The organism is Duganella sp. Leaf126 (assembly GCF_001423125.1).
GTDB lineage: Bacteria > Pseudomonadota > Gammaproteobacteria > Burkholderiales > Burkholderiaceae_D > Rugamonas.
Map to the genome: position 1 here is coordinate 1 of NZ_LMNW01000023.1, position 115,343 is coordinate 115,343.

General features: G+C 65.9%; 73 protein-coding genes and 1 pseudogene (1 of these 74 running past the window's edge). 30 read left to right on the plus strand and 44 right to left on the minus strand.

The features are described from left to right. Positions 1-39: 39 nt before the first annotated feature. Positions 40-1,127, minus strand: a protein-coding gene (locus ASF61_RS11360; protein ID WP_156369562.1) for an IS3 family transposase whose coding sequence is annotated in 2 segments (ribosomal slippage) — positions 40-866 and positions 866-1,127 — 1,089 coding nt in all. Because the reading frame shifts where the segments join, the coding sequence is not laid out codon by codon here. Positions 1,128-1,292: 165 nt separating this feature from the next. Between ASF61_RS11360 and ASF61_RS24590 the strand changes: the two genes are divergently transcribed. The 3 genes and pseudogenes from ASF61_RS24590 to tssK form a co-directional block, all read left to right on the plus strand. After that, positions 1,293-1,511, plus strand: a complete 219-nt coding sequence (locus ASF61_RS24590; RefSeq protein WP_373994546.1) for a DUF2515 family protein — start codon at positions 1,293-1,295, stop codon at positions 1,509-1,511. Between the two features lie 135 nt (positions 1,512-1,646). After that, complete coding sequence (locus ASF61_RS23315; protein ID WP_156369563.1) at positions 1,647-2,435, plus strand: hypothetical protein; 789 nt, start codon at positions 1,647-1,649, stop codon at positions 2,433-2,435. Between the two features lie 35 nt (positions 2,436-2,470). Continuing rightward, positions 2,471-2,584 (plus strand): annotated as a pseudogene (gene tssK / locus ASF61_RS23320) (type VI secretion system baseplate subunit TssK); the annotation flags it as partial. Positions 2,585-2,697: 113 nt separating this feature from the next. Here tssK and ASF61_RS11370 read toward each other — a convergent pair. Together ASF61_RS11370 and ASF61_RS11375 are read right to left on the minus strand one after the other, a co-directional pair. Then, positions 2,698-3,612: an AEC family transporter gene (locus tag ASF61_RS11370; RefSeq protein ID WP_056155640.1), complete on the minus strand. Its 915-nt coding sequence runs from the start codon at positions 3,610-3,612 to the stop codon at positions 2,698-2,700. 2 nt (positions 3,613-3,614) lie between these two features. After that, the gene (locus ASF61_RS11375; protein WP_056155643.1) at positions 3,615-4,601 is read right to left on the minus strand and encodes a TauD/TfdA family dioxygenase; all 987 of its coding nucleotides are present in this window, start codon (positions 4,599-4,601) and stop codon (positions 3,615-3,617) included. 355 nt (positions 4,602-4,956) lie between these two features. Between ASF61_RS11375 and ASF61_RS11380 the strand changes: the two genes are divergently transcribed. Together ASF61_RS11380 and ASF61_RS11385 are read left to right on the plus strand one after the other, a co-directional pair. After that, a complete protein-coding gene (locus ASF61_RS11380) occupies positions 4,957-6,594 on the plus strand; it encodes a methyl-accepting chemotaxis protein (RefSeq protein WP_056155648.1) in 1,638 nt (545 codons plus the stop codon). Positions 6,595-6,751: 157 nt separating this feature from the next. Continuing rightward, positions 6,752-7,453, plus strand: a complete 702-nt coding sequence (locus ASF61_RS11385; RefSeq protein ID WP_162241985.1) for a 4'-phosphopantetheinyl transferase — start codon at positions 6,752-6,754, stop codon at positions 7,451-7,453. A 19-nt stretch (positions 7,454-7,472) separates the two neighbouring features. Here the strand turns inward: ASF61_RS11385 and ASF61_RS11390 are convergent, their stop codons facing one another. The 8 genes from ASF61_RS11390 to ASF61_RS11425 form a co-directional block, all read right to left on the minus strand. Beyond that, positions 7,473-9,008, minus strand: a complete 1,536-nt coding sequence (locus tag ASF61_RS11390) for a PepSY domain-containing protein (RefSeq protein ID WP_056155654.1) — start codon at positions 9,006-9,008, stop codon at positions 7,473-7,475. A 5-nt stretch (positions 9,009-9,013) separates the two neighbouring features. Beyond that, a complete protein-coding gene (locus ASF61_RS11395) occupies positions 9,014-9,346 on the minus strand; it encodes a hypothetical protein (protein WP_056155658.1) in 333 nt (110 codons plus the stop codon). Next, positions 9,343-22,875, minus strand: coding sequence for a non-ribosomal peptide synthetase (locus tag ASF61_RS11400; protein ID WP_056155661.1), 13,533 nt, complete (start codon positions 22,873-22,875; stop codon positions 9,343-9,345). The genes ASF61_RS11395 and ASF61_RS11400 overlap by 4 nt, the downstream gene beginning before the upstream one ends. 2 nt (positions 22,876-22,877) lie before the next feature. Continuing rightward, positions 22,878-26,456, minus strand: coding sequence for a condensation domain-containing protein (locus ASF61_RS11405; protein ID WP_056155664.1), 3,579 nt, complete (start codon positions 26,454-26,456; stop codon positions 22,878-22,880). 15 nt (positions 26,457-26,471) lie between these two features. Further along, positions 26,472-28,676, minus strand: a complete 2,205-nt coding sequence (locus ASF61_RS11410; RefSeq protein ID WP_082491521.1) for a TonB-dependent siderophore receptor — start codon at positions 28,674-28,676, stop codon at positions 26,472-26,474. 29 nt (positions 28,677-28,705) lie between these two features. Beyond that, positions 28,706-29,992 (minus strand): lysine N(6)-hydroxylase/L-ornithine N(5)-oxygenase family protein, encoded by a 1,287-nt coding sequence (locus tag ASF61_RS11415; protein ID WP_056155668.1) that lies wholly within the window; start codon positions 29,990-29,992, stop codon positions 28,706-28,708. A gap of 2 nt (positions 29,993-29,994) precedes the next feature. Beyond that, positions 29,995-31,095: a GNAT family N-acetyltransferase gene (locus ASF61_RS11420; protein ID WP_082491523.1), complete on the minus strand. Its 1,101-nt coding sequence runs from the start codon at positions 31,093-31,095 to the stop codon at positions 29,995-29,997. 78 nt (positions 31,096-31,173) lie between these two features. Next, positions 31,174-32,829, minus strand: a complete 1,656-nt coding sequence (locus tag ASF61_RS11425; RefSeq protein WP_082491525.1) for a cyclic peptide export ABC transporter — start codon at positions 32,827-32,829, stop codon at positions 31,174-31,176. 144 nt (positions 32,830-32,973) lie between these two features. Between ASF61_RS11425 and fhuF the strand changes: the two genes are divergently transcribed. After that, positions 32,974-33,750, plus strand: a complete 777-nt coding sequence (gene fhuF, locus ASF61_RS11430; RefSeq protein WP_056155674.1) for a siderophore-iron reductase FhuF — start codon at positions 32,974-32,976, stop codon at positions 33,748-33,750. A gap of 226 nt (positions 33,751-33,976) precedes the next feature. Here fhuF and ASF61_RS11435 read toward each other — a convergent pair whose 3' ends face one another. The 3 genes from ASF61_RS11435 to ASF61_RS11445 are packed head-to-tail and all read right to left on the minus strand — an operon-like array spanning position 33,977 to position 47,500. After that, a complete protein-coding gene (locus ASF61_RS11435) occupies positions 33,977-37,216 on the minus strand; it encodes an amino acid adenylation domain-containing protein (protein ID WP_056155678.1) in 3,240 nt (1,079 codons plus the stop codon). After that, a complete protein-coding gene (locus ASF61_RS11440) occupies positions 37,213-46,506 on the minus strand; it encodes a non-ribosomal peptide synthetase (RefSeq protein WP_056155681.1) in 9,294 nt (3,097 codons plus the stop codon). The genes ASF61_RS11435 and ASF61_RS11440 overlap by 4 nt, the downstream gene beginning before the upstream one ends. After that, the gene (locus ASF61_RS11445) at positions 46,499-47,500 is read right to left on the minus strand and encodes a TauD/TfdA family dioxygenase (protein WP_156369564.1); all 1,002 of its coding nucleotides are present in this window, start codon (positions 47,498-47,500) and stop codon (positions 46,499-46,501) included. Before ASF61_RS11445 ends, ASF61_RS11440 begins: the two co-directional genes overlap by 8 nt. A gap of 302 nt (positions 47,501-47,802) precedes the next feature. Here ASF61_RS11445 and ASF61_RS11450 point away from each other — a divergent pair, with 302 nt between their 5' ends. Beyond that, the gene (locus tag ASF61_RS11450; RefSeq protein WP_056155684.1) at positions 47,803-48,015 is read left to right on the plus strand and encodes an MbtH family NRPS accessory protein; all 213 of its coding nucleotides are present in this window, start codon (positions 47,803-47,805) and stop codon (positions 48,013-48,015) included. Positions 48,016-48,034: 19 nt separating this feature from the next. Here ASF61_RS11450 and ASF61_RS11455 read toward each other — a convergent pair whose 3' ends face one another. The 8 genes from ASF61_RS11455 to ASF61_RS11490 all read right to left on the minus strand — a co-directional run bounded on the left by ASF61_RS11455 (position 48,035) and on the right by ASF61_RS11490 (position 56,758). Beyond that, positions 48,035-49,201: an endo-1,4-beta-xylanase gene (locus tag ASF61_RS11455; protein ID WP_229205811.1), complete on the minus strand. Its 1,167-nt coding sequence runs from the start codon at positions 49,199-49,201 to the stop codon at positions 48,035-48,037. Between the two features lie 93 nt (positions 49,202-49,294). Then, positions 49,295-49,681: a GtrA family protein gene (locus ASF61_RS11460; protein ID WP_229205812.1), complete on the minus strand. Its 387-nt coding sequence runs from the start codon at positions 49,679-49,681 to the stop codon at positions 49,295-49,297. A 43-nt stretch (positions 49,682-49,724) separates the two neighbouring features. Beyond that, positions 49,725-50,687, minus strand: a complete 963-nt coding sequence (locus tag ASF61_RS11465) for a xylanase (protein WP_056155691.1) — start codon at positions 50,685-50,687, stop codon at positions 49,725-49,727. Beyond that, entirely contained in the window at positions 50,687-51,739 is a 1,053-nt protein-coding gene (locus tag ASF61_RS11470) for a bifunctional UDP-4-keto-pentose/UDP-xylose synthase (RefSeq protein ID WP_056155696.1), read from the minus strand. Before ASF61_RS11470 ends, ASF61_RS11465 begins: the two co-directional genes overlap by 1 nt. A gap of 35 nt (positions 51,740-51,774) precedes the next feature. Further along, positions 51,775-52,686 carry a formyltransferase gene (locus tag ASF61_RS11475; RefSeq protein ID WP_056155699.1) on the minus strand — a complete coding sequence of 304 codons (912 nt, stop codon included), beginning with the start codon at positions 52,684-52,686 and terminating at the stop codon, positions 51,775-51,777. Continuing rightward, complete coding sequence (locus ASF61_RS11480; protein ID WP_056155702.1) at positions 52,683-53,702, minus strand: glycosyltransferase; 1,020 nt, start codon at positions 53,700-53,702, stop codon at positions 52,683-52,685. Before ASF61_RS11480 ends, ASF61_RS11475 begins: the two co-directional genes overlap by 4 nt. A 126-nt stretch (positions 53,703-53,828) precedes the next feature. Beyond that, positions 53,829-55,610, minus strand: coding sequence for a glycosyltransferase family 39 protein (locus ASF61_RS11485; RefSeq protein ID WP_082491530.1), 1,782 nt, complete (start codon positions 55,608-55,610; stop codon positions 53,829-53,831). Then, positions 55,607-56,758 (minus strand): DegT/DnrJ/EryC1/StrS aminotransferase family protein, encoded by a 1,152-nt coding sequence (locus ASF61_RS11490; RefSeq protein ID WP_056155705.1) that lies wholly within the window; start codon positions 56,756-56,758, stop codon positions 55,607-55,609. Before ASF61_RS11490 ends, ASF61_RS11485 begins: the two co-directional genes overlap by 4 nt. A 267-nt stretch (positions 56,759-57,025) precedes the next feature. Between ASF61_RS11490 and ASF61_RS11495 the strand changes: the two genes are divergently transcribed. Both ASF61_RS11495 and ASF61_RS11500 read left to right on the plus strand, forming a co-directional pair. Beyond that, positions 57,026-58,165 (plus strand): glutathione-independent formaldehyde dehydrogenase, encoded by a 1,140-nt coding sequence (locus ASF61_RS11495; protein ID WP_056155709.1) that lies wholly within the window; start codon positions 57,026-57,028, stop codon positions 58,163-58,165. Positions 58,166-58,476: 311 nt separating this feature from the next. Further along, positions 58,477-60,216, plus strand: coding sequence for an ABC transporter ATP-binding protein/permease (locus tag ASF61_RS11500; RefSeq protein WP_156369565.1), 1,740 nt, complete (start codon positions 58,477-58,479; stop codon positions 60,214-60,216). 16 nt (positions 60,217-60,232) lie between these two features. Here the strand turns inward: ASF61_RS11500 and ASF61_RS11505 are convergent, their stop codons facing one another. Further along, on the minus strand, positions 60,233-63,349 hold the full coding sequence (locus ASF61_RS11505; protein ID WP_056155715.1) for a multidrug efflux RND transporter permease subunit: 3,117 nt from the start codon (positions 63,347-63,349) through the stop codon (positions 60,233-60,235). A gap of 324 nt (positions 63,350-63,673) precedes the next feature. Here ASF61_RS11505 and ASF61_RS11510 point away from each other — a divergent pair, with 324 nt between their 5' ends. The 5 genes from ASF61_RS11510 to ASF61_RS11530 all read left to right on the plus strand — a co-directional run bounded on the left by ASF61_RS11510 (position 63,674) and on the right by ASF61_RS11530 (position 68,995). After that, a complete protein-coding gene (locus ASF61_RS11510; protein WP_056156560.1) occupies positions 63,674-64,414 on the plus strand; it encodes a response regulator in 741 nt (246 codons plus the stop codon). Beyond that, positions 64,411-65,481 carry an ATP-binding protein gene (locus ASF61_RS24385; RefSeq protein ID WP_056155718.1) on the plus strand — a complete coding sequence of 357 codons (1,071 nt, stop codon included), beginning with the start codon at positions 64,411-64,413 and terminating at the stop codon, positions 65,479-65,481. The genes ASF61_RS11510 and ASF61_RS24385 overlap by 4 nt, the downstream gene beginning before the upstream one ends. A 107-nt stretch (positions 65,482-65,588) precedes the next feature. Beyond that, a complete protein-coding gene (locus ASF61_RS11520; protein WP_082491532.1) occupies positions 65,589-66,650 on the plus strand; it encodes a DUF535 family protein in 1,062 nt (353 codons plus the stop codon). Then, positions 66,650-68,089 (plus strand): sensor histidine kinase KdpD, encoded by a 1,440-nt coding sequence (locus ASF61_RS11525; RefSeq protein ID WP_056155725.1) that lies wholly within the window; start codon positions 66,650-66,652, stop codon positions 68,087-68,089. Before ASF61_RS11520 ends, ASF61_RS11525 begins: the two co-directional genes overlap by 1 nt. Before the next feature lie 342 nt (positions 68,090-68,431). After that, positions 68,432-68,995, plus strand: coding sequence for a hypothetical protein (locus ASF61_RS11530; protein ID WP_156369566.1), 564 nt, complete (start codon positions 68,432-68,434; stop codon positions 68,993-68,995). A gap of 243 nt (positions 68,996-69,238) precedes the next feature. Here the strand turns inward: ASF61_RS11530 and ASF61_RS11535 are convergent, their stop codons facing one another. The 9 genes from ASF61_RS11535 to ASF61_RS22780 form a co-directional block, all read right to left on the minus strand. After that, positions 69,239-69,745, minus strand: a complete 507-nt coding sequence (locus ASF61_RS11535) for a GNAT family N-acetyltransferase (protein ID WP_056155731.1) — start codon at positions 69,743-69,745, stop codon at positions 69,239-69,241. A gap of 131 nt (positions 69,746-69,876) precedes the next feature. Continuing rightward, positions 69,877-70,515, minus strand: coding sequence for a hypothetical protein (locus ASF61_RS23325; protein ID WP_156369567.1), 639 nt, complete (start codon positions 70,513-70,515; stop codon positions 69,877-69,879). After that, positions 70,512-70,721: a hypothetical protein gene (locus ASF61_RS11540; protein ID WP_156369568.1), complete on the minus strand. Its 210-nt coding sequence runs from the start codon at positions 70,719-70,721 to the stop codon at positions 70,512-70,514. The genes ASF61_RS23325 and ASF61_RS11540 overlap by 4 nt, the downstream gene beginning before the upstream one ends. A gap of 96 nt (positions 70,722-70,817) precedes the next feature. Then, positions 70,818-71,201: a hypothetical protein gene (locus ASF61_RS22765; protein ID WP_082491534.1), complete on the minus strand. Its 384-nt coding sequence runs from the start codon at positions 71,199-71,201 to the stop codon at positions 70,818-70,820. Positions 71,202-71,306: 105 nt separating this feature from the next. Further along, positions 71,307-71,729, minus strand: a complete 423-nt coding sequence (locus ASF61_RS22770; RefSeq protein WP_082491536.1) for a GNAT family N-acetyltransferase — start codon at positions 71,727-71,729, stop codon at positions 71,307-71,309. A gap of 70 nt (positions 71,730-71,799) precedes the next feature. Further along, positions 71,800-72,057: a hypothetical protein gene (locus tag ASF61_RS23330; RefSeq protein WP_156369569.1), complete on the minus strand. Its 258-nt coding sequence runs from the start codon at positions 72,055-72,057 to the stop codon at positions 71,800-71,802. Between the two features lie 342 nt (positions 72,058-72,399). Beyond that, entirely contained in the window at positions 72,400-72,891 is a 492-nt protein-coding gene (locus tag ASF61_RS23335) for a hypothetical protein (RefSeq protein ID WP_141749561.1), read from the minus strand. A gap of 355 nt (positions 72,892-73,246) precedes the next feature. After that, on the minus strand, positions 73,247-73,591 hold the full coding sequence (locus ASF61_RS11545; protein ID WP_056155737.1) for a hypothetical protein: 345 nt from the start codon (positions 73,589-73,591) through the stop codon (positions 73,247-73,249). Between the two features lie 471 nt (positions 73,592-74,062). Next, positions 74,063-74,386: a DUF3806 domain-containing protein gene (locus ASF61_RS22780; protein WP_082491540.1), complete on the minus strand. Its 324-nt coding sequence runs from the start codon at positions 74,384-74,386 to the stop codon at positions 74,063-74,065. Positions 74,387-74,698: 312 nt separating this feature from the next. On the opposite strand from ASF61_RS22780, the gene ASF61_RS11550 reads away from it, so the two are divergent. The 3 genes from ASF61_RS11550 (at position 74,699) to ASF61_RS11560 (ending at position 78,611) form a co-directional block, all read left to right on the plus strand. After that, positions 74,699-75,589 carry a hypothetical protein gene (locus ASF61_RS11550; RefSeq protein WP_056155740.1) on the plus strand — a complete coding sequence of 297 codons (891 nt, stop codon included), beginning with the start codon at positions 74,699-74,701 and terminating at the stop codon, positions 75,587-75,589. A 119-nt stretch (positions 75,590-75,708) separates the two neighbouring features. Continuing rightward, positions 75,709-77,991, plus strand: coding sequence for a serine/threonine-protein kinase (locus ASF61_RS11555; protein ID WP_082491542.1), 2,283 nt, complete (start codon positions 75,709-75,711; stop codon positions 77,989-77,991). Then, positions 77,988-78,611: a hypothetical protein gene (locus ASF61_RS11560; protein WP_056155748.1), complete on the plus strand. Its 624-nt coding sequence runs from the start codon at positions 77,988-77,990 to the stop codon at positions 78,609-78,611. Before ASF61_RS11555 ends, ASF61_RS11560 begins: the two co-directional genes overlap by 4 nt. Positions 78,612-78,647: 36 nt before the next feature. Here the strand turns inward: ASF61_RS11560 and ASF61_RS11565 are convergent, their stop codons facing one another. The 4 genes from ASF61_RS11565 to ASF61_RS11580 all read right to left on the minus strand — a co-directional run bounded on the left by ASF61_RS11565 (position 78,648) and on the right by ASF61_RS11580 (position 85,917). Beyond that, positions 78,648-80,162, minus strand: a complete 1,515-nt coding sequence (locus tag ASF61_RS11565; RefSeq protein ID WP_162241989.1) for a sigma 54-interacting transcriptional regulator — start codon at positions 80,160-80,162, stop codon at positions 78,648-78,650. A 178-nt stretch (positions 80,163-80,340) separates the two neighbouring features. Then, entirely contained in the window at positions 80,341-81,975 is a 1,635-nt protein-coding gene (locus ASF61_RS11570; protein ID WP_056155753.1) for a sensor histidine kinase KdpD, read from the minus strand. A 235-nt stretch (positions 81,976-82,210) separates the two neighbouring features. Next, entirely contained in the window at positions 82,211-83,656 is a 1,446-nt protein-coding gene (locus ASF61_RS11575) for a hypothetical protein (protein ID WP_056155756.1), read from the minus strand. A 296-nt stretch (positions 83,657-83,952) separates the two neighbouring features. Beyond that, positions 83,953-85,917, minus strand: coding sequence for an NPCBM/NEW2 domain-containing protein (locus ASF61_RS11580; protein WP_056155760.1), 1,965 nt, complete (start codon positions 85,915-85,917; stop codon positions 83,953-83,955). Between the two features lie 247 nt (positions 85,918-86,164). Between ASF61_RS11580 and ASF61_RS11585 the strand changes: the two genes are divergently transcribed. The 7 genes from ASF61_RS11585 (at position 86,165) to agaR (ending at position 94,767) form a co-directional block, all read left to right on the plus strand. Continuing rightward, entirely contained in the window at positions 86,165-87,085 is a 921-nt protein-coding gene (locus tag ASF61_RS11585) for an EamA family transporter (RefSeq protein WP_229205813.1), read from the plus strand. Between the two features lie 10 nt (positions 87,086-87,095). Beyond that, on the plus strand, positions 87,096-88,397 hold the full coding sequence (locus tag ASF61_RS11590; protein WP_056155763.1) for a D-tagatose-bisphosphate aldolase, class II, non-catalytic subunit: 1,302 nt from the start codon (positions 87,096-87,098) through the stop codon (positions 88,395-88,397). A 14-nt stretch (positions 88,398-88,411) separates the two neighbouring features. Continuing rightward, the gene (locus tag ASF61_RS11595) at positions 88,412-89,584 is read left to right on the plus strand and encodes an SIS domain-containing protein (RefSeq protein WP_056155766.1); all 1,173 of its coding nucleotides are present in this window, start codon (positions 88,412-88,414) and stop codon (positions 89,582-89,584) included. Next, entirely contained in the window at positions 89,568-90,539 is a 972-nt protein-coding gene (locus ASF61_RS11600; RefSeq protein ID WP_056155769.1) for an N-acetylglucosamine kinase, read from the plus strand. Before ASF61_RS11595 ends, ASF61_RS11600 begins: the two co-directional genes overlap by 17 nt. A gap of 10 nt (positions 90,540-90,549) precedes the next feature. Continuing rightward, positions 90,550-91,665, plus strand: a complete 1,116-nt coding sequence (locus ASF61_RS11605; protein WP_162241990.1) for an amidohydrolase family protein — start codon at positions 90,550-90,552, stop codon at positions 91,663-91,665. 35 nt (positions 91,666-91,700) lie between these two features. Next, a complete protein-coding gene (locus tag ASF61_RS11610) occupies positions 91,701-93,890 on the plus strand; it encodes a glycoside hydrolase family 36 protein (protein ID WP_056155775.1) in 2,190 nt (729 codons plus the stop codon). A gap of 109 nt (positions 93,891-93,999) precedes the next feature. Then, a complete protein-coding gene (agaR, locus tag ASF61_RS11615) occupies positions 94,000-94,767 on the plus strand; it encodes a transcriptional repressor AgaR (protein ID WP_056155778.1) in 768 nt (255 codons plus the stop codon). A gap of 69 nt (positions 94,768-94,836) precedes the next feature. Here agaR and ASF61_RS11620 read toward each other — a convergent pair whose 3' ends face one another. Next, the gene (locus ASF61_RS11620) at positions 94,837-97,680 is read right to left on the minus strand and encodes a TonB-dependent receptor (RefSeq protein WP_056156563.1); all 2,844 of its coding nucleotides are present in this window, start codon (positions 97,678-97,680) and stop codon (positions 94,837-94,839) included. A gap of 404 nt (positions 97,681-98,084) precedes the next feature. After that, positions 98,085-98,729: a TetR/AcrR family transcriptional regulator gene (locus ASF61_RS11625; RefSeq protein WP_056155780.1), complete on the minus strand. Its 645-nt coding sequence runs from the start codon at positions 98,727-98,729 to the stop codon at positions 98,085-98,087. 136 nt (positions 98,730-98,865) lie between these two features. On the opposite strand from ASF61_RS11625, the gene ASF61_RS11630 reads away from it, so the two are divergent. Beyond that, positions 98,866-99,984 carry an FAD-dependent monooxygenase gene (locus ASF61_RS11630; RefSeq protein ID WP_056155784.1) on the plus strand — a complete coding sequence of 373 codons (1,119 nt, stop codon included), beginning with the start codon at positions 98,866-98,868 and terminating at the stop codon, positions 99,982-99,984. Here the strand turns inward: ASF61_RS11630 and ASF61_RS11635 are convergent. Then, positions 99,981-100,898, minus strand: coding sequence for a glutaminase (locus ASF61_RS11635; RefSeq protein WP_056155787.1), 918 nt, complete (start codon positions 100,896-100,898; stop codon positions 99,981-99,983). The two genes, ASF61_RS11630 and ASF61_RS11635, sit on opposite strands and share 4 nt — an antisense overlap. Positions 100,899-101,116: 218 nt before the next feature. On the opposite strand from ASF61_RS11635, the gene ASF61_RS11640 reads away from it, so the two are divergent. Continuing rightward, complete coding sequence (locus ASF61_RS11640; RefSeq protein WP_056155790.1) at positions 101,117-102,898, plus strand: YbhB/YbcL family Raf kinase inhibitor-like protein; 1,782 nt, start codon at positions 101,117-101,119, stop codon at positions 102,896-102,898. Between the two features lie 133 nt (positions 102,899-103,031). Here ASF61_RS11640 and ASF61_RS24595 read toward each other — a convergent pair whose 3' ends face one another. From ASF61_RS24595 to ASF61_RS11670, 5 genes are all read right to left on the minus strand, one after another. Then, on the minus strand, positions 103,032-103,595 hold the full coding sequence (locus ASF61_RS24595) for a GNAT family N-acetyltransferase (protein WP_373994543.1): 564 nt from the start codon (positions 103,593-103,595) through the stop codon (positions 103,032-103,034). Between the two features lie 164 nt (positions 103,596-103,759). Continuing rightward, positions 103,760-105,370: a glutamine-hydrolyzing GMP synthase gene (gene guaA / locus ASF61_RS11650; RefSeq protein ID WP_056155795.1), complete on the minus strand. Its 1,611-nt coding sequence runs from the start codon at positions 105,368-105,370 to the stop codon at positions 103,760-103,762. A 63-nt stretch (positions 105,371-105,433) separates the two neighbouring features. After that, positions 105,434-106,897 (minus strand): IMP dehydrogenase, encoded by a 1,464-nt coding sequence (guaB, locus tag ASF61_RS11655; protein ID WP_056155798.1) that lies wholly within the window; start codon positions 106,895-106,897, stop codon positions 105,434-105,436. A gap of 101 nt (positions 106,898-106,998) precedes the next feature. Beyond that, positions 106,999-107,862, minus strand: coding sequence for a hypothetical protein (locus ASF61_RS23600; protein WP_162241991.1), 864 nt, complete (start codon positions 107,860-107,862; stop codon positions 106,999-107,001). Positions 107,863-108,045: 183 nt separating this feature from the next. Further along, positions 108,046-108,561 (minus strand): hypothetical protein, encoded by a 516-nt coding sequence (locus ASF61_RS11670; RefSeq protein ID WP_156369573.1) that lies wholly within the window; start codon positions 108,559-108,561, stop codon positions 108,046-108,048. Between the two features lie 192 nt (positions 108,562-108,753). Here ASF61_RS11670 and ASF61_RS11675 point away from each other — a divergent pair, with 192 nt between their 5' ends. From ASF61_RS11675 to ASF61_RS11690, 4 genes are all read left to right on the plus strand, one after another. Continuing rightward, on the plus strand, positions 108,754-109,782 hold the full coding sequence (locus tag ASF61_RS11675) for a LacI family DNA-binding transcriptional regulator (RefSeq protein ID WP_056155809.1): 1,029 nt from the start codon (positions 108,754-108,756) through the stop codon (positions 109,780-109,782). Between the two features lie 309 nt (positions 109,783-110,091). Continuing rightward, a complete protein-coding gene (locus ASF61_RS11680) occupies positions 110,092-111,474 on the plus strand; it encodes an MFS transporter (RefSeq protein ID WP_229205815.1) in 1,383 nt (460 codons plus the stop codon). A gap of 15 nt (positions 111,475-111,489) precedes the next feature. Then, positions 111,490-113,886, plus strand: a complete 2,397-nt coding sequence (locus tag ASF61_RS11685) for a GH36-type glycosyl hydrolase domain-containing protein (RefSeq protein WP_056156566.1) — start codon at positions 111,490-111,492, stop codon at positions 113,884-113,886. 76 nt (positions 113,887-113,962) lie between these two features. Continuing rightward, on the plus strand, positions 113,963-115,343 hold the 5' portion of the coding sequence (locus ASF61_RS11690; protein WP_056156568.1) for a glycoside hydrolase family 3 C-terminal domain-containing protein. Its footprint extends 824 nt past the window's final position; the window shows 1,381 of its 2,205 coding nt (coding positions 1-1,381); it begins with the start codon at positions 113,963-113,965; its stop codon lies off the right edge, out of view.

Genomic DNA, 115,343 nt, shown 5'->3' on the forward strand with positions numbered 1-115,343 from the left:
GGTAATCCCCCCATTAATGATGCGCACCAGAAGTAGAGGCTATGCGGCGAGGGCCAATTTCTGAATCGGCGTGATGCCGCCAAGTGCCATGTGTGGCCGGTCGTGATTGTATGTCCATAACCAGCGCGTGGCAAAGTCCTGGATCTCGTCCAAGGAATCGAACAGGTGATGCGCCAGCCAGTCATAGCGTACGGTACGGTTATAGCGCTCGACATAAGCGTTCTGCTGCGGTTGGCCCGGCTGGATGAACGCGATCTTGATGCCGTGCTTGGCCGCCCAAGTCTTGGTCGTCTCGCTGATGTATTCCGGACCGTTGTCGCACCGGATCACGCGCGGCTTGCCGCGCCATTCGATCAGCTGGTTCAGCGACCGGACGATACGTTCCGACGGCAGCGAGAAATCGACATCGATGATCAAGCCTTCGCGGTTGAAATCGTCGATGACGTTGAATAGGCGAATGCTGCGTCCATCGGCAAGTTGGTCGTGCATGAAATCCATCGACCAGGTCTGATTGATCGCCGTGGGTACCGCAAGTGGCAATGGCTTCTCACGTACAAGGCGCTGGCGCGGTTTGATGCGCAAGTTCAGCTCCAGCTCGCGATAGATACGGTAGACGCGCTTGTGGTTCCATTTGAAGCCTTTCACGTTGCGTAGGTAAAGAAAGCACAGGCCAAAGCCCCAGTTGCGCTGATTATTCGTCAGACGCACCAACCAGTCGGCGATTACTTCATTTTCAGAATTGCGCTTGGCCTGGTAGCGAAAACAAGTCTGGCTGATGCCGAATGCCAGGCAAGCGTTCTGAATGGTCACTCGGCCAGCATCGACGTACCAGCGTGCCATCTCACGTCGGCGAGATGGCGCTACCACTTTTTTGCTAAAGCCTCGGCAACGATCTCGGCCTTGATGCGCTCATCGGCATACATCTTTTTGAGGCGGCGATTTTCCTCTTCAAGCTCCTTCATGCGGGCCATCAGGGACGCATCCATTCCGCCGAATTTGGCTCGCCACTTGTAGAACGTTGCCGTGCTCATGCCATGCTCGCGACATAGCTCCGGGATCGGGGAGCCGGCTTCGGCCTGCTTCAGGATGGCGATGATTTGGCTGTCGGTGAATCGGGAAGTCTTCATTGCAGAACTTTCAAAAAACTAATTGAGAAAATTCTACTTCTGATGGCGATCATTTGCAGGGGGGATTACCNTTGGCTGTCGGTGAATCGGGAAGTCTTCATTGCAGAACTTTCAAAAAACTAATTGAGAAAATTCTACTTCTGATGGCGATCATTTGCAGGGGGGATTACCCACAGCCGAGCCTTTGTCTGGCGTGATTTTCGAATTATTCAGGCCGGACTATTTAATCATGCTTGCGATACGAAATCTGAGCAACTGAAATCCGTCGCATCTAGCGAGACCACTCTTCAAGATTTCACTACTCGAATGCAATGGATTAGAAGAGCTGCGGACCAGTTTCACCGACTTATGCAAACTCAAAAAAATATATGGGGAATGAGTTAAGCTCAGTCGCTGGATGGGCTAACATAATATCGACACCTACAACATATAACTATCACCCTGCATTTTAAGATAACTGTGGAATTATTTCCATTACTAATCGCTGTTCTATTACTTGGCTGCCAGAAGAATGTAGCCGTGAAAAATATTATGAACAACAACGTCATTCTAGAAATCAATCAACTTCCCTCTAAGCTTCTCGAGGAAAATCCTGTTTTTAAATTCGCTACCCGTCCACCTGGTGTTAATTTTTACGTCGGAATTTGGAAACGTGGCGATCAGAACAAAGTCAGATTGCAGAATGGCGCGCAATCTTTTCTGATAGAAAATTCGATTAGTGTTACCGCGGTAGATGAGCCTACATCCCCTTCCGAAGGAATTGTACAATTTATTATTTATTCGGGAGTAGCTTCCTCCGACCTGATAAGTCACGATGAAGCACGCAGGCGATTTACTTCCATTTTAAAAACGATTCGCAAAGCTGGCTGGAAAAAATTTATCAATGAAGGTGATCCGCGCTTGATAGGTAGAGATATGTATAAATTTGTTTTAAACGAATCCCCTGCGGCTTCCATGGACACCGACTATGAACCAACATTTGAAGAATGGATGAGAATTCCAAGTCGCACAAGGTGGTCCTTCTACGCGAATCATGTTTACTTATCGGTTGATTTTTCTAGAGAACCTACTCTACTGGATCCCGAAAAAGATGGAGCATACTTGGTCACATTCACCGTAGACAGCGAGAATGAGCATTACAGAAGCTATGTCGAACCAGATAAAAGGGAAGACTGGAAAAGTGCGCTACCTGCGCAACTGGCTATTCTTCCCCCTATGAGAGCGAAAGCTGAAGCAGAACTGCGTGCCAAAGGCGTTAAAATTGATGAAACTTACCAAGATCCGCCTAAACCCAATTTAGTGAGATAAGTGGCAATTGTTTTTCTTCGTGTGATGTAACTCAGCAGGTGCCGGCCGCCGTGCCGGTGCGGCCCGACACCTACTGTTTCGCGCTCGAGGCCAAGGGCCAGATGTACGAGCGCATGCTGCACGCGCAGTCGATCTCTATCTACAATTAAACTCTTAAGAATTTTGATTACAGTTTCTGCGTTTAATACAGCGAGTAATTCCCTATTGACAAATCGTAGGTCGATCAAGGAATGGGGCGAAGGAAAATCATTAATCTTCCACGTCACCCCACCCACCCCAAAAACTGCCCACTCAACGGCACCGTCACCGCCGCCACCAGCGTTTGCAACGTGATCAGTGCTGCCATCAGCCGGGTGTCGCCGCCCATTTGCTTGGCCATGATGTAGGCGTTTGGCGCGGTCGGCAGGGCGCAGTAGAAGCATGCCGCCAGCGCAACAGGGGCTGACACGGCAAACATCGCGCACACCTTGGCGGCCAGCAGCGGCATCACCAGCAGCTTCAGGATCGATGCCAGGCTCAGCGACAACGGCTTCAGTCCTTGTAGTGAGAACACCAGCCCGCTGCCGACGCAGATCAAGCCCAGGCACAGCGCTGCCCGACCCAGGATGTCGAGGGTGTTGAACAGTGGCGCTGGCAAGGGCAGTCCGGCCACGCTCCAGATGACACCGGCCAGCGTCGACAGGATGATAGGATTGGTGGCGATGCTGCGGGCGATGCGCGCCGGATGGGTCGGCACGCCGCTCCACCACGACAGGGCGATCACCGAAATTATATTGACTACCGGCAGGCACAGTGCCAGCGCCAGCATCAGCAGCGCCGCCGTTTGCGGGGAAAACAGCAGCGCCGAGACGGCAATGCCGAAATAGGTATTGGGGCGCACTGCGCCCTGCACCACCGATGAGCGCGCGGCGTCGGGCAAGCTGCGCATCGACAGCAAGGCCAGCAGTGTTGCCGCCGTCACCAGGAAGGTCGGCACCAGCGTTGCCAGCGCCAGTTCGCCGACCTGGGTCGAGGCGAAACTCAGGCGGGCCGTGCCGCTGAACAGCAGTGCCGGAAAGCAGATATTGTATGAAAACTTTTCGACCGACGGAAAGAAGGCCTCCGGCAGCCAGCCATAACGCCGGATTGCCACACCCAGCGCAATGATCAGCAGTACCGGAACAATCGCGTTGACCATGCTCAGTCTGCCGAAATGCCCGATGGACCGACGCGTTCGGCATTCGGCATGTCGGAGATGCGGATACGGATCAGGTGACGGGCCGGATCGCTGTAATCGGCGCGGCCGTGCAGTGCGCGGCGGTTATCGACCCACAGCAGGGTATCGTCCGGCAGCTGCTGGCAGAAGCGCGGCGCGCGCTGTTCGATCACCTCGTTGAGCAGCGCGAGCGCTGCGCCGACGTCCGGCGTGTCGATGGCCGGACGTGCGGCCAGGCCCTTGATCAGCGAATCGTGGCGCCAGCGCATCGTCAACGTGTCGCCGCGGCGCTCGAATACGGGCGCCATCTCGATTTCCACCTGGTCGTCGCTGGCCGCGTACACGGACGGCACGCGGAATGGCAGCGCCGTGTCCGACAACAGCGTGAAGGCAGCGCGACCGGCTTCCGTGCGCTGTAACTCGGCATAAATGTCATCGACGCCGATCAGCAGCGAAGCGCCGCCGCCGCAGGCGGCTGCCGTCACCACGTACAGCAAAAACTGTTCTTCCGGCATCGGATAAAACGAAGAGTCGGTATGCATGTCAGCACTGCCCACGCGTTCCGAGAACGTCACAAAGCTGCTCTTTTGCGCGCTGCCGGGACGGGCGCGGATGTCCCACGCCACGCGCTGAGTGCGCTGATCGGTCGACGTCGGATAGCCGAGGCTGAGCGAGATCGCATACAGCAGGGCGTTGCGCTCGGCCTCGGCCAGGCCCGCCAGACCGAGTCCCGTGATTGCCAGCCCGCGCGCCTCGGCGCCGGCGATGTAGCGCTGCAGATAGTGCAGCGACGGCACGGCCAGCAGCTGCTCCCGCAACACCACTTCGTCGCGGTGCGGATAGAAGCCGTTGCCGTTGAAGTCGCTGAAATAGCGCCCTACCAGGGCGATGATGGCGGCCTGGTCTTGGCCCCAGTCGAAGTCACGTTGTGTGACAAATACGTGCGGTGATTGTTGAAATGCGATACCCATCTTACCCTCCCAGGAAAATTCCGTATGGAAATATTCCTTGGATACTAAGCCACAAGATATTGCGTTGCAACACATTAATACAACGGTGCGCACACCCGCTTTGCCCGCCGTAGCCCGTGGAAACGGCCATTCGCGCGGTTTTGGCAGATATTTCACTACTAAATGATATATCGCAAGACGAAGTCAGAAAATTTATGTCTATACGGAAAGTACTGAGCAATCGTGGACGAATCGTTACATACACGGTTAAATCTGCTGTGCTATTATTTGTTTCCGTTGGGAAATTATGTGACTTCCTACTGCTTTTTGTATAACAAACCAGGACGCACAGCGTCTATTCCTGAAGGAATTTTTTATGACTTCGTTACGTAACCTGAAGCTGGCAACCAAGCTGGGCCTGGCATTTGCCCTGGTGCTGGCACTGGCCGCAGCAGTCGATATCTTCGCGATCGCCAAGCTGGCGCAGATCAATGCCGCCTCCACAGAACTGTCGGATCGCTGGATGCCGGCCATGCGCGTGGTACAGGATCTGAAGGCACAGATCGCCCGTGTCCGTACCCGCGAATTCCAGTACGTCATCTCGACCGATCCAGCCGAAATGGACAAGTACGACAAGGTCATCGCGAACGACCTGGTCGACCTGGAAAAGATGAAGTCGACCTACGTGAAGCTGATCGGCACGCCCGAGGAGAAGGCGCTCTACGACGAGTTCCTGTCGCTGTGGGACCGTTACATGATCGAGGACGGCAAGATCCGCGCAGCGTCGCGCGCCGGCGACGGCGACGCGGCAAAACAGTCGCTGCGCGGCGAATCGAACAAACTGATCGTCGCCCTGCGCGGCCAGATCGACAAGCTGGTAAAACTGTATGGCGACGGAGGCGACGCGGCATCCGACCAGGCCGATGCCCTGTACAAGTCGGCGCGCACCTGGATCATCGCGCTGCTGACCGGTTCCATCGTGCTGGGCGCGCTGTGCGCAGCCCTGATCACCCGCTGGCTGGTGCAGCGACTGGGCGGCGAACCCGATTACGCGGTCAAGATTGCCGGACAAATCGCCGACGGCGACCTGACGGTGGCCATCGACACCCGCCAGGGCGACCAGGACAGCCTGGTGTTTGCCATGAAGTCGATGCGCGACAGCCTGGCCGGCCTGGTGCAGCAGGTGCGCTCCGGTACCGACACCATCGCCACTGCCTCGCAGCAGATTGCCGCGGGCAACGTCGATCTGTCGGCCCGTACCGAACAGCAAGCCGCGTCGCTCGAGGAAACCGCAGCGTCGATGGAAGAGTTGACCAGTACCGTCAAGCAGAACTCGGCCAGCGCCAGCGAAGCGAACGACATGGCGATGAGCGCCTCGGCCGTGGCGCAAAAAGGCGGCGCGGTGGTCTCGCAGGTGGTGGAGACCATGGGCTCGATCAACCAGTCCTCGCGCAAGATCGTTGATATCATCGCGGTCATCGACGGCATCGCCTTCCAGACCAACATCCTGGCCTTGAACGCTGCGGTGGAAGCGGCGCGGGCCGGCGAACAAGGTCGTGGTTTCGCGGTCGTCGCCTCGGAAGTGCGCAACCTGGCGCAACGCTCGGCGGCAGCGGCCAAGGAAATCAAGGAATTGATCAGCGATTCGGTAAACCAGGTGGAAAGCGGCAGCAAACTGGTCGAACAGGCCGGTGCCACCATGAACGATGTGGTGGTCAGCGTGCGCCGCGTGACCGACATCATGAGCGAGATCACCGCCGCCGGCGCCGAGCAGCGCGCCGGCATCGAGCAAGTCAACACCGCCATCGCCGGCATGGACGCCGTCACCCAGCAGAACGCCGCGCTGGTCGAACAGGCAACCGCCGCTTCGCAAAGCATGCAGCAGCAAGCCGCTGCGTTGAGCGGCCTGGTCTCGGTATTCCAGTTGGCAGGTCAACCGGCGGGCGCCTTCAGCCGCCCCGACCTGCCGGTAGCCAGGGCCCGCAAAGCGGCGCCCGCGCTCGGCCGCGATTGACGCGCAAGCTGTCGCAGGCGCACAGCGGAGGGCGGCGGCACCTTGCGCCGCCGCCGCTGAGCCGTTAGACTGGGCGCTCCCATCGCGCCAGCTTTCACACATTGCACCCCACCTTCAACCCGCCGCTGTTTTACGCGCCACCGCCAGGGCGCCGCGCGTGACTGCCATCCCGCTCTGGAATGGCTCCCAGGCGCCCTTGCAGCTGGTCGCCTTCGACGCACCAGCATTCGATCCCTCGTCATTCGACCGGCACCGCATCGTCTGTCCGCCAGCCATTTCCCGCAGCGTGCGCAAGCGGCAAGCCGAGTTTTTTGCGGGCCGCCTGGCGGCGCAGCGCGCGCTGGCGCCGTTCGGCCTCGCGCACCACGAGGTCGGTATCGGCGCCCACCGTGAGCCGCTATGGCCGCATGGCGTTACCGGCAGCATCAGCCACCAGCGGCGGCTGGCGGCAGCAGTGGTCGTGGCCCAGCCCCCTGCCCGGCCGGCGCTGATCGGCATCGACATCGAAGCGGTCATCGATGACGGCGCGCTGGCGGCCGTGGCAACCACGGTCGCCTCGGCCGACGAACTGGTACGAATGCGACTGTGGCCGATGACCATCAACACCGCCGTGAGCCTGGTATTTTCAGCGAAGGAAAGTTTTTTTAAGGCGAGCTTTGCACTGGTGGGCCATTATTTCGACTTCGACGCCGTCACCTTAACCGAGATCGACACGTCTCAGCGCTGCCTGACGCTGGTCGTGCGCCAGGCATTGTGTGCACGGATACCGCCCCGCACCGTCGTAACGGTCCACTATTTTTATCTGGCCGACGACATACTGTGTACCAGTTGCAGCTGGCAGCCGCTGCCGGCGCCATGAACCCGGTCCGGCGTCGCACTCAGGCCAGCCCGCCACGCCCTAGCCGCTGCGCGGTCCAGGCGGCCAGCAGCGCCAGCAGCCACAGCGCCGCGTCCACGCCCGCCACCGCAGTCTGACCGGTGGCCAGACTGCGCCAGGGCCAGTCGCCGGTTCCCAGCCAGTTAAGCAGCGGCGCCGCCAGCGCGAGGCCGGCAATCGCCCAGCACTGCTGGGCCCAGGGGACAGCCGGCCGGCGGCGCCACAGCAGCACGGCACCACTCCAGGCGCCGCTGCCCAACCACGCCAGCATGAAGACCGATACCTCCAGTTCGGCCTTGTGCGACAGCGCCGGTGGCAGCAGCCGGTTTGCTGCCAGCATGGCTACCGTGGCCAGCACCAGACCGGTGGTGCCGAAGCACGTCAGCACCATCACCAGTACCGCACCACGCCGGCCTTCCCGCGCATGGCGCGCGGCGCGCTTGCGGCTCCACAGCAGCAAGCCCGTTGCCAGCATCACGCAGCCAGCCAGGCCGGCTGCAAAATACAGCCAGCGTAGCAAGCGGTGTTCGAACAGCGCAAAGTGCATCCCGGACAGATAGCGCTGCACGGCCGCAGCGGGCTTGAGCGGCACATATTTCAGCACGGCGCCGGTAACGCCATCGAAGTAGATGGTTTGCTCGTCCAGGCTGACGCGGTCCGCGGTCGCGCGGCTGACTTCGACGTAGCTGTGGCGGTTGCCGGGGTGGACCACCCGCACATAACTGGGTTCGCCGTCGCCCCAGGCTTGCCGCGCACGCGCCAGCATGGGGTCGAGCAGCGCCTGCGCCACCACGGTCTTGTCAGGCGACGGTGGGCGCTGATACAGCGCCAGCGCATCGTTGAGAAAACCTTGCCGGTCGTTCGGGTACAACGCATGCATACCGGCCGGGAAGTAGATCGAAAACAGGATCACCAGCCCTGACAGCACGATCAGAAAATGAAACGGCAGCGCGGCCACGCCGCACAGATTATGCAGATCGAGTGCGCTGCGCTGGAATACCTTGTGGGGGCGGAACACGAACAGGTCGCGGAAGATGCGCACATGGACGATCACGCCGGCCACCAGCGCAGCCAGCATTGCCATCCCGGCCAGTCCGACGATCCAGTAGCCGATGCCGGCAAACGACAGCTGCAGTCGGTAGTGCATGGGGAAGAAAAATGACGTGGCGCCATACGAGCCGGCGGGCGCCAGCAGCGTCGCGCTGCGCGGATCGACCTGGCGCGAACGTTCCTCGCCGTCTTCCATCACCAGGTTCAGCCGGGCCACCGGCATACGCGGTCCCTGCAGGAAGACCGACCATTCCGCCATCGGCGCGCCCTGCGCCAGCGCCGCCACGGCAGGCATGATCTGGCGCGCCATGTTCACCGCACCGGGTTCGGCGGCAATCCGGGTGTCGGGCATCATCCAGCGGTCGATTTCGCGATCGAACACCGACAAGCTCCCCATCCAGAACACCACCAGCAGCACGCTGGCCGTGACCACGCCGGTCCAGGTATGCACGAGCAGCATCGACTGCCGCAACTGTTTCCACATCATCGACGTCAGCTCCCCAGCCACACTGTCCCCAGGCACAGCCAGCCCAGCCAGCCGCCCACCAGGCAGGCCGCCACCGGCCACAGGCGGCGCGCCACGAACGCCCATAATGCCGCCGCCAGGTAAATCAGGATCGCCAGCATGGCCGCCGTCACTACCGCCTCGCTGCGCACCATCCCCAGCTGCACCAGCAGCACCGCGCCGGCGCCCGCAGCACTCCAGGCGAACAGGTAGGCGCCGATCACGCCCAGTGCAACGCGCGCCGCCGCGCGTAGCCGGCCACCGGTACCTGGTGCGGTGCCGGCGCCATCGTCGAGGGCAGGATTTGGCCGCTTCCTCATGCGCTTGCACCCGGCAGCGCCGCCTGCAACTGGCGCCATAGCGCGGGTGCATGAATGATGTCGAGGTGGCTGGCCCCGCCGATCACCTGTTCGCCGGCCACGCGCGTAAAATGTGCCCGGCTGTCGAACAGCGCCACGCCCGCATCGGCTGTCTGTTGGGCTACCCATACCCGGGCGGTGGCGTCCGCAACGCCGGCCCGGTGGCGACGCACCATCAGCGCATGGCTGGCGATACTCCATGCCAGATATTCCTGACAATGAACGGCGTCGCCGTCGAGCGGCAGCGCTGCAGGATCTGGCTGTTCATGCACGAACCACGCCCATTCGTCGGCGCTCATGCGGGCAAACAGCTGCTTCCAGCGCTGTTGCATGGACGAGCGTGGCAACCACTCCTCAAGCAGCGCCCGTGCGCGCACGGGGTCGAGGTCCGGTGCGACGGCGGCGCTGCGGTCGAACTGCCCCAGCACCGGATCGATCATGGCGACCAGCCGCACCGTTACCCGGCCTTGCAACTGGCGCGCCGTTTCCTGGGCCAGCACGGCGCCCAGCGACCAGCCCAGCAGCGAGCATTCGCCACCGGGCGTATTCTCTTCGATGACGCGGGCATAGCCCGCAGCCAGCTGCTGCACCGTGGTCTGCTCCCACCGTTCGCGCCCCAATGCATGGCTGATGAAGCCATGCACGGGCTGGCGCGGCCCCAGCGCCTGCGCCAGCGCCTGGAATTCGAAGGCGTTGACCAGCAAGCCAGGGCAGCAGAACAGCGGCGGCAAGTCGCCGGTGGCGCGCAGACTGTGCCAGGCCTCGCCGATGCTGGCGCCAGCCGCGCTGGCAGCAAAGCGGGCAGCCAGCAGGCGCGGCGTCGGACAGCTCATCAGATCGGCCAGCGACAGCGCCTGCGCGTCCTGCGTGTACAGCGCCCGCAGCATCTGGTTGACCTGCACCACGCAGCGGATGGCCAGCAGCGAGTGTCCGCCCAGGGCAAAGAAGTTGTCGTCGCGGCCCACGCGCGGTACCTGCAGCAGCGTGCACCAGATGGCGGCCAGCGCCTGTTCCAGTTCGCCCTGCGGCGCCACGTGATCGCTGTCGCTGCCATCCTGGTCGGGCGAGACCGGCGCAGGCAGTGCACTGCGTTCGACCTTGCCGGCAGGGCTCAGCGGCAAGCGCGCCAGTGCGACGATGGTCGCAGGCTGCATGTAGTCGGGCAGCACGGCCGCCAGCGCTTGGCGCAACTCGTCCACCTGGGCGGCCTCGCGCTGCGGGCTGATATAGGCCACCAGCCGCAGCCCGGCGCTGCCCGGCTGCGCCACCACCACCGCTTCGCGCACACCCGGCTGCGCCAGCAGCTGCGCTTCGATCTCACCGAGCTCCACGCGGAAGCCGCGGATCTTGACCTGGTGGTCGATCCGGCCCAGGTAATCGAGCTGGCCGTCACGCCAGCGGACTAGATCGCCCGTGCGGTAGCGGCGGGCGCCGGGCGCGCCGTGCGGATCGGGCACAAAACGCTCGGCGGTCAGGCCTGGCCGGCCCAGATAGCCGCGCGCCAGCAGCGCGCCGCCGATGCACAACTCACCGGCCGCACCGGCCGGCGTCAATGCCAGGCCGGCATCGACCACCTGCAGGGCGCGCCCCGGCAACGGCGTACCGATCGGCATCTGGGACGGAGCTGTCGGCGATCGGGCAGCGGCTGCGCTTGCGGCCTCTGCTGCCTCTGATGCCTCTGATGCTCCTGTTGCTCCTAAAGATCCTACTGATCCTGCTGCTCCTGCTGCTCCTGCTGCTCCTGCTGCTCCTGCTGCTCCTGCTGCTCCTGCTGCTCCTGCTGTTTCCGCTGCTGCTTCGGCTTCCTCTGCCACACCCTCTACCCCTTCTGCCGCTGCAGCCTCCGGTGCCTGCAAATCCCGCGGCGACCCCGCGCGCGACGAAACCGGCGGAAGCATCGGCACGATATACGGTGCGCAGTCCAGCGTGGTGGCCGTCACCGTCGCTTCGGTCGGACCGTAGGTGTTGAGCAGGCGGATGTGCGTCATGCCGGCCTGGCGCCACGCCTGCAGCGCTTCGGGCGGCATCGCTTCGCCACCGGCGTGTACCTGGCGCAGCACGCCGTAATCGCGCGGACCGCGGCCGGCAAAGTCCTGCGCCAGCAGCGACCAGTAGGCGGTCGTCAGGTCAGCCACCGTGATCCGGTAGCGCTGCAGCGCCTGATAAAACGTTTCGCTGTCCCATAAGTCGGGGCCGCGCAACACCAACGCGGCGCCGACGCACAACGTGGGCCAGGTCTGCTCGACGAAGCCGTCGAAATTGAGGGTCGAGAACTGCAGCATGCGGTCCTGCGCCGTCAGCCCGAAGAAACCGACCGAGACCTGCACATGGCGGGACAAAGCCTGGTGGGCGATGCCCACGCCCTTCGGCTTGCCGGTCGAACCCGACGTGTAGATCACATAGGCCAGGTGCTGGCTCAGCGTCTGCACGGCCGGATCGTGCTCGCGCGCGGACGGTTGCTCCGCCAGTTGCACGGCCACCGTCTGCGGCAGCGCCGGCAGCAGCGGCAGCACGGCGCCCTGCGTCAGCAGCAGCGTCATGCCGCTGTCGGCAATCATGTGCGCCAGGCGCTCGGCCGGATAGCCGGGGTCGAGCGGCACGTAGGCGGCGCCGGTCTTGAGGATGGCCAGCAGGCCGACGATCATGTCGATTGAGCGCTCGACCGCGATGCCGATGCGCACCTCAGGCGCGGCACCGCGCGCGATCAGCGCATGGGCCAGGCGGTTGGCGCGCAGGTTGAGGGCGCGGTACGTGAGCGTCTGTTCGCCGTGCACGAGTGCCGTGGCATCCGGGCGCAATGCCGCCTGCAGCCCGAACTGCGCCTGCACCGGCAAATCGTTCCACGGACCACCGGGATGGGCGCCCGCCTGCAGCAAGGCTGCCGTCTGCGATGCAGCAAGCAGCGGCAGAGCGCCAAGGCGAGCCTCGCCACTATGCGCCATCGCCTGGATCAGGGCACCCAGCTGATCGAGTATCCGCTGCGCGGTCGCGCCATCGAAGCTGGCGCGGTCGTAATCGGCGTGCAGCGACAGACCATCGTTCTGGGTCACCGCCAGGGTCCACGGATAATTGGTTTCTTCGCGCTTGCCGACCATGGTAAAGCGCAGGGTATCGGCTTCGGCGGCGCGCAGCGCGGCATCGACCGGATAATTCTCAAACACGATGATGCTGTCGAACAGGGCGACCCCGCCCTGCCCCGCCCAGCGCTGCACCTCGTACAGCGGCGTGTGCTCGAATTCGCGCCCGGCCAGGTTTTGCGCCTGCAGCGCACGCAGCCAGGGACCGACCGCCATGCCGGCGGCCGGTGCGGCCACCACCGGCAAGGTGTTGATGAACATGCCGAGCAGCTGGTCCGCGCCCGGCACGCCGGCAGGACGGCCTGCCACGGTGGCGCCAAACGCCACGCAGGCCTGGCCCGTATAGCGCTGTAGCAGCAACAGCCACGCGCCCTGCACTAGCGTGTTGATGGTCACGCGTTCGCGCCGCGCAAAGGCGGCCAGATGGCTGACAGTGCCGGCCGCCAGGCGCAGACCGACGCTGCCCTGGCCGGCAGCGCCGGCTGCCGCCGGCGCAGGCAAAACCAGCGAGAGCCGGGTCGGCGTCGTCAGCGGCGCCAGCTGGGCGCGCCAGAAAGCCTCGGCAGCAGCACCATCCTGCCGCTGCAGCCAGCCGATGTAATCGCGGTAGCGTCCTGCCGATGCTACGCCAGGCAACGGCGCACCGGGACCGGCGTGGTAATGGCGCAGGATGTCGCCCATCAGGCGCGAGGTGCTCCAGCCATCGAGCAGCAAGTGGTGGTTGGTCCAGACCAGGCGGTGACGGTCGGCGCTGGTGCGGATCAGGGTCAGGCGCTGCAGCGGCGGCCGCGCGAGGTCGAAGCCGCGCGCCAGGTCGTCGGCGGCAAATGCCGCCAGAGCGATATCCAGATCGTCGCGGCCGCGCCAGTCGAGCAATGCCACGTCGCCGGCGCCATGCCGGCTCACCCACTGCAGCGGCGCCTGCGCGCCCGCCACGAAGCCGGTACGCAGGATATCGTGACCGGCTGCCGCAGCGCGCCAGGCGCCCGCAAACCGCTGCGCATCGAGACCATCGATGTCGACACATAACTGATTGAGATACGCACTGCCCTGCGGCGTGTGCAGGCTGTGGAACAGCATACCCGCCTGCATCGGCGACAACGGGTACAGGTCGGCCACGTCGCCAGGTGGCAGTCCGAGGGCGTCGAGCTGCACCTGGTCGAGCGCGACCAGCGGGAAATCGGACGGCGTGACGCCCTGCTCACCGCTGCAGCAATGGGCAACCAGCGCCGCCAGTTCGCGGCCGAAATCGTCCACCAGCGTAGCGATCATGGCGCCGTCATGGCGCGAACGGCTGTAGCTGAATGTCATTTTCAGCCTGCCGTCGAATACCTGGCCGTTGATCGCCAGTTCGTGGGCCAGCGGTGCGTCCGGGTCCTGGGCGTCGCCGCTCGCTTCGGTCGCCGGGCGCCACTGGCCATCGTCCTCGAAGCTGCCGTCGAACTGGCCCAGATAGTTGAACACCACCGTCGGCGACGGCAGCGCCGCCAGCGCCAGCCGGTCTTCTCCCCGCCCCAGGTAGCGCAGCAGGCCGTAGCCGATGCCGCGCCCGGGAATCTCGCGCAGCTCCTGCTTGACCCGTTTCAGCGCCGCGCCGAGGCTTCCGTGCGGCCGCAGTCGTACCGGGTAGGTGCTGGTGAACCAGCCCACGGTGCGGCTCAGATCGATGTCGTCGAACAGGTCTTCGCGGCCATGACCTTCGAGCTCGATCAGGAAGCTGTGCTGGCCAGTATAGCGGCACAGGGCGCGGCCCAGTGCGGTCAGCAGCAGGTCATTGACCTGGGTACGGTAGGCAGCCGGTGCCTGCTTGAGCAGCCGCTGCGTGACATCGCGTTCGAGATGCAGCACCGCGCTGGCGGCGTCGCGGCCACTGGCGGCACCGGACGGATCGGCCAATGGCAGCACCGCCGGTGTGTGCGCCAGCGCCAGCCAATACGGCAACTGTCCGCGTAACGTCTCGCTCACCGCGTAGGCCTGCAGCCGCTGCGACCAGGTCTGCAGCGAAGTGCCGGCCGGCGCCAGGCGCAGCGGCGCACCGGCCACACCCTGGCGGCACAGCACATCGAGGTCCTGCAGCAGGATGCGCCACGACACGCCATCGACCACCAGGTGGTGCACGACCAGCAGCAGGCGCTGGCTGCCGTCCGCCATGGCGATCAGCACCGCGCGCAGCAGCTCGCCGCGCGCCAGATCGAGGCTGCGCTGGGCCTGCTGGCACAGCTGCTCGACACCGGCTGCGTCAGTGGCGCTGCGCTGCCACAGTAGCGGCGCGGCACTGCGCGCACCATGGCGCTGGGTCCAGCCACCGGCGCCGTGCTCGAAGCGCAGGCTCAGCGCCGGGTGGACGCGCACCAGTACCGCGAGCGCGGCAGCGACGATGTCGGTGGTGACCTCACTGTCGGCGCGCAGCAGCACCGACTGGTTGAAGTGCTGCGGCTTGGCCAGGCCCGCGTCGAAAAAAGCGGCCTGGATCGGCAGCAGCGGTACCATACCCTGCGGTGTATCGGATCCACCGGCGGGCGGCGACGGCGTCACGGCGACCGGCTGCATCAGCGGCGCCAGCGCCGCCACGGTCTGGAACTCGAACAGCTGGCGCGGCGTGATGATGGCGCCGGCCTGGCGCACGCGCGCCACGATCTGCAGGCTGAGGATGGAATCTCCACCCAGCTCGAAGAAATTGTCGTCGCGGCCGAGCGCCGCCACGCCCAGCACCTCGCACCAGACGCGGGCCAGCAGCTGTTCGGCTGCACCCTGCGGCGCAGCGTCGCCGCTGTCGGCCGGCGCCAGCAGCGCGGGCGCGGGCAAGGCGGCGCGATCGACCTTGCCATTGGCGTTCAGCGGCAGGCTGGCCAGCGGCACGATCACGGCAGGCACCATGTAATCGGGCAGCTGCTGCGCCAGCGCCTGTTTCAAGGCTGCCGGTTGCAGGCCGGCCGGTGCCACGTAGGCCACCAGCCGCAGATTGCCGTGAGGACCCGCCTGCGCCACGGCCACCGCTGCCGCCACGCCATCCTGCGCCAGCAATTGCGCCTCGACTTCGCCAAGCTCGATCCGGAAACCGCGGATCTTGACCTGGTGGTCGATGCGCCCCAGGTATTCGAGCTCGCCATCGGCTTGCCAGCGCACCAGGTCACCAGTGCGGTACAGGCGCCCGCCGGCGCCGTCGAACGGATCGGGAATGAAGCGGTCCGCCGTCAGCGCCGGGCGGTCGAGGTAACCGCGCGCCAGCCCTGCGCCGCCCAGGTACAGCTCACCGGGCACGCCGGGCAGGGCCGGGTTCAGACAGTCGTCGAGCACCCAGGCGCTGCGCGCGCCGACCGGGCGACCGATCGGCGCATACGCGCTGGCGCAGCCGGCATCGGCGTTCACCTTCCACACCATCGGCGTGACCACCGCTTCCGTGGGACCGTAGCCATTGATCAGGAAGCGCGGCTTGAGCGCGGCGCACACGAGGTCGAACCCGGCTTGCGGCATCGCTTCGCCGCCGAACGAATACAGCTCCACGGGCGTAATCGGGCCGCTGGCGTCATGGCCCGCCCACTCGGCCAGTTGCCTCAGGTAGGCCGGCGGGAAGCCGGCATTGGTGATGCGCTGCGCGCGCAGCGCCGCATAGGTCTGCTCGGGCGTCCACAGGCTGGCGTCGCGCAGCACCAGGGCGCCGCCCGCGCACAGCGTGGTCAGCCAGCGCTCGTGGGCGCCGTCGAAAGCGAACGACAGGAAGTGCAGTTCGCGCGACTGCGGTCCCATTTCGTACAATCCGGCCGTGACGACGCAATGCATGTCGAGCGGGCCGTGGGCTACCGCCACGCCTTTCGGCTGGCCGGTGGAACCGGACGTGTAGATCAGGTAGGCCAGGTTGTGAGGATGCGGCGTGGCCCGTGCGCCGTTTGCCGGCGTCGCGGCCAGCACGCTGTCGGCAGCCTGATCGATCAACAGCACCGGCAGGCCGTCCAGGTCCGGCAGGCGCAGCAGTACGCTGCTGCTGCTGACCAGCAGCCGCATGCCGCTGTCGGCAATCATGTAGGCCAGCCGCGGCCGCGGGTAGTCGGGGTCGAGCGGCACGTAGGCAGCGCCGGCCTTCAGCACGGCCAGCAGCGCCACGATGGTCTCGATCGAGCGTTCGAGCGCGACGCCCACGCGCTGTTCCGCGCCGACGCCCAGGTGCTGCAACTGGGCGGCGACGGCATTGGCGCGCCGTTCCAGTTCGCCGTACGACATGGTCACCTCGCCCAGCACCACGGCCGCGGCATCCGGGGTGCGCTGCGCGTGGCGAGCGATGCGCAGGTGCACACCCACATACGGCACCGCCGGTGCATCGCTGTGCGCCAGTGCGCGCAGGCGCGCGTTCGCGGCCGGCCCGCCGGGCGACAGTGCGCCCAGCCGTTGCGACGGACCGGCGCTCATTGCCCGCAGCAGCGACAGCAGGCCGTCGGCGATGACGGTCACGCCGGCGGTGTCGAAGCTGGCGCGGTCATAGCCGAAATGCAGACCCGGCGCCTCATGCTGGACCACGGCCAGCGTCAGCGGATAGCTGGTCTGCTCGCGCCGCTCGATGGCGCTGAAGGCCAGGCCGTCGGGCGCAGCTTGCGTGAGCGCCTCGTCCACCGGATAGTTCTCGAACACCACCAGCGTGTCGAACAATCCGCCTGCGCCATGGCCGGCCCAGCGCTGCACGTCCACCAGCGGCGTATGTTCATGCTCGCGCGAGGACAGGCTCTGGGCCTGCACCTCGGCCAGCCAGGCGGCCACGGTCAGCTCGGGACGCGGCGTGGCGATCACCGGCAAGGTGTTGATGAACAGGCCCAGCAGATGTTGGGCGCCCGCCAGATCGCCGGGACGACCGGCAACGGTGGCGCCGAAAGCGACCGTGCGCTGGCCGGTCAGGCGCTGCAGCAGCACCGCCCATGCCGCCTGCACGACGGTATTGACCGTCACGCGGTGGCGCCGCGCGAACGCCGCCAGCGCCACGCTCTCGGGCGGCGTCAGCGCCACCGCCAGTTCGGCGTGGCCGGCCGGCGCGACTGGTCCGTCCGCCCGCGCCAGCAGGCCGGCCAGGCGGGTGGGCGCATCGAGCGGCGCAACCAGTGCGCGCCAATGTGCTTCGCTGGCGGCGCTGTCCTGACACTGCAGCCAGGCGATGTAATCGCGATAGCGTCCACCGTGGACATCGAGCGTCTGCCCGCCGTAATGACGCAGCAGTTCGCCCATCAGGCGCGAAGTGCTCCAGCCGTCGAGCAGCAGGTGATGACTGGTCCAGATGAAGTGGTGGCGGTGGACTCCCGTGCGCACCAGGTGCAGGCGCTGCAGCGGCGCCTGGTCGAGTGCAAAGCCCCGGGCCATGTCGGCCGCGGCCAGCGCGTCGAGGTCGGCCTGGATATCGTCGCGGCTGCGCCAGTCCTGCTCGGCCAGTTCCACGCCGCCGTCACGATCGACCCATTGCAGCGGCGGCGTGGCCTGCGCCAGGAAGGCCGTACGCAAGATGTCGTGGCGTGCGACCACCGCCTGCCAGGCAGCGGCGAAGCGGGACGGATCGAGGCCGTCGATATCGACCCGCAGCTGGTTCAGATAGGCGCCGCCCTGCGGCGCATACACGCTGTGGAACAGCATGCCGGCCTGCATCGGCGACAGCGGATACAGGTCCGCCACCCGCTGCAGCGGCAGGGCAAGCGCATCGAGCCTCGCCTGGTCCAGCCCCGCCAGCGGAAAATCCGACGGCGTAGCGCCTTCCGCGCCGCTGCAGCAATGGCCGATCAGCGCGCACAGCTCGGCGCGGTAGTCGTCCATCAATGCCGCCAGCGCGGCAGCGTCGTGGCGCGCGGCGCTGTAGCTCAGCGTCAGCTTCAGCATGCCGTCCAGTACCTGGCCATTGATCGCCAGCTCGTGGCCCAGAGGCGCATCGTCGTCCTGGGTGGCGCCGCCCGATTCCCGCGCCGGCTGCCACAGGCCTTGCGGGTCGAAATTGCCGTCGAACTGGCCCAGGTAGTTGAAGATGACCGCCGCCGGCGGCAACGCGGCCAGCGCCCGGCGGTCATCCGCCTCGCCCAGGTAGCGCAGCAAACCGTAGCCGATGCCGCGGGCGGGGATGTCGCGCAGCGACTGCTTGACGCGTTTGAGCGCAGCACCCGGTTCTCCGAGCGGCGCCAGGCGCACCGGGTAGATGCTGGTGAACCAGCCGACGGTGCGGCCGATATCGAGGTCGTCGAACAGGTCTTCGCGCCCATGGCCCTCCACGTCCACCAGCACTTCGTCGCGGCCGGTGTGGCGGCACAGCGCCCGCCCCAGCGCGGTCAGCAGCAGGTCGTTGACCTGGGTGCGGTACGCGGCCGGCGCTTGCTTGAGCAGACGGCGGGTAGCGTCCCGATCGAGGGTCAGGCTGACGCTGCGCTCGTGACGCGTGGTGTTCGGCGCCTGCGGCTGCGCGCAAGCGATGGCGGCCGGCGCCTGCGCCACCGCCAGCCAGTATGGCAATTCGGCGCGCACCGCCGCGCTGCGTGCATGCTGGTGCAAGCGCGCAGCCCAGGCCTGCACACTGGCGCCGGGCGGCGGCAAGGCGGCAGCGGCGCCCGACAACGCGGCCCGGTAGGCCGTGTCCAGGTCTTCCAGCAGCACGCGCCACGACACCCCGTCGACCGCCAGATGATGAACGACCAGGAACAGCCGCGTGCTGCCATCGGCCACGGTAATCGATTCCGCCCGCAGCAGCCGACCCTGCGCCAGGTCGAGGCTGCGCTGCGCCGCGCGGCACAGCGCCTCCACCTCGCTGCTGTCGCGTGCGACGCTCTGCCACAGCAGCTGGGCAGGCGCCGGCCCGTCAAGCTGGCGCCAGGCGCCGTCCGTCGTCTGCGCGTCTTGCGCGTATTGCGCGCTCAACGCACGGTGATGCGCGACCACCGTCTGCAGCGCTAGCGCCAGCGCTGCCGCATCGAGCGGCTGGCGCGGGTGCAGCAGCACCGACTGGTTCCAGTGGTGTCGTTGCGGAATCTGCGTGGCGAAGAACGCATGCTGGATCGGCAGTAACGGCACGTCGCCGCCGGCGTCCGACAGCACCTGGCCGCAAGGGGGGGTGACGCCCGCTATCGGTTGCGCCACCGGTGCCAGCGCAGCGATGGTCTGGCGCTCGAACAGCTGCTTGGGGGTGAGTTTCCAGCCAGCCTGCCGCGCCCGCGCCACGATTTGCAGGCTGAGGATCGAGTCGCCGCCCAGTTCGAAGAAATTGTCGTCGCGCCCCACTTGCGCCAGCCCCAGTACCTCGCACCACACGCTGGCCAGCATGGTCTCGACCTCGCCCTGGACCGGCACGTGGGTGTCGGCGTCGACGTTGAATTGGGCCGGGGGCAAGGCCTTGCGATCGAGCTTGCCATTGGCGTTGACGGGCAACCGGGCCATGGCGACGAAAGCCGACGGCACCATGTAATCGGGCAGGCAGTCTGCCAGCGCACTGCGCAGCGCGGCCGGCGCCAGCGTCATCGGCGTCTCCGAAGTCACCGGACTCACATACGCAACCAGCCGCAGTCCTTGCTGACCCGGCTGCGGCTGCGCCACCACCACCGCTTCCGCCACCCCGGGCTGGCGCAGCAGTGCCGACTCGATTTCGCCGAGTTCCACGCGCAGACCCCGGATCTTGATCTGGTGGTCGAGCCGGCCCAGGTATTCGAGCGCGCCATCGCTGCGCCAGCGTACCAGGTCGCCGGTACGGTACAGGCGCGCGCCGTGGCCGTCGAACGGATCGGGTACGAAGCGCTCCGCGCTCAGCCCCGGGCGGTGCAGATAACCGCGCGCCAGGCCGGCGCCGCCCAGGTACAGCTCTCCCGCCACGCCGGCAGGTGCCAGGTTCAGGCTGTCGTCGAGCACATAGGTATGGAGGTTGGCGATCGGCCGCCCGATCGGCACCACCGCATCGCCGGCGCGGCAATCCCACTCGGTGACATCGATCGCTGCCTCGGTCGGACCGTACAGGTTGTGCAAGGCGATGTGCGGCAGGCTGGCCAGCGCGCGGTCCTGCAAGTCCGGCGGCAGTGCTTCGCCGCTGCAGATCACGCGCCGCAGGCTGGCGCAGGATCCGGCATCGCCGCCGGTGCTGGCGATACCGGACACGAACGCCTGCAGCATCGCGGGCACGAAGTGGATGGTGGTGACGGCATGGCGTTCTATCAGCGCCGCCAGTGCCTCCGGATCGCGGTGCTCGCCCGGACCTGCCACGGCCAGACGCGCACCGTACATCAGCGGCCAGAAAAATTCCCATACCGAGACGTCGAAACTGAACGGCGTTTTCTGCAGCACGGTATCGTCGGCGCCGAGGCGGTACGCCTGTTGCATCCACACCAGTCGGTTGTACAACGCGCTATGGCGGTTGGCCGCACCCTTGGGGCGTCCGGTGGACCCCGAGGTATAGATGACATAGGCCAGGTTTTCACCGGCAAGCGGTATCTGCGGATTGGCGGCCGTCGCGTCGCCTGTCGCTGTAGAGTCGCCTGTGCCTGTGGAATCGCCCGTCCCTGCCTGGTCCGGCATCTGGTCGAGCATCAGCAGCGGCGGCAGGCTGGCCGGCAGCGCCGCCAGCACCGGCGCATGCGTGAGCAGCAGCGCCACTGCGCTGTCGTCGAGCATGTAGGCAATGCGGTCGGCCGGGTACTCGGGATCGATCGGCACGTACGCGCCCCCCGATTTGAGTACTGCCAGCAACCCCACCACCATCTCGACCGACCGTTGCAGCGCCAGACCGACCCGCACCTCGGGGCCTACGCCCTCGGCGATCAGCCGGTGGGCCAACCGGTTGGCGCGGATATTGAGCGTTTCATAGGTCAGCACCCGATCGCCGAACAGCAGCGCCACTGCCTGCGGCGTCGCTGCCGCCTGACGCTCGATCAACCGGTGCACCGGCTGCGCCGGCGCGTAGCCGACCGGGCAGCGGCTCCAGGCCAGCAGCGCATCGCGCTCGGCCGTCTCGTGAAGTTCCATTGCGCCGACCGTACGCTCCGGGTGCGCAACCAGGGCGTGCAGCACCGCCACGTAGTGCCGCGCCAGGCGTGCGATGGTCGCCGGCGCGAACAGTTCCACCGCGTAGGCGAAGCTGGCCGACAAGGTGCCGTCGGCGCGTTCCTGGGTATCGAGCGTCAGTTCGAACTTGGCTGCCTGGCGCCCCGTCTCGTAGGGCGTGGCGGTCAGCCCGGCCAGCCGCACCTCGCCGCGCCGATCGAGGTGCTGGTGATTGAACAAGACCTGGAACAGCGGCGGATGACTGAGGCTGCGCTCCGGCTGCAGGGCATCGACCAGCACATCGAACGGCAGTTCCTGGTGGGCCTGGGCGCCCAGGGCGGCGTCGCGCACCTTCTCCAGCAGCTGCGCCAGCGGCGTGCGGCCATCGACGCGGGTGTCGATGACCAGGGTATTGACGAAAAAACCGACCACGGCTTCGGTTTCGACACGATTGCGATTGGCCATCGGCACGCCGACACGCAGGCTGTGCTGGCCAGTGTGCCGGTACAGCAGCGCCTTGAAGGCGGCCAGCAGCAGCATGAACACCGTCGCTCCCTGCCGCTGCGCGCTGGCATGGAGCTGTGCGCCGAGCGCAGGCGGAACGGTGAAGTCGAAGCGCGCGGCGCGATATGCAGGCTGCGCGCTGCGCGGATGATCGACCGGCGGCAACAGCACCGGGTGCTCGTCGCCGAGACGCGTTTTCCAGTACGCCAGTTGCACGTCACGCTCGCCGGCATCGAGCCAGTTGCGCTGCCATACCGCGTGATCGGCATACTGGATTGGCAACGGCGCCAGCGCTGCGGTACGCCGCTCCAGCCGTGCCTGATACAGCGCACCGAATTCCTCGATCACCAGCTGGATCGACCAGCCGTCGGATACGATGTGGTGCATGACCACCAGCAGCACGTGCTCGTCGTCGTCGAGCCGCACCAGCTGGACGCGCACCAGCGGCGCACGGGCCAGGTCGAACGGCGCCTGGTTGAAGTCATCGGTAATCTGCGCCAGCCGTGCTTCGCGCTCGCCACGGTCGGCGAGCGTGCGCAGATCGGCATGCCGGATCGGCACGGGCAGCGGATCGGCGATCTGCTGATCGGCCAAGCCATCGGCATCGGCCACAAAAAAGGTGCGCAGCGCTTCGTGCCGTGCCACCAGGGCGTCGAACGCATGCTGGACGGCGTCGGTATCGAGCGCCCCGCGCAGGCGCAGACCGCCCGCGATGTGGTAGGCGCTGCCGGCCGGATCGAGCTGCCACAGGAACCATAGCCGCTGCTGCGCGAACGACAACGGTGCGCGTGCGATTGCCGTCCTACGCGGCGGAATGGGCAGCTGCGACTGCGTGATGCCCTGCTCGGTCATCTTTTTGTGGAAGGCGCGGCGCTGTTCGGGCGTCAGCGCACCGAAGCGCTGGGCCAGCTGTAAGGCGAGATCGGTTTGCATGCTCAGAGCGACTCCAGGGTATCCATGAATGACGCGAGGTCTTCCATCCTCGATTGTTGCGATGGTTGCGATGATGGCGGTCGGAGGGTGGCGATATGGGCGGCCATCAGCGCCAACGACCTGGTTTCAAAGACGGCGCGCAGTGGCAGCGCGACCGACAGCTGCAGGTTGACACGCGAAACCAGTTGCACGGCCAGCAGCGAATGCCCGCCCAGCGCGAAGAAATTGTCGTCGCGGCCCACGCGCGGCACGTCCAGCAGCGCGCACCAGATGGCCGCCAGCGCCTGTTCCAGTTCGCCCTGCGGCGTCACGTAAGCGCTGTCGCTGTGGTCAACCTGGTCGCGCGGCGACAGCGCAGGCAGTGCACTGCGCTCGACCTTGCCGGCCGGGCTCAGCGGCAAGCGCGCCAGCGCCACGATGGCCGCAGGCTGCATGTAGTCGGGCAGTGTGGCCGCCAGCGCCTGGCGCAATTCGGCCACCTGGGCGTCCTCGCGCTGCGGGCTGATATAGGCCACCAGCTGCAGGCCGGCGCTGCCCTGCTGCGCCACTACGACCGCTTCGCGCACGCCCGGCTGCGCCAGCAGCTGCGCTTCGATCTCACCGAGCTCCACGCGGAAGCCACGGATCTTGACCTGGTGATCGATCCGGCCCAGGTAATCGAGCTGGCCGTCACGCCAGCGGACCAGATCGCCCGTGCGGTAACGGCGCGCGCCGGGCACGCCGTGCGGATCGGGCACAAAACGCTCGGCGGTCAGGCCCGGCCGGCCCAGATAGCCGCGCGCCAGCAGCGCGCCGCCAATGCACAATTCACCGGCCGCACCGCCCGGCGCCAACGCCAGGCCGGCATCGACCACCTGCAGGGCACGCCCCGGCAGCGGCGTACCGATCGGCATCTGGGACGGGGTTGTAGCCGATCGTGCAGCGGCTGCGTTTTCTGTTTCTGCTGCTCCGGCTTCTGCCCCTGATGCTACTGCAGCTCCTACTCCGGTTGCTCCGGTTGCTTCAGCGGCTACACCTTCTACCGTTGCTGCCGCCGCAGCCTCCGGTGCCTGCAAATCCTGCAGCGATCCCGGACGCGCCAAAATCCGCGGCAGCGCCGGCCCGATGTACGGTGCGCAGTCCAGCGTGGTGGCCGTCACCGTCGCTTCGGTCGGGCCGTAGGTGTTGAGCAGGCGGATGTACGTCATGCCGGCCTGGCGCCACGCCTGCAGCGCTTCGGGCGGCATCGCTTCGCCACCGGCGTGCACCTGGCGCAGCACCCCGTAATCGCGCGGACCGCGGCCGGCAAAGTCCTGCGCCAGCAGCGACCAGTAGGCGGTCGTGAGGTCGGCCACCGTGATCCGGTGGCGCTGCAGCGCCTGATAAAACGTTTCGCTGTCCCATAAGTCGGGGCCGCGCAACACCAGCGTGGCGCCGACGCACAGCGTGGGCCATGTCTGCTCGACGAAGCCGTCGAAATTGAGTGTCGAGAACTGCAGCATGCGGTCCTGCGCGGTCAGCCCGAAGAAACCGACCGAGACCTGAACATGGCGGGACAAAGCCTGATGGGCGATGCCCACGCCCTTCGGCTTGCCGGTCGAACCCGACGTGTAGATCACATAGGCCAGTTGCTGGCCCAGCGTCTGCACGGCCGGATCGTGCTCGCGCGCCGACGGCTGCTCCACCAGTTGCACGGCCACGGTCTGCGGCAGCGCCGGCAGCAGCGGCAGCACGGCGCCCTGCGTGAGCAGCAGCGTCATGCCGCTGTCGGCAATCATGTGCGCCAGGCGCTCGGCCGGATAGCCGGGGTCGAGCGGCACGTAGGCAGCGCCGGTCTTGAGGATGGCCAGCAGGCCGACGATCATGTCGATTGAGCGCTCGACCGCGATGCCGATGCGTACCTCGGGCGCGGCGCCGCGCGCGATCAGGGCATGCGCCAGGCGGTTGGCGCGCAGGTTCAGTGTCCGGTAAGTGAGCTGTGCTTCGCCGTCGATCAGCGCCACGGCATCGGGGTGCCGGGCCGCCTGAGCTGCGAACTGCAGGTGGACCGGCAGGTCGTTCCAGGGACCGCCCGGATTGCACCCGGTGGCCAGCAATGCGGCCGTGTGCGCCGGCGACATCAGGTCCAGGCCATCGAGCACGGTATCGGGCTGCGCCAGCATCGTTGCGAGCACGTCGATGAAGTACGCGCCGATGGCCGCCACCGCTGGCGCATCGAACAAGGCGGTGCGGTATTCGAAGCTGGCCGTGACGCCGGCGGCGCCCACGGCGATATCGAGCGACAGGTCGAACTTGGCCTCGACCTGCGCTTCCGACACCAGGCTGACGGCCAGGCCATCGAGGACCGGCAGTACCGGTGCGGCGCCGTCGTCGTGGCGCATATTGAACAGCACCTGGAACAGCGGGCTGCGCGACAGGTCGCGTTCGACGCGCATGGCGTCGAGCAGCAGCTCGAACGGCAGTTCCGCATGTTCGAGCGCGGCAAGCGCTTCACCGCGCAGACGGCGGCACAGGCTGCGCGCCGTCAGGCCAGGCGCCAGCCGCACCCGGTACACCTGGGTGTTGACAAAAAATCCGATCAGGTCGTGAACTTCGTGGCGGTTACGGCCGGCGTTGGGCACCCCGATGGCAAAGTCGCGCTGGCCGGACAGCCGGGCCAGCACCAGCTGCCACGCCGCCATCAGCAGCACGAACGGCGTGCAGTGTTCTACACGACAAAAAGCCTGCGCCGCCGCGGCCAGTGCCGGCGGCAGTGCGACATCATGATGGCCGGCGCGGTTATCGAGCGCGCCGGCCGGCGACGCCGCGGCAGCGCAGGGCGCCGTCGCAACGGCATCGGCGCCCGGCGCGGTCGGCTGGCTGCGGGCCGGCAGATTCAATGCCGGCTGATTCAATGCCGGCAGGTTCAGCGCGGGCACAGCATCGCCAAGGTAAGCACGCCAGTACGCAAGTTCGGTCTCCAGGCGCGCGCCCTGCAGCGTGCTGCGCTGCCAGCGGGCGTAATCGGCGTACTGCAGGGCCAGCGGCGGCAGGCCGGGGGCACCTGCCTGCGCGTTGCGGTAGGCTTGGGCCAGGTCGCGGATCAGCACCGGATTGGACCAGGCGTCGGAGACGATGTGATGCATGCTCAGCATCAGTACCGACACCCGGGCGCCGCAGTCGATCAGTACCGCGCGCAGCAAAGGCGCCTGCGCCAGGTTGAACGGCGTGTCCGCTTCGCGTTGCAGGCGCGCTGCCAGCCAGTCAGCAGTGCCCCGGTCAGGCGCCCGCTCGCGCATCAGCACCAGTTGCGGGTCGGCCACCATGCGCTGCAGCGGCACCCCCTCGTGCTCTTCGAATTGCGTGCGCAAGACGCCATGTCGCTGCACCAGTGCGCGCAGCGCCGTCTCCAGCGCAGCGCCATCGCATGGTCCTTCGAGGCGGAAAGCGCGGCACACATTGTAGGCGGTGGACGCCGGTTCGTAGCGCTGCAGGAACCACAGCCGCTGCTGCTGGAACGACAGGGGGCTGGTCTCGCCGTCGGCAACGCCGGGCGCGATGGCGTCGGCGTGCGCTTGATCGCCCTGCAACAGGGCGCGCAATTGGTCTTGGTTAATGGTCATGGGCAGACGATAGGACTACAGCTTGAGGCGCAGGCTCAGTGCGATGGCGCGCGGTTCGCCAAGCACGTTGCCATTGATCGGGGTGTTGATGCGCTGGTAGTAGTAGCGGTCGAACAGGTTGCTGACATTGAGCGCCAGCGTCGCATGGCGGTTCAGCTCCCAGGCCGCGTGCAGATCGACGGTGCTGTAGCCGCCCTGCCCCAGTTGCGCACCGCCGAGCGTGGGGAAGGTGTTGTAGAAGCGGCTCACCGCACTGACCGCACCGCCCACGCTGAGAGGACTTAACGCGCCGGAGAATGCATAATTGGCGCCCATGCGCAGCATGTGGCGCGGTGCGATGGCCGAAAATGCGCTGGAATCGAGGCTGGCGAGATTTTCCAGTTCGCGCGAGTTGATATAGGTGTAGCCGCCGTAGACGTCGAGCGACGCCAGCGGCTTGCCGTTGATCTGCGCTTCCACGCCCTGGTTACGGGTCTTGCCGCGCGCGATGTAGTAATCGACGCCGTCGGGTACCACCACCACCTGCGCGCGCCCTTTTTCGCTGACGCGGAACAGCGCCAGCGAACCGCTCACGGCGCGGTCCGGGCTCTCGGCCTTGATACCGAGTTCGTACTGACGCCCCTTGAGCGGATCGAGCGGCGTTCCGTCGCGACCGGCGAAGGCCTGCGGCTGGAACACGTCGACATAACTCGCGTAGACCGAATAGTCGCGTGCCAGATCGTAGATCAGGCCGGCCTGGGCCGACACCCTGCCATTGGCGCGGTTCCCGGTCAGCACCGACGTCTGTTGCGTGTAGTCGTCGGTGGTGGCCTTCCACCACGAACCGCGTGCGCCCAGCACCAGGGTCAGCGGATCGGTCACGCTGAAGCGCGCATTGGTGTACACGCCATACTGCTGCGAGCGCAGGTTTTGTCCCTCGCCCAGCGGCAGGAAGGCCGGGCGCGGAAAATCGTGGCGCGGCTGGTAGATATCGACCTGTTCGTCGAATTCGCCCTGGTAGTAGGGCGAGGCAAAACGCACGCGGTTGTAGTTGGCTCCTACGACCAGCTGGTGACGGCGTCCGAGCAGCGAGAACGGACCGCCGGCATTCAGGTCCACGCCGTACTGGTACTGGCGGTCCTGGCCGCCGCCGACGAACAGCTGGACCAGGTTGTCATCGGCGCTGATCGGATTCCATGGGTAGGCCTGGATGCGGTCCAGACCACTTTTTTGCCAGTTGGCCGAGAGGCGGCTGCTCCAGCCGCCGCCGAACTTGTGATCGAGTTCCGCAAACGCGGTGCTGGTACGGTACTGGTCGAGGTTGAAGCTGGCGCCGATGTTGGTATGGCGCGGAATGTGCGGCAACGACACCACCGGCATGCCGCTCGATGTGTCGAGCACCGCCGGATAGGTCCAGGGCTGCTCGGCGCCGCGCACGTACTGGCTGCTGGCGCCCACGGTCAGCATGGTCGCCGGCGAGAACGCGTAATCGAGCACGCCATAGATGGTGCTGTTGCGCTCGTGCGCATAGTCGTAGAAGAAATCGCGGTCCTGCACCACGCCGACCACGCGCCCGCGCAAGGTACCGTCCTGGTTCAGCGGCGCGGTGACGTCGAACTCCGCGCGGCGGTTGTTCCACGAACCGGCGCTGATGTCGGCACTGGCCTGCAACGCGCTGCGCGGGCGCTTGCGCACCAGGTTGATGCTGCCGCCCGAGCCGCTGGTGCCGGCATACAGCGCGGCCGGTCCCTTGAGCACTTCCACCCGCTCGAACAGCGCCAGGTCGGACGAGGCGCTGACGCGGAAGTCGTACGTGGTCGGCACGCCGTCGAGCTGCACCGAATTGACTTCGTAACCGCGCGCGTAAAAGATGGCGCGGTTGGCATCCTTGTTTTCCACCGTTACGCCGGGCGTGCGGCGCAGCGCATCGGACAAGGTGGCGAGGTTTTGCTGTTCGATCTCGTCGCGCGTGACCACGCTGACCGATTGCGCGATCTCGCGCATGGCCAGCGGCTGCTTGGAACCGACCGTCACGCGCGGATTACCGGGCTGCTCGGCGCTGCCCTTGACCACCACTTCGGCCATGGCGGTTGGCTGTTCCTGTACCGGTTGCGGCGCCGCTTCCTGTGCCAGCGCCGGACCGGCGGCGGTCAGGGCCGAGGCGGCTGAGACGGCTGACAAGGCTGATAAGGCGGACGCCAGCGCCGTACGGCGGGCGGATCGTTTGCGAGCTTTGGACATCGTTATTCCTCGATTTTTTATATTGAAAGTCAAAAGGCGGCAGCGACCTGGCGCCGCCGTGCCAGCATGGCGCCGGCGATTTCCTGGGAACGGATCGCCAGCACCGATAACAGGGTGTCGCTGAGACCGTGCGTGTCTTCGCAACAGCCCTGCAGGAACACGCCGGCTGCACAGTCCTGCGGTCCGCGCAACCGGTAGTCGCGTCCCACGTCGGCCAGATCGAACCACGGCGCCAGCGGCGCCAGCAGGCGGCGATGGGTCTGGCGCCGGTAACCGGTCGCCAGCACCACCGCGTCATAGCTGCGGGTGATCGCAGCGCCGCCTTCGCAGTGGCGCAAGTCCACCGCGAGGGTGCCGCCATCGTCGACCCGCAGGCCTGCCACCTCGTGTTCGAACAGCACGCGGTGGCGCGCATCGCCGTGTACTTTTTGCTGGTAGAGCACGTCGTAGATACGCTGGATCAGGTCGGCGTCGATCACCGCGTAATTGGTGTTGCTCAGTTCTTCGAGCAGGCAGCGCCGCGCTTGCGCATCGCGCTGGTACACATAGTCGGTGAACTCGGGGTTGAAAATCTGGTTCACGAACGCGCTGTCGTCGGCCGGGCGCAGCACCGAGTTGCGCACCACCATATCGACCCGCATGTCGGCTTGCCGCGCCTGCAGGTCGAGGAAAATCTCGGCCGCACTCTGGCCGGCGCCGATCACGGCCACGCGGCGCGCAGCCGGCAATCCGGCCATGCCGGCCAGGTAGGTCGACGAATGAAACACGCGCGCATCGCCGCGCCAGGAGGCGAAGGTCGGCGGTATATGGGGAGCGCCGCCGACACTGAGCACGACGTTGCGCGCATGACGTGTGCGTTCGGCGCCGCCGGTCAGGCGCGAACGCACGCGCAGGTGATCGAGAGCGCCGTTCGTCACCACCGGCTCCACGGCCACCACTTCCTCGCCGTAGTGGCAGTCGGCCGCACAGCGGTCGGCGGCCCAGCGCAGGTAGTCGTTGAATTCGTGCCGGCTCGGATAAAAGGTTTTCAGGTTGATGAAGTCCTGCAGCCGGCCGTGCTGTTGCAGGTAGTTGATGAAGGTGTAGGGACTGGCCGGGTTACGCAGCGTCACCAGGTCCTTCAGGAACGAGATCTGCATCCGGGTGTCGGGCAGCAGCATGTCGCCATGCCAGACGAAGTCGGGCTTCTGTTCGATGAAGCAGGCGTCGATGGCGCTGTCGGCAGGCGCAATTTCGCCCAGCGCGATCGCTAGCGCCAGGTTGGACGGGCCGAAGCCGACGCCGATCAGATCATGCACTTGGTAGTTGGCTGCCATGGTCACTCGCTGCGCGCGTTGGGCAGGTTCAGGTGCTGGCAATGCGACAGTTCCGCGGCGGCGACTCCGGCGGGCGCCAGCCGGCGCTCGCCGAAGAAGCGCTCGCGCAGCAAGGTCACGAGCATGGCCCGCTTGTGCGGAAAATCGAATTCCTTGATCTTGGCAAAGCCGTTGCGATCGAGGTTGTTGAGCTGCTGGTGATGGTCGGCGCGCGGCTCGCCGACGATGCGCTGGGTGCGCACGTCATCGAGGAAGATATAGTGCATCAGCGACGGCAGCCAGGCAGTCACCCACGCCCGTCCGCGCACCGACTCCTCGCCGATCAGCACATGCCAGCCGCGGTCGAAGTCCGCTGCGTCGCAATACGGGCCGATACGGTTTTCCTTGGCCCAGTACACCTCGAAATACGCGAACGGCTTGCCATCGGCGCAGCCGATCAGCGGCAGCATGTGGGGATCGGCCTGCAGCTGCGCGAGATAGGCGCGGTGTTTTTCCAGGTCGCCTTCTTCCTGCCAGAAGTGGGCCACCCGCGGATCGTTCATCCAGCGGTTAAAGGTCGGCAGGTCGCGCTCGATATCCACGGTGCGCAGCGAGAATACCTGGCCCAGCCACGGAATCTGGCGCGCATAGACCTGGCCCGATGGTTTGGGGGCGCGCAGCGGATGGCGCTGGCCATTGCTCATCGTGTACTGCAGGGGATAGGCCGTGCTGCCCGCGCGGGTGAGCCACAGGCCGGCTTCCTGCCAGAAGCGTTCCACCGGCAGGCGCAAGCGGCCATCGCCCATCTGCAGTGCTGCGCCTTGCAGCAGCTGATCGGCCAGCGCGGGCGGCGCCTGGTCCAGCTGCAGCGCCGCTTCCAGCGGGTACAGCGCCAGCGCGGTTTCGCACGCTGCCAGCGCGGCGTCACGCGCCAGCGCACCCTGGCCGCCCGCCTGCAGGCTCAGGCGCACCGCGCCACCATCGTGCGTCAGCTGCCAGCGTTGCACGGCCAGGCCGTCGGACAGCACGATCAGTTCGCTGCCATCGATGGCCGTGTGCAGGGCTGCGGCCTGCGCGCGCGGCGTGACGAATTTGCTCGGGTGATGCGGTTCGGTGTGGACCATGATGATTTCCCTATTGTGACGCTTGTGACGCCATTGGCGCCGTTGGCGCCGCAGATAAGCGTCGTTCAAAAATCGGTGTCAGGCGGCGTCGCGCGCGGGCGCCATGGCGCGGATGCCCGGCGTTACCGGCACCGGCGTCAATACCCCGCTGTCGCAGCGCAGCACGCGGTCGGCCACGCCGAAGTAGCGGTCGTCGTGACTGATGGCGATGATGGTTTTGCCGCCGCGGCACAGCTCCGGCAGCAGTTCGCGGTAGAAGAAGTCGCGGAACGGCGGGTCCTGGTCGGCGGCCCATTCGTCGAGCAGCAGCACCGGGCGCTGTTCGACGTGCGCCACCAGCAGCGCCAGCCGCTTGCGCTGCCCCTGCGACAGCCGCACGGTGGACAGGCGTGCGCCGGCCAGCGTGACCTTGCGCTCGAGCCGCAGCCGTTCGAGGAAAGCCTGCGCCAGCGGCCGGTCGAAGCTGCCGTGCGGCCCGACTAGGCCCTGGAACAGGTGGAAGTTCGAAAACACGGTGGAAAAATGGCTGCGATACCATGCGCCATGCGCCGCATCGACCACGGTGCCGAGCAATTCGATCCGGCCGGCCGACGGCTGGTACAAGCCGGTGAGAATGCGCGCCAGCGTCGATTTTCCGCTGCCGTTGCCGCCCACGATGAACACGATCTCGCCCGACGCCAGCTCCAGGTTGACCGGTCCCAGGCGAAAACCGTATTCCTCGCTGGCGTGCGGATACTGGTACTCGACATCGCGCAGCAGCAGCAGCGGCTGCCCCGGCGGCACGGCGGCCGCCGCAGGCTGCAGGTCGAAGCCGGTGCGGTGCGGCGCCAGCGCCAGGCTGTCGATCTTTTCCAGCGCCACGCTGCCCGACAACAGCATCGGCAGCCCCTCGACCAGGTCGTTGAGCGGCATGCGCAGGAACATCAGCACCAGCACAAACGCCACCACCGACTGGGAGGGCACGGCAAAGTAGCCGCCTGCCACGAACATCAGGCCGGCCAGCCCCAGGATCAGGACTGCGCCCCAGTTGAGACTGAAAATCCAGTAGCGGTCGGCGCGCACCTCGAGCTGGCGCGCCAGTTCGGCTGCCGGGGTGAAGTCGTCGTCGAAAAAGCGCTGCTTGCGGGTGGCGTTGAGCGCCAGTTCGCAGCGCCCCTCGATGGCACCCTCGTAGCCGCCGAAGATCGCATCGTCGGTCTCGCGCACCTGCTTCATCAGCGCCCGCATGCGCAGCATCATGGCCTGCGCGAACAGCGCGCCGCCGCCGACGGCCACCACGGCCAGCAGGAACAGCTGCCAGGACAGCCACGCCAGGTAGACGAAGCCGCCCACGACCAGCACGCCGTTGTACAGCACGAAAGGCAGCCGGTTGAAGGCCATGCCGATCGCCGCCACGTCCTTGGTCAGTGCTGCATACAGCGGGCCGGCGCCGATGGTTTCGAGCCGTTCGACGCCGGTATCGAGCACGCGCTTGAGCATGACCAAGCGCATTTCGTACACCACCCGGTGACCGAGTGCGGTGAGCAGCGCCTGCGACGCGTAACCGCAGACGAACAGCACCAGCAACAGCGCCGCGAACCACAGCCCCCAGTGCGGATCGGCCTGCGGCGCGGCGATGCGCTGGTTGATCGCGCTGATCAAACCTATCCCGGCCAGGGCGCTGCAGACGCTGGCCAGCGCCGTCAGCACCAGCATCAGGCGGAAGCGTCGTATCAGGGAGAGAAAGACATTCATGGCACAGCAATCCGTCAATTAACGCGAATGAGAATTCTTCGCATTTCGATTTACATTCTCAGGATAATAGATGAGAATTATTCTTTCCGCAATAATCTACGTTCATTTATTTTTCTGCCGCGATAACGACCAGGCCCCGCACCGATGTCCCTCCCCTCCCGCTCCCTGTCCGCGCCTGCCGGTGCTTCGCTGCCCGGGCCGCTGGCCGACCTGTTCCCGGGCGATCTTGCCGCCTATGCTGCCGCGCTGACGGTGGCCGAGGCGCCAGCGCCGTACCATCTCACCCTCGCTGCTTTGCTCGATGGCCCCGGCCTGGCCGCAGCGCTGGCCCGCTACGCAACCAACTACCCGGGCGCGCACGCCAAGGCGGTGGCCTCCACCTGGTCCAAGCTGTATTTCAATGCCTTGCTGGTGCCCGTGCTGGCCGCATCGGCCGCCTGCGGCTGGTGCTTCCCGCTGTCACCGCGCAGCGTGGTGCTGCGCACCGGCGCCGATGGCGCTCCGGAACGCTTCATCCTGACCGACGAAGGCGCAGCGCAGCCCGGTCTCGACGCGGCTGCGCGCCTGCTGCCGCTCGTACGCGGGCACCTGGCGCCGGTGGTCGAAGCCATCGCGCGCGATGGCAGGCTGGCGCCGCGCCTGGTATGGAACAACGCTGCCGTGATCGCCGAACAGACGCTGCTGCAGTGCCAGACGCTGCTCGGCGACGCGCCCCGCATCGCGGGCGACCTGGCCTTCCTGTGCGCCACCGAGACCTGGCCCGACCGCCTGGCCAATCCCCTGTTCCGGCCGACGCAGGTGGTGGACGGCGTACGCCAGCGGCGGCTGTGCTGCCTGCGCTACCGCCTGCGCCTCGATTTCTGCGCCGACTGTCCGCTCGATTGCACGCAGCGGGCGGCAGCCCAGCGCAAGGCCGGCTGACCCTCGCCAACCCCGGTGAAGGCTGCCCGGCGGCAGCGGCGCGCCGGTACCGGCCACGCCAGCCAGCACCGGCGACGCGCTGCCAGATTGTTCTGGCCTGCCTTCCAGGGGCCCTCGAAAACCGTGGCGAGCGGCCCGGGATCGTGTTCAGTAGCGCACGCGCAAGGCGGTACGCCGAGCAACGGCGCGGCGATAGCGGCTCGCGCAGTAGCTTTTCGAGCTTCCCTCATGCAGGCGCGCCCTGTAGCAGGGCGGCGCGCGCAGCAGGCGTCATGCCGGCCAGCTGGCGCCGCAGATCGGCCACCTGTTCCAGCTGCGCGCCGTCGCCGGCCAGCGCCGCCACCGCGCGCGCCAGGGCTGCCGGTGTCGGATGATCGAACACCAGGCCGGGAGCGAATTCCACGTGCAGCGCCTTGCGGATCCGGCCGACCAGCTTGATCACCAGCAGCGAATGCCCGCCCAGCGCAAAGAAATCGTCGTCCATGCCCGGTGCGGGCTGCTCCAGCACCTCGCCCATTAGGTGCGCCACCAGCCATTCGAGTGCCGTGGCGGGCGCCACCTGCGCTTCGGCGGGCTGCTGTACCGGATGACCTGGCGCCGGCAGCGCCCGCAGATCGACTTTGCCGTTGCCCAGGCGCGGCAGCGCCGGCAGCGGCACGATGGCGGCCGGCACCATCACGTCGGGCAGCACGGCGCGCAGGGCCGCCAGCCAGGCGGCCACCTGGGCGGACTGATCGCGCGCTTCCTGCTGCTGAGCCTGTTGCGGTGCCTGCTGCGGTGCCTGCGCCTGCACGTGCGCCTGGTGCTGCGGGACTGGCGGCACCGACGCGACCACCCAGGCCACCAGCCGCCGCTGGCCGCCCTCGCCGTGCGGCGCCACCACGGCCTGGCGCATCCCGGGCAGCGCCAGCAGCGCTGCTTCCACCTCGGCCGGTTCGATGCGGTAGCCACGCAGCTTGAGCTGGTGATCGGCGCGACCGGCCAGCTCGATGCCGCCCTCCGGCAGATGGCGCGCCAGGTCGCCGGTGCGGTACAGGCGCGCGCCAGGATCCAGCGGATCGGCCACGAACGGTTCGCCGGGACGGTTCAGGTAACTGCGGCACAGCTGGGCGCCGCCCACGTACAACTCGCCCAGGGCGCCGGTCGGCACCAGCGCCCCGTGTCTGTCAAGCACCAGCACGCGGCAATTTGCCATCACCTGCGTGAGCGGCAGCACTGCCGGCGCTGGCGTACCGGGCCGGTGAAAATGAGTCATTACGCCTACCGTGGTTTCGGTCGGACCGTAGTGGTTGAAGATCAGGGTCTGCGGCGCCAGCGCGTGCAAGCGCGCGAGCAGCCGGCGCGGCGTGGCTTCGCCGCCAAGGATCACGCGCGCCGGCAATGCCGGCGACTCGTCATCGAGCAAGGCATCGAGGTGCGACGGCACGATCTTCAGGCAATCGATGCCGCCTTCGCGGATAAAGCGGGCGAAGTCGGCGGGGGTCTGCATGTCGGCGGTGTCGGCCACCACCAGGCAGGCGCCGTTGAACAAGGCGCCGAACAATGTCGTGTTGCCGAGGTCGGCGGCCAGCGCGGAACTGAGTGCGAAGCGCTTCGCCTCGGCCAGCCCCAGGCCGCTGCTGGCAGCCAGCGCATAGTTGAGCAGCTGCCGGTGTTCGATGATCACGCCCTTGGGCGCGCCGGTCGAACCGGACGTGTACAGCACATACGCCGCATCGTCTGCTGCCGGCAGGTGTGCCGGTTCGGTGGCGGGCCACTGCGCCAGCTGTGGCGCCAGCGCCGCCAGCGATACGCAGCGCACGGCGCCACGCTGGCCGTCTTCGGCAGGCGTGAGCAGCAGCGCCGGCCGGGCGTCGTCGAGGATGGCGGCAACGCGCGCCTGCGGCCAGTCCGGGTCGAGCGGCAGGTAGGCGGCGCCCGCGCGCAGCACGGCCAGCAGCGTCACCACCAGGGCGCCGCTGCGCGGCAAGGCCAGCGCCACGATGCTGCCCGATGACACGCCTTGCGCGCGCAGCCAGTGCGCCAGGCGGTTGACGCGCTGGTCCAGCTGCCGGTAATCGAGCGCCAGGTCGCGCGCCTGCAGCGCCGGCGCACCGGGGGTTGCACGGGCCCAGTCGGCCAGCCGCTGCGGCAACATGCGTTCGCCGATATCGATCGTCTCAGCGGCCAGCGCCAGCAAGGCGGCGCGCTCGGCGGCGCCGACCACCGGCAGACGGTCGATCGGCAACGCCTGATCGCGTTCGAGCGCCGCCAGCAGCGTCACCAGCTGTTGCAGCAGGCGCGCGACTGCCGCTGCACCGTAGCACGGTGCATGACGCAGGTTGAGGCGGCGCGGTTGCGCACCATCGAATTCGACCAGCAGTTCCAGCTCGAAGCGCAGCGCGCCGTCGGGCAGCGCGCCGCAGGCAAAGGTGACGCCGCCGTCGGTCACGGCAGGCGGCAGGTCGCCGCACGCAAAGCCGGCGCCAGCGGCGATCGTCCCGGCCGCCGCCAGCGGGGCGAACTCCTGGGCTGCCACATGCTGCGCCAGCATCTGCGCACAGCGCGCCAGCCACTGGTGGAACGGTTCGTCCAGCGTCAGCGTGATAGCAAGCGGCAGGATTTTCTCGAACACGCCGACGGCGCCGTCCATGACCTCATAATCGCGGCGGCAATCGTGGCGCCAGCCGGCAGCAAATTCCCCGTGTCCCTGGATAAGCGCCAGGAGCGCCCACCACGCGGCCTGCAGCAGCACCGGTACCGCCACCGCATGGGCAGCGGCCACGCGCACCAGGCTGGCGGACACCGATGTGTCCAGGTCGTGCCGCTCGACGCCCGGCGGCTGCCGATCGTCAGCAGCAGCGGCGGCAGCGGCGCGGTACGACAAGTGCAACGGCGCGTGGCGCGCCAGGTCCGACCAGTAGGCGCGGCCGGCGTCGCCATCTTCGCCCTGCTCCAGGTCGCGCCGCCATGCCGCGAATTCGGCGTACTGCAATGGCTGCTCATCGGCCAGTCCGGCATACGCGCGCACCAGGTCGCGATACAGGATTTCCGCGCTGCGCCGGTCGGCCACCAGTGCCGGTAGCCGCCATGCCAGTCGCCAGCGGTCTTCGGCCAGCGCATGCAGCACTACCTGCGCAGCGCTGCTGCCGGCAGGCGTGCCGGCAGCAGTGGCCGGTCCCACCGGCGCTTCGGCCAGGTCCCAGCCGGCTGCCTCGGGCGGCACGATCCACTGGCGCAGGCCTCGATAGCCTTCGACGGTGCTAAAACGGGCGCACAGCTGGGTGTGGCGCAGCGCCAGCGCCCGCACTGCAGCGCGCAGCCGCGGCAACACGAGCGGGCCGCCGATGGCGATGGTCAGGACGATGGCATCGCCTGCGCCCGTGTCGCAGCCCTGGCCGGGGGCGCCGGATCCGGGCGCCACGGCGCGCTGCTCCGCGCTCAGCGCAAAGTGGTCCACCACGTGCACGGTGTCGGGCGCGTTCATGCCGCACCGCCCTGCGGCAGCTGCGCGCGTCCGGTCATTTCGCTCATCGCCACCACGATCTTGCGCGGCCCCTGGAACGGGTCGCGCGCATGCGCAGCCAGCATATTGTCGAGCATGACGACATCGCCCTGGCGCCAGTCGAAACGCACCGCACAAGCCTCGTACAGTTCACCGATCAGGCGCATCACCGCATCGTCGATCGGGGTGCCGTCGCCGTAATACACATGGCGCGGCATGCGGTCGATGCCGACCATGGCCAGCAGGTCGTCGCGCACTTCCGGTTCCAGGAAATAAATGTGATGCAGCTGCACCTGGTTGAAGAAACTGCGCTCGCCGGTCAGCGGATGGGTGATCACGGCCGGGCACACGGTGCGCGTTTGCAGCGTATCGTCGTCGAACCAGCGGCAGGCGATGCCGGCCGCCGCGCAGCGCGCTTCGACTTCGGCACGGTCGTCGGTGTTATAGAAATCGCGCCACGAAACATCGAATTTTTCGGTGAACGTGCGCACGTACATCAGCTGCTTGCGTTCGAACACCTCCACCACCTCGGGCGGCAGACGACGCAGCATTTCCCGGCAATCGACGATCGGCGTGGCGCCGCCGACAGGCGCCGGCAGCTCGCAGAAGAACCACTGCTTGCGCGGCCAGCGGTCGAGGTGGGAACTCTCGTTGTGGAACAGGATCATCTGCTGCTCGGGATACGGCGTGGAACGGTAGGTCTTCTTGCCGCCCTCCTTCTTCGGCAGGTCGCCGTACTCGCCATACAGCTGGTCGTCGATCGCTTCGGCAAACGACTCGAATTCCTGCGGCGATTGCAGTCCGAAGCCTCGGAACACGATGCCGCCATGCTGGCGCAGGGTGGCGTCGATCCAGTCGCGCTGGCTGCGCGCCCACGCCACCGGATCGAGATCGTCGGCAACCGGCTCGATCAATTGCGGAAAATCGCGTCCGGCATGCAGCGCTGCCTGGCGGATGGTGGCGCGCGGCGCCGGCCTGGCACCGGCCTGCGGCATCGTCTTTTTCAGGCCGGCGAGCTTGTTGACGGCAAGCGGCGTGGCGGCAGTTCGGTCCATGGTGTCCTCGGTGTACGGTATTTGCGTGGCTGGGATGTGGTGGGGGGTATGATCGGTGCGCTCGCTGCGTTCGATGTTGCGTTGGGGGTGGTGCTGGACATGGCGATCGACCGTGCGGCGGAACTCGGCAAGCGGCGTGGCCGGCGCGCCGAGCGCCTGTTCGAGCGTGGCCAGCCAGGCTTGCGCCAGCCGTTCCACGCTGTCGCGCGCGAACAGCGCGGTCGAAAATACCCACTCGCCTGCCAGCGCGCCGCCATCGCGGGGTTCCAGGAACAGCGCCATGTCGAACTTGGAGTAGCGCGCCACGGGCGGCAGCACGGTCGCTGCCACGCCCGGCATGTCCAGCGTGCCGGCCGGCGTGTTCTGCAGCACGAACAGCAGTTGCACGAGCGGGTTCCAGCGGCGGTCGCGCGGTGTGCCCGCCGCTTCGACGATGCGGTCGAACGGCAGGTCCTGGTGCTCGAAGGCAGCCAGCGTGGCACGCGTGGTGCGCTCGAGCAGCGCGGCAAAATCGTCGCCCGCCGCCACCTGCGAGCGCAGCGGCAGCACATTGACGAAGAAGCCGATCAGCCCTTCGAGGTCGCTGTGGCCACGGCCCGCGACATCGGTGCCGATCACGATGTCGTCGGCCAGGGTCAGGCTGTGCAGCATCAGCTGGAAGCTGGCCAGCAGTACCATGAACGGCGTTGCCCCGGTGGCCCTGGCCATGCTATCGACCCTGCTCATCAGCGCCGCCGGCACCGTGAAGTGCGCGGTGTCGCCCTTCAGCTGCGCCACCGGTGCGCGCTGCCTGTCCAGCGGCAGCGCGAGCACGGCGGGGGCGCCGGCCAGCGCCTGGCGCCAGAACGCGGTTTGCCGCGCGCCCTCGGGGCCGGCCAGCACCGTGTGCTGCCAGGCCGCATAGTCGGCGTATTGCAGCGGCAGCGGCGCCAGTTGCGGCGGCGCGCCGTCGCAGAAGGCCGCATAGGCGAGCGCCAGTTCGCGCGTGAGCACGCCCACCGACCAGCCGTCGGCCACGATGTGGTGCAACGAGAACAGCAGCAGGAAGGTGTCGTCATCGGTGCGCAGCAGGCCGGCCCGGATCAGCGGCCCCCGTTCGAGGTCGAATGGCTGCTGCGCTTCGCTGCGCATGGCCTGCGCGACCGCCAGTGCGCGGGCCGGCGGGTCCAGCGCGCGCAGGTCGGTCACGGGCAGCTGCAGCGGCAGGCGGTCGGCGATGGTCATGCACGGGTAGCCGTCGGGATCGGCCGCGTTCTCGGGATAGCGGCTGCGCAGGTTTTCATGGCGCGCCACCAGCCAGTCGAGCGCGCAGGCCAGTGCGGGTACGACGAGCCGGCCTGTCAGCCGCACGGTCGCGCCCATGTTGTAGGCGGGCGAGGCGCTGCCGGCCAGCCGCTCCACCAGCCACAGTCGCTGCTGCGCCAGCGACATCGGCAACGACAGCGGCAGCGGCGCGCCGGTGCGCGGCAACGCCTGCAGTGGCGGCAAGGCCGGCTGCGCAGATGCCTGACAGTCGGCGATGGCCGCCGCCATCGCCGCCAGCGTCGGCGCACCGAAGACGCTGCGCAGCGGCAGTTCGCACTGCAGCGTCATGCGCACACGCGCGATCAGGCGCATGGCCAGTAGCGAATGGCCGCCCAGCGCAAAGAAATTGTCGTCGCGGCGCACATGAGGCAGCGCCAGCAGCGTGCACCAGATGGCCGCGAGCGCCTGTTCGCGATCGCCCTGCGGCGGCGCCTCGTCCCGGTCGGCGCCCGGCGCTGCAGACGCCGGCGCCGGCAGCGCGCTCCGGTCCACCTTGCCTGCTGGGCTCATCGGCAAGCGCCCCAGCGTCACGATCGCGGCCGGCTGCATGTACTCGGGCAGCGCGGCCGCCAGCGCCTGGCGCATTGCCGCCACCTGGTCGGCGCCCAGCTGCGGGCTGATGTAGCCCACCAGCTGCAGACCGGCGGCGCCGTCCCGTGCCACCACCACCGCTTCACGCACGGCCGGCTGCGCCAGCAGTTGCGCCTCGACTTCCCCCAGTTCCACGCGGAAGCCGCGGATCTTGACCTGGTGATCGAGGCGCCCTAAATAGTCGAGCTGACCGTCGCGCCAGCGCACCAGGTCTCCGCTGCGATAGCGGCGCGCGCCGGGCGCGCCGTGCGGGTCGGGCACGAAGCGTTCGGCCGTCAGGCCGGGCCGGCCCAGGTAACCGCGCGCCAGCAGTGCGCCGCCGATGCACAGTTCGCCGGCGGCGCCCGGCGGCGCCAGCGCCAGGTCGGCGTCGAGCACCTGCACGGCGCGGCCCGGTAGCGGTACGCCGATCGGCATCTGCACCGGTGCTGCCGCGCCCTCGGCCACGTAGGGCGTGCAGTCGAGCACTGTCGCGGTGACCGTGGCCTCGGTCGGACCGTAGGTATTCAGTAGCCGGATCGGCGCCATGCCGGCCTGGCGCCAGGCCTGCAGCGTTTCCGGCGGCATCGCCTCGCCGCCGGCATGGACCTGGCGCAGCGCACCATAGTCGCGCGGGCCGCGCGCGGCAAAATCCTGCACCAGCAGCGACCAGTAGGCGGTCGTCAGGTCGGCCACGGTGATCCGGTGACGGTGTAGCGCTGCGTAGAACATCTCGCTGTCCCACAACTCGGGGCCGCGCAAGACCAGCGCAGCACCGGTGCACAGCGTGGGCCAGGTCTGCTCGACGAAGCCGTCGAAATTGAGGGTCGAGAACTGCAGCATGCGGTCCTGCGCCGTCAGCCCGAAGAAGCCGACCGACACCTGTACATGGCGGCTCAAGGCCTGGTGGGTGATGCCCACGCCTTTCGGCTTGCCGGTCGAACCCGAGGTATAGATCACGTAGGCCAGGTGCTGGCCCAGCGTCCGTACACCGGAGTCGTGGTCGTGCGCAGTTGGGGCCTCCACCACCTGGTCCACCTGGTCCACCTGGTCCACCAGCTGCACCGCGACCGCAGGCGGCAAAACGGGCAGCAGCGGCAGCACCGCGTTCTGCGTCAGCAGCAGCGCCATGCCGCTGTCGGCAATCATGTGCGCGAGGCGCTCGGCCGGGTAGCCGGGATCGAGCGGCACGTAGGCGGCGCCCGTTTTCAGGATCGCCAGCAGGCCGATCAGCATGTCCACCGAACGCTCGATGGCGATGCCGATGCGCGCCTCGGGCGCCGCGCCGCGCGCGATCAGCGCATGGGCCAGGCGGTTGGCGCGCAGGTTGAGCGCGCCGTAGGTCAGCGTGCGGTCGCAGGCGATCAGCGCGATGGCCTCGGGCCGCAGCGCCGCCTGCAGCGCGAATTGCGCCTGCACCGGCAGGTCGTTCCAGGGGCCGCCAGCGTTGCGGCCCAGCTGCAGCACCGCCTGGGCTTCCCTGGTAGCGAGCATGGCCAGGTCGGCCAGCGGCGCGTCGGCGCTGGCGCCGGCCAGTGACAGCAACAGATTGCGGTAGTGCCCCATCAGTTCGGACAGCGCCGCAGCGGGCAAGCGCCCGGTATCGGCGCTGAACAGCACGTCGATGTGCTGGTCGGGCATGACTTCGATGGTGAGACCGTAGTTGCTTTGTTCGTGGTTGTCGCGCTGGTGCAGGTGCAGCGGGCCTTGCGGCGTTTCGCACTGCCAGCGCCGGCCCTGCGCCAGCGGCAGGTTCTGGAACACCATCAGCGTATCGAACAGCGCGCCGCCGTGGGCCGCTTGCTGCTGGATCTCGGCCAGCGGACTTTGTTCGTACTCGCGGATCGCGCCGTTTTCCTGCTGCACGGCCTGCAGGAAGCGCGCCAGCGCCAGCGCCGGGCGCGGATACAGCCGCAATGGCAGCGTGTTGATGAACACCCCGAGCATGTCCTGCGCATCGGCAAGGTCGGTCGGCCTGCCGGCCGATGTGACGCCGAAGGTCACGTCGTGCTGACCGCTGTAGCGCGCCAGCAGGAGTGCCCAGGCCGCCTGCATCACCGTATTGAGCGTGACCTGCGCCTGGCGCGCGAGCTGGCGCAGCGCCCCGGCAGTCGCCGGCGCGATGGGCAAGGTCTGCGTGTGATGGCTGCCGCTGGCCGCAGCCGGTCCGCGCAGCGGCGCCAGCGGCGTGGCGCCTTCCATGCCAGCCAGGCGGGCGCGCCAGAAGGCTGCGCCGCGGGCCGGGTCGCCCTGGCGCAGCAGCCAGTCGATATACCGGCGGTACGCCGGGCGCGGGCGCAGGGCAGGCGCTGCGCCGGCCGCCCCTGCCCGGTAGCGCTCGAGCACCTCTTCGAGCAGCATGACCGAACACCAGCCATCGACGATCAGGTGATGACGGCTCCAGATCAGCAGCCACTGCTGCGGCGCCAGCCGTATCAGCGCCACCCGCATCAGCGGCGCCTGCGCGAGCGCGAAGCCGCGACGGCGGTCGGTGCGGCACAAGTCGTCGAGGGCCCGGGCTTGCGCCGCGCGGTCGAGCGCCTGCCAGTCGTGCAGCTGCAAGTCGAGTCGGGCATTGGCTACCACGCATTGCAGCGGCTGTTCCAGGCCGTGCCAGGCGAAACCGGTGCGCAGGATGGCGTGGGCGTCGATCGCCTGCTGCCAGGCGTCGCGCATCGCCTCGGGCGCAAACGGGCCGTTCAGTTCCAGCACCAGCTGGTTGCAATACACACCGCTGCCCCCGGCCTCGGCGTCGAGCCGGCTGTGAAACAGCAGGCCGGTTTGCAGCAGCGACAGCGGGTAGGCATCCTGCAGACCCGGATACGCTTGCTGCAGCGCCGATAACTGCAGCGGATCGAGTCCGGCCAGCGCAAACGGCACATCACACGGCTGCGGCGCCGCATCAGGTCCGGCCTCACCGTCCGGCCCGTTCCGGAACTGCGGTGCGCAGGCCGTCGCCGGGTGTTCTTGCAGCGCTTCTGCCGCTCGCTCGACCGCATCGACCGCACCGACCGCAGCGACCGCATCGACCGAGGGGAGGCGATCGGGCGCCGTGTCAGGCGCGTTCCGGTACGCGACTGGCGCTGCCGAAGCTGCAACAGCGGCAGCGGCACTCGACGTACCCGGCACCTGAACCGGCGGCGGCAGGCAGGCCGCCAGTTGCGCGATGGTCGGATGATCGAACAACTGCTTCGGTGTGAGTTTGAGTCCCAGCTTGCGCGCCTTGGCAACCAGCTGCAGACCGAGGATGGAATCGCCGCCGCTGGCAAAGAAGTTGGCGTCGAGCGCCACCTGCTCGGCCGTGCCGCCGAGTACTTCGGCCCATAGCAGCGCCAGCGTGGCCTGGTGGCCAGTATGCGGCGCCTGCTGCGCCGGCGCCAGCGGACCGGGCATGGCGGCCGGCTCCGGCAAGCCTTTGCGATCGACCTTGCCGTTGGCCAGCAGCGGCAGCCGGGCCAGCACCTGCCAGGCGGCAGGCACCATGGCGTCGGGCAGGGCCAGCGCCATGGCAGCCCGCACATCGTCGATCAGCTGCCCGGCCGGCGCGCTGCGATCGCGCGCGACCAGGCTGGCCACCAGGCGCAAGCCCGCGCCGCCCGGCTGCGCCCGCGCCACCACGGCAGCGTTGGCCAGCTCCGGGCGGGCCTTGAGCCAGGCTTCCACCTCGCCCAGCTCGACCCGGAAACCACGGATCTTGACCTGGTCGTCGGCGCGTCCGAGGAATTCCAGCACGCCGCCATCGAGCATGCGCACGCGGTCGCCGCTGCGGTACAGGCGCGCGCCCGGGACGCCGGAAACCGGATCGGGCACGAAGCGCTCGGCGGTCAGGTCCGGGCGGTGCAGATAGCCGCTGGCCACGCCGGCGCCGCCCAGATACAGTTCGCCGACGGCGCCCAGCGGCAGCAGGTTGGCGCGTGCGTCGAGCACGCAGGCGATGCGGCCGGCCAGCGGGGCGCCAACCGGCACATAGGTGGACAGCCCCGGCTGCGCCAGCGCCGCATCCTGGGTCAGGCAGCCCACGGTCGCTTCGGTGGGGCCGTAATGGTTGACCACGCGGCAGTCGGGTAGCAAGGCGTTGACGCGCCGGACCAGGTCCGGATCGAGCCCCTCGCCGCCCAGTACCAGGCAGCGGCGCGGCAGCAGCCGTTGCGGACGGTCCACCGCCAGCAGGGCTTTCAGGTGCGACGGCACGATTTTCAGGCAGTCGACCGGCTGGCGTTCGAGCTGCTCGGCCAGGGTTTCCGGGTCGGCGCTGGCAGCGTCGGCGATCAGGCGCAGGGTGCGGCCGGTCAGCAGCGCACCGAACCATGCCGTGTATCCGAGGTCGGCGGTCAGCGACGACAAGGCCGTCAGGCTGGCGTCCGGCGGCAGATCGAGGCGCGGCATCAGGCCCGTCACGTACTGCGCCAGGTTGCCCTGGCTGAGCACCACGCCCTTGGGCGCGCCGGTGGAACCGGAGGTGTAGATCAGATACGCCGGCTGCGATGGCAGACAGATTGGCGCGCGCCAGCGGCCGGCGGCGCCGTCGGCCGCGTCGGCGCCGGCTTGCGGGTCGTCCACGGCGAGCCATGGCCGGCCCGCCAGCAGCGTCGGCGCGGCGCCGCTGCCCAGCGTCAGCACCACGCCGGCGTCGTCGAGCAGCTGGCGCAGGCGCTGCGCGGGCAGGCTGCCGTCGAGGCACAGGTAGGCGGCGCCCGCGCGCCACGCCCCCAGCATGGCTACCATGAGCGGCGTATCGCGCGCCAGCAGCAGGCCGACGCGGTCGCCGCTGGCCACGCCGGCGCCCTGCAGCCGCTGCGCCAGGCGCAGCGCGGCCCGATCCAGCTCGGCGTAGGTCAGTGTCCCGCTTGGCCCGTCGAGTGCGAGCGCCTGCGGCCGCAGCGCGGCCTGGTGTTCGAACATCGCCAGCGCGGTTGCAGTCAATTCGGCCGCGGCAGCCGGGGCCGGCCCGGGCAAGGCCGGGCCGGCTGCCAGCGACAGGTGGCGCGGATCGAGCAGCAGCTGGCTCAGGCGCGCCTGCGGATGGGCCACGATGTCGCGCAGCAGCGCGCGGAAGTGCCGCACCATGCGCTCGATCGTACCGGCGCAGAACAAGCTGGTGTCGTAGCGCCACTGCCCGAGCAGTCCCTGGCCCGAATCCTGCCAGCGCAGATTCAGGTCGTTGGCGGCGCCGCGCTGGGTGGCAAACAGTTCGCGCGCCACATGGCGGTCCAGCACCGTGCGTTCGCCGCGCGGCACCAGCGTCATCATGTGGCGGAACAGCGGCGCCCGCGCGCCGTCGTGCAGCGGCGCAAAGCGCTCGGTCATCAGCGCCAGCGGATACTGCTGGTGTTTCAGCGCCGTGCGCAGCTGCTGCCAGCAGGCAGCCAGAAACGCCGCGAACGGCGGGTTGCTGCGGCAGTCGGCGCGCACGGGGATGGCGTTGAGCGTAAAGCCCAGCAGTTCGCGGTAACGCGCGCCGCTATGGCCCGCCACCGGCGTACCGACCAGGAATTCGTCCTGTCCGGTGTAGCGGTGCAGGAACACCAGATAGGCGGCCAGCAGCACGCCGTACAGCGATGTGCCATGGCTGGCGGCCAGTTGCCGCAGCTGGTCCGCCTCCTCGGCGTCGATGTGGAACTCCACTTCGGCGCCCTCGAACGCGGGCGCCGCAGGCCGTGCAAAATCGGTGGCCAGCAACAGGGCGCCGGGGTCGCCGGCCAGGCGCTCGCGCCAGAACCGTTCGAGCTTGTGACCGCGCGGTCCGGCCAGCATGGCGCTGTGCTGGTCGAGCCATTCGCGGTACAGCGCATCGCTGCGCGCAACCGGCGTCTGGCCGGCGCGCAGCGCTTCGTAGGCCCGGAACAGGGTCTCGAGGAACACGAAGCTGCTGCCGAAATCGGCGGCGATATGGTGCATGACGGCGACCAGGTAGGTGCGCACCCGGCCGCCATCGTGATCGATCAGCACGCGCGCCCGCACCGGCGCGTCGGTTTCCAGCGCAAACGGCTGGTCGGCATGGCGCTCGAGTACAGCCCGCGCGGCGGCCGGACCCAGGCCGTGCGTGGTCTCGACCGCGAAGTCGTCGCCGGGCGCCGCCCGCTGCACCATGCGCGGTCCGCCCCCGCCCTCGTCGTCACGGTAGACGCAGCCGAGCACCTCGAAACTGCGCTCGGCGTGCCCGTAGGCGCGGCGCAGCAGCGCCAGGTCCACCGGCCCCGCCAGTTCCGCGCCGAACGCCATGTTATAGGCCGGACTGTCGGGCGCCATCCGGTAGAAGGTCCACAAGGCCTGCTGGCCATGGCTGAGCGCCTGACCGGCCGCCGGGAACGCCGGACTCCATGCCGTCGCCAGATCATTCATGTCCGGCCTCCGCCATCGCAACGATGATCTTGCGCGCGCCCTTGAACGTGGCGCGCCCGTGCGCGGCCAGCATATTATCGAGCATCAGCACATCGCCTTGCTGCCACGGGAACATGACCGTGCAGTCATCGAGCACGCCGCGGATCTCGTCGAGCACCGACGCTTCGATCGGCGTGCCGTCGCCGTAGTAGACGTTCCGGGGCAGATCGCGTTCGTCGTCCACCAGCAGCATCAGCGCGTCGCGCACCGCCGGCGCCAGGTTGGAGACGTGAAAGAGATGGGCCTGGTTGAACCAGACATCTTCGCCCGTGCGCGGGTGGCGGGCCACGGCCTGGCACACCTGCCGCGTGCGCAGTTCGCCGTCCGCCTTCCATTCGAACTCGATCTGCTGGTCGCGGCAATAGCGCTCGGCGACGGCGCGGTCGTCCGTATTGAAGGCGTCCTGCCACGGCAGATCGAGGCCGTTGCCGTAATTGCGCGTGTACATCAGGCGCTTTTTTTCGACATGGCGGCGCAGCGCCGGATCGAGCCGCGCGTAGATCAGGCGGCTGTCGGCGATCGGCGTCTCGCCGCCCTCCTCGCTGGCCTGCACGCAATGGAACCAGATCTTCATCGGCCACTGGCGCGTGTACGACTGCTCGCCATGGAGGGGGATGACCTGGTGCGCCGGGTACTCGGTCGATGTGTACACGCCCTTGCCCAGCGCCGAGCGCGGGGTGGAGCCGAATTCATAGGTCAGCAGCTCGTGGCCGAAGCTGCGCGCAAACTGTTGAAACGCTGCCTCGCCGTGCAGCCCGAAGCCGCGAAACAGCAGCCCGCCGGCACGCTCGAGGTGGGCGTTTGCTGCCGCGATCATCGCCGCCGCGGTCGCGGGCCAGCGCTGGCCGCCGGCCGGCGTCACCAGCAGCGGCAAGTCGCTGCCCGGCAGCAGCGGTGATACGTCGAGCGCCCGGTCGCACCGACCGCCTGTTTCCGATTGCACTGCTGATTGCATGCCTGCTCCCTCTCCTGAAAATGAACGAGGTTCGGCGCGGCCGCAGGACCGCAGGGCCATGGAACGGGGTCTTGAGCAAGAATGCGCCTGGAAACGGGCCTGGACAGCGAAGGCCGTTCGTGAGTGTCTTAACAGACCGGTTGCTGGCGATAAACGCCATCAGCATGGACGCCGAACTGAATATTTTTTCAGTTTATCAGGAAAACAACGAGAATTAAATAGGAATCATAATCGTTTAGATTTACAATCGAAGCGAGTCGATTCGAGGCGCGTGGGCGCCATCGTCATACAAGGAGTGCAGCATGAGTTGGGATCACCCCGACACCCGTTTCAACGTGGTGGTCAATGCGGAAGAACAGTACTCGATCTGGCCGGACTACCAGGCCATACCGGCAGGCTGGACCGAAGCAGGCAAGCACGGCACCAAGGAAGAGTGCCTGGCCTATATCGAACAGGTATGGACCGACATGCGTCCGCTGAGCTTGCGCCAGGCGATGGCGGCGCAAGCGGCCTGACAGCGCGCTTACCTGTCAGTTACCTGTCCGCCGGGCGGTACAGCTGGCCCTGCGCCGAATTCGCGCGCGGCGGCATGAATTTCAGGGCCTGGACGATGGTGTCGCGCAGCGGCTTGGCGCGCAGCTCGCTGTCGTAAGGCGTGGGGCGCTGCGGCAGGCCGTCGGTGCGCACGGCGTCAGGCCAGTGCTGCAACCAGCTCACGTGGTCGGCCATGCCCCACAGCAGGAAGTCGCGGCAGCGCGGGTAGCTCAGCGTCAGATCGAGATAATCGCGCGCGATCGCGGCCACGCCGGCATCGCGCGCGCTGATATCGGCCGGCAGCTTGCGGTCGTTGACATCGAATTCCGTGATCAGCAGGTCGAAGCCCATGTCCGTCACCTGGTCGAGGAACTTGCGCCATTCGCTGCCGGCTGCGGTGGCCGTGTGCGGCAGCATGTCGCCGATATGGCTCTGCAGGCCGAGGGCGTCGACCGGCGTGCCGCGGGCGCGCAGGGCGCTGAGCAGCGCCAGCACGCCGGCCCGGTGCTTGGCGCTGCCCGCGCCCGGCCCCATGTAATCGTTGTAGACCAGCTGGGCGCCAGGCGCGTACTGGCGCGCCAGCACGAAGGCCAGGTCGATCTGTTCGATCACGCCCATCTTCTGGCTCAGCACATTGCCGATCAGCTCACCGGTCTTCGGATCGACCGCCTCGTTGACCACGTCGTAGCTGAACATCTCGCGGCCGAAGTGCGTACATACCGCCTTGATGTGCTCGGTCATCAGGCGCTCGGCCGCTTGCGCCGGCGACGCGCCGAAATCGTACTGGTTGACCCAGTCCGGCGGCCAGCGCCGCGATTGCCAGATCAGGTTATGACCGCGCACCAGCATGCCGCTGCGCTTGGCCCAGGCAACCATCTCGTCGGCGGCGCCGAAGCGGTGCGGTCCCGGCTGCGGCTGCAGCGCCGGCCACTTGGTGCCGTTCTCGGACACGATCACGCCGCACTCGCGCGCCACCAGGCGGCCATAGTCGCTCTCGGCAAAACTGCTGCCGCCGTGCCAGCCGACCGCGCAGCCGAAGCGCATGCCCTTGCGGGCGGCGATATCCTTCAACGGCTCCAGCGTGCCGGCGGCACCGGCAAGGTTGGGCAACAACACGGCGCCGGCGGCGCCGCCAAGCATGGTCAATACGGATCGGCGATTGGGCATGATATTCCTTGGTCGAGACCTCATCTTAATGCAATTTGTGCATGCTGGACAGGGGCGTGCGCCAGCGGGCCAGCGTGACCGCTTCTGACCGGCCTAGGTGCCGGCGCGGAACGCCCACCAGCGGCTGCCGCAGAAGTTCCACAGCAGGACCACGGCCGAAGCGAGCAGCTGCGCCGGCCAGTAGTGCCAGCCGGCGCCATGCACCAGCGCCAGCATCAGCAGCGCGTTCCAGCACCAGCCCACGCCCAGCAAGGCGAAATAGCGGCTGGCGGCGCGCCACTGCGGCGCGCGGCTGGCAAAGGTGAAAAAATAATTGAGCACGTAGTTGACCACCGAGCCGAGCACGTAGCCGGTGCCGGACGCGATGGCCGCATCGGCGCCGAAGCGCTCGACGCCGATCCACAGCGACAGGTATTGCACGGCCGTGCCGGACGCGCCGACCAGGGTAAAGCGCAGGAACTGCGCGAGCGCCGGCGGCACTAGCGGCCTCCCCTTCGCTGCCATCGAGCGCAGGTACGGGCCGTCATGGCGCCCCGCCCTGCATGATCACGCGGCCCGAGCGCCCCGGCAGTTCGCCCCAGCCGAGCGGCACCACCGGCAGCGCGTCTAGCCGGTCCTGGTCGTCGATGCGCCGGTAATGGTCGGCCATGGCGCCGAGCTGATAGCCCTGGTCGCGCCAGCCGGCCAGCAGCTGCGCGAACACGGGCGCCAGCTTCTGGCCTTCAAGTTCGGCGTGCAGCGTGTAGACGTGGTCGCGCTGCTGCGCGGTCAGCGCCAGCAGGTGGGCGGCGACATTGTGCACCGTGATCAGCGTGCTGTCGATCTCGCGTCCCAGCAGTTCGTCCAGCGTGGGCAGCGTGGTGGGCAGCTGCACGCAGCGCAGCGGCGCGCCATCGACGCTGATGCGGTGCGGCCCGCTGGCCGGGTCGCGCAGCGCGCCGCGCGCGTCGAGCGGCGCCCGGCCGTCGGACGCATAGCGGTACCCGGCCGTGTCGTGTTCGGCCATGGCGGCGGCATTCATCTGCCAGCCGGCAGCGCCGTGGGTGGCGGCCGGCGTGCCGAAAATGTCGGCATAGCGCAGCGCGGCGCGGCGCATCAGGTCGCGCGTCCAGTCGGCGCCGCGCAAGGCGACGTTATCCTGCCACAGCACGTGGTCCCAGGTATGGATGCCGCACTCGAAGCCGGCGTCGCGCACCGCGCGCATGGCAGCGGCGCACCGTTTGCCGATGTCGGGACCGGGCAGCAGGGTGCCGTACATCAGCGTCTTTAAGCCATAGTGTTCGATCACCGAGGTGCGCGCCACCTTGCTGAAAAAGCCGGGCCGCAGCACGCGCCGCAGGGCCCATCCGGTATGGTCGGGGCCCAGCGAAAACAGGAAGGTGGCGTTGGCCTGGTGCGCCTGCAGCATGCGCACCAGATTGCCCACGCCCAGCTCGGTGCCGCGCAGGGTGTCGACATCGATCTTCAGCGTCAGGATCGGGCGCATCAATCGATCAGCGCCTGCGCCTGGTTGAGCTGGCCGCGATAGGCGTCGAAGATGTGACGCAGCGCGTCGCCCATGCCCGTGCGCGGCGCCCAGCCCAGTTCCTCGATGGTGTTGCTGATCTTCGGTACGCGGTTCTGCACGTCCTGGTAGCCGGCGCCGTAATAGGCGCTGGCCGTGGTGTCGACGATCGCGACCTTGCGCGCGGCCGGCGCATACTCGGGATAGTCGGCCGCCAGCTTGAGCATCATCTGCGCCAGCTCGCGGATCGAGAAATTGTTGTCGGGGTTGCCGATGTTGTAGATCTTGCCGCTGGCGACGCCGCCTTCATTGGCGATGATGCGCATCAGGGCGTCGATGCCGTCGTCGATATACGTGAACGCGCGTTTCTGCCCGCCGCCATCGACCAGCGAGATCGGCTCGCCGCGCACGATGTGGCCGAAGAACTGGGTCACCACCCGCGACGAACCTTCCTTGGCGGTGTGGATCGAATCGAGGCCGTCGCCGATCCAGTTGAACGGGCGGAACAGCGTGAAGTTCAGGCCTTCCATGCCGTAGGCCCAGATCACCCGGTCCATCAGCTGCTTGGCGTTGGAATAGATCCAGCGCGGCTTGTTGATCGGACCGCAGACCAGGTCGGAGTGCTCGGGATCGAACTGGTCGTCCTGGCACATGCCGTAGACCTCCGACGTCGACGGGAACACCAGGTGCTTGCCGTACTTGGCGGCTGCGCGCACGATGGGCAGGTTGGCCTCGAAATCGAGCTCGAACACGCGCAGCGGCTGCTTCACGTAGGTGGCAGGCGTGGCGATCGCCACCAGCGGCAGGATCACGTCGCATTTCTTGACGTGGTACTCGATCCACTCCTTGTTGATCGTGATGTCGCCTTCGTAGAAATGCAGCCGCGCGCGGTAGGCCTCGTTGTCGAGCAGACCGGCAATGCGGTCGGTATGCATGTCCATGCCGTAGACATGCCAGTCGGTGGTATCGAGTATGCGCCGCGACAGGTGGTGGCCGATAAAACCGTTGATGCCAAGGATAAGGACTTTTTTCATGATTCTTCTCGTTCGATTCAGGGAAAGGACAGACTTCAGGACAACAACTTCTCAAGCATTTCGGCGCTGACATCGGTATCGCCGTCGCGCAGGGCGGCAATCGCCAGCATGCGGCCGTCGCCGCACACGCCGACGATGGCGCCGTCGAGCACGGCCAGGCCCGGTGCCAGGCCCGGCGCCGGCGCCGGATGCAGGCGCGCGTGCACCAGGGTCAGCACACGGTCGCCGATGCGGGTAAAGGCGCCCGGGTACGGCGGCGCCACCGCGCGGTGCAGGTTGTACACGGTCTGCGCATCGCGCTGCCAGTCGATCAGGCCATCGGCCGGCGTGCGGCCACCGAAGTAGCTGCCCAGCCGCAGGTCGTTCGCGCGGCGCGGCGCGCTGCCGTCCAGCAGCGCCGGCAGCACCGACCACAGCGTCTGTTCGGCTGCCACCGTCACCTTGCCGAAGACCTGGTGGGCGGTATCGTCGGGCAGGATGGGGACGGCGGTCTGCGCCACGATGGCGCCGGCGTCGGGCTTGACCGTCATCTCGTGCAGCGTGGCGCCGGTCTGCGTGGCGCCGTGCAGCACGGCCCAGTTGACCGGCGCGCGGCCGCGAAACTGCGGCAGCAGCGAGCCATGCATGTTGTAGGCCGGCGCCACCGCCAGCACGCTGGCCGGCAGCATGCGCCGGTAATAAAAGCTGAAGATCAGGTCGGGGCGCGCAGCCTGGACCGCCGCCAGCAGCGCCGGATCGCCCGGGTCTGCATACACGGCCACCGGCAGGCCATGCTCGCGGCACAGCGCGCGCACCGAGCCGTACCAGATGTTCTCCTGGCTGTCGTCGTCATGGGTGAGCACCAGCGCCACCTCGACACCGCCCGCCAGCAACACCTGCAGGCAGCGCACGCCCACGTCGTGGTAGGCGAAGACGACCGCGCGCCGGCGCAACGTCGGCGCGCTCATCGCGCCACCTCGCGCGGATCCTTGGGCAGGCCCACCAGCGTCGGCTGCGCGGCCGCGGTGCCGGTGTTGAGCGCCGCCTCGTCTTCGAGCACGGTCTGCACCACCCAGCGCGGGCGCGCCCGCACCTGCTGGTAGATGCGGCCGATGTACTCGCCGAGCAGGCCGATGCCGAACAGGATCACGCCCATCAGGAAGAACACCAGCGCGAACAGGGTGAACACGCCTTCCGCCTCGGCACCGAGCAGCAGGCGCCGCGCCAGCAGCACCGCCACCAGCAGGCCGGCGCCGGCCGACAGCGCCATGCCCAGCATCGAAAACATCTGCAGCGGCACCAGCGAGAACCCCGTCACCAGGTCGAAATTGAGCCGCACCAGGCTGTAGAGCGAATACTTCGATTCCCCGGCCGCGCGTTCCTCGTGCTCGACCACCACCTCGACCGGGCTGCGGGCAAAGGTATAGGCGAGCGCCGGCACGAAGGTATTCACTTCGGCGCACTGGTTGACCAGGTCGATGACGTTGCGGCCATAGGCGCGCAGCATATTGCCCTGGTCGGTGATGCGGATGCTGGTGATCCGTTCGCGCAGCCGGTTCATGGTCTTGGAGGCGATCGTGCGCCAGGCCGAATCCTGGCGCGCGCGCCGGATCGAGCCCACGTAGTCGTGGCCTTCGCGCGCCAGCGCCACCAGCTTGCCGATTTCCTCGGGCGGGTTTTGCAGGTCGGCGTCGAGCGTGACCATGATCTGGCCGCGCGCGGCGGCAAAGCCGGCCAGGATGGCCATGTGCTGGCCGTAGTTGCCGTTGAAGACGATCACGCGCGTGACGTCGGGCCGCTGGCGGAACTGCGCCGCCAGCAGCGCCACCGACTGGTCGCGGCTGCCATCGTTGACGAACAGGATTTCGTAGGTAGCGTTGATCCCGGTCACCAGCGCGTCGAGCGCCGGATACAGGCGCGCAAACAGGGCGGGCAAACCGTTCTGCTCGTTGTACACGGGGATAATGATGGACAATTCAGGCATGATGCGCTCCTGCCTTCGCTGCGCGCGCACGGTCGCCGCTGCGCTTGCCTGGCTTAATGTTGTTGCTGCCGGTTCTGCTGCTATTGCTGCTATTGCTGCTATTGCTGCTATTGCTGCTATTGCTGATCATGGTTGCTGTCTCATGGTCTGGGGTTGCACTAACTGGTTCGACACGACGATGCGGCGCTGGTCGCGCGCCACCACGCGCATGGCCACGCCCTGCTGCTGCAGGTCGGCATAGCGCCCGGGGCTGACGATGGCCAGGTCGGCCACGCCGGCGCCGGCATCGCGCCGCCAGGCGGCGATGAAATCCTCGAACCGGGGCAGCGAGCGGTGCGGCTCCTGTTCCAGTCCGAACGTGAATTCGTCCCAGTAATCGACCAGGATCACCGGACGGCGCAGGTAGAACGTCAGCGACTGTTCATAGGTGCCCACCGAATACACCGTGGTGGCGGGCGTGATTTCGGCCGTGATGGCCGGCAGCAGGTCGATGCCGGCGCGGTCGCGGCCGAACACCTCGAAGCCGGCCAGCAGCAGGTGGGTGGCCACGAAGCCGGACACGGCGATGGCCAGCACGCCCGCTTCGCTGCGCTTCTTGTGCGCCAGCGCGCACGCTGCGGCGCCACCGGTCAGCAAAATGCACCCGGCCGCCAGCACCCACGGCTGGTAGTCGCGCAATTTCTGCAGCTCGGCAGCGTGGCGGGCGGTGCCATGGATGGCCAGCGGCATCGCTGCCGCCAGCAAGCCACCTATCAGGCACAGCAGGCCGCTACCCACCAGTTGCTGGCGCCGGCCGACCGTGTCGAGCGCCACGGCAGTCAGCAGCGCCAGTGCCGGAAACACCGGCACGATGTAGCCGGGCAGCTTGGAACTGGAGGCGCTGAAAAACACCATGATGAACACCAGCCAGATCAGCAGCAGCAGCCGCGGCTGGAACCGTGGTTTGCGCGCGCCCTGCTGGCGCCGCCCGGCCAGCAGGCTTTGCGGCAGGAAGCCCAGCCAGGGCAACATGCCCGGCAGCAGCAGCACGAGGAAGTAATACCAGGCGCCTTCGCGCCGGTGGCCGGGCGTCAGGAAGCGCTCGAAATGTTCGTGGATGAAGAAGAAGTACGGCTGCTCGGGATTGCGCTGGGCAACCAGCACGAACCACGGCGCGGCAATGGCGAAGAACAGCAGCAAGCCCTTGCCCAGGTGCAGCCGCTGCCAGATGCGCCAGTCGCGGCTGGCCAGCGTGTACAGCACCAGCACGGCGCCGGGCAGGACGATGCCGACCAGCCCCTTGGTCAGCATGGCCAGCGCCATCGCGGCCCAGGTGACCAGCATCCAGTTGCGCCGCTCTGCCGCGCTTGCCGCATCGCGCTGGGCGATCAGGAGGCCGGCCAGGCTGGCGGTCATCATGGCCGCCAGGCTCATGTCCAGCGAGTTGATCTGGCCGGCAGCGACCCAGTACAGGCTCGACGCCAGCACCAGTCCCGCATACCAGCCTGTCCGTGGCGAAAACACCGTGCGGCCGGCCCACGCCGTCATCAGCACGCCGAAGATGCCGCACACGCCCGTCCACAGGCGCGCCTGCCACTCGCCGAGTCCGAACACGCTGTAGGTCAGCGCATTCATCCACGCCTGCAGCGGCGGCTTCTCGAAATACTTGATGCCGTTCAGGCGCGTGGTGATCCAGTCGCCGCTGGCGAACATCTCGCGGCCGATTTCGGCATAGCGGCCCTCGTCCGGCGGCACCAGCGTGCGCACGCCGAGCGCATACAGGGTCACCACGATGAACAGTCCGAGCAGCACCCACAGCAGGCGCCGCGACCGGTGCAGCGCGGCGTCTGCAACCGGGACCGGGCCCGGGGCCGGAACCGGGGCCCCGGTGGGCAGCGCGGACTGCCGTGGATGGAGCGCCGCTGTCATCGCTGGGCACCGGCGCTGCCGAGGATGGCCTTGACGGCAGTGGCCACCCGCTCGACATCGGCGTGGATCATGTCGTTAAACATGGGCAGCGTGACTGTCAGGCGGCCCACCCGTTCCGCGACCGGGAACATGCCCTCGCCGAAGCCGCGCGCACGATACAGGCTGAGCAGGTGTATCGCCGCGTAATGGAAACCGGTGCCGATCTGCTGCGCCGCCATCGCTTCCATGAAAGCCGCGCGCGTGCCCGGGCCACGGTCCGGCAGGACGATCTGGAACAGATGCCAGTTGCTGTGCTCGAAATCGGCAAGCGGCAACTGGGCGCCGGTGACCGCCTCGAAATCGGCGCCGAGGCAGGTGAAATAATGCCGCGCCAGCGCGCGCCGGTGGGCGGTGAACGACGCGATCTGCGCCAACTGGCCGAGGCCGATGGCGGCCATGATGTCGCTCATGTTGTGTTTGCCGCCCAGCACATCGACATCGATGCCATCGATGCCGCTGCGGGTGACACCCTGCAGCCGGTACTTGGCGGCCAGCGCGGCCTCCTCGGCATTGTTGAGCACCAGGCAGCCGCCCTCGCCCGTGGTCAGATTCTTATTGGCCTGAAAACTGAACGACACCAGGTCGCCGAATTCGCCGATGTGGCGGCCGCGCCAGCGCGATCCGAACGCCTGGGCGGCGTCTTCCAGCACCCGCAAGCCGTGGCGCGCGGCGATCTCGTACAGGCGGTCCATGTCCACCGGCAGTCCCGACAGGTGCACCGGCAGCAGCATGCGCGTGCGCGGCGTGATGGCCGCTTCCAGCCGGTCGAGGTCGATATTGCGCGTGACCGGGTCGATATCGGCAAACACCGGCGTGGCGCCCACGGCCAGGATCACGTTGGCAGTGGCCGGCCACGAGATCGGCGTGGTGATCACTTCGTCGCCGGGACCGATGCCGGCCACTCGCAGCGCAATTTCCATGGTGCTGGTGCCGGAATTGAAGGTCAGCACCGGACGGCCGCCGACATACTCGGACAGCCTGGCCTCGAACGACTTTACCTGCGGACCGCTGGTGATCCAGCCGGAGCGCAGCACGTCGGCCACGGCCGCGATGGTTGCCTCGTCGATGACGGGGCGGGAAAAAGGCAGGAAAGTGCGCGCTGGTGTCATCGAGGGTCGGCCGATTTGGCGAGTGGAAAAATTGCAGTGTGCCGCAGCGGGCGTTAAAACTGCGTTAAGCCGCCGCTAGGAAATAATTTTTGCGCAATAGCATGAAGCGAGGCTTGTAGTGACTGCCTGTCTCGCCGCGCCGATCACGCACTTTTAGTCTGCACTGTTAGTGCACTAACAGTGCATGGGCGCGCTGCGGCGCACACTGGATTTTCTGTCAACGTCATGTCGACACCCACCGCCACCTCCGCCCAAGCAAAGGAAGCCATGAAAGCACTTGTCTACAACGGTCCCTGCGATGTCCAGGTCAAGCAAGTCCCCGACGCGAAAATCGTCAAGCCCACCGACGTGCTGGTGCGCATCACCACCACCAATATCTGCGGGTCCGACCTGCACATGTACGAAGGCCGCACCAGCATGGAAACCGGGCGCATCCTCGGCCACGAAAACCTCGGCGAAGTGATCGAGGTCGGCAACGCCGTGTACCGCGTCAAGGTCGGCGACATGGTCTGCCTGCCGTTTAACATCGGCTGCGGCTTCTGCGAAAATTGCGAGCGCGGCTATTCCGGCTTCTGCCTGACCGCCAATCCCGGCACGGCCGGCGCGGCGTACGGGTTCGCCGGCATGGGGCCTTACAGCGGCGGCCAGGCCGAACTGCTGCGGGTGCCGTTCGCCGATTACAACTGCCTGGTGCTGCCCGAGGATGCCAAGGAAAAAGAAAACGATTACGTGATGCTTTCCGACATCCTGCCCACCGGCTACCACGCCACCGAGCTGGCCGGCGTCAAGCCGGGCGAGACGGTCGTGATCTACGGCGCCGGCCCGGTCGGCCTGATGGCCACGATGTCGGCCTTCATCAAGGGCGCCAGCCAGGTCTTCGTTGTCGATGAACACAAGGACCGCCTGGCGCTGGCCGAAAAGCTGGGCGCGGTCGGCATCAGCGACATCGGTGAGGCCGGCGTGCAGCAGGTGCTGGACTTGACCGACGGCAAGGGCACCGACCGCGGCTGCGAATGCGTCGGTTACCAGTGCTGCGACCGCCACGGCAAGGAAGTGCCGAATCTCACCATGAACAACCTGGTCAAGGCGGTCAAGCCCACCGGCGGCATCGGCGTGGTCGGCGTGTTCCTGCCCGAAGATCCGGGCGCTAAGGACGACCTGGCCAAGGAAGGCAAGCTCGCTTTCGATTTCGGTAATTTCTGGTTCAAGGGACAAAAGATCGGCACCGGCCAGGCCAACGTCAAGCACTACAACCGCCAGCTGGCCAACCTGATCCACGTCGGCAAGGCCAAACCGTCCACCATCATCTCGCACGAGCTGGCGCTGGACGAAGCGCCGAAAGCCTACGACAAGTTCGACAAGCGCGAAAAAGGCTGGACCAAGGTCGTGCTCAAACCGGGTAAATAACCGCGTGCGCTAACGCTCTGATGCCGCTGACGAAGGCCTGCGCTGGTTCGCCACGCAGGCCTTTGTCATTGGTATTCGGCAACGGTGAGCGTAGCCGGCCGGGTCGCCGGACGCTGTGGCGGCTCCGCCATGGGCGCGCACGGTTGCGCTGCTTCTTTGCCAACGTTACTATTTTGACGCTATGATGCAACGCAACAGCCGGTAACTGGACACAAAATTATTTTGACATTCGCATCCCATGGCACGTTTATTTCTGTTAAATCTGCGGCGTTTCCCAGCGCGCCGCCCGGGCAACTGATGGCGGGCGGCCCTTGTCGAACACGTCGCCCCTGAGCGCCGCGCCGGCGCCTTCATCTCCCAAGGAGGCCGGTCGCCCCGGCCTGATGCACCTGTTCGCCCCTTACTGGGGCTCGCGCAAGCGCTGGCGCGCCTGGCTGCTGGTGCTGCTGTGGCTGGCGATCTCGCTCGGCTCGGCGTGGCTGTATGTGCGCGCCAACGAGCTGACCGGCGAGCTGACCGACGCCTTGCTTGCACGCAAGTGGGGTGAGCTGAAAAAAGTGATCTGGCTGACGATCGGTGTCGGCCTGCTGGTCGGTGCGCTGGGCGTGGTGCGCACGGCGCTGATCGACCTGATCGACCTCGACTGGCGTACCTGGCTCAGCAACTATTTCCTGGAACGATGGTTCAGCTCGCACGCCTACTGCGATCTCGATCCCGAAGGCGCGCTCTCGAATGCCGACCAGCACATTGCGGAAGATGTCAGGCTGTTCGCCAATAGCAGCGTGGTCAACATTTCCAACATGATCAACGTGATGGTCAACATCGTGGCCTTCACCATCGTGCTGTGGAACCTGTCCGGCACGCTGACGGTGCCCGTCGGCGACTGGACCGTGCGCATCCCCGGCTACATGGTCTATGTCGCGCTGCTGTACAACTTTGCCTACCTGCTGCTGGTGCACTGGGTCGGCAAGCGCCTGATCGTGCTCGGCATGAAGCGCCAGACCGTCGAGGCGGACTACCGGTACGGCGCCATGCAGGTGCGCGAAAACGCCGTGCAGATCGCCTTCTACGGTGGCGCCGCCAACGAACTGCAGCGCCTGCGCCGCCGCTTCGCCAAGATCCGCGACAACGTGCTGGCCACCGTGGTGCGCAACGCCAAGCTCGAAATGACCCGGACCGTGTACGGCCACCTGTTTGCCGTGCTGCCCACGCTGACCGCACTGCCGCGCTATTTTGCCGGCGAGATCACGATGGGCGGCGTGACCCAGGCCGTGGGCGCCTTCGGCCAGCTCAGCGCATCGCTCGGCTATTTCCAGGAATCGTACAAGAGTTTTGCGATGTGGCTGGCGCTGGCCAACCGGCTGCGCGATTTTTCGTGGGCGATCAACAAGGCCCATGCCCGGCCGAACGGTTTTACGGTGGTGCACGCGCGCCAGGACAGCATCGAGAGCAGCGTGCTGGAGCTGCGCACGCCGCAGGGCGAACCGCTGGCCGACGTGGCGCCGCTGCGCCTGGCGGCAGGCAGCCGCACGCTGGTGCGCGGCCCGTCGGGGACCGGCAAGAGCACCCTGCTGCGCACGCTGGCCGGCCTGTGGCTGCATGGCAGCGGCACGGTGACCCTGCCGGCGGCGGCGCGCATCATGTTCCTGCCCCAGCGCAGCTACCTGCCCAGCGGCACCTTCAAGGCAGCCATGTGCTACCCGCTGATGCCCGACCAGTTCGACGACGCCACCTGCCGCCGCGTGCTGCAGACCTGCGGCCTGGCCGGCCGCATCACGTCGCTCAACACGCGCGACAACTGGCAGCAACTGCTGTCCGGTGGCGAGCAGCAGCGCGTCGCGTTTGCCCGGGTGCTGCTGCAGCGGCCCGACTTCGTCTTCCTCGATGAAGCCACCAGTGCGCTCGACCCGGCCACCGAGGCCAGGCTGTACGAGGCGCTGATCGCCGAGCTGCCCGACAGCGCCATCATCAGCGTTGCCCACCGTACCGCGGTGGCCGACTACCACGACGACATCGTCGAACTGGTGCCCAGCACCGCGCAGGCGGCGTAGCCCGGTCGGGGCGGCGTCACGGCGCTGGCGCCCGGCGCCAGCGTGCTACCGTTTCCGCCGCGCCCAGTACCATGGCAAAAAATACCGGTACCAGCAGCACCGCCAGCACGGTCGCGCTCACCATGCCGCCGAACACGCCGGTGCCGATCGCGTGCTGGGTTTCGGCGCTGGCGCCGGTGGCCAGCATCAGCGGCACCACGCCCAGGCCGAACGCCAGCGACGTCATCAGGATCGGCCGCAGGCGCAGGCGCGCAGCCTGCACAGCCGCATCGGCCAGCCCCAGGCCCTGGTCGCGCAACTGCCGCGCGAATTCGACGATCAGGATGGCGTTCTTGGCCGACAGGCCGATCATCGTGATCATGCCGACCTTGAAAAACACGTCGTTTGCCAGGTCGCGCAGCAGCACCGCCAGCACGGCGCCGATCAGCCCCAGCGGCACCACCAGCATCACCGCGATGGGGATCGACCAGCTCTCGTACAGCGCCGCCAGCACCAGGAACACCACCAGCATCGACAGCGCCAGCAGCATCGGCGCCTGGCTGGCGGCATCGCGTTCCTGCAGCGAGGCGCCGCTCCACTCGAGCGCGAAGCCGGCTGGCAGCTGGGCCGCCAGGCGCTGCATCTCTGCCATCGCGCTGCCCGACGAGGCGCCCGGCGCGGCGGTGCCGGTGATGCGCACGGCCGGATAGCCGTTATAACGGAGCAGCTGCTGCGCCTCGGTCACCCACACCGGCGTGACCAGTTCCGACAAGGCCACCATGCCGCCCGCGCTGTTGCGCACGTACAGTTTCAGCACGTCGTCCACCTGCATGCGCGCCGCCGCGTCGGCCTGGATGATGACCTGCTGCAGGCGGCCGTTGTTGACGAAGTCGTTGACATAGGTCGCGCCCATGGTGCCGGCCAGCGCCTCGCTGACGCTGGCAAACGAGACCCCGAGCGCTTCCGCCTTGACCCGGTCCACCACCAGCCGCACGCTGGTGCCCGGCGGCAGGCCGTCGGCGCGCACGTCGGCCACGATGCCGCTCTCGGCCGCCAGCGCCAGCAGGCGGTCCTGCGCTGCCATCAGCGCCGGAAAGCCGTGGCTGCCCCGGTCGAGCAGGCGCAGGGCGAAGCCGGACGAGTTGCCGAGTTCGTCGATGGCGGGCGGCAGCACGCTGTAGACGCTGCCGTCGCGCACCTTACTCATCGCCGCATCGGCCGCTGCCACCTCGCCAGCGGCCGTGGCGCCGGCGCGCCGGTCCCAGTCCTTGAGCATGGTGAAGGCCATCGCCGCATTGGCGCCGGCGCCGGAAAAGCTGAAGCCGAGGATGGACTGGTTGCTGTCGATCCCGGGCCGGCCGGCAAAGTGGGCTTCGAGCTGCTTGACGATGTCGAGCGTGCGCTCGGTAGTGGCGTCCGACGGCAGCTGGACCGACGTGACGATATAGCCCTGGTCTTCCTCCGGCATGAACGACGAGGGCAGGCTGGCCAGCGCATACGCCAGGGCCGCCACGATCGCCGCGTACAGCGCCATGGCGCGGCCGCTGCGGCGGATCAGGCGCACGACCCACGTGTCGTAGCCGGCGGTCAGCCGCGCGAACTGGCGGTTGAACCAGCCGAAAAACCCGCCCCGGCTGGCATGCTGTCCCGCCGGCACCGGCTTGAGCAGCGTCGCGCACAGGGCCGGCGTCAGCGTCAGCGCCAGCAGCGCGGAAAACAGGATGGCCACCACCATCGACAGCGTAAACTGGCGGTAGATGATGCCGACCGACCCGCTGGCCAGCGCCATCGGGATGAACACGGCGGTGAGCACCAGCGTGATGCCGACGATGGCGCCGGTGATTTCCCGCATCGCCCGCGCCGTCGCGTCCCTCGGCGACAGTCCTTCCGACACCATCAGCCGTTCGACATTCTCGACCACCACGATGGCGTCGTCGACGATGATGCCGATCGCCAGCACCAGGCCGAACATGGTCAGCACATTGACCGAGTAGCCGGCCCACAGCATCACCGCAAACGTCCCGAGCAGGGCGATCGGCGCCACGATGGCCGGTATCAGCGTGTAGCGCACCTGTTGCAGGAACAGGTACATCACCAGGAACACCAGCACCATCGCTTCGAGCAGCGAATAGAGGACTTTTTCGATCGACACCTTGACGAACGGCGCCGTGTCGAACGGTATCGAATAGGTCATGTCCGACGGCAGCGACGGCGCCAGTTCGGCCATGCGGGCGCGCACGGCGTTCGCTGTCCTGACCGCGTTGGCGCCCGGCGTCAGCACCACGGCCGCGCCGGTGGACGTGAGCCCGTTTTCGCGGGTCATGCTGCCGTACGACTGCGCCCCCAGTTCAACCCGGGCCACGTCCGACAGCACCACCTTGGCGCCATCGGGACGGGCGCGCAGGATGATGGCGGCAAACTGTTCGGGGCGGCTCAACTGCCCTTCCACCGTCAGCGGCACGGTCACGCGCTGGCCGGCCAGGATCGGGGCGTCGCCGGCGCGCCCGGGCGCCACCTGCAGGTTTTGCGCAGCGATCGCCGCGCTGACGTCGCCCATCGACAGGTTGTACGACATCAGCCGGACCGGATCGACCCAGATGCGCATCGCGCGCTCGGACCCGAACAGCTGGATCTTGCCGACGCCGTCGATGCGGCGCAGCTCTTCGACGATGTTGCGGGCCATGTAGTCGCTCAGCGCCACCTCGTCGTTGTCGCCGCTCTTCGAGTTCAGGCTGACGATCATCAGAAAGCCCGACGACGCCGATTCGACCGTCAGGCCGTTCTGCCGTACCGCCTGCGGCAGCCGTGCTTCCACCGACTTGATGCGGTTCTGCACATCGACCTGGGCCAGCTCCGGGTCGGTGCCGGGCTTGAAGGTGACCGTGATCGACGCCGACCCGCTGGCGTCGCTGGACGACTCGAAGTACAGCAGGTTCCTGACACTGGACAGTTCCCGCTCGATCAGGCCGATGACGGAATCGCTCATGGTCTGCGGCGTAGCGCCCGGATACGAAGCGGTGATGGTGACGCTGGGCGGCGCAATCGAGGGAAAGCGCGCGATCGGCAGCTGCGGAATCGCGATCAGGCCGGCCAGGATGATGAACAGCGCCACCACCCAGGCGAACACGGGACGGTTGATGAAAAATTGCGGCATATGGTTACTCCCGGTTGACGCGGTGCGCGCCCGGTTGCCGGGTGGTGGCCGGGGACAGCGCCCCGTCTGGGGTCCGGCGCGGCGGCGGTCGTCTCGTGTGGTTCGTCATCATCGGTGCCAGCATTGCTGCTGCGGTATCGGGTGGTGGATCGTTGGCCGGCGAGTGTAGCGGCGCTCGATGGGGGTTCGATGGCGGTTGTGTGGAGATCGTGTGGAGCGCAACAATAGGCATGTGCGATGCCGAAACGGCGCAATTGTGCTTCTTGCAGCTGGCGCGGATGCGGTACATTGAGCGCTTTCCGCATTCACCTGATTCCGATTGCCATGTCCACGCTATTTACCGGCACCGCGCCGCCGCTTCCCGCCACCAGGGGCCTGATCCTGATCGTCGAAGACGAACCGGAAATCGTCGAGATCGTGCGCGCCTACCTGGCCCGTGACGGCTTTCGCACCGCCACGGCGGCCAATGGCCACGAGGGTTTGCGCCAGCACCTGGCCCACAATCCCGACCTGGTCATCCTCGATGTGGCGATGCCCGAACTCGATGGCTGGGAGGTGCTCACCGAGCTGCGGCGCCGTGGCGATACGCCGGTGATCATGCTGACCGCGCACGACCAGGACATCGACAAGCTGACGGGACTGCGCATCGGCGCCGACGATTACGTCGTCAAGCCGTTCAATCCCTCGGAGGTGGTGGCGCGCGTGCGCGCCGTGCTGCGCCGCACGCAGGCCAACCGCGCCAGTGCCGACAAGGCGCGCATCCTGGAATGCGGTCCCCTGCGCATCGACCTCGACCTGCACCAGGCCCACGCCGTGATCGACGGCGTCGCGCTGGCCCTGCCGCTGACGCTGACCGAGTTCCGGCTGGCGGCGTACCTGGCGCGCACGCCCCAGCGCGTGGTGGCGCGGTCGGAACTGCTGACGGCCTGCCTGCCCGAAGGCGATACCCTCGAGCGCACGGTGGACAGCCATATCAGCAAGCTGCGCCGCAAACTCGAGGACGCCCGCATCGTCGGCATGCCGTTCAGCATCCGCGGCGTCGGTTACCGCATGGCGGCGGAATGACGCGCCGCCAGGGCCTGGGCGGCCAGATCCTGCGCTCGATGATCACGGTGGTGGTCGGCGTGAGCGTGGTCGTCATGGTCTGCCTGTACGCGTTTTACGCCCTGCTGTTCCTGTACAACCCGGCGCCGCCGCAGCCGGACAGCGCCGACTACTGGACGCCCGAGTGGTCGGAGTGGATCTTCATGGGGGCGATGGTCATCCTCAGCGCGGCCATCGCCGTGGTGTTCGCCACGCGGCTGACGCGCCGCCTGCTGACGCCCCTCAATTCCGTCGCCGACGCCGTGCGCCGCGTGGCCCATGGCGACCTGGCCGCGCGCGCGTTGGCAGGCGACCGTGCGCTGGGCGAAACGGCCGCGCTGGTGGACGACTTCAATTCGATGGCCGAGCGCCTGCAGCGCACGGCGCTCGAACTCAACATCTGGAATGCCGCCATCGCCCACGAGCTGCGCACCCCGGTGACCATCCTGCGCGGGCGACTGCAGGGCCTGGCCGAGGGCGTGTTTGTGCCTGATGAAGCACAGTTCCGCAGCCTGCTCGGGCAGGTCGAGAACCTGTCGCGGCTGATCGACGACCTGCGCGTGCTGAGCCTGGCCGACAGCGGCCACCTCGCTCTGCGCAGGGCGCCGGTGGACCTGGCGCGCGAACTGGCGGACCTGCTGGCACTGCTCGCGCCGGGCTTTTCCGCGGCCGGATCGCGCCTGACATCGGACCTGTTCCCGGGCACGGTGGTCTGCGACATCATCCGCGTGCGCCAGGTCGTCCAGGCCTTGCTCGACAACGCACGCCGGTATGCACAGCCGGGCACCGTGCGGGTCACTACCGTGCGCGACGGCAGCGCCGTGCGCCTGCAGGTCGAAGACGACGGTCCCGGCCTCGGTGACGAGCTGGCAGGCAATGTGTTTGCCGCTTTCAATCGCGGCAACGATTCGCGCTCCCGCGCCAGCGGTGGCAGCGGGCTGGGCCTGGCGGTGGTGCGCGCCATCGCCGAGGCCCACGGCGGCGCGGCGAGCTACCGGCGCAACCGGCGCGGCGGCGCCAGCTTCGAGGTGGTCTTGCACTGCCCGTAGCGGAGCGCGGGCGGCGCGATCTCCACCGGATCTCCACACAGCGCCCATCCAATCTGCATGAACCGAGATTAACCTGCCGATCTTTGTAGTCGTCAAAAGGCAGGGATATGTTTCGATCGTCACCGACAATCACCGTGCGCTCGGGCGCCCACGGCTCCACCGCGCTGGCGCGCGCCCGCGAATACGTCAAGCTGCTGGCGCGCAGCGTGATCCATCCCCACGCCAGCCACGTCTGGCTGGGACTGCTGAACTCCGATCCGCTGTTCCACCAGCTCGTTGCGCTGCGTCCGCGCCTGGTCGGCAAGGTGTTCCGCCCTTACCTGTCCGGCACGCTCGACAGCAGCCAGCGCGCAGCGCTGCTGGTGGGCCACTATCACTGCATCCTGCGGCAGGGCTGGGGGCCATTGGTGGTGCAGGCGGCCGGCAGCGGCGTTACGCTCGGCCAGGTTGCCGGCAAATCCGGCGCTGTGCTGCGGCTGGTGCTGCGCGCCGTCGAGCCGATGGAACGCGAGGGAGAGCTGGCGCTGCAGCTGTTCCATGGCGATGCGCTGGTGACCACCTGCGCGTTTTCGCTGATCGACACCGGCGATGGCATCCATATCAGCGTCGGTTGTCTGCAGGGCCCGAGAGACGGTCACGGCGGCGGGCGCGCCATCGTACGGGAAGCCACGCGCGCGCTGCACGGCATGCGGCCGAAAAGCCTGCTGATCAAGCTGCTGTGCGCCATTGGCCAGCGCTACCGCTGCAAGGGTCTCTGCCTGGTGGGTAACCGCAACCGCGCCGTGCAGCGCGCCATCAGGCAAGGCAAGGTCCATGCCGACTACGACGGTTTCTGGCGCGAGTGCGGCGCGACGGCGCGCCCCGACGGCGACTACGCGCTGCCCTGCGCGCCGCTGGCAGCGCCGGACCTGGCGGCAATCGCGTCCGGCAAGCGCGCGGCCGCGCGCCACCGCTTCGAGCTGCTGCGCCAGATCACGGACGCGCTCTGCGCCATCCTGCATCGGGCCACGCAGACTAGTCAGCCCGGTCAGGCACAGCAGCAGGCGCGCCACGCGCGGGCCACGGAGGCGGCCAGGCAGCAGCAGAGACCGTTTACACAGCCCGGCCGCTACGCCAGCGCGGCAATCGGTTGCAGGGTCTTGATCGGCAATCGTCAAACTGCGTCATAATGGCGGATACGCGTGCGCTTCAGCCGAAGCCGGCGTTTTCCAGGATAAAGTATGAAGACTGTCATCGCGCACCGATTCCGGATGCCGACCATTGCGGCGCGCAGCCACAGCTGCCTGGTGCGACACTGATCTCGGCGGGTACCGCGCACTGGCTGCCGGACACCGATCGAGACATCAATCAAGACACTAAGCAAACCAACGCCAGCGCCGCGATCGGCGACCGCCTGCGCCAGGCGGCAGGCAGCCCGCGCGCCGGCCAGCAACCCGCAGCGCGCCTGGGCGGCCACGGCGCCATGCTGCCGCAGCCGGTGGGCCCGGGCGACGACGTCGACGCACTGCGCCGCGCCCAGCAGCGGCTGCGGCTGGCCCTCGACGGCGGCAAGATGGGCACCTGGGACATCGACCTGCGCAGCGGCGTGATGGCGTGTTCGGGGCTGTGCAAGGAAAATTACGGCCGCTCTGCCGCCGCGCCGTTTACGTACGAAGATCTGGCGGCGTCGGTGCATCCGGACGATGTCGGGCACTGGCGCCGGGCGGTCACCGATGCCATCGAGAGCGGCGGCGAGTTCGGCATCGATTACCGCGCCGTGTGGCCGGACGGCTCGATCCACTGGATGTACGTACGCGGCAATTGCGACCGCGACGACCAGGGCCGCGCCACCATGCTGTCGGGGATTTCGCTCGATGTGACCGAGCGCAGGCGCGCGCAGCAGCTGGAGCAGGAGCGCGCCGAGGCGGCCCTGCGCGAGAGCCAGAAAAAATCCGAGTTCCTGACGATCCTGGCGCACGAGCTACGCGGGCCGCTCGGCCCGGTGCGTGGCGCGCTGCAGGCATTGAAGCTGCGTGGCGACCATCCGAAGGAACGGGAGTTCCTGCGCGCGCTGGCCGAACGCCAGATCGATCACATGGTCGTGCTGATCGACGACCTGCTCGACCTGGCGCGCGTCGAACGCGGCGAGATCCGGCTGCGCTGCGACGCCATCGATCTGCGCACGCCGCTGCAGCTGGGCATCGAGGCCAACACTGCGCTGATCGAATCGCGCGGGCAGCACTTCGACGTCGCCGGTATCGACCAGCCGGTCATGGTGATGGCCGATCCGACGCGGGTGACCCAGATGGTATCGAACCTGCTCAACAATGCGTCGAAATATACGCCCGCGCGCGGCCGCATCGGGCTGCAGCTCACGCAATGCGATGGAACAGTCGAGATCTGCGTGATCGACAACGGCGTGGGCCTGGAAGCCTCGGCGCTCGAACGCATCTTTAACATGTTCGAACAGGTGGAAGACCAGAAAGCGCAGGCACAGGGCGGCCTGGGCATCGGGCTGGCCCTCACCCGCCAGCTCGCGCAGCTGCACGGTGGTACCGTGACAGTGCACAGCGACGGCATCGGCCATGGCTGCCGTTTCTCGCTCGCGCTGCCGCTGATGGCGGCCTGAGGTAACCCAGCCATTTTGCCGCTGACCAAGAGGTGTTGTTTTCGCTGCCGCCACCCGAGGACAACGCGGTTGCAGCCACCGCTTCGGGCAGGCGTGGCGGCGTGCACGGTTTTTTCGGCTCGGGATGGCGGCAACGTCCGCTTAGGTGGGAGAGCCCACGTTGAAAATTGAATTCGCATTGCATTCGTGACAGCTGTGTACCAGACTCAGCTTGTCTCCTCTGATTTCCAGCCCGGAAGTTTCACTATTCCAAGCAGGGATTGGAATTTTGCCCGCCAGTCTGGGGGCATTTTTTTTGGCTTGCGCGGGCGATGGCGCAAGACCGCACTGATCGATTCCATCATGAAGATTATCTGTATTGCGTGGGGTTCCCTGATCTGGCGGCCGGGCCAGTTGGTACTGGCTTCCGACTGGCATGCCGGAGGCCCTTTGCTGCCGCTGGAGTTTGCTCGAGACAGCGACGACAGCGACGAACTGGCCCTGGTCTTGTGCAACGGGGCCGCGCCGGTGCCGACCTACTGGGCCCGCATGGCAACCGACGACCTCGACGTGGCGAAGGCACAGCTGCAGCAGCGCGAAAAAATTGCAGCAGATCGTCCCGAGTGGGTCGGCTGCATCGGCGCGGCGCAAGACCGTCACGACGCCGTGTCCGACACCATCGGCAACTGGCTTGCCGCACACGATGCCGACTGCGCGATCTGGACCGCGATTCCGCCAAAATTTCATCATCAAAATGGCCGGGTGCCCACCGAAGCGGAAGCCATCGCTTTTCTGACGTCGTTACGCGGCGAGGCGCGCGTTACCGCGGAAGACTACATCCGCCGGGTGCCGGCCGACATCATGACGGCGTACCGGGTCCGGTTCGGAGAACTGCTGCACTGGACGCCGCTGCCCTGCACCGCGTGAGCGGCGCGAGGGCGCTGCCCGGCTGCCTGCCGCCCCGGGAGTGGCCTGTCGCCCATGGTTGCCGATGTGGCCGATCAGCGCCGAAGTGGCCGAGCATCGCCGATCGGACGGCCCCTCACCGCGTCGCCTGTTGCGTGACACAACAAGTAAAAGAATTCGGCTGATGTGCCTTTAATAATGAAAGATTTGCGGTCTGTCGGGACCTATCGACCGTCCGCTTTCGCCCCGAAGCGGACATTCGCGTCAGCTTTGAGAAGTCAGTCCTAGCCTCCACAACTCCGGGCTGTCACGCCGGAATCCCAAGTTAGCAAACATGCGTTGTGCACGTTCATTCTCGGAATGCACGTCCGCCGTGAGTTCCTTTAGTTTGAGGTCGTCCTTTGCGTAGATGGCCAAAATACTGACTGCTTCTTTCATATAACCACGTCCCCAACACGCACTTTTCAACATGCACCCGACCTCCGCCGATTGGAGAAGTGCATTGAAGCTGTGTAGTCCACAGGTACCCACTAGCGTGCCGGTCTCTTTTATTACAACACCCCACTCCAGGGATTTCCCCTCCAACAAAAGTCTGCTGATACTCTTGAGCATAAGAGAAACCGTCGCCAAGTTTTCGAACGGTTTCTCATCTGTAAATTTCATCACAAATGCATCGCCGTAAATATCGAACAGCTCATAGGCATCGCTATGAACCATGGGTCTCAGCTCAATCCGGCGACTCTGCAGTAGGGGAAGGACGACGGGTAACATACTCTCATCAAAAAACTAGCCGACAGATTACCAATATCATTTTCCAGCACGTCGTGAGCGGCCGCTGTTGGCCGATTGTTGACGACGACCACGCTGCCTCAACCGTACCTGGCATAAGGGAATCGCTCCAATTAGTTCTCTAAAACCCCACTATAACAACGCGATTGATACGAGGGAAGTTTATGTAATGGCTGCCCGTAAAGATGCAAATGATAGGTCGCTTCACGCCCTGCTGCACACGTAGAGTGTATTGCTTTGCTTGATAGGCAGATGAAATCCATGGATTTTACCTCTGTTTCTGAAACCGGCTTCACCGTTTTCGTTCGGAATTCGAAAATTTCGTAAGTTACGTTGAGTTCGTTACCCGATAATCCAACAATAACGGCCCAGGTTTGATGTTCATGCGGAGCGCTTTGTACACCAGCGGCATCGGAGACGAGATATAAGGAGGGCCCAAAATCAGCCTCATAGAGTGGATACACAAGCTCCTCACTATCTATGGCTTTACGATACCTTTTCTTATCCAACTCGACGGATTTCGCAAGAACTACCATTGATACCCCTATGCAATTTAGTTGTCCCTCAGTAGGCTCATCGTTGAGTTTTAGTTCTAACAAATTATCAAAGAATTTTTTTATCATGAATAGGTTGTTAATGTCCGCTTTTGGCCGTTCTCGGCCGGTCGCGCTAGCATAGCATGTTGCCGTTACGAAAACATCATGATCAACCCCGAGACGCCGTTGTCGCCCAAGAGCGGCCATACTCATCATTCTTGCTTCGGCTTTTTCTGGAAACGATCGCCATCCGGATCCAGATCTCTGTGTTCGCGAACAACTGGAAGTTGAAGTTTGAACCAGAGGTGTCCCATCATCTCGGCAAGGCCACGCAAGTGCGCAGTCCGCTCGTCTTCCGGCAGTGTGCGAATGATGCTATCTGATCCGTTGAGAGCCTCACCAATGCGTTCGTAGGCATCCATAAGCTTCTGCGCGGTTGAATGATCCATTTTTACCCTAGCAATTTTTCTAGTTAATTACTCGACCGGATCCGAAAATCTAACGACCGCTCTTGGCCGTTAAACGCCATGTGGCTGATAGACTCCAGCAACGGGCGCGCTACGGCGTGGAGTGGTGTCGATTCCGGCTTCGATGAGTGCCAGTACACCTTGAACCGCGACCTCCAGCTCATCTTGGTTGCAGACATATTCATCAAGCTTGCCAACGTGTCGATATGAAGAGCGGTTGAATCCCTCTTCAATATCGTTGTACCAAATGGCATTCTCTCCAACTAGAGCTACAACCCAAAAACCGCCCCCTACCAGTCCGTGCGATTGCTCACTCCATTTCTGCGGAGTGATTTTGATTGCATGCCAGAGTTTAGAAAGCTGAGGTGACATACGGGCCTCTGCCTTAATCACCAAGTCCCATAAGTCAACTTCTGAAATCGGTGTCCAGTCCATTACTTCTTTCCTTTTATGGCTATGTCTGCTGTTGGCCGGTTGCCGTCTATGCGAATTCCGTCCTTAGCCGCCGGTTCCTTCTATGCTGGAATCGCGGTCAGCCCGTTAAAGGCTCTTGGTCATGAATACGCGACTGATACCGGGCCGGGTGGCAATTTCGCCAAAACTCACCCACCCGTTTTTTTCATAAAAACCAGGGGCCTGAAAACTGATCGTGTAAAGTACCGCCGCGCTGCATCCCCGACCTCTAGCCTCGTCTTCGAATGCCCTAAGGATTTTTGTCCCGAGTCCAGAACCACGCAGCGAACTCGGCAAATGGAAAAGGTCGAGAAAAGCCAGTCCCAAGGAGGTTCTTCCAATAGCGCCTCCCAGCACTTCGTTGCTCGTGGGGTCTTTTACGATTACATTGAGTGTGCGTCGATCACTCAGCCCAGCGGCGTGCTCATTAAATTCGTCCAAACCTTTGCCGAGAATTACTTCAAATTCCGCGTCTGCATTCTCAGTGACCACGATTATCTTATCCTCCAAAGCTTACCTTTCTTATTCCATTGTCCTAATTATCAACATCTTTTGTCTGACTGCTCTTGGCCGAACTCGGTCACGTTGGTTTTAAGTCCGTAGGAAACTGACTGTCACGCTGCCAATTTTCCTCATTTGTGTCACCAGACGCATCTCGCCGGTTCCAAGCTCTATTTAGATGTGAAAAGACATGCACAAGGTCGATACGTAGGTTCACCTCGTCGTATTCAGTATCGCTATTCATTTTGGATATCAGCGAGGTCAAGTGCTCCTGAGCGTCTTCCAGCTCGTACATGAGCGTAGCCCAAGCCTCCGGGGCAGTTTCTTTACTAATCATAGGGTCGCCTTAAATTGCATTGCAACGACATCGGGAACTTCCGCTTTTGGCCGATTGATGCCAACTTAGTGCCTAAATGTAGGTGCAGCCCCTGGCTCGCACAGGCTCGCCGGTACGGTCCAGACTTCTGGAACAATCCCGCCGATACCGCCCTGCGATTTGCGTGTAGCGTTTGAATTGCCAAACCAGAGTACTACATGGTCTTCAGGAACGCCTATGTCGCCAGACAGGCCAACAATGACCGCCGGTACGCCATCGAATTCTATAAGTTGGCCCTTTTGCAGTTCCATATTTTTCTATACCAATTGAGTTCAGTGAGCGGCAGCTAATGGCCGTTAACGGCTAGTCCTCAAGCAGCCAGTTTTTTGGACGCACGAAGCCAATAAGGTCCGCCGACATCTGTTCAAAAAAGTGGCGGAACACCTCTGCATTTTCGACCTGCTGGCGCTTTTCCACGTAGCTGAAAGGCGGCACGGAAACCAAGTGGTAGTCAGCAGTTTCTGCCCGTGCCATAGTCAAAAATGTTCCGTCTGCATCGCTTGCGATGCACCATTTCAATTGAGTGCACGCACCGAGAAGCAGTCCGAACGCAAAACCTAAGCCCGATATCGCCACGTCATCTGTCGCGCGGCCAAATTCTTTGTCCTGACGCCACCGAGTTCTCAGAAAATCCACATAGATTGGAGTAACTGGAAAAGCGTTGGCTACGTCAACGTGAGGGGTATATCGAGCATTCAGCGCGAGTAAACTCGGCAGGTTCTCGGTCCGCAAACGGTCGAACTCTCCTGCATCGAGCTGGCGGTCAATCGTGAATCTGTACGCATCTGAATTCATGGGTAAATAACTCAGTTCAATTAATAAAGACGTCTGCTCTTGGCCGGGTGCTGTCAACCGGCCTGTTTGTCACCAATGCGCCATGACAACCCCGCAATCAGTCCGAGCCCCAAGAGTAGTAATGATGCCATGCCCTTGCTTACAGCGAAGGTGATTATTTGAAATCCAACGCTGTTTGCATAGAGGTCTGGAGATGGATTCACTCGTAGCTCTTCCATCGTACTGTAGATATCCACGCATCCATAAATCAATACGCCGAGAAGCCAAGTGCAGAACACTGTAAGTAAAATGTATTTTCGCTCCATTTCAATTATTCTCGTGAATGCTAGTCCGTCTGCTACTGGCCGATTGCTGACTACGATGCCTCAACATTGTTCGTGACGAACATTTCGACGAACTGCATTGGTGTAAGTGTCACCCCGTTTTGTTTGGCGATATTTTGGTTTTTGACCCACATCGATTGAATGGCCTCACCAATATTTTGCGGAAAGTGAAGCTGGGCTACTACGATATCTTCCCATGTGCCGCCTGATGAATAGACCTCTCGCAGTTTAGGCGTCATTTGTACAAGCATCGCTTCCTGAGATAAGTCAAGCTCACCGATGCATTTCAATACGAATGAATCGACGAGCTTGAGGAACGGTTTTCCAACGTAGCGGTCTACTGGCTCCGTTTTTTTGCCAAATCCGAAAATACCCATTCTTCTATCCTGACTTGAAAGATTGCGGAGCAGTCATGCTGAGTTAGTAATTTACGCGATGCAAAGGACAGCTATTGGCCGGTTGCTGTCAGATAACTTCCGGCCCATATGTCCAATTAGCAGCTTCAATCCGAAGCGTATCACCAGATTGCAGTTCTATTTCAAAATGCCCGGCCTTTAACTCCGCTGAACTATTGACTGGTGACGACGGTCCCCAACTCTCGCGTCGTGGAAGTTCGATATGCGTGAATCCTTCAAACACGAGCGTATGAGGTGGCAAACCAACTGGGAGTAGCCGGATATCGCATCGGGCGGCCTTCCAGTTGATGCATACAGCCGACACCGTAGCATCGTGGATTGATATCGCACTAAAGGACATTGTTTTTCCCAAAAAATTCAAGCGGCCGCCATTGGCTGATCTGAGACGGCCAGCCCCAGCCGAACGCTGACTTTTCCAAGGAAAAAGAGATGCTAAAGCGTATCTGAATTCTTCCTCAAAATTTCTTGAACTGTGTCGGCTCCACCGTTGTAGAGGTCGAATACCTCAACCTCTTCCCCATGTTCAACGCATTTTGAAATCATGGTGGGAGGGAAGATTATGACAGAAGTGTCTTTGTATCTGGGAGCGTAATCTCTCCCGTGAGCATCATCGACAACTATCCAATGGTAGTCTATGCCAAGGGCAAATGCTTCCCCCCATACGACACCGCCTTGGCGCAGCGCTGGTGATTGCCGCGTCGGCGGGGACCATGTCAGGCAACCGTTGACATGTAAATTGACAGCATTGGTTGACATGTCAACGGACGTCAGGCCGCATGTATGCGTCTGCGGCACGCTGGCACATCAATTGCTACTAAGGCCATACGCAACGATGTATCGACCTTGAAAGCAACAGATTGTGATCAGCCCCGTCATCCCTCCCGCCCAGCAACCCAACCACCGCCCGCGCCATGCGCATCGCCAGTCGAGCAACATACTTAGCATAACCGATAGCCGCGATTTGCCGTCGGCGCTGTCCGTCTTCCGCATGCCCGGCGGCGGCAAATGCGCCCTCCCCGGCCATGCCCGCACCGTCAGCCGTCTCAACCACTGCGTCGGCCGCCGAGCTTGAGCGCCTACCTTCCCCTGCTGCACCTGAGCGCGCGCCTCGCCTTCTTCGGCGAGCAGGCCATGCACCGTTTCCGCTTCGCGCCATGCGCTGCCACCGCCGCCCGGCTGGCGCGACTGGGCATCGTCTGCCAAGCCCACACGGGCGGCCTGACGCTGGCCGCCCCGGCGTCGCTGCACCGGGCGCTGCGCAGCGGCGATGCAGCCGTTGCCGCTGCGCTCGATCTCGCGTTTCTTGCCTGGAGCACCGGCGTCAGCTTCCCGCTGGTGACGGCGCTGGCACCGCCGGCGGCGCATGCGCGCCTGCTGTTCCAGGGCGCGGGCGCCGTGCATGAAAGCGGCAGCAACTGGCGCCTGCATGCCGGCACCGAGGCCGATGCCAGCGCCTGGCAGCTTGCCACCGAGCCGCACCGCATTGCCGCCCACGACGACTGCACGCTGGCGGCGCCGCACCCGGCATTCCAGGTGGTGCTGGACGGCGCCGCCATCACGGCCGCACTGGCACAGACCGCGAGCCCGCGCTTCCTGGTGCGCTTCGGCGCGCGCCGCACGCGGTGGAAATACTATCTGCCCGGCGACCTGCTGGCGCGGTTACCGGCCGGCAGCGTCCCGGCGATCGTCGATCCCGACGGCGTGCTGAGCTTTATTGACGGCAGGCCCAGCGCGCTGCCGGACGGGCGCCCGGCGCTGACCTTCATCAGCGAACAGGCGGTGGCCATGCGCCAGCACCCGCCGCAGCGGCTGCAGCTGCACGCGCGCGGAGCATCCGCAGACGGTGCCGCCGACCGCCTGCTCATCGATCGGCTGCCGAACGCCAGCGTGGCCGGCGTCGTGCCGGATATGGCAGCCGGCAGCGACGCCGTGCTGGTGTCGGAGATTTATCTGGGCTGATCGCACAACGGTGCCGTCCTCACCGCCAGTCAACTAGTAATTGACACAAAGCAATTGCCAACCAATAATGATCAGCTCGCTTATCCCGCCTCCACGCCGTTCGCCCCAAGGAGTTTTCCATGCTTGATGACCAGGCTGCGCCTGCAACACTGGACCGTTTTGGTCGCTACTTGCTGGAGCGCAGTCTGGGTGAAGGCGGCTTCGGCCGCGTGTTCGAGGCCTGGGACCCGACCTTGCAGCGCAAGGTGGCGCTCAAGTGCCTGAAAGTCGCCAGCGGCCATGGCGCGGCCGACGCGCTGATCGACGAGGCGCGTTGCGCCGCATCGCTGCAGCACCGCGCCTTTGTCCGGGTATTCGCGTTCGAAGAACACGCGCACAGCCAGGCAATCGTGATGGAACTGGTGCCGGGCGCGACGCTGCGCGCGAGCCTCCCGGCAGGCGGCATGGCGCCGGCGCTGGCGCTCGAGATCGTCGATCAGGTGGCCGAAGCGATGGCCGAGGCGCACCGGGCCGGTCTGATCCACGGCGACATCAAGCCGACCAACCTGATGCGCGAGCCGTCGGGCGCGGTGCGCATCCTCGACTTCGGGCTGGCACGCAAGATCGATCCGCTGGCCACCGACGTGACCGCAGCGCAGGACAGCGCTGCCACGGTCGCGTACACCGCGCCCGAGCGGCTGATGGCTTGCCCGCTCACTCGCGCCAGCGACATCTATTCGCTGGGCGTGGTGCTGTACGAAATGCTCACCGGCGAGCGGCCGTTCGCCAACCTGACCGGGCTGGCGCTGGCTGCCGCCCACGTCCACACCACGTCCGACAGCTGGCCTTTCCCGGTCAGCACCGACCGCTCGCTGGTCGAGCTGGTGCGCAAGATGACCGCGCACGACCCGGCCAGCCGACTGGCGTCGATGGAGGCCGTGCGCGAGCGCATCGCCGTGTTGCGCGGCGTCGCCAGCGCCGCGCACACGCCCTCCCCGCAACAGCAGCAGCAGCCGGCGCAGGGGGCGCCAGCGCCGCCGTCCGGGTCGGCGTCCGCCGCGGCTGCCGGCGCTACCATGGCCGCGCCTGCACCGGCCAACTTGCCGGCCGCCGCCGGCGAGGCGCGTTCGCTGCGCGCACGCTGGCGGCGTCCGCTGGCGATCGTGCTTGGCGCCGGTGTGTTACTGGCAGTGGCACTGGCGGCCGTGCAGCTGCCGCCACCGGAAACATGGCAGCGCACGCTGGCGCCGTTTTCCACTGCCGCCGCCATGGCAGCCGGCATGGAACAGCTGGGCCAGGCCGACCGCGACGGCGCGCTGGAACAGGCCTTGCAGCATTTCCAGGCCATCCTGGCACGCGATCCGCAGCATGCGGGCGCCGCCGCCGGCGCCTCGGTGGCCTACAGCCTGCGCTACATCGGCGATGGCCGCGATGAAAGCTGGCTGCGCTTCGCAGCAGCCGGCGCGCAGGCAGCCTTGCTGCACGACGACCAGCTGGCGCTGGCCCATGCCGCGCAGGCGTGGGTGCTGGCGTTGCAGGGCCATGCGCCCGAAGCGCTGGCCGTCGCCGACCGCGCGCTGGCGCTCGATCCGCGCGACCTGTCGGCGCTCAACGCCAAGCTCAACGTGCTGCTGCGCCAGCGCCGCTTCGACGCGCTGGCCGCCGCGCTGGCGCAGGCTCAGCGCAGCATGCCCGGTGAGCGCATGTTTTACGATCTCGAGGGCACCATGCATTACCAGCAGGGCGACTACGTGCGCGCCGAGCAGGCGTTTCGCCACAGCCTGCAGCTGGCGCCGGACGCCGTGCTGGCCTACGCCAACCTGAGCGCCGCGCTGGGACGCCAGGGCCGCAGCGACGACGCGCTGGCCATGCTGCAGCAAGGCCTGCGCCTGCGCCCCAGCGGCAAGCTGTACACCAACCTCGGCGACGCCCTGTTCCGGCGCGGGGACTATGCGGGTGCGGCGCGCGCGTTCGAACAGGCCGCGTCGGCCGCGCGCGGCGGCCCGGGCGATTATCTGAAGTGGGCCAACCTGGCCGATACGCTGGCCTGGATACCGGGCCGCGCGGACGAAGCGCAGGCTGCGTACAAGCGCGCCATCCGCCTGCTGACGCCGCTGCTGGAACGTTCGCCCGACGATGCCACTTTTCTCAGCCGCATGGGACTGTACCTGGCCCATGTGCATGACGCCGCCGCAGCCGACGCGATCGCCCGCAGCGTGGCCCGCGCGCCCGACAGCGCCGACGTGCGGTTCCGGGCAGCCGTCGCCAGCGAGCTGGCGGGCCGGCGCGCACTCGCGCTCACGCATATCGGCCGCGCACTGCGGGCCGGCTACCCGGCCAGACTGCTCGAAGCCGAACCCCAGTTGATCGCGCTGCGGCGCGATCCCCGTTACCCCACCACCGTAGAGGAAAATACCCGATGAGCGACATCAGGCAACCCCATAAAAAACCGAACCAGCTGCGCCTGAACATCCATTTCGACGTCAACCAGGAAACCGACCAGCTGAGCTTCAGGCTGCGCCCTCTCCACCGCGAGGACGAGCAGGCAGCCGACCTCGCTGCACAGCGCAACAGGCACCGTGGCGTGCACGCCGACGCCCTGTATTTCCATCCCTGCGATGAAGTACACCTGCGCATCGTCGGCGGCGGCGCGCGCAACCGCGCTGCAGGCACCGGCTTCGGCGCGTTCCAGATCCTCGAATGCGCGCTGATCACGCGCCCCCAGGTGGCGGTGCGCGGTCCCCATGTGCGCACCCAATGGTCGCCGCCGTCGCCGTTCACCCAGTCGGCAGGCGCGATCGAGCCGCTGCGGATCGACTTTGCACCGCACGTGGTGGCCGACGAAGACAATTACCTCGAGATCGCCCAGGACTGGAAGCACACGCTCAATGTCGGCCTTGGCCGTGGCATGTGGGAGCTGTCGTTCTTCATGACCGTCAGAATCCTGGACGTGGACGGTCAGAACGAACAGGTCCGGGTGCTGATGTTCGATCCGGAAGCCGAAGTGGGGGGCACCGGCACCCTGCCGACCGATGGCGATTGAGCGCGACTGGCAGCTAGCGGGCGTGTCGCCCCGGCGCTAGCCGAGCAGGCCGACGCCGCGCAGGTGGCGGCGCAAGGCCTCGCCCGGCGTCTTCAGCGCCCGGGCGCAGCAGCGGATATCGTCGCCGTGTTGCGCCACCACGCGGCGCAGTTCATCGAGCGGTATCGCGGCCGCCGCGCGGATGGCGGGATGGTCGTCGATCAGTTTATACATCGACGGGCGCGACACGCCGAGCGCCAGCGCGGCAGCGCCCACCCGCCAGTCATTGTGTTCGAGCGCTTCCAGCACGGCCTCATGATCGAGCTCGGACAGGCGCAGGCGCCGCCCTGCCGGGCGCGCAGCCAAGGGCAGCCGCGCGGTGACGCCGGGATCGGCGTCAGCTTCCGGCAGCAAGGTCTCGAATGCCGGCGCCTGACCGGCGGCAGCGGCGATCAGCGCACGCCGCACCACCATGCCCAGCTGGCGCACATTCCCGGGCCAGTCGTAACGGCACAGCGCTTCCACCAGCGCCGTGGGCAGCACGGCCGGCGCCTGGCCGGCCAGCTGCCACTGCGTGACCATGTGACGGATCAGCAGGCCGATGTCTTCGCGCCGCGCGCGCAGCGGCGGCATGCGGATCACGAAGCCTTCCAGCCGGTGCAGCAGCGCCTGATTGAAACCGGCAGCCAGGTCCTGGTCGGTGGCCGCGATGATGCGCGCGCCGGTGGTCAGGTCGGCCGTGGCGCCCAGCGGCCGGTAGGCGCCGGTCTCCAGTACCCGCAGCAGCATCGGCTGCACCGATGCCGGTGTGTTGCCCACTTCGTCCAGAAACAGCGTACCGTTGCCGGCCTCGTCGAACCAGCCGCGCCGTACGCGCTCGGCGCCGGTGTAGGCGCCGCGCGCGGCGCCGAACAGGTCGGCGGCGGCCAGCGACTCGCTCAGGGTCGCCATGTTGACCGCCACCATCGGCTGCTGGCGCCGCTCGCTGGCGCCGTGGATCGCGTGCGCGACCACTTCCTTGCCGGTGCCGGTCTCGCCCAGCAGCAGCACCGGGACCGCCGTGCCGGCTGCCTGCCGGATCGATTCGTGCAGGCGCAGGACGGCGCCGCTGACACCGAGCAGCGTGCTGCTGTGATTGACGCGCGGCAGATGATCGCTCCAGTGCAGGCATAGCAGCACCGCGCCGCCCAGCGACAGCACCACGCCACGCTCGATGACGCCGGCGCCCAGCGTGGTGGCGCCGGTCAGCATGGCGCCATCGAGCGCGATACTCATGCGGCTTTGCGGCGTGACGACAGTGACCTCGTCGGCCGCACCGCGCAGCAGCATCACCGGGTCGCGCGCAAGACGGCGGTCGCCGAGCCCCAGCGGCGTACCGCCAGGGCGCCCGAACAGCGGGCCGAAACGGTTGAGCGCCACCTCGGTCGCCCCCGGCCGCGCAAACGCCTGCTCGCCCACGCGTTCAAGCTCGGGATGCCAGAGGATGGTCAGCGTCAGCAGGCGCGGGCCGGCATGCTCGAACGACGGCAGCAGCGACGTCAGCGTGTGATCGGGGTCGTAGTGGTCGCTCAATGCGGCATCCTTGGTAGCCAAAAAACAGTCATTCACTGCCACCCAGCACCCGGCCGGCATGGGGCGTGGTGCGTGACCGGCACCGGCGGCCTGGTGCTGGCAGTTGTTGTCCATATTAAAGTATGGCACAAGTGCGACGTCCACCTGCAGGTCGCCGCATGCGGACGAGCAAGGTCAGCTACCTGGCGTCCCGCAGGGGCAACGTCACCGTGAAGCTGCTGCCCCGCCCGGTCCCCTCGCTGTGCGCGGTGACGGTGCCGCCGTGCAGCTCGGTGAGCTTTTTCACCAGCGCCAGGCCCAGGCCGCCGGAGGTGCGGTCGGGCGTCAGCTGCGCCTGGACATAGGGCTCGAACAGATGGGCGAGCAGTTCCGCATCCATTCCTGCGCCATTGTCGGACACGGTGACCTGCACGCTGTGGCGGTCCATCGACGCCTGCAGCCCGATCGTCCCGTTCGGCGCAGTATATTTGGCGGCATTGCCGAGCAGGTTGGCGAACACCTGGGTCAGCCGCTGGAGGTCGCCCGACACGCACACCGGCACTACCGGCAGGTCGCTGCTGTACTGGTGGCCGCGCTTGTGCAGCGCGGGCGCGACCTGCTCGACAGCAGCGCTGATCGCCTTGCGCACGTCCACTGGCTCCCTGGTCAGCGCCAACCGTCCAGTGCGCAATCGCTCCATGTCCATCAGGTCGCTCACCAGGTTGACCAGGTTGGCGGACTGGGCGGCGATGATCTCGCCCAGTCGTTTGCGGTCCGACTCGGTCACCCCGCCGCCGTACTTGAGCACTTCGGCCGCAGCGCTGATGGGCGCCAGCGGATTTCTCAGCTCGTGCGCCAGCGTCGCCATGAACATGTCCTTGCTTTGATGCTCGGTCTGCAGATCGTGCACGGCATGCTCGAGTTCCGCTTGCGCGGCGGCGCGCTCCCGGTCGGAGGCGGCCAGCCGCATCGCCAGCCGCCTGACGATGATCAGGAACAGCAGGATGACCGTCCAGACAAACAGGATCAGCATGGACTCGGCTTCATAAGACACGATGCTTGCGCCGCTCGACACCACCGTTCCCGCCAGGATCGGGACCAGCAGCGCTGCGGCCAGCAGGCGGCGCGAAATGCGGGCGCCCGGCAAGTTGCCGGTAATCGCCGCCATGATTCCCTGACCTGACAAGGTGAACAGCAGCGCCAGCGCCAGCAACATCAATGCCGAGGTCGTGAAGATGGACGTGCCCTTGCGCGGCAGGACCTGAAACAGGAACGTGTCCTGCAGCAGATAGCCGCCGAGATTGAGCAGCGCGATGAAGAACACGACCAGTCCCACGCATTGCGCGGCGATCACCAGTGACTTCCTGGTGAGCATCAGTGCGCCGCAGGCCAGGGAAAAAATCAGGGAGGAAGTCATCAATGATGGCAGGCTGACCAACGTCTCGCCACCGCTGGTCGCCAGCACCAGCGGCGACGGTGACTGGCCGAGGAGGTAGCAACAGCCGATCGCTGCCGTGACCAGCATCACGGCCACGGCGGCCGGAGCGGCGCCCGAGCGCCACGCGCAGGTCGGCTGGCGCTGCAGTATCAGCAGGCCGAAGCTCGTCATCAGGATCAGCAGCGCGGTGGCGGGCACCATCGACGGCAAGCCGGGCCTGACCGAAATCAGCCATTGCGTGCCGCTGGCCCAGCCCGTCAGGTTGCTGAGCGCGACGATGATGGCCAGCCCGACCAGGCGCGGCGCGATCTTGCCGGGGTCGGTCAGCGCAATGCGGTCGGCACGGACCGCAGGTCCGGAACGCGTGGAACGGATGGTGCTATCGGATACCTGCATCGGCTTCCCCAGGAGCAACCCTGCTCAAGATAGAAACGATGACTGTAATCGCACTCGGCGCGCACCACCGTTAGCAAGTGCACCAAAGGCAAGACAGTCCGCGTTGCAGCGGACGCATTTTGGAGGCGGCCCGGTGTGGTGCAGCCGCGCAGTGCCTGGCAAGCGCCGGGGCCGGCCGCGACCGTCCGGAACGAGCGCCCCGCTGCGTGCAGGGGCTGGCACTGGCCAGAACAGACTACCGCGTGCCCGCCGGCGCGCTGCCGTACTCGTCGGCCCCGAGGTCGATGATGCCTTCGATACGGGCCTGACCGTTGATATCGGCAACGCCATTGACTGCGATGGCGCCGCCAGGATAGTAGCGGCTCCACAGCGGCGAGCTCCAGCCGGTCAATGCAACGCTGGTCGCGCCGACGTTAATCGCGGGCGACGTCGCCTGCAGGTTCAGATTGCCGCTTTCCGGCGCGACGTAGCGCGGATCGGCCAGGACGGACAAGCCTGGCATCATGCTGCCGGCGGTGCTGGTCCCCCACCACAGGTTGGTGCCCCACACATTACCGCTATGACCGCTGCCCAGGTCGGCAAAATTGGCTGTTGCAGCGCCCGTGCCAAAGAAAATATTATTGGTCAACCGCGCGTCGATCACCTTGTGCTGGAAGACGATCTCGGTGCCCCACCCCTTATTTTTATAGAACGAGTTGTTGTGCACATGGATGCGCTTTGCCGAACCCAGGCCCGATTCGTAGCCTCCCATCGTCAGGCCCACCTCGGTATTTTTGAACACGAAATTATTCGACATGACGATGTCTTCGGTGGCCTTGCCTGCGTGTTCGCTGGCGAACTCGAAACCCAGATCGTTGCCGCTGGAGATATTCCGATCGAAGACGATGTAGCGGCCGCCATCGACATAGAACCCTGCAGCCGAGCGCTCGCCACGATACCAGGTATTTTTACCGCTCGAATTGTTGACGGCACGGTTACCGCGCACGATGCCATTTCGCGCCCGGTTTTTCTCGCCACAGCCGGAGCATTCCGATTCGTAACCGATGAAATCGAAGCCGATGTTGTTATTGTCGTGAACGTAATTGTTGAGCACCTCGAAGCGGTCGACATTGCCGTTGATAACCAGCGCCTCGCTCGATTGCAGTACATTTTTATAGACTTCGTTACCCTGAATCAGGATGTCCGTGATGCCGGTCGTATTGGTGCCAAACACGGCCAGGCCGTGGGCGCCTGCGCTACATTCATCGGTGCAGGTATTGGTGTGCTGGATATCGTGAATCTTGTTGTTGACGATGTCCAGGTTGGCGCCACTGCCTTCGACCAGGATCCCGACCGGCGTGTTATTGACGTTGCCGGAGGTGAAGGCCGCCAGTTCGAAGCCTTCCACGCGCACGTATTTCGAGTTCCTGATCGTGATCAGCCCCTCGCGTCCGTCCGGCTGCAGCGTGATGCCGCTCACCAGCACCCCGGTATCGGCCTTGACGGTGATCGGCGCACTTGCTGTGCCCGATTTGCCGGAAATCAGAACTTTCTCCCTGTACTCGCCTGCCAGCACCCGGACCACATCGCCCGCGCCTGCCTTGTCCACCGCTGCCTGTATCGACTGCCCCGGCGCCACGGTGAACGTGGTGGCCCAGGACGCGGCCGGCATGCTCAGTGCCATCCATACGGCAGCGGCCATGGCCGGGGCCCTTAACTTGACGGGCGCGATTGAAACAAACGATGCGGTCGTATTCGAAAACGTTTGAGGTTTCAAGGAAGTCTCCTGGTGGTCGATGGTGCATCCATACTAAAACGCTAAAAAAGGAAAATCAATCGATTTCGAAACTATTCGTAACTTTTATATCGATAATCGAAAGTAATTACAGTTTATTTCTTTCGATTTGGTGCCGCTGGACCAGTGCCAACGCGGAGACGACCGCTTGCCAGCGCGGTGGCCGTACCGCGGACGCGGTATCGCGCCAGCGCTTGATCGCTTTACCGCAACCCTGCACCCAGCAGCCGGACATCGCCCCACGTTGCCACCACGGGCTGCGTGGCGCCGGCTTGCGCGTCCCGCACCACCAGTTCGACGATCCGGCTGCCGCGCAGGTCGGCGCTGATCTGCGTGGCCTTGCTGCCCAGGCGGACCGGTGCACTCGCGGCCAGCAGTTTGCCGTCGCCATAGACGTAGAACCGGACCGCCCCACTGCCGCTGGCGGACGAATCGTCGACGCCGACGGTCGCCGCCAGGCGCGCGTGGGCCGCGTCGTTCCTGACTTGGATGCGCGAATTGGCCAGCACGCCGATGCCCGCATCGAACGCCTGGCCGCCGACCTGCAAGGTCTGGCCGTACGGCGTCGCATCGGCCTGCGCACCGCCCCAGCCGGCGTACTGGGCCCGCGCTCCCGGCGAGCGCGAACCGCTCCACGGATCGATCATGCGGTGGATGGACGGATCGAGCTCGGGCTGGCGGGTGCCATCGACGGCGACATTGAGCGCGCCCGGGATTTCCGACAGATAGACGCCATGCTCGAGGATCCGCTTGCCGGTGGCGGCGAATACCAGCGTTTCGTGCGGCGCCAGCGTGAACGGCTGTTCGCCGGAGAACGTCAGCGTCCTGTTCGACCACAGGTCCTGCAGCAGCACCGGTGCATCGTCCGCCAGCTTCAGATGGCGGGCCTGCAAGACGATCGACACCGGTGCCGCGCTGCGATTGAACAGCGCCACGGCCTTGCGCCTGCCGTCGCCCAGCGTCTTGACCAGGATCTGGGCATCGTCGGAATCATAGGTCACCACCGCCTGGTGACCGGCCGGGTCCTGGTTCACGCGGATCAGCGCCTGGTTGCCCAGTACGCCCAGCAGCGACGCCGGCCCGTTGCGCAGGTCGTAGCTCACCAGCAGCGGCGCATTGATCATCGCCCACAGCGTAAAGTGCGAGCGGGCCTGCACCAGGTGATCGGCGTCGAACTCCCCATGGCCGATGTGCAGGATGTCCGGGTCGTTCCAGTGGCCGGGACCCGCGTACAGCGGGCGCTTGGCGGCGCTGTCGAAGTTATGCAGCATGCTGGTCCAGCTCGGCACGATGTCGCTGCTGGTGCGCCACAGGTTGCCCACCTGCTTGCCCCAAGCGCGCACGTTCGCCATGCCCCAGGCGCAGATCGATAGGACGTAGTCGTTGTCCGGCCTGGCCGCCGCGAGCGCGGCGGCCACCGCTTCGTAGCGGCTGCGGACGGCCCCGATATCGGTGCGGGTGATGGCGCTGCGGTCGATCAGCGGCGCCAGCGCGCGGTAGCCCTGCTCCTGCACCAGGATGGAGCCGGGCACGAAATCGGCCAGCCCGCAGGCGTCGATCTTGAGGTAGTCGAAACCCCATTCCCTGAAATACAGCGCGACATCCTGCTCCACGTGGCCATCGAGCCCGACTTCGCGCTCGGCGGTCGTCCCCTGCGGCAGATTGGGCGACTGCAGATCGTAGGCTTGCGAACAGGCGTTGCGGCCGATGTCGGTGTACAGCCCCGCTTTGAGCCCCATGGCGTGGAGCTGGTCGGTGAACGGCTTGAAGCTGGTGCCGGCGGCGCCGCCGGTTGCTGCCGACGGAAAGATGCTGGTGCGGATCTGCAGGCGGCCGTCGCTCTGGCGCCGCTTGAGCCACCAGCCGTCATCGATATTGACGTAGCGGTAGCCCAGGCCGGCCAGGCCGCTGTCCACCAGCACCTCGGCAGCGCCCAGCACCTTGGCCTCATCGACCTCGGTGCGGAACGCGTTCCAGCTGTTCCAGCCCATCGGCGGCGTACGCGCCGCCCCGCTGGCATGGCCTTCCCACCGGCCTGACGCTGCCAGGGGGTCGGGGCCCGGCAGGGAACTGGCCGGCAGGCTCGGGATGGCCAGCGCCGCAGCCAGCACGGCGGGCAGCACCACGGCGTGGCGCAACGGTCGATGTCGGGACCGGTAATGAGGCATCGATGTCTCCTTGATTGGCACTGCGCGCATCAAAACGAAACGGTTCGCTGGCTGGACGCGCCAGTGATGCAACGGCTTCGCGCAGAAAATGAAAATATTTTTACATGAATTTCCTTCGTTAAGTAAATTATGGATGAAAAACGACAGTTAATAGAAAGTTTTCGAAAGTATTTGTGTTTTCGTTATTTGCTCTCTACTATCCAACACCACCAGTCAGCGTAAAGGGCACGACAGAAATGGATATCCGATGATGAGCACACTCGATAGTCAGCGCAGAAGTAGTCGCCCGCGCTGGCTGCTGTACGCGCTGACCACCACGCTGCTGTGGGGCGTGTGGGGCGCGTTTGCCGGCATGCCCGGCCAGCACGGTTTTCCCGAAACCCTGATCTACGTGGTATGGGCGTTGACGATGGTGCCGCCGGCGCTGCTGGTCCTGGCGCGCAGCGGCTGGCGCGTGCGCCGCGACGCCCGCGCCGTGGCATACGGGCTGACCATCGGCGTGCTGGGCGCGGGCGGGCAGATGGTGCTGTTCTACGCCGTGAAGGCCGGGCCGGCCTACCTGATCTTCCCGCTGATTTCACTGTCCCCGGTCGTGACCATCGTGCTGTCGTTCCTGTTCCTGCGCGAACGCACCGGGCCGATGGGGGTTGCCGGCATCGTGCTGGCGATCTGCGCGCTGCCCTTGTTCGATTACGCACCGGGCGGCGCGCCCCAGCCGTACGGCCTGTGGTTCGCGCTGGCGCTGGGCGTGCTGGCGGCATGGGGACTGCAGGCGTATTTCATCAAGCTGGCCAACGCCAGCATGGATGCGGAAAGCATCTTCTTCTACATGACGCTCAGCGCGCTGATCTTCATCCCGGTGGCGCTGGCGATGACCGACTTTTCACAGCCGATCAACTACGGCCCGTCCGGCCCGCTGCTTGCTGCCGTGACACAGATCCTGAACGCGGTCGGCGCGCTGACGCTGGTATACGCCTTCCGGCATGGCAAGGCATTGATGGTGTCGCCGCTGGTGAACGCCGGAGCGCCGCTGCTGACCACCCTGATCGCCATGGCGCTGGCTGCCACCGTGCCGACCGGCTACCGGCTCGCTGGCATCGTGCTCTCGCTGGCGGCGGCACTGCTGCTGGCGTTGCAGCCCGACGATGGCGGCGCCACATCTACCTGAGGAGCTAACGATGGATTATTTACTGAACCTGGTCCGGCGCCACAAGACGGATCGCACCGTCGGCATCCACTCGGTGTGCTCGGCGCATCCGCTGGTGCTGGCAGCGGCAATGGAAACGGCGCGCGAACGCGACCTGCCGGTCCTGATCGAATCGACCTCGAACCAGGTCAACCAGGATGGCGGCTACACCGGCATGACGCCGGCAGCGTTCCGTGACTTCGTCCACGGGATCGCCGATTGCACCGGCCTGGCGCGCGACCGCGTGCTGCTGGGCGGCGACCACCTGGGGCCGAACGCGTGGCAAAGCCTGCCGCCCGAGGCCGCCATGGCCAAGGCGGACGTGCTGATCGAGCGCTATGTCGAAGCGGGATTCCGCAAGATCCACCTCGATTGCTCGATGTCGTGCAGCGGCGACCCGGTGCCGCTGCCCGATGCCGTGGTGGCCGAGCGCGCAGCGCGCCTGTGCCGTGTGGCCGAGCGAGCATGGCGCACGCACGGCGGCGCGGCGCCCGTCTACGTGGTCGGCACCGAAGTGCCGGTGCCCGGTGGCGCGCGCGAGGACCTGGACCAACTGAGCGTCACGACGCCCGATGCCGCCGCGCTCACCATCCGCATCCACGAACAGGCGTTTGCCGCCGCCGGGCTGGCAGACGTGTGGCCGCGCGTGATCGGCCTGGTGGTGCAGCCGGGCGTGGAGTTCGACCACCACAAGGTGATCGACTACCAGCCGCAGCGCGCGGCTGCACTGAGCCGCTTCATCGAAACAGAGCCTACCCTGGTGTACGAAGCGCATTCGACCGACTACCAGACACCGGCCAGCCTGGCTGCGCTGGTGGCAGGCCACTTCGCCATCCTGAAGGTGGGCCCGGGGTTGACCTTCGCGCTGCGCGAAACCCTGTGGGCGCTGGCGGACATCGAAGCAGCGATGAGCGGTGCAGGCGCGGGATCGGATTTCAAGAACACGGTGCTGGCCGTGATGCGCGCCGAGCCCGAATACTGGCGCAAATACTACGTCCAGGATCCGGTACGGGCGCGCTTCGACCAGCAGTTCAGCCTGAGCGACCGGATCCGCTATTACTGGCCGCACCCGGCCATCCAGGCAGCGCAGGCGCAGCTGCTGGCCAAGCTGGAACGCAGCCCGCCCCCGCTCACGCTGATCAGCCAGTACCTCCCGGCGCAGTACCAGGAGGTGCGCGCCGGCCGGGTGCGCAACCTGCCGGTCGATTTACTCAAGGAGGGCGTGGCCAGGGTGCTGCGCCAGTATCTGGACGCCTGTGCAGGCGCCGCAACCAAGGAGCTGGAAACATGTTAGTGGTGGAGAAGGATATGAAGCACATTTTGGGACACAGCACCACCGCGCTCGACGCAGCCGGCGCCGGCCTGACCGCGCGCGAGATCGCACAGCAGCCCGTTGTGTGGCCGCAGATCGATGCGCTGGTATCGGCCAACCGCGCCGCGCTCGATGCATTCCTGGCGCCGCTGCTGGCTGGCGCCGGCCTGCGCATCGTGCTCACAGGCGCCGGCACCTCGGCCTTTCTCGGCGAATGCCTGGCGCCGGCCATGCTGGCCAAGGGCTGGCGGGCCGAGGCCGTGCCGACCACCGACATCGTCTCCGGCCCGTACCAGTTCCTGCAGACGGACGTGCCGACCTTGCTGGTCTCGTTTGCCCGCTCGGGCAGCAGCCCCGAAAGCCTGGCAGCGGTGGAGCTGGCAGACCAGCTGGTCAAGGACGTCCATCACCTGGTCATTACCTGCAACGCCGACGGCGAACTGTATCGCATGGCGCAGGCGCGCCCCAACGCCTACGCGCTGCTGCTGCCCGATGCCACCCACGACCGCGGCTTTGCCATGACCACCAGCTTTACCACGATGCTGCTGGCGGCGGCGCTCGCATTCGGCATGCTGCCGCCCGGTGCGGCGGCGGTGCCGTCCGCCGCTGGCGCCGCCCTGCACGCCACAGCTCTGCCGCTGCTGCAGTCGCTGGTGGCGCAGCGGTTCCAGCGCGTGGTCTACCTGGGCAGCAACGAGTTGTGCGGCCTGGCGCGCGAGGCCGCGCTCAAGCTGCTGGAGCTGACCGACGGCCGCGTGGTGGCGCTGTTCGACTCGCCGCTCGGCTTCCGCCATGGCCCCAAGACCATCGTCGATCGCGACACGCTGGTAGTGGTATTGCTGTCCAACGCTGCGCAGGCGCGCCGCTACGACCTGGACCTGTTGCGCGAACTGCGCAACGACGGCCGCGCCGGCCGCGTGCTGGCGCTGAGCGGCCAGCCGATGGACGAAGCGGGCCCGGACTGCCTGGTGCTGGAGGCCGCGGATACGGCCTGCGACCTGGCGCTGGCGCTGCCGTATATCGTGTTCTGCCAGTCGTTCGCGCTGCTGCAATCGCTGGCGCAGGGGCTGCGGCCCGATACCCCCAGCGTGTCGGGCACCGTCAACCGCGTGGTGCGCGGCGTCACCATTTATCCGGTCGCCGGAGGGCAGCATGTTCCTCGGGGTTGACGGCGGCGGCACCAAGACCGCTTTTGCGCTGATCGACGGTGCGGGACAGGTGCTGGCGCGCCACCAGGACAGCAGCGCCTACTACATCGAGGTCGGCATGCCAGGCGTGGCCGCCATGCTCGAACGGGGTTGCGCTGCACTGTTCGCCGCCGCGCGGGTGGCGCCGTCGGACGTCGAATTTGCCTTCTTCGGCCTGCCGGCCCATGGCGAAGACCGCTCTGCCCTGCCCCGGCTCGATGCCATGCCGCAAGCGGTACTGGGCCACGCGCGTTACCGGTGCGGCAACGACATGGTCTGCAGCTGGGCCGGCTCGCTCGCGTGCGCGGATGGCATCAGCGTCATTGCCGGCACCGGTTCGATGGCGTACGGCGAAGTGGGCGGCCGCAGCGCGCGCGCCGGCGGCTGGGGCGAATTGTTCAGCGACGAGGGCTCGGCGCACTGGATCGCGCGCGCCGGCCTCCAGCTCTTTTCGCGCATGAGCGACGGCCGCGCAGCACGGGGAGCGCTGTACCCGCTGCTGCGCCAGCAGCTGGGGCTGCAGGAAGACCTCGATCTGTGCCAGGTCGTGTACGGCGACCTGAACGAAGAACGCAGCCGCATCGCCGCCCTGTCGCGCCTGGTCTCGGCAGCGGCCGCGCAGGGCGACCTGCAGGCGCAGGCCATTATCGCCGCCGCTGCCGACGAGCTGGTGGCAATGGTCGCTGCGGTGCGGCACGCGCTGGGCGTGGACGATGGCCAGCAGGTGGCGGTGTCGTACACGGGCGGTCTGTTCGGCGCCGACGGGCCGCTGCCGGCCCCGTTTGCCGCCGCGCTGGCAGCACGCAGCGCCGACTATCTGCTGGCGCCGCCGCGCCTGGCGCCCGTGCTGGGCGCAGCGCTGTATGCCGCGCGGTGCGCGGGGACGCCGCTGGGCGCCGCTGCGCTGGACCGGCTGGCCGACCAACCACCTCACTAACGGAGTTTCCATGCGCAGCACCCTGTCGTCTTTCCTGTTCCCTGCCCGGCGCTGTGCCGCGGTTGCCGCCATGACCGCCGCCCTGATCGCGGCGCCGTGCAGCGCAGCCGATGGCTACACGATGGGCGACTTCGAGACGGTGCCGAAGATCGACGCGCACCTGCATCTGCACGGCGCCAGCCAGCACGCCTGGCTGGCGCTGGCGCGCAAGGACAACTTCCGCGCTTTGACCATCAATGTCGACTACCCCGATTTTCCGGCGCTGGACCAGCAGCGCAAGGTGGCCAGCGCGCTCGGGCACAAGCACGGCCAGCAGGTGGCATGGGTCGCCACCTTTTCCACCGACGGCTTCGACAGGGATGGCTGGACTGCGGCGACCCTGAAAGACCTCGATGGCGCGATCGCCGACGGCGCGGTCGGCGTCAAGGTCTGGAAGAATATCGGCATGAGCCTGCGCGACAGCCAGGGCAAGCTGGTGATGATCGATGACGCGCGCTTCAGCCCCCTGTTCGACGGCCTGGCGCACCGCGGCGTGATGGTGCTCGGCCACCAGGGAGAGCCGCACAACTGCTGGCTGCCGGTCGCGCAAATGACGGTCAACAACGACCGCGAGTATTTCAAAAACCATCCCGCCTACCATATGTACCTGCACCCGGACATGCCGGGCTACGAACAGCAGATGGCCGCGCGCGACCGCATGCTGGTCCGGCATCCGACCTTGCGCTTTACCGGCGTGCACCTGGCCTCGCTGGAATACGATATTGAGCGCATCGGCCGCTTCCTCGACGCCCATCCGGGCGCCCGGCTCGATATCGCTGCCCGTATCGGCCAGTTGCAGTATCAGTCGCAGCGGGACCGCGAGCGCGTGCGCGCATTTTTCATCAAGTACCAGGACCGGCTGATGTATGGTTCCGACCTGGCGCAGTCGGCCGATCAAAGCGATGCCAGCTTCGTGGCCGACATGGACACGGTGTGGCGGCGCGACTGGCGCTACTTTGTCACCGGCGACAGCTTGACCGTGCCCGAACTGGACCGGCCGGTGCGCGGCCTGTCGCTGCCGCGCCAGGTAATCGACAAGCTCTACCGCATCAACGCAGAACAGGCCTACCCCACGGCCTGGCATTAACCGGCCGACGCCGGACACGACGACAAGGGAGACGCATGAACAAGCAACCAGACCCGCGCCGGCGCAGCTTGCTGCAATGGCTGGCAGGAACCGCGGTGGCATCGACCGTGATCGATGCCGGCGCCGCCGAGGTGGCCGGCACGGGCAAACCCGCAGGCAAGGACGTGGCGCGCATCGGCGATGGTGCCATGGCGCTCGAATTCGACAGCCAGCTGCACTGCCGCGTGATTTCGCGGCTTGGCCCCCGGCCGCTGGCAGTCACCGCGTTTGCGCCCAGCGAACGGCTGCGGGTGCTGCGCAACGCCAGCACTGCGGGCGGCCCGAGCGGCGCAGGCATCAATGCTGCCGTGGTTGCAGCCAGCGCGAATGCGGCCAACGCTGCCAATGGCCGCTGGATCGAGCGCTTTGCGCTGACCGCGCAGGCGGCCGACCGCGTCGATGGCCCGCACGGTGCCGGTGTGCGGCACCGCCTGGTCGGCACCTCGGCCGACGGCATCGAGAAATCGGTTGCGGTGACGTTTTACGCCGGCCTGCCGGGCTTTGCGGTCATCCGCGTGGGCTACCGCAATGTGGGCAAGCTGCCGGTCGTGGTGGCTGCCTGGTCCAGCAGCGCGCACACGCTGCGGCCCGCGCCCGGCCGCGCGTCCGGATTCTGGACCTATTCCGGCGCGTCGTTTGCCGACCGGCGCGACTGGGTGCAGCCGCTGGCGGCCGGTTTCGACCAGCGCAATTTCATGGGCATGAACGCGTCCGACTACGGCAGCGGCACGCCGGTCGTCGATATCTGGCAGCGCGACTGCGGCCTGGCCGTCGGCCACCTCGACACCGTGCCACGGCTGGTGGCGCTGCCGGTGCGCGCGGTCGCGGGCGGCGCCGCGCTGGCGGTGGAATTCGAGACCGACGTCGTACTGCAGCCCGGCGACACCCTCGACACCATGGACACCTTTCTGGCGCTGCACACGGGCGACTATTTCACGGCGCTGGACCGGTACCGGCAGGCGATGGCAGAGCGCGGCGTGCGCGCGCCCGATGCGCCCGCCGAATCGTACGAGCCGATCTGGTGCGCCTGGGGTTACGAACGCGACTTTACCGTGCCGCTGATGGTGGGCACGCTGCAGAAAGCCAAGGCGCTCGGCCTCGAATGGGCCGTGCTCGACGACGGCTGGCAGAACAACGAAGGCGACTGGAAGCTCGACGCCAAAAAATTCCCGAACGGCGACCCGGACATGCGCAGCCTGGTCGGCACGATCAAGGACGCCGGCCTCAAGGCGCGGCTGTGGATCACGCCACTTGCGGTCGATCCCGGTTCGGACCTGCTGCACGATCATACCGACATGCTGCTGCTGGACGCTAATGGCGCGCCGCAACTGATCACGTGGTGGAACAGCTTCTATCTGTGCCCCGCCTATGCGCCCACCGTCGAGATGACGCGCCAGTGGATCCGCAAGATTTTCGGCGAGTGGGGCTACCAGGGCCTGAAGATCGACGGCCAGCACCTGAACGGCGTGGCGCCGTGCTACAACCCGGCGCACAAGCACGCCCGGCCGGAAGAGTCGTTCGAGAAGCTGCAAGACTTCTGGAAGATGGTGTACGACACGGCGCGCGAGGTCAATCCGCATGCGGTGGTGGAGCTGTGCCCGTGCGGCACCTCTTACGCGTTCCACAACTTCCCGTACATGAACCAGGCGCCGTCGTCCGACCCCCTGTCGTCGTGGCAGATACGCCATAAGGGCAAGACGCTCAAGGCGCTGATGGGCCGCTCGGCGCCGTATGCCGGCGACCATGTCGAACTGAGCGACGGCGGCGACGATTTCGCCTCCTCGATCGGGATCGGCGCGGTGCTGTCGACCAAGTTCACCTGGCCCGTCGATCCCAAGCCCAAGGACAGCTTCCTGCTGACGCCGGAGCGCGAAGTCCAGTGGCGCAAATGGATCGGCATCTATCGCGAGAAGATGCTGGCCAATGGCGTGTATCGCGGCGAACTCTACGATATCGGCTTCGACAAGCCGGAAGCGCACGTGGTGCAAAAAGACGGCAGCATGTATTTCGCCTTTTACGCGCCACGCTGGAACGGTCCGGTCGAGATCCGGGGGCTCGGCCCCGGCCGCTGGCGCCTGCGCGACTACGCCAACGACACCGATATCGGCGAGCTCGACGGCGGCAGCCCGCGCCGCCTCACGCTGCGATTTGCCCACGCGCTGCTGCTCGAAGCGACGCCCGTATGAGCGGCTGCACTGCCCTGCCCTGATCGACGTGACAGCATCAGGGCCGGCGCTGGCCTGCCGGTGCCCGGATCTGTTAAGCTGTTGTTTTATTAAAAGCTATTGCCCAACTATGGCACAGACCGGTCAACGCCGCGCACTCATCCTGAAAGCACTCACCGAACACGGGTCGGTGCAAGTCAACGAACTGGTCAGGCAGTTGGGCGTCTCGGCCGTGACGATCCGTAACGATCTGAGCACACTCGAGGCGCAGGGCCTGGCCATCCGCAGCCACGGCGGCGCCCTGCCGGCGCGCACGCCGCCCACCGAACACACGGTGCCGCAAAAGGACGCGATCAACCATGACCAGAAGGAGCGCATCGGCGCCCTTGCCGCCAGCCTGATCAAGGCCGGCGAAAATGTCATCATCGATTCCGGCACCACCACCATCTCGCTGGCGCGCCACTTGCGCGCCGCGCAGAACGTCACCGTGATGACCAATGGCCTGAACATCGCCTGGGAGCTGTCGGACGCGCCCGGCGTGGACCTGATCCTGACCGGCGGTCTGCTGCGCAAGCAGTCGCTCTCGCTGCAGGGACTGCAGGCCGAAGCCTGCCTGCAATCGTACAGCTTCGACAAGCTGTTTCTCGGGGTGGACGGTTTCGACCTGAAGTTTGGCGTCACCACCCACCATGAGGCGGAAGCGAGCCTCAATCACAAGATGGTGGAGCGCGCCCGTAAAGTCATTGTCCTTGCAGATGCCTCCAAGTTCGGCTGCGTCAGCCTGCACCGCATCGTGCAACTCAATCGCGTCCATACCGTCATCACCGACGCCGGCATCAGCCAGGAGTACCGGGACGGTCTTTTCGCCGCCGGCATCGAAGTGCTGATCGCGGACTGACCGGCTTCTCCGCACGTAAAAAAAACCGCCCCGGCTGCGGGGCGGTGAAGGAGAGGACCAGCGGGGCGATCAGAACTTCAGGCTGGCGCCCACGGTGATCGAGCGTCCGTAGCGGTAGTAGCCGTTCGGCAGGCTGATCTTGCCGTTGCCGAGCGTGAGCACCTGTTTTGCGTCGGTCAGGTTGTTACCCTCGATGCTGATGCGCAGCGACTTGTTCACCTCGTACGCCAGCTGCGCCGTCAACCACGTGATGGCGTCGGCGCGTTCATTGAAGCCGGCGCCAAGCACGTTGGTGGCGGTGACGAAAGCGTCGGTATAGTCGGCCGTGGTGCTCATGCTCCACGGTCCCCGCTCGTACAGCAAGCCCAGCGACGCGGTCGCGGGGGCGATGCCTTCGAGCGGGCGCTCGACGCCGTTGACCCAGCTGCGCGACAGGTTGCGCGTGTACTGTCCCCGCACGCCGAAGCCGTTGTCGAACAGGTGCTGCAAGCCGATCTCCATGCCGCGCGCCTTGGCGCTGTCGCCGTTGATCGGGCGCTGCACGTTGAACAGGCGGCCGCCGGGCGCGCCGATGTCCTGGCCGGTCAGCCATTCGCTGGTGATCTGGTTCTTGATGTTCTTCTGATAGAGCGCCAGGGTCAGCGCCGAACTCTTGGCGTAATACCATTCCAGCGACACGTCGGCCTGGTGCGCACTGTACGGCTTGAGGTTGGCATTGCCACCGTAAATCTGCGTGAAGTCGCCCCACGAAATGCTCTCGGTGGTGCTCGATGGCGCCAGCTTGTCCACCGACGGCCGCGCCATGGTCTTGGCCGCGCCCAGGCGCAGTTGCAGTGCGTCCGTGATCGCATACGTGAAGTTGGCCGACGGCAGCCCGAACGTATAGCTGGCGTCCTGCTGCACGATGGACGGGTCGGCATAGACCGCCGTGAAATTGAACGCACCGTTTTCGACGATCTGGTTGATCCTGGCGTCCCAGGCCTGCGAGCTGGTCCTGGTGTGTACCAGCCGTACGCCGATGTCGGCGTTCCAGTGGTCGCCGGACATGTCGGCCTGCACGTAGGCGGTCGAGGTCTTCTCCGTCACGCGGTAACTTTCCAGCGGATTCCAGGCAGGCGCCGACAGGGCCGAACTGTAGACGCCGCCGCCGGGGCGCGGACGGCCGTCGAGCGCCGCCAGCGCCTGGGCATAGTTGTTGACATCGAAACCGAGGAAACTGCGCGGGAAATTGCCGCTCACGCCAGACAGGAATCCGCCAGGGCTCAGCGTCTGGTTGATGACGTTGCCGCCCAGCGTGCCGACATTGACCGCGTTCTCGCCCGAGTAATGATCCTGCCCCGCGTTGAACGCGTTGTTGATCATGTCGCGCGTTTTCTTGCGGTTGGTCTGGCTCACGCCGAAGTTGAGCTGATCGACATGGAAGCGTTCCGTTTTCCATTCGGCGTTGACCGTGGCGCCGCCGATGCGGTCCTTGATATTGTCGCCGGTGCGGCCGTAATAGTGGGTGTTGAAGTCGTTGCCGCTGAACTGGCCGCCGGCCAGGCCGGTCTGCAGGTCGCGACCGTCGGCCAGCGTGGTCGTGACACTGGGCACGGCGGCGCCGGTCAGCCGGATGCGCGTGACGTTGGGCTGATTCATCCGCAGCACCACGTAGGTATCGTTGCCGCCGGAATTGCGTTTCGACGTGGACAAATAGATGTCGCCATCCATTTTCAGTGTCGGCGACAGCTTCCATTCGGCCCTGGCGCCGGCCATGGCGGTATCGACCACCCGGTCTTCGGTCTTGTTCAGCACTTCGGGATTGAGCCGCAGCTCGGGATCCGTGTTGGCCAGCGTCAGGTCCGTCACGACGCCGTTGTTGACCTTGATGTCGGACCAGCGCCCCGGCGAGTACAGCGGGTAGAACGACAGCTGGTAGCCGACCTGCGGCGAGTCGAGCCGCGTCGCGAACCCATCGACCACGACCTTCAGGTCGCTGCTGGGCCGCCATTCCACCTTGCCAGACAGCGCCATGCGCTCCTTCTTTTCCATGATGGTTCCGAAGCGGAACTGTCCCGGCGCGATCAGCCCCTGTTCATCGGGATCGAGCACGCCGTTGCCGTTCGGGTCGATGAAGCCGCCCCAGGTGTTGCCCGTCTCCCAGAACTGGCCCGGGTCGCCAGGGATGGCATTGCGCGACCAGCCGCCGTCGTTGCCGGCCGTATCGGTGCGCACATCGCGCTTCGCATACACCACGCCCAGCAGTACGCCGAGCTGATCGCTGAAGGTATTGCTGTAGGTGCCCGACAGCTTCTTGCCGTTCAGGCTGCTCATCTGGTTGTGATCGCCTTCCACGCGCAGCAGGCCGTGCTGGCCTTTCTGGTCGAACGGACTGGCCGACCGCAGGTTGACGAGGCCGCCGATGGCGCCCTCGATCAGCTTTGCCTGGGTTGACTTGACCACATCGGCGCCGCTGATCACATCGGCCGGCAGCACGTCGTAAGCGAAGTCGCGACCGGCGCCGTCCGTGCCGAGCAGGCGGCCGTTGAAGGTGGTGATCGTGTATTCGGGACCGAGGCCGCGGATGCTGACCTTTTGGCCTTCGCCACCGGCCGTGCGCGAGATCGACACGCCGGTCACGTGGCTGAGCGAATCGGCCACGTTATTGTCGGGAAAGCGGCCAAGCTCGGTGGCGCTGATACTGTCCTGCACGACCGCCGCGTTGCGCTTGAGCGACAGCGATTCCCTCAGGCTGGCGCGGGTGCCGGAAACGACGACCTTGGCCACCGGGTCGGCTTCGGAGGCAGTGGTCTCGACCTGCGCCCGCGCCGGCGCAGCAAGCGTGGCCAGTGCCAGCAGGCAGGCCGAAGTAAGCGGATGGAGCACCAGCCGGGGATGAGCGTAAGCGTGCGAGCGGCGTTGCAGGTGACTCATTGACATGATTCCTTTGAAGTTGGTGATAAAGCGCAGGCAGACCTGCCCGACCGTCATGACTCGCGCCGGCCGGCATGGGCCTGGCGGGCAGCCTGCTTCGCCACATCGAAAGCGTGAAGAAGGCCACTTGATGTTGAGGCATCATTTAGTCTATATCGAAACCTTACGCACGCAACCAAATCTTACGCATTACCTGTTTTTTATGTTGTATTTATGTTTTTTGCGCTCATCGTCTTTCGTTCGAAAGATTTTTATGCAAAAGTCGGCTGGATACAGCGGATGCGCGCGTGCCCGCAGGCTGGATGGTGGCTGTCAGCTGCAGTGGGCTTGCACAAGGGTGTCGGAACGCCCGCGCATCGCGCAGGACCCGCGACGTCCTGCTGTCCCGGCAGCGGGTGAGGATGTTATCGGGCTGCGGGCAGCGGAACCTGCGGCAGTGGCGTAATGTCAGCCATCCGTTCGACCGCCACCAGGCCCTGCTCGATTAACTGCATGAAAGTCGCGTTGGCTTTTTTTACCGAGGCCGTCGCGTGGAACTGCCGTAACGCTTCCTCGCGCGCCGTGCGCACCGTTAGCACGATCATGCCGGCCATCAACCGCACGCTGCCGCCAGGGGCAGCGCCGCCCAGTTCGACAGCCAGTCCCTCGGCTGCCTCGTCCGCCAGCTCGCGCACGCGCGCCCTGAGCGCGGGACTCGCTTCCACGACGCGCCACCAGTCGGCCACCAGGCTGCTGATGTGACAGATCGGATGCTTGTGCCGGTTCATGTCGACGATCACGCTGCGCAGCGCGTCAACCGCGCCCTGTTGCGGCGGCCTGGCGCGTAGCGCGCACTGCAACGGCAGCAGCTTCAGGTCGTCCTCGCGATCGAGCAGCAGTTCTTCCTTGCGTGCGAAATAATTAAAAATGGTCATCTTCGAGACTTGCGCGGCCGCCGCGATCTCGTCCACGGTAACGCCATCGAAACCGCGCGCAAAAAAGAGTTCGGTCGCGACGTCCGAGATGCGCTGCCGGGTCGCCTTTTTCTTGCTGTCCCTCAGTTGTGCCATCGTGCGCCCGGTTCCTCGTGGATGTGATGAAAAATTATACCCGGTATAAAAATCTCTTGTAATATTTTTTTACCGAGTACAAAATTCGGATCGTTAGCGCTTCACGCCGAAGCGCTCGAAAACTTCAAGGACAGTGATGACAGCCTCCCCCCGTAAAAAAATGTTGATTGTCGGTGCGAGTTTTGCGGGACTGACGTCCGCCTATTTCATGCATCGCCTGGGCTTTGACGTGACCGTCGTGGAGATTGCACCGCGTTTGCGCAGCGGCGGTACGGCGGTCAATATCCGCGACGACACCATCGCCATCGTCAGGCAGATGGGCATATTGACCGACATCCGCGCCAATCGCCTGGCGCTGCGCCGGTGGGATTTCAAGAATGCAGACGACAGCACCGCGCGCAGCATGGTGCTGCGCGGCGAGGGTGACGCGCAGGGAGAAGACGAGTACGAAATCGAACGCGACCTGCTGATGCAGCTGCTGTACGACACGGTGCGCGACGACTGCGAGATCGTGTTCGGCGACACGGTCGCGGCGCTCGATCAGGCCGACCATGTCAGGGTGACGTTCAAGCATGGCGGCACTGGCCGCTACGACCTGGTACTCGGGTGCGACGGCATCCATTCGCGCGTGCGCGAGCTGTGCTTCGGACCGGCTGCGCACTACACGCATTTTCTGCAGCAATACTTTGCCGTGTCGATCGTCGACAAGCTGCTGATTCCGCGCGACACGGCCCAGATGTTCAACGTGCCCGGCAAGGTCATCATGCTCAACGCGTACAAGAACAAGACCGACATCATCTTCGGCTTTATCTCGGACACCGAGCTTGCCTACGACTACCGCGACCAGGCGCAGCAGCGGCAAATGATCGTTGACCGGTTCCGCGCTGTCGGCTGGCGCGCTGCGCAACTGCTGGGCGACGTCGCCGCGGCGGATAACTTCTATTTCGACAAGATGTGCCAGGTCCGGATGCCGGCTTGGTCGCGCAGACGCGTGGCCCTGGTGGGGGACGCCGCGTATTGCCCCTCGCCGGGCGCGGGCCGCGGCGGCTCGCTGGCCATCGACGGCGCTGCCGCGCTGGGCCATGCCATGGCCGCAGCCGGCGGCGACCATGCGCTGGCGTTCCAGCGCTATGACGCGCAGTTCCGTCCCGTTATCGAACCGATCCAGGCCGATGCCGCGCGCACGGTGCGCGAATCGCTGATACCGAGAACCGCCGAGGACATCCGCGCGCGCAATGCGCGCGATGTGTTCTAGAAAATCGACCGCACGGTCAGGCTGGTAAAGCGCTCGAGCGCATAGGTGCCGGCCAGCGAATTGCCGGTGTCATCGAGCCCGGGGGACCAGACCGCGATGGCCATTTCTCCCGGTACCAGCGCCAGGATGCCACCGCCGACGCCGCTCTTGGCCGGCAAGCCAACCCGGTACGCGAACTCGCCGGCGGCGTCGTAGGTGCCGCAGGTGAGCATCAGCGCGTTCAGGCGCTTGGACGAGCTGGCGTCGAGCACCTGCCGCTCGCTCCACGGGATCGTGCCATGGTTGGCCAGGAAGCTGCCGGCCTTGGCCAGCTCGCTGCAGGTCATCGTGATCGCGCACTGGCGGCAGTAGCTGTCGATCACGGTCTCGACCGGGTTATGCAGGTTGCCGAAATCCTTCATCAGGTGCGCAATGGCGTAGTTGCGGTGGGCAGTGGCATGCTCGGACTCGGCGACGGCCAGATCGAACCCGATGTCCTGGCGATCGCAAATCTCGCGCGCGAAGTGCAGGATGGCGACATCGGACGGGGTCGGGTGCGACGACAGGATGTCGGTCATCACGAGCGCGCCGGCATTGATGAACGGATTGCGCGGCACGCCTTTTTCGTATTCGAGCTGGACCAGGGAATTGAAGGCCGTACCGGACGGTTCGCGTCCGACGCGCGACCAGATCGCATCGCCCTCGAGCGAAAACGCCAGCGCCAGCGAGAACAGCTTGGTGACGCTTTGCAGCGAAAACTTTTGCTGCGCCGCGCCTGTCGAGTACGTGCGCCCGTCGAGGCAATACACGGCCATGCCGAACTGCGCAGCGTTGACATCGGCCAGCTGGGGAATATAGGACGCGACCTTGCCCTGCTCCAGCAATGGTTGGACTTCGGCGTAGATGGTGTCGAGAATGGCGGCGTAATCGGTCATGCGCCATTCTAGACCGAGAAGCGCGCCTGCCGACGTTCTGGTGGCGGCGCGACCACGACACGGCAGCCGAGGTTGTTCGAATGTCACAACGATGCGCCTATGCTGCGTTTCCTGGTCCGCATCGGGCGCATCGGTTATCGCGCGTACAGAGCAGGCGCGGCGCGCGCCCCGACACTGGGTTTTCCCGCCAAAACCAACTGTCGATCAAAGGAAGCCTCATGCGTACTGCCCTGCCCCTCACCGCCCTGGCGCTAGCCGTCATGTCCCTGTCTGCGCACGCCCAGCAAGGCGACGGCACGCGCGTCGCCATCGCTGCCGCGATCGTCAAGCCGGACAAGGTGGCCGCCACGCCCGAGCGGATCGCAGCCCTGAAGGCGCCTGCCGGTTTCACCGTCTCGGCGTTTGCCACGGGCCTGAAGAATATCCGCATCATCGCCGTGGCGCCCGATGGCACCATCTATGTCAGCCGCCGCGACCAGGGCGACGTGTTGATGCTCAGGGATGCGAATGGCGACGGCCGCGCGGACGGCCCACCTGTGATCGTCGCCAATCGCGCCGGCGCCCACGGGCTGGCCATCCGCGACGGCAAGCTTTACCTGGCCACCGTCAAGGAAGTCTTCGTCGCGGACATCCGCAGCGACGGCACCCTGGGACCGCTGACACTGATCATCGACGATCTGCCCGACGCCGGCCAGCATCCGAACCGCACCCTGGCCTTCGGCCCGGACGGCATGCTGTACATCAGCGCCGGCTCGACCTGCAATGTCTGCAACGAAAGCAATCCCGAGAACGCCACCATGTTGCGCGCGTCGCCTGACGGCAAGCAGCGCACCATCTTTGCCAGCGGCCTGCGCAACACCATCGGCTTCGACTGGCACCCGCGCACGGGCGAGTTCTGGGGCATGGACCACGGCATCGATTTTCTCGGCGACGACGAGCAGCCGGAAGAGGTCAACAAGCTGGAACTGGGCAAGCAGTACGGCTGGCCGCACGTGTACGGCGCCGGCGCCATCTATCCGCAAAGCACGCCGCAGGGCGACATCAGCAAGGCCGACTGGAAAGCCCACAGCACGCCGATGGTGGTGGGCTACACCGCCCATGCAGCGCCCATGCAGATGCTGTTCTACCGCGGTGCGGCCTTCCCGGCGCAATACCAGGGCGACGCTTTCGTGACCATGCGCGGCTCGTGGAACCGCGCCAGCCCGTCGGGCTATGAAATCGTCCGGATCCGGTTTGCCGACGGCCAGGCACGGTCGGTGGAACCGTTCGTGACAGGGTTCCTGACCGACGGCGGCAAAACCCACATCGCCCGTCCGGTGGGCCTGGCGATGGCGCGCGACGGCGCGCTGCTGATGGCAGACGACGCCAACGGCGTGCTGTACCGCGTCGCGTACACCGGCGCCGGCAAGGCGGCGGCCAGCCTGCCGGCAGCCCCGGCAGGTCCGATGCAGCAGCAGGCGCAGCGCGGCAACAACGTGCCGCTGGCCATCACGCGCCCCGAGGCGGCCGGCGGGTCCGCATTGCGCATCGAGAGCCCGGCCTTCCGCCACGACGGCGCGATGCAGAGCCGGTTCAGCGAATATGCGGAGGGGGTTTCGGTGCCGCTGTCATGGCAAGCGGTCGAGGGCGCCAAATCCTATGCGGTCATTGCCGAAGATCCCGATGCGCCCAACAAGCCATTCGTGCACTGGCTGGCATGGAATATCCCGGCAACGGTCACCAGCCTACCCGAGGGGCTGCAGGAGCAGCCGCGCCTGACGGAACCGGAAGGCGTCCTCCAGGGCCGCAACACGCGCGGATCGATCGGCTACTACGGCCCCAAGCCACCGATCGGCGCAACGGCCCACCGTTATCACTTCCAGGTGTTTGCGCTGGACACGGTGTTGCCGCTGAGCTGGGGCGCGGACCGCGACCAGTTGCTGCAGGCGCTGCAGGGACATGTGATCGCCAAGGGCGAGATCGTCGGCAAGTACGCGCAGACGCAGGCGCCGGTCAAATAGCCCAAGGTTTTGCAGGCCGACGCGTACGCTGACCGCAGTGTCATGTCGCGCTGGCCTGCAGCGCAAACGCCGTCCCGCAGCAGGCGCCGCGGCTTCCGCGCTTAGCTGATGACCTTGCGCGCGCAGTCCAGCCCTACCGTCGCAGGTGTCGCTGTAGCGCAGTTGCCGGGGTGACGTTGGCATGCAGATCAAGAACCATTTCCCACCGATCGAGCCCGGGCCCATAGCCATCGACCACGGTCCGCGCGTGGCGGAATCCGAAATGCGCGTAAAAGCCCTGGGTGTGCTGACTGGTATCGAGGCACACGCTGACGACTCCCGCCGTGTCCCTGATTGCTGTCAGACGGGCCACGGTCAGCATTGTTCCGAGCCCGGTACCGTGGAGACCCTGTTCCACCATCCCCCAGCAGAAATTCGCGCAACCGGTGCGCAAGTCCAGCGCATGCCCACCGCAAGCGACGAGCTTGCCGTCACGTTCGATCACCTGGAAATTCCACGCAACCGCATGCGTAGTCAAAAACACTTCGAATTCCTCGCGCTCGCACGGGGAGAAAAACTCTGGTGTGTTGCCGTCGAATATGCTCAGGCAGGCCGCTAGGTCGGAGGGGGTGTAGGGTCGGATTACGTCCGTCATTATAGGTCGTTCGGAGTCAAGCTGATACGGGGATGCTTCCCCTATCAGTTGATAGGTCGGCATTGGCAAAACTAGTTAGATTGGCTGGCTGCGAGTTGGTAGAGGTCCAGTTGGAAAGCGATGCCTGCCGGGTATCGCGGCATCCAATGAAAAGCCGTTGATAATCGACCCCGATCATCAACGGCTCTTGATTTTTTCAATTAATTCAACCAGTTACAGCCGACTCATCATTCCCACTCAATCGTCGCCGGCGGCTTGCCCGAAATGTCGTACACGACGCGATTAATTCCGCGCACTTCGTTGATGATGCGGTTCGACACCTTGCCCAGCAGCTCATGCGGCAGGTGCGCCCAGTGGGCGGTCATGAAGTCCTGGGTCTGCACGGCGCGCAGTGCCACCACGTATTCGTAGGTGCGGCCGTCGCCCATTACGCCCACCGATTTGACCGGCAGGAATACAGCAAACGCTTGCGACGTCGCTTCGTACCAGTTGCTCGGCACGGCATCCTGGTCGAAGCCCGGCACCACGGTGGCCACGTACGGTGTGTTGCGCAGTTCTTCGATGAAGATGGCGTCGGCCTGGCGCAGCAGGTCGGCGTATTCTTTCTTCACTTCGCCGAGGATGCGCACGCCCAGGCCCGGGCCCGGGAACGGGTGGCGGTAGACCATGTCGTGCGGCAGGCCGAGGGCGACGCCGAGCTTGCGCACTTCGTCCTTGAACAGTTCGCGCAGCGGTTCCAGCAGCGACAGCTTCATGTGCTCGGGCAGGCCGCCGACGTTGTGGTGGCTCTTGATGGTCTGGCCCTTCTTGCCCTTGCCGGCCGACTCGATCACGTCCGGGTAGATCGTGCCCTGCGCCAGCCACTTGGCGTTGACCAGCTTGCCCGACTCGGCATTGAACACTTCGACGAACTCGCGGCCGATGATCTTGCGCTTCTGCTCGGGATCGGCAACGCCGGCCAGGTGGCCCATGAACTGGTCTTCGGCGTCGATGCGGATGACCTTGACGCCGAGGTTCTTGGCGAACATGTCCATCACCATCTTGCCTTCGTCCAGGCGCAGCAGGCCGTGGTCGACAAACACGCAGGTCAGCTGGTCGCCGATGGCGCGGTGGATCAGCGCGGCAGCCACCGACGAATCGACGCCACCGGACAGACCCAGGATCACCTCGTCGCTGCCGACCTGGGAGCGGATTTTTTCCACCGCTTCGCTGATGTAGTCCGGCATGTTCCAGTCGGACTTGCAGCCGCAGATCTCGTGCACGAAGCGGCCCAGCATGGCCTTGCCCTGCACCGTGTGGGTCACTTCCGGGTGCCACTGCACGCCGTAAAAGCGTTTTTCCTCGTTGGCCATGGCGGCAATCGGGCAGCTCGGGGTATTGCCCATCAGGACGAAGCCGGGCGGCATTTCCAGCACCTTGTCGCCGTGGCTCATCCAGACCTTGAGCATGCCGTGGCCTTCGTCGGTGACGAAGTCGTTGATGCCGTCGAGCAGCTTGGTGTGGCTGCGGGCGCGCACTTCGGCGTAACCGAACTCACGCACCAGGCCGTTCTCGACCTTGCCGCCCAGCTGTGCGGCCATGGTCTGCATGCCGTAGCAGATGCCCAGCACCGGCACGCCCAGTTCGAACACGGCAGCTGGCGCCTGCGGCGCGTCGCCTTCCAGCGTGGAGCTGTGGCTGCCCGACAGGATCACGCCGGCAGCGCCGTAGTTGCGGACGAATTCGTCGGACACGTCGTACGGGAACACTTCCGAAAACACGCCGGAATCGCGCACGCGGCGCGCGATCAGCTGGGTGACCTGGGAGCCGAAATCGAGAATGAGGATCTTTGAGTGCATAAGATAACTGGAAAATGGAAGAAGATGAAAAAACGCCGGCATCGTGCCGGCGTTTGCAAGGACTTAGTCGCCGGAACGGTAGTTCGGCGCTTCCTTGGTGATCTGCACGTCGTGCACATGCGATTCGCGCATGCCGGCTGCCGTGATCTCGACGAACTCCGCCTTGTTGCGCAGCTCTTCGATGGTGGCGCAGCCGCAGTAACCCATCGACTGGCGCACGCCGCCGACAAGCTGGAAGATGATCGCCAGTACCGAGCCTTTGTAGGCAACGCGACCTTCGATCCCTTCGGGCACGAACTTGTCGGCCTTCATGGTGGCGTCCTGGAAGTAGCGGTCGGCCGAGCCGTCCGACATCGCGCCCAGCGAACCCATGCCGCGGTACGACTTGTACGAACGGCCCTGGTACAGGATCACTTCGCCCGGCGCTTCTTCGGTACCGGCAAACATCGAGCCCATCATGACGGTCGAGGCGCCGGCAGCCAGCGCCTTCGAGATGTCGCCCGAGAAGCGGATACCGCCGTCGGCGATACATGGCACGCCCGTGCCTTCCAGCGCTTCGGCCACGTTGGAGATGGCGGTAATTTGCGGCACGCCCACGCCGGCGACGATGCGGGTGGTGCAGATCGAGCCGGGGCCGATGCCGACCTTGACGGCGTCGGCACCGTATTCGACCAGCGCCTTGGCCGCAGCAGCGGTGGCGATGTTGCCGCCGATGACGTCCACGTGCGGGTACTTGGTCTTGATCCATTTCACGCGGTCGAGGATGCCCTGCGAGTGACCGTGGGCGGTATCGACCACCAGCACGTCCACGCCGGCAGCGACCAGCAGGTCGATGCGCTCTTCATCCTTGGCGCCGACGCCGACAGCAGCGCCGACCAGCAGCTTGCCGTGCGAGTCCTTCGATGCATTCGGGTGTTCGGTCGATTTCTGGATGTCTTTTACCGTGATCAGGCCGCGCAGCTCGAAGCTGTCGTTGACCACCAGCACGCGCTCGAGGCGGTGCTTGTTCATCAGGCGCTTGGCTTCGTCGCGGTCTTCGTCGTCCTTGACGTACACCAGCTTTTCGCGCGGCGTCATCTTGGCGCGCACTTCGGCGTCGAGCTCCTGTTCGAAGCGCAAGTCACGGTTGGTGATGATGCCGACCACTTCCTTGCCTTCGACGACAGGGAAACCGGAAATACCATGCAGTTCGGTCAGCTTGATCACGTCGCGGATTTTCATGTCCGGCGGGATCGTGATCGGATCGCGCAACACGCCAGCCTCGAAACGTTTGACCTTGGCCACCTCGCGGGCCTGGTCGGCCGGGCGCAGGTTCTTGTGGATGATGCCGATGCCGCCCTCTTGCGCCATGGCGATGGCCAGGCGGCCTTCGGTCACGGTGTCCATCGCTGCCGACAGCAGCGGGATGTTGATACTGATATTGCGGGTCAGGCGAGTCTTGAGGGACGTATCCGCAGGCAGGACGTTGGAATACGCTGGAACGAGGAGCACGTCATCGAACGTGAGTGCTTTTTGGAGAAGACGCATAGTATTTCCTATAGGCGCAAAGCGGCATTATACAGGAAAAATACAGGAAAACACGCCCGCAGTCTGGACCAGACCCACTCGTTCGCAGCGTATCGAGCACCTCACCACGCCATGGCAGCATGTGCATGCATGTCGGCCTGCCCCACCACGACGAGTTCGAGCGGTGCATGGGGTTGCGGCACGGCCGCTGCGGCGGCAATCTCCGCATGCGCAGGCGCTTCATGGCGGGCCATCTCTTGCGCGACAAAGTGTGCCAGAATCGCATCGACGGAGGCATGCGTCGTGTGGTCCTGCACCGCGCCCGGCGCCATGCTGCCTAATTTGATCGTGGTATGGGTCGCATGATGGTTGAAGGTCACAGCGCGCTCTTCGTCGTTGATGGGGTCGTCACCTCCGCCGCCACCTCCACCGTCACCGCCCCCACCGTCGCCGCCTCCACCGTCACCACCTCCGCCGCCGTCGCCCCAGGTATCGCCGCCACTCCCACCGCCGGAATCAGATCCACCGTTATCGGAGCCGCTCGATGGCAGTACGTCGGGGTAGCTTCCCGGGGTAAAGTTGCCTTCCACAGAGGTGGAGCCATCGGCGTTGACCTCGACGATACTGATGGTGCCATCGGCATTGGCGACGGTGTGCTCGGTGGCGTTTTGCTCGACCACGGTCTCGCCGTCATGGTTGAAGCGCTGAGGTTCGCCGATGGTAGCGGCGACCTGGTCCTCCACCCCCACGGCATAGCGCTCGGCCCCGTTACCGTACTGGGCATCCTCGGTGGCGGTATGGGTGGCCAGGTCGGGGTCGGTGGCATGCGCGCCCTCGTGCAACAGGCCGAGCGCTGCGGATTGGACGCCCACCGAGCCATTCATATCGTCATGATCGACGACCACCAGGCCCGAATGCGGATCCCAATAAACGGTATTCGTGTTGGAATCGAAGCGATCGTTCCCGTCATGAATGAAGGAAACCATTACATTGGCGTCTCCCATCTGCTGAAGTAGTTGTGCTGCTGTAGCGTCCCTGCTCAGGTAGGCAGTCGCTGCATTGAATTCCTGCTGGTCTTGGGCACTGGAATTCGCAAAGGATATGGGAATGATGTTTTCCGCAAAATGTACGATGGAGATGAATGACGCGTTGTTTCAGGCAAGCGTTGCTTAGCACCCCGAAATATTCACATTTCGGTCGCGAACTATTTTCAGGTACTGGTCGAAAAACTCTTTTTTAAGGTACAGGTTCTGCTGGTTGAACGAAGCGGCGATACTATCGAGGTTGTCGTACGGTTTATCAAAAATCAGTTCGTATTTCGAGCCGTCTGCCAGATGGAAAATGGCGCCGCCGCGTGCCTCGAAGTCGTGGCCAGGTCCGGCAACTGGCAGCGCCGCGCCTTTGATCAGGTCCACGAACGAAGCGACCTCCTCGGGCACCGTCAGGGCGAGTTTGCATTGCGTGCGTTTCAGGGTGTCGACTGTCAGTCGGGTTCGGTACAAGACGTCGGGCGATTTCACCAGCAAATCGACCGTGGATATTTTTTCCGGATTCATTGCAGAAACGCCGATCTCGGCGTGGGCCGCATTGGCGGCCGCTCCCGTTGCAAGCATCATGATCACCACCATTCTGGTTAAGACTACGCCCGACAAACCGCTCGAATAATTTTCACGCCTGGATTTCATGTCCTCTCCCTTCAACCGGTCACCGAAGCCCGATAATAAGAATAAAACAACACCGACTCAACTCATTATTTGTATCGCAATGTAAATTAATATGGATTCATGTCGCCGGGCGGACGAAATTCCGACTGGCCTATACCACCGTTCAAACAGGTGCCGTATGATATCGCTATCAGTACTCACCACACATGATCGATGACTAAATCATTAGCGGTCCGCAGCCGCGCCAGCGGGCGCATTACCCTGGCCATGGTGGCCAAGCATGCCGGCGTGGCGACGATGACAGCCTCGCGCGCCATCACCCAGCCCGACCTGGTATCGCAGGCGCTGCGCGACCGGGTGGACAAGGCTGTGCTCGAGCTCGGCTACGTGCCGAATCGCGCCGCCCGCGCGCTGGCCTCGGCGCAGTCGAAGGTGATTGCGGTGCTGGTGCCGTCGCTGTCGAACGCGGTGTTTACCGAAGTACTGGCAGGCATCCAGGATGCGCTCGATGCAGACGGTTACCAGATCCTGATCGGTAACACGCGCTACTCGGACCGCGAGGAAGAAAAGCTGATCAACACCTATCTGCAATCGAACCCGGACGGCATGCTGCTGTCGGGCCTGTCGCACAGCGACCGCGTGCAGCAGATACTGACCACATCGCGCGTGCCGGTGGTGTCGATGATGGACATGTCCACCGATCCGGCCCAGCTGACGGTCGGCTTTTCGCAATTCCAGGCCGGCCATGCGATGACGCGCTACCTGCTCGACAAGGGCCACCGCCGCATCGGCTTCATTGGCGCCCAGCTCGACGAGCGCACCCTGCGCCGCGCTGAGGGCTATCGCAAGGCCATGCAGGACGCCGGCCTGGCCGATGCCCGCCTGGAAGTGATGGTGCCCGATCCGTCCACGCTGGCGCTCGGCGCCGAACTGCTGGGCCGCATGCTGGCGCAGGCGCCCGACTGCGACGCCATCTTCTGCTGCAACGACGACCTGGCCCACGGCGCCATCTACCAGTGCCAGCGGCGCGGCATCGCCGTGCCGGCGCAACTGGCCATCTGCGGCTTCAACGACTTGCCGGCCTCGGCCTGGATGAACCCGTCGCTGACGACGATCGGCACGCCGCGCTACCGGATCGGCTTCGAGGCAGCCACCTTGCTGCGCTCGGTGATCAAGGGCGACCAGCCGGCCGTGCGCCAGATCGACCTGGGATTTACCTTGATGGCGCGCGAGAGTGCCTGAAGTGCGCGAACCGGCCGAGCATGGTTGCCGCTCCCTACCCGCAGCCAGCCGGGACCAGGCACGACCCGGCTGACGCTGACATCGTCGGCAGCGCACCGTTCGCTGCGCCGCAGCATGAATTGTTGTTTACAAATTTCTGCAAACGCTTACACTGCCTAGCGTCGCTGTTAGCGCTAACATGGTTAGCAGCACAGTGCTCCCTCCGGGAAGCGCCTGCCGGCGCAACCCCTGTTTCGGGCAGTGGCGCAGTTGCGCTACTGCCTGTTTTTTGTCGCGCAAGCAGCACACAACAGAACACCGAAGGCAACCGTGATTCCGACCCCGACTGCGCCCCCCGCCCCTGCCACTGCGCCTGCCGCCGCGCTGGGATGGCGCGAAAAATTCAGTTACGGCATCGCCGACATGGGCTTCAATTTTTATTGGACCAATGTCGCCACCTTTTTGCTGATCTTCTACACCGACGTGTTCGGTATTTCCGCTGCGGCTGCCGCGTCGATGATGTTCGCGGTGAAGATCATCAACGCCTTCACCGATCCGCTGATCGGCGCCGCCGCCGACCGCACCACCACCCGTTTCGGCAAGTTCCGTCCTTACCTGCTGTGGGTGCCGGTGCCGCTTGGCTGCGCCGCCATCCTCACCTACACCACGCCCGACCTGGGGCACGACGGCAAGCTGGTCTGGGCCTACGCCACCTACCTGCTGATGATGGTCTGCTACACCTGCATCAACATTCCGTACAACGCGCTGTCGGGCGTGCTGTCGGCCGATCCGCAGGAGCGCTCGACCGTCAATGGCCTGCGCTTCATTTTCGCGTTCGCCGGCGGCACCCTGGTCACTGCCGCCACGCCGGCCATGGTGCGCTGGTTCGGCCATGGCGACGACAAGCTGGGCTGGCAGCTGACCATGCTGGTGTGGAGCGTGTTCGCCTCGCTGCTGTTCGTGCTCACGTTTTTCAACACGCGCGAACGGATTGCGCCGCCGCCGTCGCAACAGTCGAACGTGCTGCAGGACATCCGCGACCTGTCGCACAACCGGCCGTGGGTGGTGCTGTTCTTCCTGGCCCTGATCATCATGATCACGATCACCTTGCGCACCACCAGCGCCGCCTACTACTTCAAGTACGTGGTCGGACGGCCGGACCTGATGCAGGGTTTCGTGCCGGCCTATATGATCTCGGCCGCCATCGGCGCCTCGCTCACGCCGCTGATGACGCGCTACATGGACAAGAAAAAGCTGATGATCATCCTGATGAGCATTACCACCGTGCTGTCGTCGGCGTTCTTCTTCGTGCCGCCCGACCAGGTGACGCTGATGTTCGCGCTGCAGATCGGCATGGGCCTGGCGCTGGGACCGAAGTCGCCGCTGGCCTTCTCGATGTATGCCGACACCGCCGACTACAACGAATGGCGCACCGGCCGCCGCGCCACGGCCATGACGTTTGCCGCCGCCACCTTCTCGCAAAAGCTCGGCACCGCCATCGCGGTCGCGGTGATCGGCTGGCTGTTTACGATGCTCGGCTACGTGGCCAATGCTGCGCAAAGCACCGGTTCGCAGGCCGGCATCGTCTGGCTGATGTCGTTCATCCCGGCCGCGTTCGCGGCGCTGGCCGTGGCCATCATGTTTTTCTATAACCTCGACAACCGCAAGCTGGTGCAGATCCAGGCCGACCTGCAGGCCCGCAAAAACCCCTAGATGGAGACCCGTTTCATGTCACGCCCGCTGTTAACTCCTGCCGATGACGGCAACCGCTACGACCTGACCAGCCCTACCGCCATGCCGCGCGCGGGCGGCTTCCTGTGGAACCGGAAAATGATGATCCAGGTGACCTGCCGCGGTTACGCGGTGGCCCAGTTCATGCAGCCGGAACCGGCCAAGTATGCGCATGCGCCGAACCTGGAAGCGAAAACCTTCATGCAGCCGGAGCAGAATTATTATGCCCACCACCCGGGCCGCTTCTTCTACATCAAGGACGAGGACACGGGCGAGCTGTTCTCGGCGCCGTACGAGCCGGTGCGCGCGCCGGTCGACCAGTTCACCTTCTCGGTCGGCAAGAACGACCTGGCCTGGACCGTCGAGCACCTGGGCGTGCGCGTCGAGCTGACGCTGTCCATCCCCACCGCCGACGTGGTGGAACTGTGGTCGTTGCGCGTCACCGACCTGTCGGGCCGCGCGCGGCGCCTGAGCGTGTATCCGTACTTCCCGATCGGCTACATGTCGTGGATGAACCAGTCGGGCGAATACCGGCCGGACCTGGGCGGCGTGGTAGCGAGCTGCGTCACCCCTTACCAGAAAGTGGCCGACTACTTCAAGCAGAAGGACTTCAAGGACAAGACCTACTTCCTGTGCGAACAGGCGCCCGACGCCTGGGAAGTGCAGCAGGCGGCGTTCGAGGGCGAAGGCGGCCTGCATCGCCCGTCCGCCATCGACGCCGCGCTGCTGGCCAACGGCGACGCCCGTTACGAGACGCCGGCCGCCGTGGTGCAGTACCGCCTGGCGCTGGACGGCCACGGCGCGCATGACTACCGCTTCATCTTCGGACCGGCCTTCGACGACGCCGAGATCGCCGCCATGCGCGCACGCTATCTGCACGCCGACGGCTTTGCGGCGGCGCGCGCCGACTATGCCGACTACATCGCCGGCGGCGCCGGCTGCCTGCAGATCGAGACGCCCGACCCGGACCTCGACAACTTCGTCAACCACTGGCTGCCGCGCCAGGTGTTCTACCACGGCGACGTCAACCGCCTCTCCACCGATCCGCAGACGCGCAACTACCTGCAGGACAATATGGGCATGAGCTTCATCAAGCCCGCCGTCATGCGCGCAGCCCTGCTGCACGCGCTGGCGCAGCAGGAAGCCAGCGGCGCCATGCCGGACGGGATCCTGCTGGTCGAGGGCGCGGAACTGAAGTACATCAACCAGGTGCCGCACACCGACCACTGCGTATGGCTGCCGATCGCGCTCAAGGTCTATCTCGACGAAACCGGCGACTACGACGTGCTGGCCGCGCCCGTCACCGGCAAGGACAGCGGCGTGACCCTGAGCGTGGCCGAGCGCATGCACGCCGCCATGGACTGGCTGCTGCAGGCGCGCGATCACCGTGGTCTCAGCTACATCGCCCAGGGCGACTGGTGCGACCCGATGAACATGGTCGGCTACAAGGGCAAGGGCGTTTCCGGCTGGCTGACCGTGGCCACTGCCTATGCACTGAACCTGTGGTCGGACATCTGCGACAAGGGCGCCGACATCGGCATCGGCACCGGCGACGACCTGGCCGCCAGGGCCGGCCATTTCCGCGCCGGCGCCCAGGCCGTCAACCGCGCCGCCAACGAGCACCTGTGGGATGGCGACTGGTACGCGCGCGGCATCACCGACGACAACGTGGCGTTCGGCGTGGCCAGGGATGTGGAAGGCCGCATCTACCTCAATCCGCAGGCCTGGGCCATGCTGGGCGGCGCCGCCAACGCCGGTCAGCGCGCCTCGATCGTCGAACAGGTCAGGCAGCAGCTGCACACGCCGTACGGCGTGGCCATGTTTGCGCCGCCGTACAGCGCCATGCGAGACGACGTGGGCCGGGTCACGCAAAAACATCCGGGGTCGGCGGAAAACGGCGCCGTGTACAACCATGCATCGATCTTCTACATCTACAGCCTGTATGCGGTCGGCGAAGGCGACCGCGCCTACGAGCTGCTACGCCAGATGCTCCCCGGCCCGAGCGAGGACGATTACCTGCAGCGCGGCCAGCTGCCTGTGTTCATTCCGAACTACTACCGGGGCGCCTACCACCAGTACCCGCGCACGGCCGGCCGCTCGAGCCAGTTGTTCAACACCGGCACCGTGTCGTGGGTGTACCGCTGCTTCGTCGAAGGCCTGTGCGGCCTGCAGGGCGACGTGGACGGCCTGCGCGTGGCGCCGCAGCTGCCGCAGCACTGGCCGGGCATCCGTGTCGTGCGTCAATTCCGGGGCGCGACCTTGAATGTAGTTATACAACGGGACGATATTCATGAAATCGTTGTCAAACTTGACGGAAAACGATTGCCTGATACGAAAGTGACAGGTATCGTTGCGGGTGGAGTACACGCGCTGGAAGTGACGATTCCACGTTAAAGACAGAAATTTCACTACAAGGACAAACAAATTGAAGAAGCGTCTCTGGTTATCGCTGGCCCTGGCCTACCCCCTGATGATGACTGGCGCGGCCCATGCCGCCGCCGATGCCAAACGCCCGTGGCTCGATGCCGCGCAGTCGCCCGACGCGCGCGCCGAGCAGCTGGTCAAGGCCATGACGCTGGATGAAAAGATCCAGACCGTCTTCGGCTACTTCTCGACCGACTTCGAATCGAAGCAGTACACCGCCCCCAAGGACGGCCGCAAGGATTCGGCCGGCTTCGTGCCCGGCATCGAGCGCCTCGGCCTGCCGTCGCAATGGCAGACCGACGCCGGCATGGGCGTGGCCACCCAGGCCGCGTCCAAGAGCCCGCTCGAGCGCACGTCGCTGCCATCGGGCCTGTCCACTGCCGCGACCTGGGACCGCAAGCTGGCCTACGCCGGCGGCCACATGATCGGCAGCGAAGCGCGCCAGAGCGGCTTTAACATCATGCTGGCCGGTAGCGTCAACCTGATGCGCGAACCGCGCAATGGCCGCAACTTCGAATACGGCGGCGAAGACCCGCTGCTGGCTGGCGTGATGGTCGGCGAACAGATCCGCGGCATCCAGGCCAACAACGTGGTCTCCACGCTCAAGCACTTCGCGTTCAACGACCAGGAAACCAACCGCTTCCACATCAACGTCAAGATCGACGACGCGGCTGGCCGCATGTCCGACCTGCTGGCGCTGCAGCTGGCGATGGAAGTGGGCGATCCCGGCTCCGTGATGTGCGCCTATAACCGCGTCAACGGCCCGTACGCCTGCGAGAGCGACTACCTGCTCAACGAAGTGTTGAAGAAGGACTGGGGCTTCAAGGGTTACGTGATGTCCGACTGGGGTGCCACCCACTCCACCATCCCGGCAGCGATCGCGGGCCTGGATCAGCAGTCCGGTCACCCGTTCGACAAGTCGGCCTACTTCAATGACGCGCTCAAGGAAGCCGTGGTCAATGGCCACGTGCCGCAGTCGCGCCTCGACGACATGGTCAAGCGCATCACGCGCACCATGTTCGCCCACGGCCTGGCAGAGCACCCGGTCAAGGCCGCGACCACCAAGGACGCCGGCATCGACTACGCCACCAACGGCAAGATCTCGCAGGCCGGCGCCGAAGACGGCATCGTGCTGCTGAAAAACAGCCACGACATCCTGCCGCTGGCCGCGACCGTGCGCACCATCGCCATCATCGGCGGCCACTCCGACGTCGGCGTAATGTCCGGTGGCGGTTCGGCCCAGGTGTATCCGGTCGGCCTGTCGCCGGTACCCAACGAAGGTCCGCAATTCTTCCCCGGTCCGATGGTCTACCACCGCTCGTCGCCGATGCAGGAACTGGCCAGCCGCACCAAGGCCAAGCTGTCGTACGCCGACGGCAAGGACGTCAAGGCAGCCGCGAAACTGGCAGCCGCCAGCGACCTGGTGA

Coding starts and splice junctions, on each gene's coding strand:
- ASF61_RS11400 (WP_056155661.1), bottom strand. CDS start 22,875: ATGCAAACCGATCTCGCCTTACAGCTGGCCCAGCGCTTCGGTGCGCTG.
- ASF61_RS11605 (WP_162241990.1), top strand. CDS start 90,550: ATGCGCAGCACCCTGTCGTCTTTCCTGTTCCCTGCCCGGCGCTGTGCC.
- ASF61_RS11530 (WP_156369566.1), top strand. CDS start 68,432: ATGAAGATTATCTGTATTGCGTGGGGTTCCCTGATCTGGCGGCCGGGC.
- ASF61_RS23335 (WP_141749561.1), bottom strand. CDS start 72,891: ATGAATTCAGATGCGTACAGATTCACGATTGACCGCCAGCTCGATGCA.
- ASF61_RS11630 (WP_056155784.1), top strand. CDS start 98,866: ATGACAGCCTCCCCCCGTAAAAAAATGTTGATTGTCGGTGCGAGTTTT.
- ASF61_RS11470 (WP_056155696.1), bottom strand. CDS start 51,739: ATGAAAAAAGTCCTTATCCTTGGCATCAACGGTTTTATCGGCCACCAC.
- ASF61_RS11580 (WP_056155760.1), bottom strand. CDS start 85,917: ATGCCTCATTACCGGTCCCGACATCGACCGTTGCGCCACGCCGTGGTG.
- ASF61_RS11585 (WP_229205813.1), top strand. CDS start 86,165: ATGATGAGCACACTCGATAGTCAGCGCAGAAGTAGTCGCCCGCGCTGG.
- ASF61_RS11420 (WP_082491523.1), bottom strand. CDS start 31,095: ATGGTCCACACCGAACCGCATCACCCGAGCAAATTCGTCACGCCGCGC.
- fhuF (WP_056155674.1), top strand. CDS start 32,974: ATGTCCCTCCCCTCCCGCTCCCTGTCCGCGCCTGCCGGTGCTTCGCTG.
- ASF61_RS11445 (WP_156369564.1), bottom strand. CDS start 47,500: ATGCAATCAGCAGTGCAATCGGAAACAGGCGGTCGGTGCGACCGGGCG.
- ASF61_RS11390 (WP_056155654.1), bottom strand. CDS start 9,008: ATGATGTGGAAACAGTTGCGGCAGTCGATGCTGCTCGTGCATACCTGG.
- guaA (WP_056155795.1), bottom strand. CDS start 105,370: ATGCACTCAAAGATCCTCATTCTCGATTTCGGCTCCCAGGTCACCCAG.
- ASF61_RS11520 (WP_082491532.1), top strand. CDS start 65,589: ATGTTTCGATCGTCACCGACAATCACCGTGCGCTCGGGCGCCCACGGC.
- ASF61_RS11395 (WP_056155658.1), bottom strand. CDS start 9,346: ATGAGGAAGCGGCCAAATCCTGCCCTCGACGATGGCGCCGGCACCGCA.
- ASF61_RS11415 (WP_056155668.1), bottom strand. CDS start 29,992: ATGGCAGCCAACTACCAAGTGCATGATCTGATCGGCGTCGGCTTCGGC.
- ASF61_RS11370 (WP_056155640.1), bottom strand. CDS start 3,612: ATGGTCAACGCGATTGTTCCGGTACTGCTGATCATTGCGCTGGGTGTG.
- ASF61_RS22780 (WP_082491540.1), bottom strand. CDS start 74,386: ATGTCAACCAATGCTGTCAATTTACATGTCAACGGTTGCCTGACATGG.
- ASF61_RS11600 (WP_056155769.1), top strand. CDS start 89,568: ATGTTCCTCGGGGTTGACGGCGGCGGCACCAAGACCGCTTTTGCGCTG.
- ASF61_RS11405 (WP_056155664.1), bottom strand. CDS start 26,456: ATGACCATTAACCAAGACCAATTGCGCGCCCTGTTGCAGGGCGATCAA.
- ASF61_RS11635 (WP_056155787.1), bottom strand. CDS start 100,898: ATGACCGATTACGCCGCCATTCTCGACACCATCTACGCCGAAGTCCAA.
- ASF61_RS11510 (WP_056156560.1), top strand. CDS start 63,674: ATGTCCACGCTATTTACCGGCACCGCGCCGCCGCTTCCCGCCACCAGG.
- ASF61_RS11575 (WP_056155756.1), bottom strand. CDS start 83,656: ATGGCCGCTGCCGTATGGATGGCACTGAGCATGCCGGCCGCGTCCTGG.
- agaR (WP_056155778.1), top strand. CDS start 94,000: ATGGCACAGACCGGTCAACGCCGCGCACTCATCCTGAAAGCACTCACC.
- ASF61_RS11475 (WP_056155699.1), bottom strand. CDS start 52,686: ATGAGCGCGCCGACGTTGCGCCGGCGCGCGGTCGTCTTCGCCTACCAC.
- ASF61_RS11410 (WP_082491521.1), bottom strand. CDS start 28,676: ATGTCCAAAGCTCGCAAACGATCCGCCCGCCGTACGGCGCTGGCGTCC.
- ASF61_RS11440 (WP_056155681.1), bottom strand. CDS start 46,506: ATGAATGATCTGGCGACGGCATGGAGTCCGGCGTTCCCGGCGGCCGGT.
- ASF61_RS11560 (WP_056155748.1), top strand. CDS start 77,988: ATGAGCGACATCAGGCAACCCCATAAAAAACCGAACCAGCTGCGCCTG.
- ASF61_RS23325 (WP_156369567.1), bottom strand. CDS start 70,515: ATGATGAGTATGGCCGCTCTTGGGCGACAACGGCGTCTCGGGGTTGAT.
- ASF61_RS11545 (WP_056155737.1), bottom strand. CDS start 73,591: ATGGGTATTTTCGGATTTGGCAAAAAAACGGAGCCAGTAGACCGCTAC.
- guaB (WP_056155798.1), bottom strand. CDS start 106,897: ATGCGTCTTCTCCAAAAAGCACTCACGTTCGATGACGTGCTCCTCGTT.
- ASF61_RS11480 (WP_056155702.1), bottom strand. CDS start 53,702: ATGCCTGAATTGTCCATCATTATCCCCGTGTACAACGAGCAGAACGGT.
- ASF61_RS11555 (WP_082491542.1), top strand. CDS start 75,709: ATGCTTGATGACCAGGCTGCGCCTGCAACACTGGACCGTTTTGGTCGC.
- ASF61_RS11380 (WP_056155648.1), top strand. CDS start 4,957: ATGACTTCGTTACGTAACCTGAAGCTGGCAACCAAGCTGGGCCTGGCA.
- ASF61_RS11375 (WP_056155643.1), bottom strand. CDS start 4,601: ATGGGTATCGCATTTCAACAATCACCGCACGTATTTGTCACACAACGT.
- ASF61_RS11435 (WP_056155678.1), bottom strand. CDS start 37,216: ATGAACGCGCCCGACACCGTGCACGTGGTGGACCACTTTGCGCTGAGC.
- ASF61_RS23600 (WP_162241991.1), bottom strand. CDS start 107,862: ATGGTTTCCTTCATTCATGACGGGAACGATCGCTTCGATTCCAACACG.
- ASF61_RS24385 (WP_056155718.1), top strand. CDS start 64,411: ATGACGCGCCGCCAGGGCCTGGGCGGCCAGATCCTGCGCTCGATGATC.
- ASF61_RS11425 (WP_082491525.1), bottom strand. CDS start 32,829: ATGAATGTCTTTCTCTCCCTGATACGACGCTTCCGCCTGATGCTGGTG.
- ASF61_RS11670 (WP_156369573.1), bottom strand. CDS start 108,561: ATGAAATCCAGGCGTGAAAATTATTCGAGCGGTTTGTCGGGCGTAGTC.
- ASF61_RS11495 (WP_056155709.1), top strand. CDS start 57,026: ATGAAAGCACTTGTCTACAACGGTCCCTGCGATGTCCAGGTCAAGCAA.
- ASF61_RS11570 (WP_056155753.1), bottom strand. CDS start 81,975: ATGCAGGTATCCGATAGCACCATCCGTTCCACGCGTTCCGGACCTGCG.
- ASF61_RS11465 (WP_056155691.1), bottom strand. CDS start 50,687: ATGCGCCCGATCCTGACGCTGAAGATCGATGTCGACACCCTGCGCGGC.
- ASF61_RS11620 (WP_056156563.1), bottom strand. CDS start 97,680: ATGAGTCACCTGCAACGCCGCTCGCACGCTTACGCTCATCCCCGGCTG.
- ASF61_RS11675 (WP_056155809.1), top strand. CDS start 108,754: ATGACTAAATCATTAGCGGTCCGCAGCCGCGCCAGCGGGCGCATTACC.
- ASF61_RS11625 (WP_056155780.1), bottom strand. CDS start 98,729: ATGGCACAACTGAGGGACAGCAAGAAAAAGGCGACCCGGCAGCGCATC.
- ASF61_RS11505 (WP_056155715.1), bottom strand. CDS start 63,349: ATGCCGCAATTTTTCATCAACCGTCCCGTGTTCGCCTGGGTGGTGGCG.
- ASF61_RS11455 (WP_229205811.1), bottom strand. CDS start 49,201: ATGCCCAATCGCCGATCCGTATTGACCATGCTTGGCGGCGCCGCCGGC.
- ASF61_RS11450 (WP_056155684.1), top strand. CDS start 47,803: ATGAGTTGGGATCACCCCGACACCCGTTTCAACGTGGTGGTCAATGCG.
- ASF61_RS24595 (WP_373994543.1), bottom strand. CDS start 103,595: ATGCCGACCTATCAACTGATAGGGGAAGCATCCCCGTATCAGCTTGAC.
- ASF61_RS11540 (WP_156369568.1), bottom strand. CDS start 70,721: ATGGATGCCTACGAACGCATTGGTGAGGCTCTCAACGGATCAGATAGC.
- ASF61_RS11535 (WP_056155731.1), bottom strand. CDS start 69,745: ATGTTACCCGTCGTCCTTCCCCTACTGCAGAGTCGCCGGATTGAGCTG.
- ASF61_RS11485 (WP_082491530.1), bottom strand. CDS start 55,610: ATGACAGCGGCGCTCCATCCACGGCAGTCCGCGCTGCCCACCGGGGCC.
- ASF61_RS22765 (WP_082491534.1), bottom strand. CDS start 71,201: ATGGACTGGACACCGATTTCAGAAGTTGACTTATGGGACTTGGTGATT.
- ASF61_RS11525 (WP_056155725.1), top strand. CDS start 66,650: ATGGCGGATACGCGTGCGCTTCAGCCGAAGCCGGCGTTTTCCAGGATA.
- ASF61_RS11590 (WP_056155763.1), top strand. CDS start 87,096: ATGGATTATTTACTGAACCTGGTCCGGCGCCACAAGACGGATCGCACC.
- ASF61_RS11595 (WP_056155766.1), top strand. CDS start 88,412: ATGAAGCACATTTTGGGACACAGCACCACCGCGCTCGACGCAGCCGGC.
- ASF61_RS11685 (WP_056156566.1), top strand. CDS start 111,490: ATGTCACGCCCGCTGTTAACTCCTGCCGATGACGGCAACCGCTACGAC.
- ASF61_RS11610 (WP_056155775.1), top strand. CDS start 91,701: ATGAACAAGCAACCAGACCCGCGCCGGCGCAGCTTGCTGCAATGGCTG.
- ASF61_RS11640 (WP_056155790.1), top strand. CDS start 101,117: ATGCGTACTGCCCTGCCCCTCACCGCCCTGGCGCTAGCCGTCATGTCC.
- ASF61_RS23330 (WP_156369569.1), bottom strand. CDS start 72,057: ATGATTAGTAAAGAAACTGCCCCGGAGGCTTGGGCTACGCTCATGTAC.
- ASF61_RS11490 (WP_056155705.1), bottom strand. CDS start 56,758: ATGACACCAGCGCGCACTTTCCTGCCTTTTTCCCGCCCCGTCATCGAC.